This window comes from Ekhidna sp., from assembly GCF_965228795.1.
In the GTDB taxonomy this organism is placed as follows: Bacteria; Bacteroidota; Bacteroidia; order Cytophagales; family Cyclobacteriaceae; genus Ekhidna.
This window is the reverse complement of the sequence record NZ_OZ245839.1, coordinates 576,714-692,056: the sequence shown is the minus strand read 5'-3', so window position 1 is coordinate 692,056 and position 115,343 is coordinate 576,714. Positions and strand designations below refer to the sequence as shown.

Annotated in this window: 107 protein-coding genes and 2 tRNA genes (2 of these 109 cut by a window edge); 34 read left to right on the top strand and 75 right to left on the bottom strand. The window is 40.1% G+C overall.

Annotated features, from left to right (window positions below; all coding sequences use genetic code 11):
- From ACQK2H_RS03120 to ACQK2H_RS03060, 13 genes are all read right to left on the bottom strand, one after another.
- Window positions 1-725 carry the 5' portion of a tetratricopeptide repeat-containing sensor histidine kinase gene (locus tag ACQK2H_RS03120; protein WP_425390014.1) on the bottom strand. Its footprint begins 1,081 nt before the window's first position, so only the first 725 of its 1,806 coding nucleotides appear in the window; its start codon is at window positions 723-725; its stop codon lies beyond the left edge, outside the window.
- Window positions 726-770: 45 nt separating this feature from the next.
- The gene (locus tag ACQK2H_RS03115) at window positions 771-1,421 is read right to left on the bottom strand and encodes a hypothetical protein (RefSeq protein WP_425390013.1); all 651 of its coding nucleotides are present in this window, start codon (window positions 1,419-1,421) and stop codon (window positions 771-773) included.
- Window positions 1,422-1,424: 3 nt separating this feature from the next.
- On the bottom strand, window positions 1,425-1,934 hold the full coding sequence (locus ACQK2H_RS03110; protein ID WP_425390012.1) for a hypothetical protein: 510 nt from the start codon (window positions 1,932-1,934) through the stop codon (window positions 1,425-1,427).
- 32 nt (window positions 1,935-1,966) lie between these two features.
- Window positions 1,967-3,046 carry a hypothetical protein gene (locus ACQK2H_RS03105; RefSeq protein WP_425390011.1) on the bottom strand — a complete coding sequence of 360 codons (1,080 nt, stop codon included), beginning with the start codon at window positions 3,044-3,046 and terminating at the stop codon, window positions 1,967-1,969.
- A 7-nt stretch (window positions 3,047-3,053) separates the two neighbouring features.
- Window positions 3,054-3,530 (bottom strand): hypothetical protein, encoded by a 477-nt coding sequence (locus ACQK2H_RS03100; RefSeq protein ID WP_425390010.1) that lies wholly within the window; start codon window positions 3,528-3,530, stop codon window positions 3,054-3,056.
- Window positions 3,520-4,077, bottom strand: coding sequence for an RNA polymerase sigma factor (locus ACQK2H_RS03095; RefSeq protein WP_425390009.1), 558 nt, complete (start codon window positions 4,075-4,077; stop codon window positions 3,520-3,522). Before ACQK2H_RS03095 ends, ACQK2H_RS03100 begins: the two co-directional genes overlap by 11 nt.
- Before the next feature lie 97 nt (window positions 4,078-4,174).
- Complete coding sequence (gene menE / locus ACQK2H_RS03090) at window positions 4,175-5,671, bottom strand: o-succinylbenzoate--CoA ligase (RefSeq protein ID WP_425390008.1); 1,497 nt, start codon at window positions 5,669-5,671, stop codon at window positions 4,175-4,177.
- Between the two features lie 6 nt (window positions 5,672-5,677).
- Complete coding sequence (locus ACQK2H_RS03085) at window positions 5,678-6,667, bottom strand: 3-oxoacyl-ACP synthase III family protein (protein ID WP_425390007.1); 990 nt, start codon at window positions 6,665-6,667, stop codon at window positions 5,678-5,680.
- Window position 6,668: 1 nt separating this feature from the next.
- On the bottom strand, window positions 6,669-7,397 hold the full coding sequence (locus tag ACQK2H_RS03080) for a beta-ketoacyl-ACP reductase (protein ID WP_425390006.1): 729 nt from the start codon (window positions 7,395-7,397) through the stop codon (window positions 6,669-6,671).
- 252 nt (window positions 7,398-7,649) lie between these two features.
- Window positions 7,650-10,106, bottom strand: a complete 2,457-nt coding sequence (locus tag ACQK2H_RS03075; protein WP_425390005.1) for a TonB-dependent receptor — start codon at window positions 10,104-10,106, stop codon at window positions 7,650-7,652.
- Window positions 10,107-10,110: 4 nt separating this feature from the next.
- The gene (locus ACQK2H_RS03070; RefSeq protein ID WP_425390004.1) at window positions 10,111-11,043 is read right to left on the bottom strand and encodes an alpha/beta fold hydrolase; all 933 of its coding nucleotides are present in this window, start codon (window positions 11,041-11,043) and stop codon (window positions 10,111-10,113) included.
- Window positions 11,040-12,536: a sodium/pantothenate symporter gene (locus ACQK2H_RS03065; RefSeq protein ID WP_425390003.1), complete on the bottom strand. Its 1,497-nt coding sequence runs from the start codon at window positions 12,534-12,536 to the stop codon at window positions 11,040-11,042. Before ACQK2H_RS03065 ends, ACQK2H_RS03070 begins: the two co-directional genes overlap by 4 nt.
- Window positions 12,537-12,724: 188 nt before the next feature.
- A complete protein-coding gene (locus ACQK2H_RS03060; RefSeq protein ID WP_425390002.1) occupies window positions 12,725-13,453 on the bottom strand; it encodes a LytR/AlgR family response regulator transcription factor in 729 nt (242 codons plus the stop codon).
- Between the two features lie 69 nt (window positions 13,454-13,522).
- Here ACQK2H_RS03060 and ACQK2H_RS03055 point away from each other — a divergent pair, with 69 nt between their 5' ends.
- Window positions 13,523-15,436, top strand: a complete 1,914-nt coding sequence (locus ACQK2H_RS03055; protein ID WP_425390001.1) for a 7TM diverse intracellular signaling domain-containing protein — start codon at window positions 13,523-13,525, stop codon at window positions 15,434-15,436.
- On the opposite strand, the gene ACQK2H_RS03050 is transcribed toward ACQK2H_RS03055, so the two are convergent.
- From ACQK2H_RS03050 to ACQK2H_RS02995, 12 genes are all read right to left on the bottom strand, one after another.
- A complete protein-coding gene (locus ACQK2H_RS03050; protein WP_425390000.1) occupies window positions 15,396-16,010 on the bottom strand; it encodes a class I SAM-dependent methyltransferase in 615 nt (204 codons plus the stop codon). The genes ACQK2H_RS03055 and ACQK2H_RS03050 overlap by 41 nt on opposite strands.
- On the bottom strand, window positions 16,001-16,789 hold the full coding sequence (locus ACQK2H_RS03045; protein WP_425389999.1) for a UbiA family prenyltransferase: 789 nt from the start codon (window positions 16,787-16,789) through the stop codon (window positions 16,001-16,003). Before ACQK2H_RS03045 ends, ACQK2H_RS03050 begins: the two co-directional genes overlap by 10 nt.
- Entirely contained in the window at window positions 16,789-17,679 is an 891-nt protein-coding gene (gene atpG, locus ACQK2H_RS03040) for an ATP synthase F1 subunit gamma (RefSeq protein ID WP_425389998.1), read from the bottom strand. The genes ACQK2H_RS03045 and atpG overlap by 1 nt, the downstream gene beginning before the upstream one ends.
- 8 nt (window positions 17,680-17,687) lie before the next feature.
- On the bottom strand, window positions 17,688-19,268 hold the full coding sequence (atpA, locus tag ACQK2H_RS03035; RefSeq protein ID WP_425389997.1) for a F0F1 ATP synthase subunit alpha: 1,581 nt from the start codon (window positions 19,266-19,268) through the stop codon (window positions 17,688-17,690).
- Between the two features lie 41 nt (window positions 19,269-19,309).
- Complete coding sequence (gene atpH, locus ACQK2H_RS03030; RefSeq protein ID WP_425389996.1) at window positions 19,310-19,849, bottom strand: ATP synthase F1 subunit delta; 540 nt, start codon at window positions 19,847-19,849, stop codon at window positions 19,310-19,312.
- 2 nt (window positions 19,850-19,851) lie between these two features.
- The gene (gene atpF, locus ACQK2H_RS03025; RefSeq protein ID WP_425389995.1) at window positions 19,852-20,346 is read right to left on the bottom strand and encodes a F0F1 ATP synthase subunit B; all 495 of its coding nucleotides are present in this window, start codon (window positions 20,344-20,346) and stop codon (window positions 19,852-19,854) included.
- Between the two features lie 86 nt (window positions 20,347-20,432).
- The gene (gene atpE, locus ACQK2H_RS03020; protein ID WP_370088894.1) at window positions 20,433-20,636 is read right to left on the bottom strand and encodes an ATP synthase F0 subunit C; all 204 of its coding nucleotides are present in this window, start codon (window positions 20,634-20,636) and stop codon (window positions 20,433-20,435) included.
- A gap of 37 nt (window positions 20,637-20,673) precedes the next feature.
- A complete protein-coding gene (gene atpB, locus ACQK2H_RS03015) occupies window positions 20,674-21,720 on the bottom strand; it encodes a F0F1 ATP synthase subunit A (RefSeq protein ID WP_425389994.1) in 1,047 nt (348 codons plus the stop codon).
- 18 nt (window positions 21,721-21,738) lie between these two features.
- A complete protein-coding gene (locus ACQK2H_RS03010; RefSeq protein WP_425389993.1) occupies window positions 21,739-22,083 on the bottom strand; it encodes a hypothetical protein in 345 nt (114 codons plus the stop codon).
- Complete coding sequence (locus ACQK2H_RS03005; protein ID WP_425389992.1) at window positions 22,080-22,247, bottom strand: AtpZ/AtpI family protein; 168 nt, start codon at window positions 22,245-22,247, stop codon at window positions 22,080-22,082. Before ACQK2H_RS03005 ends, ACQK2H_RS03010 begins: the two co-directional genes overlap by 4 nt.
- Before the next feature lie 34 nt (window positions 22,248-22,281).
- Window positions 22,282-22,695 (bottom strand): bactofilin family protein, encoded by a 414-nt coding sequence (locus ACQK2H_RS03000; protein ID WP_425389991.1) that lies wholly within the window; start codon window positions 22,693-22,695, stop codon window positions 22,282-22,284.
- Between the two features lie 9 nt (window positions 22,696-22,704).
- Complete coding sequence (locus ACQK2H_RS02995) at window positions 22,705-23,571, bottom strand: M23 family metallopeptidase (RefSeq protein ID WP_425389990.1); 867 nt, start codon at window positions 23,569-23,571, stop codon at window positions 22,705-22,707.
- A 102-nt stretch (window positions 23,572-23,673) separates the two neighbouring features.
- On the opposite strand from ACQK2H_RS02995, the gene ACQK2H_RS02990 reads away from it, so the two are divergent.
- Genes ACQK2H_RS02990 through uvrC form a run of 3 tightly spaced genes read left to right on the top strand, consistent with a single transcriptional unit; the run spans window position 23,674 to window position 30,286 of the window.
- A complete protein-coding gene (locus ACQK2H_RS02990; RefSeq protein WP_425389989.1) occupies window positions 23,674-26,223 on the top strand; it encodes a tetratricopeptide repeat protein in 2,550 nt (849 codons plus the stop codon).
- On the top strand, window positions 26,220-28,487 hold the full coding sequence (locus ACQK2H_RS02985; RefSeq protein WP_425389988.1) for a penicillin-binding protein 1A: 2,268 nt from the start codon (window positions 26,220-26,222) through the stop codon (window positions 28,485-28,487). Before ACQK2H_RS02990 ends, ACQK2H_RS02985 begins: the two co-directional genes overlap by 4 nt.
- Window positions 28,487-30,286, top strand: coding sequence for an excinuclease ABC subunit UvrC (uvrC, locus tag ACQK2H_RS02980; RefSeq protein WP_425389987.1), 1,800 nt, complete (start codon window positions 28,487-28,489; stop codon window positions 30,284-30,286). Before ACQK2H_RS02985 ends, uvrC begins: the two co-directional genes overlap by 1 nt.
- Window positions 30,287-30,299: 13 nt before the next feature.
- Here the strand turns inward: uvrC and ACQK2H_RS02975 are convergent, their stop codons facing one another.
- The 9 genes from ACQK2H_RS02975 to ACQK2H_RS02935 all read right to left on the bottom strand — a co-directional run bounded on the left by ACQK2H_RS02975 (window position 30,300) and on the right by ACQK2H_RS02935 (window position 39,992).
- The gene (locus ACQK2H_RS02975; protein WP_425389986.1) at window positions 30,300-30,887 is read right to left on the bottom strand and encodes an FISUMP domain-containing protein; all 588 of its coding nucleotides are present in this window, start codon (window positions 30,885-30,887) and stop codon (window positions 30,300-30,302) included.
- Between the two features lie 40 nt (window positions 30,888-30,927).
- Complete coding sequence (gldN, locus tag ACQK2H_RS02970; RefSeq protein WP_425389985.1) at window positions 30,928-31,785, bottom strand: gliding motility protein GldN; 858 nt, start codon at window positions 31,783-31,785, stop codon at window positions 30,928-30,930.
- Between the two features lie 19 nt (window positions 31,786-31,804).
- Window positions 31,805-33,436, bottom strand: a complete 1,632-nt coding sequence (gene gldM / locus ACQK2H_RS02965) for a gliding motility protein GldM (RefSeq protein WP_425389984.1) — start codon at window positions 33,434-33,436, stop codon at window positions 31,805-31,807.
- 19 nt (window positions 33,437-33,455) lie between these two features.
- Window positions 33,456-34,271 (bottom strand): gliding motility protein GldL, encoded by an 816-nt coding sequence (gene gldL / locus ACQK2H_RS02960; protein WP_425389983.1) that lies wholly within the window; start codon window positions 34,269-34,271, stop codon window positions 33,456-33,458.
- Between the two features lie 41 nt (window positions 34,272-34,312).
- Window positions 34,313-35,347 (bottom strand): SUMF1/EgtB/PvdO family nonheme iron enzyme, encoded by a 1,035-nt coding sequence (locus ACQK2H_RS02955; RefSeq protein WP_425393120.1) that lies wholly within the window; start codon window positions 35,345-35,347, stop codon window positions 34,313-34,315.
- 145 nt (window positions 35,348-35,492) lie between these two features.
- Window positions 35,493-36,446 carry a PorP/SprF family type IX secretion system membrane protein gene (locus ACQK2H_RS02950; protein WP_425389982.1) on the bottom strand — a complete coding sequence of 318 codons (954 nt, stop codon included), beginning with the start codon at window positions 36,444-36,446 and terminating at the stop codon, window positions 35,493-35,495.
- Between the two features lie 42 nt (window positions 36,447-36,488).
- Window positions 36,489-37,280, bottom strand: a complete 792-nt coding sequence (locus ACQK2H_RS02945; protein ID WP_425389981.1) for a uroporphyrinogen-III synthase — start codon at window positions 37,278-37,280, stop codon at window positions 36,489-36,491.
- 21 nt (window positions 37,281-37,301) lie between these two features.
- On the bottom strand, window positions 37,302-38,384 hold the full coding sequence (locus ACQK2H_RS02940) for a DUF4271 domain-containing protein (protein ID WP_425389980.1): 1,083 nt from the start codon (window positions 38,382-38,384) through the stop codon (window positions 37,302-37,304).
- The gene (locus ACQK2H_RS02935; protein WP_425389979.1) at window positions 38,385-39,992 is read right to left on the bottom strand and encodes a hypothetical protein; all 1,608 of its coding nucleotides are present in this window, start codon (window positions 39,990-39,992) and stop codon (window positions 38,385-38,387) included. It abuts the gene before it with no gap.
- A 25-nt stretch (window positions 39,993-40,017) separates the two neighbouring features.
- On the opposite strand from ACQK2H_RS02935, the gene hemW reads away from it, so the two are divergent.
- Window positions 40,018-41,148: a radical SAM family heme chaperone HemW gene (gene hemW, locus ACQK2H_RS02930; protein ID WP_425389978.1), complete on the top strand. Its 1,131-nt coding sequence runs from the start codon at window positions 40,018-40,020 to the stop codon at window positions 41,146-41,148.
- Window positions 41,149-41,208: 60 nt separating this feature from the next.
- Window positions 41,209-41,574, top strand: a complete 366-nt coding sequence (locus tag ACQK2H_RS02925; RefSeq protein WP_425389977.1) for a hypothetical protein — start codon at window positions 41,209-41,211, stop codon at window positions 41,572-41,574.
- A gap of 54 nt (window positions 41,575-41,628) precedes the next feature.
- Here the strand turns inward: ACQK2H_RS02925 and ACQK2H_RS02920 are convergent, their stop codons facing one another.
- Together ACQK2H_RS02920 and ACQK2H_RS02915 are read right to left on the bottom strand one after the other, a co-directional pair.
- Window positions 41,629-42,339: a LytR/AlgR family response regulator transcription factor gene (locus tag ACQK2H_RS02920; RefSeq protein WP_425389976.1), complete on the bottom strand. Its 711-nt coding sequence runs from the start codon at window positions 42,337-42,339 to the stop codon at window positions 41,629-41,631.
- A 30-nt stretch (window positions 42,340-42,369) separates the two neighbouring features.
- Window positions 42,370-43,413 (bottom strand): sensor histidine kinase, encoded by a 1,044-nt coding sequence (locus tag ACQK2H_RS02915; RefSeq protein ID WP_425389975.1) that lies wholly within the window; start codon window positions 43,411-43,413, stop codon window positions 42,370-42,372.
- A 188-nt stretch (window positions 43,414-43,601) separates the two neighbouring features.
- Between ACQK2H_RS02915 and ACQK2H_RS02910 the strand changes: the two genes are divergently transcribed.
- Entirely contained in the window at window positions 43,602-43,907 is a 306-nt protein-coding gene (locus ACQK2H_RS02910) for a hypothetical protein (RefSeq protein ID WP_425389974.1), read from the top strand.
- Here the strand turns inward: ACQK2H_RS02910 and uvrA are convergent, their stop codons facing one another.
- Genes uvrA through ACQK2H_RS02895 form a run of 3 tightly spaced genes read right to left on the bottom strand, consistent with a single transcriptional unit; the run spans window position 43,908 to window position 48,400 of the window.
- The gene (gene uvrA / locus ACQK2H_RS02905; protein WP_425389973.1) at window positions 43,908-46,724 is read right to left on the bottom strand and encodes an excinuclease ABC subunit UvrA; all 2,817 of its coding nucleotides are present in this window, start codon (window positions 46,722-46,724) and stop codon (window positions 43,908-43,910) included.
- A gap of 13 nt (window positions 46,725-46,737) precedes the next feature.
- Window positions 46,738-47,469, bottom strand: coding sequence for a TIGR00730 family Rossman fold protein (locus ACQK2H_RS02900; protein WP_425389972.1), 732 nt, complete (start codon window positions 47,467-47,469; stop codon window positions 46,738-46,740).
- 4 nt (window positions 47,470-47,473) lie between these two features.
- Window positions 47,474-48,400: a TIGR01777 family oxidoreductase gene (locus ACQK2H_RS02895; RefSeq protein ID WP_425389971.1), complete on the bottom strand. Its 927-nt coding sequence runs from the start codon at window positions 48,398-48,400 to the stop codon at window positions 47,474-47,476.
- Here ACQK2H_RS02895 and ACQK2H_RS02890 point away from each other — a divergent pair.
- Window positions 48,399-48,974 carry a hypothetical protein gene (locus ACQK2H_RS02890; protein WP_425389970.1) on the top strand — a complete coding sequence of 192 codons (576 nt, stop codon included), beginning with the start codon at window positions 48,399-48,401 and terminating at the stop codon, window positions 48,972-48,974. The genes ACQK2H_RS02895 and ACQK2H_RS02890 overlap by 2 nt on opposite strands.
- A 54-nt stretch (window positions 48,975-49,028) precedes the next feature.
- Here the strand turns inward: ACQK2H_RS02890 and ACQK2H_RS02885 are convergent, their stop codons facing one another.
- From ACQK2H_RS02885 to arsB, 9 genes are all read right to left on the bottom strand, one after another.
- The gene (locus tag ACQK2H_RS02885; protein ID WP_425389969.1) at window positions 49,029-51,902 is read right to left on the bottom strand and encodes a TonB-dependent receptor domain-containing protein; all 2,874 of its coding nucleotides are present in this window, start codon (window positions 51,900-51,902) and stop codon (window positions 49,029-49,031) included.
- Between the two features lie 81 nt (window positions 51,903-51,983).
- The gene (locus ACQK2H_RS02880; RefSeq protein WP_425389968.1) at window positions 51,984-53,510 is read right to left on the bottom strand and encodes a hypothetical protein; all 1,527 of its coding nucleotides are present in this window, start codon (window positions 53,508-53,510) and stop codon (window positions 51,984-51,986) included.
- 186 nt (window positions 53,511-53,696) lie between these two features.
- The gene (locus tag ACQK2H_RS02875) at window positions 53,697-54,689 is read right to left on the bottom strand and encodes an AAA family ATPase (protein WP_425389967.1); all 993 of its coding nucleotides are present in this window, start codon (window positions 54,687-54,689) and stop codon (window positions 53,697-53,699) included.
- Window positions 54,690-54,789: 100 nt separating this feature from the next.
- The gene (locus ACQK2H_RS02870) at window positions 54,790-56,121 is read right to left on the bottom strand and encodes an NAD(P)/FAD-dependent oxidoreductase (RefSeq protein WP_425389966.1); all 1,332 of its coding nucleotides are present in this window, start codon (window positions 56,119-56,121) and stop codon (window positions 54,790-54,792) included.
- A gap of 52 nt (window positions 56,122-56,173) precedes the next feature.
- On the bottom strand, window positions 56,174-56,770 hold the full coding sequence (locus ACQK2H_RS02865) for a low molecular weight phosphatase family protein (RefSeq protein ID WP_425389965.1): 597 nt from the start codon (window positions 56,768-56,770) through the stop codon (window positions 56,174-56,176).
- A gap of 72 nt (window positions 56,771-56,842) precedes the next feature.
- On the bottom strand, window positions 56,843-57,262 hold the full coding sequence (locus tag ACQK2H_RS02860) for an ArsI/CadI family heavy metal resistance metalloenzyme (protein ID WP_425389964.1): 420 nt from the start codon (window positions 57,260-57,262) through the stop codon (window positions 56,843-56,845).
- A 12-nt stretch (window positions 57,263-57,274) separates the two neighbouring features.
- A complete protein-coding gene (locus ACQK2H_RS02855) occupies window positions 57,275-57,649 on the bottom strand; it encodes a hypothetical protein (protein WP_425389963.1) in 375 nt (124 codons plus the stop codon).
- Window positions 57,650-57,690: 41 nt separating this feature from the next.
- Entirely contained in the window at window positions 57,691-58,014 is a 324-nt protein-coding gene (locus ACQK2H_RS02850) for a metalloregulator ArsR/SmtB family transcription factor (RefSeq protein ID WP_350207086.1), read from the bottom strand.
- 23 nt (window positions 58,015-58,037) lie between these two features.
- Complete coding sequence (gene arsB, locus ACQK2H_RS02845; protein WP_425389962.1) at window positions 58,038-59,084, bottom strand: ACR3 family arsenite efflux transporter; 1,047 nt, start codon at window positions 59,082-59,084, stop codon at window positions 58,038-58,040.
- Window positions 59,085-59,157: 73 nt separating this feature from the next.
- Here arsB and ACQK2H_RS02840 point away from each other — a divergent pair, with 73 nt between their 5' ends.
- The 6 genes from ACQK2H_RS02840 to ACQK2H_RS02815 all read left to right on the top strand — a co-directional run bounded on the left by ACQK2H_RS02840 (window position 59,158) and on the right by ACQK2H_RS02815 (window position 62,288).
- On the top strand, window positions 59,158-59,319 hold the full coding sequence (locus ACQK2H_RS02840) for a hypothetical protein (RefSeq protein ID WP_425389961.1): 162 nt from the start codon (window positions 59,158-59,160) through the stop codon (window positions 59,317-59,319).
- Between the two features lie 45 nt (window positions 59,320-59,364).
- A complete protein-coding gene (locus tag ACQK2H_RS02835; protein ID WP_425389960.1) occupies window positions 59,365-60,015 on the top strand; it encodes a DUF4230 domain-containing protein in 651 nt (216 codons plus the stop codon).
- A gap of 48 nt (window positions 60,016-60,063) precedes the next feature.
- Window positions 60,064-60,876, top strand: coding sequence for a 1-acyl-sn-glycerol-3-phosphate acyltransferase (locus ACQK2H_RS02830; protein WP_425389959.1), 813 nt, complete (start codon window positions 60,064-60,066; stop codon window positions 60,874-60,876).
- Between the two features lie 133 nt (window positions 60,877-61,009).
- Window positions 61,010-61,939: a GNAT family N-acetyltransferase gene (locus ACQK2H_RS02825; RefSeq protein WP_425389958.1), complete on the top strand. Its 930-nt coding sequence runs from the start codon at window positions 61,010-61,012 to the stop codon at window positions 61,937-61,939.
- A gap of 146 nt (window positions 61,940-62,085) precedes the next feature.
- Window positions 62,086-62,158 (top strand) — tRNA-Gly (locus tag ACQK2H_RS02820).
- 45 nt (window positions 62,159-62,203) lie between these two features.
- Window positions 62,204-62,288, top strand: a tRNA-Leu gene (locus ACQK2H_RS02815).
- 511 nt (window positions 62,289-62,799) lie between these two features.
- Here ACQK2H_RS02815 and mutS read toward each other — a convergent pair.
- Window positions 62,800-65,403: a DNA mismatch repair protein MutS gene (gene mutS / locus ACQK2H_RS02810; protein WP_425389957.1), complete on the bottom strand. Its 2,604-nt coding sequence runs from the start codon at window positions 65,401-65,403 to the stop codon at window positions 62,800-62,802.
- Complete coding sequence (locus tag ACQK2H_RS02805) at window positions 65,403-66,227, bottom strand: CPBP family intramembrane glutamic endopeptidase (protein WP_425389956.1); 825 nt, start codon at window positions 66,225-66,227, stop codon at window positions 65,403-65,405. The genes mutS and ACQK2H_RS02805 overlap by 1 nt, the downstream gene beginning before the upstream one ends.
- Window positions 66,228-66,265: 38 nt before the next feature.
- On the opposite strand from ACQK2H_RS02805, the gene ACQK2H_RS02800 reads away from it, so the two are divergent.
- On the top strand, window positions 66,266-66,805 hold the full coding sequence (locus ACQK2H_RS02800) for an RNA methyltransferase (RefSeq protein ID WP_425389955.1): 540 nt from the start codon (window positions 66,266-66,268) through the stop codon (window positions 66,803-66,805).
- A gap of 60 nt (window positions 66,806-66,865) precedes the next feature.
- On the opposite strand, the gene ACQK2H_RS02795 is transcribed toward ACQK2H_RS02800, so the two are convergent.
- From ACQK2H_RS02795 to ACQK2H_RS02755, 9 genes are all read right to left on the bottom strand, one after another.
- The gene (locus ACQK2H_RS02795) at window positions 66,866-67,393 is read right to left on the bottom strand and encodes a ferritin (RefSeq protein WP_425389954.1); all 528 of its coding nucleotides are present in this window, start codon (window positions 67,391-67,393) and stop codon (window positions 66,866-66,868) included.
- Window positions 67,394-67,432: 39 nt separating this feature from the next.
- Complete coding sequence (locus tag ACQK2H_RS02790; RefSeq protein ID WP_425389953.1) at window positions 67,433-67,768, bottom strand: hypothetical protein; 336 nt, start codon at window positions 67,766-67,768, stop codon at window positions 67,433-67,435.
- Window positions 67,749-67,937 (bottom strand): hypothetical protein, encoded by a 189-nt coding sequence (locus ACQK2H_RS02785; protein WP_420316937.1) that lies wholly within the window; start codon window positions 67,935-67,937, stop codon window positions 67,749-67,751. Before ACQK2H_RS02785 ends, ACQK2H_RS02790 begins: the two co-directional genes overlap by 20 nt.
- 240 nt (window positions 67,938-68,177) lie before the next feature.
- Window positions 68,178-68,645 carry a hypothetical protein gene (locus ACQK2H_RS02780; protein WP_425389952.1) on the bottom strand — a complete coding sequence of 156 codons (468 nt, stop codon included), beginning with the start codon at window positions 68,643-68,645 and terminating at the stop codon, window positions 68,178-68,180.
- A 1-nt stretch (window position 68,646) separates the two neighbouring features.
- On the bottom strand, window positions 68,647-71,226 hold the full coding sequence (locus ACQK2H_RS02775; protein WP_425389951.1) for a TonB-dependent receptor domain-containing protein: 2,580 nt from the start codon (window positions 71,224-71,226) through the stop codon (window positions 68,647-68,649).
- Window positions 71,207-72,634: an HTTM domain-containing protein gene (locus tag ACQK2H_RS02770; protein WP_425389950.1), complete on the bottom strand. Its 1,428-nt coding sequence runs from the start codon at window positions 72,632-72,634 to the stop codon at window positions 71,207-71,209. The genes ACQK2H_RS02775 and ACQK2H_RS02770 overlap by 20 nt, the downstream gene beginning before the upstream one ends.
- 93 nt (window positions 72,635-72,727) lie before the next feature.
- Complete coding sequence (locus ACQK2H_RS02765; RefSeq protein WP_425389949.1) at window positions 72,728-73,852, bottom strand: imelysin family protein; 1,125 nt, start codon at window positions 73,850-73,852, stop codon at window positions 72,728-72,730.
- A gap of 71 nt (window positions 73,853-73,923) precedes the next feature.
- On the bottom strand, window positions 73,924-75,150 hold the full coding sequence (locus tag ACQK2H_RS02760; RefSeq protein WP_425389948.1) for a DUF4856 domain-containing protein: 1,227 nt from the start codon (window positions 75,148-75,150) through the stop codon (window positions 73,924-73,926).
- 166 nt (window positions 75,151-75,316) lie between these two features.
- Complete coding sequence (locus ACQK2H_RS02755; protein WP_425389947.1) at window positions 75,317-75,952, bottom strand: response regulator transcription factor; 636 nt, start codon at window positions 75,950-75,952, stop codon at window positions 75,317-75,319.
- A gap of 123 nt (window positions 75,953-76,075) precedes the next feature.
- Here ACQK2H_RS02755 and fumC point away from each other — a divergent pair, with 123 nt between their 5' ends.
- From fumC to ACQK2H_RS02725, 6 genes are all read left to right on the top strand, one after another.
- Window positions 76,076-77,479 (top strand): class II fumarate hydratase, encoded by a 1,404-nt coding sequence (gene fumC, locus ACQK2H_RS02750; protein WP_425389946.1) that lies wholly within the window; start codon window positions 76,076-76,078, stop codon window positions 77,477-77,479.
- A 76-nt stretch (window positions 77,480-77,555) separates the two neighbouring features.
- Window positions 77,556-78,173: an SPOR domain-containing protein gene (locus tag ACQK2H_RS02745; RefSeq protein WP_425389945.1), complete on the top strand. Its 618-nt coding sequence runs from the start codon at window positions 77,556-77,558 to the stop codon at window positions 78,171-78,173.
- Window positions 78,174-78,249: 76 nt separating this feature from the next.
- Window positions 78,250-79,041: a type I methionyl aminopeptidase gene (map, locus tag ACQK2H_RS02740; protein WP_425389944.1), complete on the top strand. Its 792-nt coding sequence runs from the start codon at window positions 78,250-78,252 to the stop codon at window positions 79,039-79,041.
- An 87-nt stretch (window positions 79,042-79,128) separates the two neighbouring features.
- Window positions 79,129-80,883: a chloride channel protein gene (locus tag ACQK2H_RS02735; RefSeq protein WP_425389943.1), complete on the top strand. Its 1,755-nt coding sequence runs from the start codon at window positions 79,129-79,131 to the stop codon at window positions 80,881-80,883.
- Between the two features lie 398 nt (window positions 80,884-81,281).
- Complete coding sequence (locus ACQK2H_RS02730) at window positions 81,282-81,749, top strand: TlpA family protein disulfide reductase (protein WP_425389942.1); 468 nt, start codon at window positions 81,282-81,284, stop codon at window positions 81,747-81,749.
- Between the two features lie 15 nt (window positions 81,750-81,764).
- Window positions 81,765-82,388 carry a thioredoxin family protein gene (locus tag ACQK2H_RS02725; RefSeq protein ID WP_425389941.1) on the top strand — a complete coding sequence of 208 codons (624 nt, stop codon included), beginning with the start codon at window positions 81,765-81,767 and terminating at the stop codon, window positions 82,386-82,388.
- A 69-nt stretch (window positions 82,389-82,457) separates the two neighbouring features.
- On the opposite strand, the gene hpf is transcribed toward ACQK2H_RS02725, so the two are convergent.
- From hpf to ACQK2H_RS02705, 4 genes are all read right to left on the bottom strand, one after another.
- Window positions 82,458-82,757: a ribosome hibernation-promoting factor, HPF/YfiA family gene (gene hpf / locus ACQK2H_RS02720; RefSeq protein ID WP_425389940.1), complete on the bottom strand. Its 300-nt coding sequence runs from the start codon at window positions 82,755-82,757 to the stop codon at window positions 82,458-82,460.
- Between the two features lie 26 nt (window positions 82,758-82,783).
- Window positions 82,784-83,671: a tyrosine-type recombinase/integrase gene (locus ACQK2H_RS02715; RefSeq protein ID WP_425389939.1), complete on the bottom strand. Its 888-nt coding sequence runs from the start codon at window positions 83,669-83,671 to the stop codon at window positions 82,784-82,786.
- Between the two features lie 62 nt (window positions 83,672-83,733).
- The gene (gene rpsU, locus ACQK2H_RS02710) at window positions 83,734-83,928 is read right to left on the bottom strand and encodes a 30S ribosomal protein S21 (protein WP_348283332.1); all 195 of its coding nucleotides are present in this window, start codon (window positions 83,926-83,928) and stop codon (window positions 83,734-83,736) included.
- A 53-nt stretch (window positions 83,929-83,981) separates the two neighbouring features.
- Window positions 83,982-85,145 (bottom strand): acyl-CoA dehydrogenase, encoded by a 1,164-nt coding sequence (locus ACQK2H_RS02705; RefSeq protein WP_425389938.1) that lies wholly within the window; start codon window positions 85,143-85,145, stop codon window positions 83,982-83,984.
- A gap of 129 nt (window positions 85,146-85,274) precedes the next feature.
- Here ACQK2H_RS02705 and ACQK2H_RS02700 point away from each other — a divergent pair, with 129 nt between their 5' ends.
- On the top strand, window positions 85,275-86,585 hold the full coding sequence (locus tag ACQK2H_RS02700) for a UDP-glucose dehydrogenase family protein (RefSeq protein WP_425389937.1): 1,311 nt from the start codon (window positions 85,275-85,277) through the stop codon (window positions 86,583-86,585).
- A gap of 99 nt (window positions 86,586-86,684) precedes the next feature.
- Here the strand turns inward: ACQK2H_RS02700 and ACQK2H_RS02695 are convergent, their stop codons facing one another.
- Together ACQK2H_RS02695 and ACQK2H_RS02690 are read right to left on the bottom strand one after the other, a co-directional pair.
- Window positions 86,685-87,428, bottom strand: a complete 744-nt coding sequence (locus tag ACQK2H_RS02695; protein WP_425389936.1) for a DUF547 domain-containing protein — start codon at window positions 87,426-87,428, stop codon at window positions 86,685-86,687.
- A gap of 243 nt (window positions 87,429-87,671) precedes the next feature.
- Window positions 87,672-89,903, bottom strand: a complete 2,232-nt coding sequence (locus ACQK2H_RS02690; RefSeq protein ID WP_425389935.1) for a SulP family inorganic anion transporter — start codon at window positions 89,901-89,903, stop codon at window positions 87,672-87,674.
- Window positions 89,904-90,143: 240 nt separating this feature from the next.
- Here ACQK2H_RS02690 and ACQK2H_RS02685 point away from each other — a divergent pair, with 240 nt between their 5' ends.
- From ACQK2H_RS02685 to ACQK2H_RS02665, 5 genes are all read left to right on the top strand, one after another.
- Window positions 90,144-91,691 (top strand): glycine--tRNA ligase, encoded by a 1,548-nt coding sequence (locus ACQK2H_RS02685; protein WP_425389934.1) that lies wholly within the window; start codon window positions 90,144-90,146, stop codon window positions 91,689-91,691.
- A gap of 2 nt (window positions 91,692-91,693) precedes the next feature.
- Complete coding sequence (locus ACQK2H_RS02680; protein ID WP_425389933.1) at window positions 91,694-92,461, top strand: zinc-dependent peptidase; 768 nt, start codon at window positions 91,694-91,696, stop codon at window positions 92,459-92,461.
- A 116-nt stretch (window positions 92,462-92,577) separates the two neighbouring features.
- Window positions 92,578-92,772: a BrnT family toxin gene (locus tag ACQK2H_RS02675; protein WP_425389932.1), complete on the top strand. Its 195-nt coding sequence runs from the start codon at window positions 92,578-92,580 to the stop codon at window positions 92,770-92,772.
- Window positions 92,735-92,992 carry a type II toxin-antitoxin system BrnA family antitoxin gene (gene brnA / locus ACQK2H_RS02670; protein ID WP_425389931.1) on the top strand — a complete coding sequence of 86 codons (258 nt, stop codon included), beginning with the start codon at window positions 92,735-92,737 and terminating at the stop codon, window positions 92,990-92,992. Before ACQK2H_RS02675 ends, brnA begins: the two co-directional genes overlap by 38 nt.
- A gap of 10 nt (window positions 92,993-93,002) precedes the next feature.
- A complete protein-coding gene (locus tag ACQK2H_RS02665) occupies window positions 93,003-94,334 on the top strand; it encodes a deoxyguanosinetriphosphate triphosphohydrolase (protein WP_425389930.1) in 1,332 nt (443 codons plus the stop codon).
- Here ACQK2H_RS02665 and ACQK2H_RS02660 read toward each other — a convergent pair.
- The 4 genes from ACQK2H_RS02660 to ACQK2H_RS02645 form a co-directional block, all read right to left on the bottom strand.
- Window positions 94,331-94,696 (bottom strand): hypothetical protein, encoded by a 366-nt coding sequence (locus ACQK2H_RS02660; protein ID WP_425389929.1) that lies wholly within the window; start codon window positions 94,694-94,696, stop codon window positions 94,331-94,333. The genes ACQK2H_RS02665 and ACQK2H_RS02660 overlap by 4 nt on opposite strands.
- A gap of 96 nt (window positions 94,697-94,792) precedes the next feature.
- The gene (locus ACQK2H_RS02655) at window positions 94,793-98,977 is read right to left on the bottom strand and encodes a LamG-like jellyroll fold domain-containing protein (protein ID WP_425389928.1); all 4,185 of its coding nucleotides are present in this window, start codon (window positions 98,975-98,977) and stop codon (window positions 94,793-94,795) included.
- A 135-nt stretch (window positions 98,978-99,112) separates the two neighbouring features.
- On the bottom strand, window positions 99,113-99,862 hold the full coding sequence (locus ACQK2H_RS02650) for a LytR/AlgR family response regulator transcription factor (protein ID WP_425389927.1): 750 nt from the start codon (window positions 99,860-99,862) through the stop codon (window positions 99,113-99,115).
- 30 nt (window positions 99,863-99,892) lie between these two features.
- On the bottom strand, window positions 99,893-101,824 hold the full coding sequence (locus ACQK2H_RS02645; RefSeq protein ID WP_425389926.1) for a tetratricopeptide repeat-containing sensor histidine kinase: 1,932 nt from the start codon (window positions 101,822-101,824) through the stop codon (window positions 99,893-99,895).
- A 135-nt stretch (window positions 101,825-101,959) separates the two neighbouring features.
- On the opposite strand from ACQK2H_RS02645, the gene ACQK2H_RS02640 reads away from it, so the two are divergent.
- The 3 genes from ACQK2H_RS02640 to ACQK2H_RS02630 are packed head-to-tail and all read left to right on the top strand — an operon-like array spanning window position 101,960 to window position 108,379.
- Window positions 101,960-104,356 carry an efflux RND transporter permease subunit gene (locus ACQK2H_RS02640; RefSeq protein ID WP_425389925.1) on the top strand — a complete coding sequence of 799 codons (2,397 nt, stop codon included), beginning with the start codon at window positions 101,960-101,962 and terminating at the stop codon, window positions 104,354-104,356.
- Window positions 104,357-104,374: 18 nt separating this feature from the next.
- Window positions 104,375-107,725: an isoleucine--tRNA ligase gene (gene ileS / locus ACQK2H_RS02635; RefSeq protein WP_425389924.1), complete on the top strand. Its 3,351-nt coding sequence runs from the start codon at window positions 104,375-104,377 to the stop codon at window positions 107,723-107,725.
- A gap of 36 nt (window positions 107,726-107,761) precedes the next feature.
- Window positions 107,762-108,379 (top strand): lipoprotein signal peptidase, encoded by a 618-nt coding sequence (locus tag ACQK2H_RS02630; protein ID WP_425389923.1) that lies wholly within the window; start codon window positions 107,762-107,764, stop codon window positions 108,377-108,379.
- A 24-nt stretch (window positions 108,380-108,403) separates the two neighbouring features.
- Here ACQK2H_RS02630 and ACQK2H_RS02625 read toward each other — a convergent pair whose 3' ends face one another.
- On the bottom strand, window positions 108,404-109,432 hold the full coding sequence (locus ACQK2H_RS02625) for a carboxypeptidase-like regulatory domain-containing protein (protein WP_425389922.1): 1,029 nt from the start codon (window positions 109,430-109,432) through the stop codon (window positions 108,404-108,406).
- A 138-nt stretch (window positions 109,433-109,570) separates the two neighbouring features.
- Between ACQK2H_RS02625 and ACQK2H_RS02620 the strand changes: the two genes are divergently transcribed.
- On the top strand, window positions 109,571-110,302 hold the full coding sequence (locus tag ACQK2H_RS02620; protein ID WP_425389921.1) for a DUF1835 domain-containing protein: 732 nt from the start codon (window positions 109,571-109,573) through the stop codon (window positions 110,300-110,302).
- Between the two features lie 88 nt (window positions 110,303-110,390).
- Entirely contained in the window at window positions 110,391-110,696 is a 306-nt protein-coding gene (locus ACQK2H_RS02615) for a hypothetical protein (RefSeq protein WP_425389920.1), read from the top strand.
- 23 nt (window positions 110,697-110,719) lie between these two features.
- On the opposite strand, the gene ACQK2H_RS02610 is transcribed toward ACQK2H_RS02615, so the two are convergent.
- Window positions 110,720-111,928: an alpha/beta fold hydrolase gene (locus ACQK2H_RS02610; protein ID WP_425389919.1), complete on the bottom strand. Its 1,209-nt coding sequence runs from the start codon at window positions 111,926-111,928 to the stop codon at window positions 110,720-110,722.
- Window positions 111,929-112,007: 79 nt separating this feature from the next.
- Between ACQK2H_RS02610 and ACQK2H_RS02605 the strand changes: the two genes are divergently transcribed.
- Both ACQK2H_RS02605 and ACQK2H_RS02600 read left to right on the top strand, forming a co-directional pair.
- A complete protein-coding gene (locus tag ACQK2H_RS02605; RefSeq protein ID WP_425389918.1) occupies window positions 112,008-112,643 on the top strand; it encodes a DUF6134 family protein in 636 nt (211 codons plus the stop codon).
- Between the two features lie 31 nt (window positions 112,644-112,674).
- On the top strand, window positions 112,675-113,040 hold the full coding sequence (locus ACQK2H_RS02600) for a LytR/AlgR family response regulator transcription factor (protein ID WP_425389917.1): 366 nt from the start codon (window positions 112,675-112,677) through the stop codon (window positions 113,038-113,040).
- Here ACQK2H_RS02600 and ftsY read toward each other — a convergent pair.
- The 4 genes from ftsY to ACQK2H_RS02580 all read right to left on the bottom strand — a co-directional run.
- Window positions 113,030-113,983, bottom strand: a complete 954-nt coding sequence (gene ftsY / locus ACQK2H_RS02595) for a signal recognition particle-docking protein FtsY (protein WP_425389916.1) — start codon at window positions 113,981-113,983, stop codon at window positions 113,030-113,032. The two genes, ACQK2H_RS02600 and ftsY, sit on opposite strands and share 11 nt — an antisense overlap.
- 93 nt (window positions 113,984-114,076) lie before the next feature.
- Window positions 114,077-114,226 (bottom strand): DUF4295 family protein, encoded by a 150-nt coding sequence (locus ACQK2H_RS02590; RefSeq protein WP_425389915.1) that lies wholly within the window; start codon window positions 114,224-114,226, stop codon window positions 114,077-114,079.
- A gap of 2 nt (window positions 114,227-114,228) precedes the next feature.
- Entirely contained in the window at window positions 114,229-114,411 is a 183-nt protein-coding gene (gene rpmG / locus ACQK2H_RS02585; protein ID WP_370088773.1) for a 50S ribosomal protein L33, read from the bottom strand.
- A 95-nt stretch (window positions 114,412-114,506) separates the two neighbouring features.
- Window positions 114,507-115,343, bottom strand: the 3' portion of a protein-coding gene (locus tag ACQK2H_RS02580; RefSeq protein ID WP_425389914.1) for an aminopeptidase P family protein. Its footprint extends 609 nt past the window's final position; the window shows 837 of its 1,446 coding nt (coding positions 610-1,446); its start codon lies beyond the right edge, outside the window; the stop codon is at window positions 114,507-114,509.

Genomic DNA, 115,343 nt, shown 5'->3' with positions numbered 1-115,343 from the left:
GGTTTCCCCATGCTTCGATCCAGCTCTGCTTTAAGCTGATTGCCTCTAATTATCCCTCTTTTGCTATTGTAGGCTTGAGCATTACTCAGGGTCAATTGTATCAAAGAATCCGCCTTTACAAAATCGCCCTGTTTATAATGTAGCTCTGCCTGATTGAAAAAATAAATAGAGTGAAGGTGCTCGAATTTTGGGTCGAGGTATTTGAATGCCTCAAATAAATAATGCCTGGCAGAATCGTAATAGCTCAGATCAAGAAATGCTTTCCCAATGTTATTATTGATTGCGAAAAGCCTAAACGTATCTTTTTTATTCTTTTGGATGGAAAGCTCCGACTTATAATAGCCAATTGCATCTAAATCCAAACCAGAAGCGGCGTAGACATTTCCAATATTGCCAAGGTTTTTAGCCATGACTGTTTCAAAATTATTTAGCTCTGATATCTGAAGTGACTCCTGAATCTTTTCAAGAGCTTCCATCTGATTACCCAATGACCAATGGGCACTACCAATCCGATTCAATGAAACCGCAATAAGTGAATCATTGCCCGCTTGATAGGCTAAGTTGTAGGCCTTCTCTGCAAGATCTAAACTCTTTTGTGGTTGATCGTAAATCAAAGAATCGCATTGCTCAATTATACTTCCTACCTGATCCAAAACATTCTGAGCCCAGACAGTATTTACCTGGAGCAATGAAAGTATTGCTATAAAGTGAATGGTGAGTTTCACGGAGAGAAGATAATCGCTTTTTATGACTCACCAAAGATAGACAAATCAGAATCTTCCGAAACGAAAGCTAATCATAGCAGTCGTGCCCGTTACATCTTCGTCTTTGACATTGGCCAACTCTGTACCGGAAATGTACCTATAGGTAACTCCAGCGCCTAATCTGAAATACTTGGTAATGTTGAATTCTGCTTCAATTCCCGGCTCAGCAATAAAAAAAACAGAGTTTTCAATCGTGAATTCTGAATCAGCAGGGTTGTTTACGAAGAAGTCTTTGTCGTCAACTTCAAATGATCCTGCTCCTAACACAATAGGAATGCTAAGGTGTACAAGTTCTTTATGAGCGATGGTCCATCCAATAATTATTCCTCCATATCCGCCATGAAGGTTTAATTTCTTCTCCTCCGTCTGACCTTGAACAAGACCATCAAACTCTACATTGGTAACTATCCCATATCCAGCTACACCAAACAGATATCTCCGGTTGATAATAAACCCGCCATAGGCTCCTACTAGAAGGGCGCGTTCCCCCATTAGGTCCCCTACTTTTAGATCTCCCGCACCAAAAGCGTTAAGATCATTTTGCTTACTCAATAAGGACTTGATCTCTTCATCATCCGGATCATGTGTATCAATATATTTTTGGGACATTGAAGAAAATGCCAATACGATCAGGGCTAAATATGACAGAAGCTTCATTGCTTAGAATACGTATTTAAATGAAATGGCTGCATCCCAAAATTTTGCTTTTGTATGTCGCATGCCTATAAAATTGAAGTAAGGCTTAATGTCAAAACCAAAAGTAGCGGGCACCTCTAACCACCGGTATTCTATGCCGAGACTGGCATCCACGCCCATTGCAAAAAAGCTTTTAGACTCGTAGATAAACTCGTCTCCGGCTGCATTCGATAACGTTTTAGAAATGTCATCAAATTTTTCGTATCCCACATGACCACCGATACCGTAATGAAGGTAGAATCGATCGTTGAATGAGAATTCCATTGGTTCATGAAACAAGTACTGTGCAGTAAACTGCATGCCTTCGTTTCGACCACTTAGAATAAGCTCCACTGCTTCATCCTCAGTCACAAACTTTTTAAATGTCAACCCTGAAGTATGACCCAACCTAATTCCTGATGATTTCTCATAAAGTTGCTGTCCTGCAGAAGCATAAGCTATAAGCAGAAAGATTAAGGTGAAGAGTTTGTGCATGGGATTCCGGTGGTGACGGTGCATGTAGTTTTTTAATCTCGATCTACGAAAATAGGAGTTTCTTTGATGGCCACAATAAGTTCTCCTCCATCAGCCTCAATCAATAATTGGCTATGGCGTGAGTTTGTATTTCCTACAAATCCTGAAAGTGATATTTTTGCTTCATCATTAAAATGCTGCTTCTGCATGGTGAGCATGCTGTTAGGCAAAATCATCCGGTCTTCAGGGCCTTTTATATAGGTTTTTATATAGGAAGCCTGATTTAAAATAAGGTTAATATCCGTCGACTTACCCGTAATATCGATGCTATTGAAATCTTTAACGATTCTACTCAGATAAATATCACCGTAACTAAAATCCAAACGTGCAGACCCTCGCAAAAGGTCTGATGTTAAATCGGTGAAGGAACCCTCACACATAATTTCCTGGGCATCCAGTAAATGGATTTTGTCATTTCTTGAGTTTAACTGTATTCGCCCAATTTTATCTACTCTGATTTCAGAGCTTCCGCTTTCAATATTTAGGTTGGACGCTTTATCTATCCTAATCTCTGATCCTCGAAGCGTAAATATTCCATCATTAAGACTCCCGAATGCAGACTTGCCAAAGCTATGCTTTAATGTAAGTGTTTTCGAAAGATCATTGGCTTTGATATCTCCGTGAGAAATATCAAGGTCTACTCTTCCGTCAAGGTTTGCCATGTAGAGATCCCCATATTTATTTTCGATGCTTAACATCACATCTTTTGGTATCCAAACCTCATAGTCAACCTTTAGCTTATTGCTTCCCATTACGCCCTCAACTTCGCTTAATACACTACCGAAAAACCCTGAACCACTGCTTATCTCTGTCACAGCAGAAATAACACTTCCTACTTTTCTAAAGCGTACATCTACCCGGGACATGGATTTCGCCACCGCTGATGAATTTTTTCCTTCTGCACGCACCACCACCTCAAACCGAACGGAATCACGATCCCATGTTCGGACAATTACTTCTCCGTATTTTGTAACGACCTCTACTTTGCCATTTTCTGATACAGGAAAAGAACGCTTGAAATCGCGTTCTTGCCTCACCTGACCCAATAGAGGTAATGCAAAGAGTATTGCCAATAATATGTTAAAGCATTTCTTCACTTTGTTCTTTTTCCAACTCGTTTAGTATTTCTTCCAGTATTTGAAGCTTAAGACGATAATTTTCCATCATTGCTGTAATCACCTCTTCATTATCCACATTATCCTTTAAGTCACCCTTCAGCTCGGCAAAAGCCTCATCCATCTCTTCCAGATCTCTGAGTATTTCATCATCATCTAATCGATGTTTAATAAGTGTAATTTTTTGATTGATTTCGCCATTATAATAGCTCTCTAATTCAGCAACCTCACTCGTATTTTCTTTATCAGCATTCATGAAAAATACCGCTCCGCACACTATCAAAGTAAAGCAGGCAGCCATTCCTCCTATATGCCAAAAATTTTTCTTTCGATTTGGTTGAAGTTTATTCGAAACCTTTGCCCACTCCTGATCACTATCAAAAGGATAGACCTCAAACTCTTCTCTGGTATTTTCAATATGATCTTTTAAACTATCCCGCATTTTGCCCCCTTTCCTCAGCTAATATTTTCCTAATTCTTGCTTTTGCTTTGCAATACTGTGCTTTGGAAGCTGACTCTGAAACACCTAAAATCTGACCAATTTCTTTATGATCATATCCTTCAAACAGATACAGGTTCAACACCGTTTTGCAGCCTTCCGGTAGCAAATCAATCACAGACATGATCTGTGACGCCTGAAACTGCGCATATTCAAAATCATCTTCCTCTTCCTCAATAAAATCTTCATTCTCCTCCAGCTGAGAAGTATCCAATTTCTTTTTCCGAATGGCGTTAATGCAATTATTAATGACAATTCGCTTGATCCATGAGCTAAATGTATTCACCTCTCGCAAGGACGGTAGCTTCTGAAAAGCGTCAATAAATGACTCCTGAAGTAAATCCTTCGCCTCTTCCTCATCACCCATCATCCGTCGGCAGATATTATACATCGCCTTAGCATAGAGGCCGTAAAGTGACGACATAGCCGCCTGGTCTCCCTGCTGACTCTGTATAATCAGGTGCTTATGGATGGTCTGTGTGGTGCTCACGATCTATTAAAAGACAGTACCTTTTTTCAAAGGTTTCCTCTTTTTACGATTTTTCTATGAAAAAGGTGAGCCAAAGGTAGATAACCACTACTAAGTTTTATGAAAACATAGAACGCAGGCTCTTTCGATCGATTTTGCCGCTTTCGGTCTTAGGAATTTCTTTTACTAATTGGATGTATTTGGGGATCTTGAATTTAGCCAACTTACCAGCACAGAAATCAAGTATATCGTCCTGCGTTAATGTAGCTGAACGTCCCACAACTATCGCCTTGCCTACCTCACCCCATCGGTCATCGGGAACCCCAATTACGGCCACTTCATGAATCGATGGATGTGTTTGAAGTAATTTTTCCACCTCAGCCGGATATACATTTTCCCCACCGGAGATAAACATATTTTTGATTCGATCTTTTACATAGTAATACCCTTCCTCATCCCGAACAAGAATATCCCCTGTTCGGAACCATCCATCTGTAAAAGCATCTTTAGTCGCCTCGTCATTGTTCCAATATCCGGGAGTCACCACAGGGCCGTTGAGCCAAAGCTCACCTTCTTCTTGACCTTTCGCTTCAGTACCATCTTGTTTCATCAACTTCACATCCACGAAAAAATTAGGTGTACCGATTGATCCAATTTTCCTCATGGCATCATCGTGATGGAGGGAATAAATATTCGGACCGGCTTCTGTCAGTCCAAAACCCTGACGGATAGGGACGCCCTTCAACTCCCACAACTCAATCAGTGGTAAAGGCATTGCCTCACCACCGACGATAAAATAGCGAACAGATTCCAGACTAACTTCACTAAACGACTCCTCATCAGCCATCATCTTGAGCATAGTAGGAACGCCCATAAATAGTGTGGACTCCTCGTCTTCTAACAAATTCAGCACGGTAGCCGCATCAAATTTTCGTAGCAGGGTGAATGATCCCCCCTCCAGTAAAAAAGGCATTAGCAAAACGTTCCACCCTCCAGTGTGAAAAGGTGGCATACAAATAATTGTATGATCCCGAGAGGTTATATCCAGCCGTATTTGTGTATTTATCGCATTCCAGAAAGCCATTTTATAGGAATAGATCGCTCCTTTTGGAAAACCCGTGGTACCCGAAGTATAAATAATGAAAAGTGGATCATCATCCTTAATGTCATTAGCATTAAACTCTTCATCACCTAAAACTTTAGAAAGTTCAGAATAGAGATCCTGCATGTCCCAGCTAATGGATGGCTTGTGTTCCAACTCACTCGACTCTATCAATGAGCTAAACTTTTCCTCCGTGATCATCATTTTGGGCTCGCAGTTGTTGACCATGTAGCAAACTTCCCTTGCCGACAGTCGATAGTTTAACGGAACAATGATAAACCCCAACTTCATTGCCGCCCCCAAAAGCACAATGTATTCCAACCTAAATTCAGACATAACCGCTACCCGATCCCCTGCCTGAATACCTTCAGTTTGTAATCGTTTCGCCAGCAAGTTGGAAAGATTGTTGAGCTGACGATACGTAAGACTATCGCCGGTTTCAGCATCAGAAACTGCCACTTTTATGGGAGCATATTCAGCCCATCGTTCTATCCAGTCTTTTCGAAAGCTCATAGATATTTAAAATCTAAATGCAGCACTTGCAAATGCTAGTCCACCTCCAGAACCGATGAAGTAGATCAAATCTCCTTTTTTCACTTTCCCGAGTTGGACAGCTTCATCCAACGCCATTGGGATACATGCTGATCCGGTGTAGCCATATTCGTGCATCACCGTATGTGCCTTATCTCTATCCAGCCCCAGCTTGTCAAGTGTTGCCCAAATGCTATTGATATTGATCTGGGTAAACATAAATTGATCTACATCCTCCACTTTGGTTCCGGATCTTTTTGCCAACTCATTGGCCATGTCTGACCACACGTCAGGATTCAACTCACCTGGAAATCGCTTGACAAACTTTAGGAGGTGATCCTTATTTTCAACCACCTCTTTAGTTATAGGTTGAAAGGTACCTCCAGCATAGATGCCCATCCAATCACAGTATTCTCCTTTGGTTCGTAGCTCGCTGGCCAAATAGCCAGTTCCAGTTTCTTCAGTAGATGACAGTATCACCGCACCAGCTCCGTCAGCAAATAGATTGCAGGTTTTCTTGTCGAGCTTATTCAGATACTTACTCATTGCGTAAGCCCCGATAACCATCACCTTGTTGTAGTTTTCGTCTGCTTTGATGTATTTGACAGCCGTATCCAATCCGATCACAAACCCGGCACATGCAGAATTGAGATCAAAGGTGCCCGCATTGGTCATGCCCATTTTATGCTGAACCTTGGACGCGGTAGAAGGAGAGATATATTCAGGTGTGTCTGTGCAAACAATCAATAAGTCAATATCTTCAGATTTCAACCCAGCACGGTCTAAATTAACCTTAGCCGCCTCGATGCAGAGGTCGGCTGTGGACTCATCCGCATCGCACCATCGGCGGTTTCTAATATGCACGTTGGCTTCCAACCATTCCGAAACATTTTCCCCTAAGATTTCATCAAAATAGGTGTTGGGGATAATGTTTTTTGGAACATACATCCCGGTTGAAATGATTCTGGCGTTTCTCATATTATACGGTCATTCCTCCATCCACACTAATTGTTGCTCCATTGATATAGCCAGCCTCTTCTGATGCTAAAAAGCAATACGCATTGGCTATATCTTCCGGCTTACCTAAAGTTCCGGTTGGCACTTTTGATTTCATCATGTCAATGACATTGTCCGGCATGGCCATCACCATATCAGTAGCTATAAACCCAGGCGCTACGGCATTCGCCGTTACTCCTTTTCTGCCAAGCTCTCGAGCCCACACTTTCGTTAATCCAATAACTCCGGCCTTCGTGGCTACATAGTTGGACTGGCCAAAATTGCCATAAATACCAACTACAGATGACGTATTTACAATTCGCCCATAGCCCGCTTCTGTCATGTGTGCCTGAATGTGTTTTCCGCAATTGAAAACACCCGTGAGATTCACGTCAATTACCTGCTGCCATTGGTCAGGGGTCATTTTTTTCAATGTAGCATCTCTTGTAATTCCGGCATTGTTAATGAGAATGTCAATTTTGCCATGTTTTTCAATGACCTCTTCTGTGGCTTTTCCAACTGCTTCATAATCTGCGGTATTCACTTTCTGAAACGCTCCGTCAATCTCGCTGGCCAAACGATTACCCGCCTCTTCATTCAGATCCCAAATAATCACTTTGGCTCCTTCAGCTGCAAACTTTTGACAGGTGGCTTTCCCAATTCCATTTGATCCACCTGTAACGATGGCTACTCTATTTTCTAGTCTTTTCATCTCTTATTTTCAATTTACTAGTATCCGAGAAAGATTTTTCTGGATTTGATTTAGTCTATTAAATCACCCTTTGAATTCCCTAAAGGGCACCTTCTAACTTCTCCCTTAAGGGTTGGGGTCGTTTTGCGCTCCGAAGAAAAATCATTTCTCGGATTATTAAATCCAAGTTTTAAAAAATGTCGGATATCATTGGTTTACTTTAAAGGCCGATAACTGGATGCTACCGACCTCTATTTTGCACAACTCTACTACTTATTTTCCCGGAAGATCTAGTTTTAATTCTATGCTGTATAGTCTTCCAATGAATGGAGACGCAGTGAACTCTCGGTATTCACTATCAAAAAGATTTGTAACAGCAATCGAAGTAGTGAATGTATCCGTAATTCTATATCCGAATCCTAAATCAACGTTTACAAAACCCGCTAGTGGACCATAGTTATATGAGTCTGTTCCGCGCGAATCCTCAACAATCGGAGTACCTCTATAAGTAAGATCCTGAGTTGCTGCTGCGATCTGGAAGCTTGAGAAGTAATCGTATTCCTCTACCCATCTAACAAATACATTCCCAAAGATTTTATCCTTATTGTAATTGAACCCGAAGCTTGCTTTGTTTTTAGGTGCATTTACAAGCAAGTCAAGTTTATTTACAGTTCCGTCATTATTGAAGTCATTCTCAAGGTTGTCCTCATCAATTGGGTAGTCGAAGTATGAATAGTTAAAATCAAGGGTAATGTTTTGATTCACCAGATAGTTTAATCCGATATCGAATCCATAAGTATCGAACTCACCAAAGTTGATATAGGTAGCAACTAATCCACCATAAACACCATAAGCTGACTGAACGTCTTCAATTGGAGTATCTCCTCTATGTGTTGTAACTCCTACAACTGTCACAGGGCTCAGGAAATTTTCTGAAATATTGTAATAGGCATTTACATCAGCATAAAGCTTCTTCGAACCAATATTCCCTTTATAGCCAATCTCATAGGTTTGCAGCTTTTCAATCGTTTGTTTTTCTACCTCTGATCCATCTGCCAAAGTAAATCCTTCGGCATTTCCAAGGATCAATCCTCCAAACAAATCACCATACATGTTTAAGATAGTTGGTGCTGCGACACCTTGACCATAAGTAATTCGGAATGTCCCTCTTTCAACTGTCTTAGTAAAGCCTACTTTAGGCACAAAATTGAAACCATACACATCATGATTATCTGCCCTCAATGCAACGGTTCCTTTGAATCCGCTTCCAAATGCGTACTGACCCTGACCATACCATCCGATTTGATCGACAGTTATAAAATCATCCTCATCTTCATCTAATAAATAGGTTCCGTGAGAGTTGGCCATATCCCGCTGAAACTGTACTCCTGTCACAAAGCTGAATGCTCCCCAGTTATTGTTATACTGCACTTCACCATTCCACCGCTTCGAATCATCGATGAATCGTGCGCCACCATCAAGAGAAGAATCGAAAGCTTGCTGTGGAGTAGCTCCACCATCAATCGCAGCATAATAGGCCTTGGTACGATCATCTAATGAATGGGTGTCACGCGTATCACTCAAGCTAAGGTAGGCCTGAGCGAAAATTCGTGGCGACACATATCTCATATGGAATGTCTGAATTTTCCAGTCTATAATCTCGTTTCGACCAACATTTGTAGGAGATAGGTAGGTACTATTACTAGCATCATATGAGAAGATGAGGTCTGAGTCATCATTGAGTGTATAGTACATCCCTACGCCCCCTTTTATAAACTCGAATTCATTATCCAAATCAAGTTCTTCATATCCTTCTTTGATGCCATCGGGACCACCATTTCCATTATTATCAGTTCTGTCTATGTACACAGAGTCAGCAAACTGAAACTCCTCACCCCTGGTGTACTCAAAGTTGACTTTGAAAGCGAATTTGTCACTTAAAATCTGCGCGTGTCGTAATCTACTTGTGAAGACATTTTGATTCCCTGCACCAAGCGCTATTGTTGTTCCTTCCGAAGCTCTTGGGTCTTTTGTGATAATGTTCACCAATCCATTATGAGCATTAGGACCATATAGTGCCGAGTTCGGGCCAAGAATAACCTCCACCCGATCAATATCTTCCTTAATCTGAGGGCTTAATGGACCAAACGGAAGTCCTGTAGCTACTAAGCTGGAAAATCGACCATCGGTCACCTGGGTATTTTTTGCATTGAAGTTGCTATTGAAGCCTCGAACGTTAATCCCTGTTCCAACCACACCTGAACGGATATAATCAACTCCCTTCAATCGTGATAGCAATTCGCCAGTATTAAATGACCCCCAGTTTTCCAGATCTTTGCTTGAAATAATCTCGATAGTAGCGGGTGTCTCAGTAATTTTTTCTGGCTGACGACTTCCGGAAATCACAACCTCTTCACCAAATACAGTTCCTTCTTCCAGTTGAAAATCGATAGTGACAGCTGATCCGCTGACTGATACAGACTGTTCAATGGCCTGAAATCCAACATAGCTGGCAACCACTACATACGTGCCATTTGCCAATCCTTTGATCTCAAACTTGCCATTGGGGTCTGTTACATCGCCATTTGTGGTTCCTTTAATCACCACATTGGCACCAATGAGTGCTTCGCCGGTTTCACTGTCTGTGACAGTACCGGTAATGCTTCCTCCCTGAGCAAATATGCCCACAGAAAGCAGCGTTAAAACGAGGGTTAAGTACAGGTTTTTCATAACTTTAGTTTGTTAGCATTTGTTTAACAGCTCGATTGAAGCCCGCCGGATTATCCATTTGTAACATGTGTCCGGCAGCTTCAATCATTTTAATTTTCACATTAGGTATCTTATTTCCCACCTCAGCCACTTGTTGGGTGGTCATACCTGCATGCAGGTATCTATTTGGAATCAAAAAATCTTTCTCGCCAAAGAGTACATAAGTTGCAACTTTGATCTGATCCAGCTCCTCAAAAACGGGATGAGATAGCATCCCTTTGACTCCCATCTCTCTCACTTTGGCATAATCCTTAAACCATGGAGCTTCTTTGACTTTGATCCGATCCTGAATCATTTCCTCAGCCAGTGGTGGCATATTCACAAAGTTGATCTTATAGGCAGCCCGTATTTGATCTTCTGTGTGGCTCATCAAAACAGCAGCGCTTGAAAATTGCGTTAGCGTTGAAGCCTCCTCTTCCGTAAATGTTTCAAAACCTGCCGGAGCAGCTAATATCAATTGATCCAGCCATTGCGGGTTCTTTAGTGCCGTTACGATACTGACCTGCCCACCCATGGAGTGTCCAAGCAGAATTACATTATCGAGCTTCAGTGCTTTCACAAAGGCATCAAGTGAGCGAGCGAAAAAGTCCATGTAATCCTCCTCATCAAAATCTCGCAATGTAGACTGACCGTATCCTGGTAGATCCAGCGCTATACATCGATATTCACCTCTCAATCCTTCAATGGTATGGTACCAGTTTTTGATATAACCACCCAGCCCATGCACCATCACAATTACAGGTGCATCCTGTGCTCCTTCATCCAGATAGGCGATCTCAATGTCATCGAAGATGGAGACCTTCTTTGTTTCATATTTATAGTTAGGCATGAATTCATCATTTTGAGCGAAAGTGAATTGTGCAAAAACCAAGGTCAATATCGTGATCAGGTTCTTCATGCGATTGATACTTTTTCTCGTCTTGATTTCGCATAAGTATGCAATATCAGACCTATGGCGAGCGAACCTAAAATGGCAAGTGTGGAAGCGATGGCCGGGTTTCTCACTTCTTCCTGCATGTACGGCGTAAGCCTGCCGTAATACACTGAAAAATGAATAATTATGGCAGATACTGAGCTCAAAAATGGCACATGCACCGGCACTTGCTTTAGAAAAGTTCCAAAAAGAACGGGCACAAAAGCAGCAGAGAAATAAGCATAGACACCATTCTGCGCAAAAATCCCAACACTCAAATCAGGAGAAATCAGTTGTTGCCAGCTGAATCCAAAAGAAACGGCTGCTAAAAAAATGATTGTAAGTCGATTCAGGATGACCGGCTGAATTTTCGGCTCACCAAATATGGGACGGATTACATCTTGTGTGATTGTTGTGCTTAGGCTTTGGATCAAGCCTTCTAAAGTAGAAAGACCCGCTGATATCAGTCCCATCACCACAATGATTCCTATACCAGCTGTAAATTTTTTCACAACATAAGCTGAAAGCACCCCATCGAGGCTGAGCAGGCTGCCATCAACTGTGAGATTCGGAAACTCCAGTCGGGCATAGAGACCTGCAAAAACCACGAGGAAGAAGAGGAATTCAACAATTACACCTGCGATCAGGTAGGTATTTACCTGATTATCATTTTTTAAAAGAAGCGATTTTGTGATAATATGTGGCTGACACACAATCGCTATCCCAACCACAACCTGGCAAAAAATTATTTCAAAATAGTCCCTGAATAATGGACTTTGCGGATTTGTACCATCGGCAAGGGCAGGATCAATAGCTTTAAGTTTTGCCAAAAATCCGGAGATGCCATCAGAGAAATGTTCGTAACCAGAGGTAAGCAGAATGATGGCGACCACAATCATCAGAGAAGCCTGAATCATGTTGGTGTATACCATGGAGTTTGCTCCTCCGAACATCATGTAACCAAACACGAATACCACTACCGAAATCAAAATATAGATTTCTTCAACATTCAATGCTTTTGATAAAAGCTTGCTCAGGCCTACACATATCAGCACAATAAATGTGATGAGTAGCAACGATACGAAACCGAAAAAAAGGGAATAGCTTTTATTCTCATATCTACTACCAATCCATTGTGCCATGGTTAGGGCTTTTACTGAAGTCCCTACCTTCCTAAATCCTTTGGTAATCACTATCAGTGATACCAGTGCTGATATGGATAGAACCAATCCGAATGAAAGAAATCCGCTGATCCCGTAATAAGCAATAAATCCGGGGTTGATAATAAATGTTGCTGCACTGGTCATGGAAGCAGCAAGTGCCAGCCCAACTGCAATCGGGGAAAAAGCAATATTGCCCAGCGCGTAATCTGAGATGTTTTTAGTCTGAATAGCACCTCTGATAACAAAGAAAAGAATAAGCGCCATATAGGCGATAACTGCTATCCAAACATATTCAGTAAAACTCTCTGAAGCCATATTTTTCACTTAATCCAGCTACCAATTTTTACTTATTCAGGCGCATTGACAACTGAACTCAGGTGAAAGAAGGTTTTTTTAAGGTGAACAGAACCTTTGTCGTGGTGAAGGAAAAATCTGCAATAAATCGCCGGATTTTTAAATAAAAGACAATATACACTTCTGACAAAGTGTAGAAATTGAAAATTTCATATTATCGAAAGTCGCTTCATGAGGTCCTCGCGGTAGGTTTTTCCTATTGGAATGCTCTTATCAGCAATTTGAATGTAGTTATCCTCAATGGCCTGAATGTGCTCTACATTCACAATATATGAACGGTGAACGCGCATGAATCTGGAAGCCGGGAGTTTTTCCTCAAGCGTTTTCAAAGAGTAGCTAAGTATATAGCTATTTTGATTGGTCATCAGGATAGAGTAAATGTCGTTCGCCTCGATATATCGAGTATCCTCAAACCTTAGTTTTTCCAATCTGTTTTTCACTTTCACGAAAAGATGAGACTCACTGACTACTGTATCTTCTTTCTGGTTTCCTGCAACCAAATGATGTCTGTGAAGGGCAATTTCAATGGCCGAAACCAATTCGTCATCGTCAAAAGGCTTAATCAAATATCCATCCGGGTTGGTCAGTTTTGCGCGTTCAAGTGTTGCTTGATCTCTGTCAGATGTCAGATATAATACTGGAGTGTTGGTTTTAGTTTTGATGAGGGAGGTAACTTCTATACCATCCATCAAACCCGCCAGGTTAATATCCATGATCACAATGTCAGTGGGCTGCTTACTCAGTGATTGTAACAATTCCTCACCAGACTCACTGATACCCAAGATTTCATAACCTCGTTCCTCAAGCGTAATGCTGAGATTTTTAGCCACAACGAAATCATCTTCGGCTATGAGTACTTTGGTTTTCCCCTCTGACATTCTTCAAAAGTAAACGCAAATTCGTAACTAAATCAGTCAGATTATATTGCAGGTCAATATTTCATTCTGATGCGACGAGCTTGCACATACATTTTTCTATTGATTGGGGTTTTTACCCTTCGAGCACAAACCCTTTTTCTTGACAGCCTTTTGCAGCAACCTGCAGACTCCAATAGGTTATCAAATGAAGAATGGTATTGGACAAAAATTGATCTTAACCCAGAAACTCGATATATAGAATTGGCAAACTGGAGCCATGTGGTAGCTTATGGAAAAGATGGTATTCACTATACAGGCACAATGATTCCCGGTGATGAGCAAAGCTATTTTTCTTTCAAAAATATTATTCAAACCACCAGTGATTCCTTACTAGTAAAACTAAAAGGAGATCATCCGCTTTTTGAGTTGGAGGTGGCTTCTGTCAATCAGTTCACACCTGACCAATGGAGATTTCAGGAACGTCAGCGACTCATCGCCCATGGATTATTTTTTGGTATCCTAATCGTAATGGCACTTTACAACCTGATGATCTACATGGCTGTAAAGGATCAAAGCTATCTATGGTATGTACTTTCAATCGTAGGTTTTGCTTTATATATGGCCTTTTATTACGGGTTTACATTCGAGCATTTTTGGCCGTCAAGACCCCACTGGAATACTTATGTCTTTGCCTTGATCATACCGCTCACAAACATCAGCAGGATACTGTTTACCAAGACTTATCTACATACAGATCAGTACGTGCCTCGCTGGAATACATTCTTCACACTCTTGCTAGCGCTTTATTTAACACCAATAGTTATGTGGCTAATAAGCTGGCTGGAAATAAAAGACTGGCTTGTAGAAACCAACCATGTCATCGGGTTTTTGGGAGCAGTCACCATGTCTGCTATTACCCTTGTCAGTGTGATTGTATACCTGAGGGGCTATAAACCTGCACTTTGGTTTTTGGTTGCTTTTGCGCTATTTAATATTGGAGGTGTGCTGTTCATTTTTCGAGAGCTCCACTATTTGCCCGATAATTTCTTTACACGCTATATCATCCAGATTGGAGCAGTAGCACAGGTTGTTTTGTTTTCACTGGGTCTATCTGACAGACTAAACCGGACAAGAAAGATGCTGGCATTGGAAACAATTGAACGTGAAAAAATTGAACGTGAAAAAGAGATGGAGAAAAAGCAACTAGCTGAGAAACAAAAAGATGAGCTTGAACGACAGGTCAAAGAACGAACAAAAGAACTGGAAGAAACGCTCAACCAGCTCAAGCTCTCAGAGAGTGATTTACGAGAGCTAAACCAAGTCAAATCGAAGCTTTTCTCCATTATTTCACATGAGCTAAAGAGTCCGCTAACAACGGTCGATTCATACCTCAACCTTTTCATCAATCATTACAACAAGCTGTCTCCTGAAGAAATTTCTGAACTTAGCGATAAGACCCGGTTTTCCCTGCAAAACCTGATATTGTTGATGGATAACCTACTCCTTTGGTCGCAGCTCCAGCAGGATAGTTTGACTTTCAATCCTACCAATGTAGACCTTAGAAAGGCGCTTGATAAGTCATTGAAGTTGTTTACACCTCTCCTTGAGCAGAAGAAAATTAAAATTGAAATTGAAGCTGGGGTGGATGAAACTATATTGAATGCGGATAAAGACATGCTTGAGTTTGTTGTTAGGAACCTTATTCACAATTCGATCAAATTCACTCCTAAAAATGGAAAGATAAAGATTGTAGCAGAACACGATGCTGATCTCACAAGAGTCTCTATCATCGATACCGGAATCGGGATGACCAATGAAATGATCCAGAAGATTTTAGATAAGGAGGAAGGGTTTACCCGAACAGGAACAGAACAGGAGAAGGGTTCAGGAATCGGGCTACTGATGTGTAAGGACTTTATTGAAAAAAACCATGGTAAATTGGAAATCAGCGCCAAACAGGGAACTACCGTTTCCTTTTGCCTACCTGGTAGTAAAGTGCACTAAAAACCCCGCTCTTATAAAGCTTGATTTCATTTTCCTGAAAATCATTTCCCTTTAAAAAAGACCTCAAGTCGAGTAGTTTGGTGGTTTCAAGATTGGCAAACCATTTAAAGAAAACCAGCATAACTCTAAGCAAGAGCGTATTGACTTTTCTTTTTTCAAAATCCACAACAATCAACTTGCCATTAGTACTAAGAAGCCTCTTGATTTTCGCAATAACAGTATTCAGGCTTTGTTGATCAAAACAGTCAAGAAAAAATGGACAAATGATCACATCATATCTTTTATCCGATTCAAATTCTTTAAAATCCGATTGAATGAAATTAATTGATCCGTGGAATTTTCTCCTTTTAGCTCTATCCAGCATCCTGACGGACTTTTCCACAAAATCCAACTCACCACTTTTGGGAATATACTCAAGTAGTTTACCTGTCCCTCCACCAAGGATAAGCACACGATCTTTATCGCCTATTTCTTTCAGATGATAAGCTTGTGCTTGTATTAATGATTCTCCAAAAACAAGTTTCGAAAGGCGATCATAAAAAGGGGCAATAAAGTCAAAATCGTTTACAGCCATTCGAAAAGAATTGGCAATAAAAATACGCCATCCCCTATTGCTCTGCAGCGATGCTTGAGTCGAAACCAATCGGAAAAAATGAGCATCAATGTATAAATAACAAAGCCTGCTATAAAATAAATTGTGACAATATTGATGGAAAGAATTGCAATTGCAAGACCTATCGAGATCAATAATAATATGATTTTTTCCAGTTGCTTACCATTAAGTTCTGTTGCAATCGATTGAAACTTGTCTCTTATATCGTCCTCCTTTTCATACCAGCTAAATAGACTGAGATTCACAAAGGTTAGTAGCACCAATAATAAAAAAATATCCCATCGATAGGTCTGACTGAGTAGAAAAGGCACCATCAAAATCCCGGCTGAATAGACCATTGCAACATAAAGCTCCTTTGAAAGAAATCGCGATAATCGGTGCTGCATCATCAAGTAAGCAAATGAGAATACCGCCAGCGCCAATCCTCCAAGGAAGATCACTAATGGTATGAATAAGATTAGAATAGATAATGCAATCAAAACAAGAACAGCAACTACTAATAAAGATTTTCGATGTTTTTTATGAAACAGATATCGCTCCCTCGATGATCTAATTTTGTTCTCTGCATCCCTTAGGTGATCTGCTGTATAGATAAGCCATACTACTCCACCGAGCAGCAAATAAACTTCCCATCCTGGAGCTACACTGAATTGGGCACAAAAAAATCGGAGCAGTATTACTACTCCGATTACAATATCTATGGACAAAATTTGAGCGGTACGATATGCTCGCCCAATCATTATCCCTGAGCTAATGCTTCGGCACCACCCACGATCTCCAAAATCTCCTTTGTAATGGCTGCCTGACGTGTTCTGTTGTAAGTCAACCGAAGCTCCTTCAATAGGTCATCAGCATTTTCTGTTGCCTTATCCATTGCTGTCATCCGTGCTCCATGCTCAGAAGCATTTGATTCTAACAATGTTTTATAGAACTGGATCTTAAGTGACTTAGGAACAAGTTCATCAAAAATGAAATCTTTCGATGGCTCATAGATATAATCTATCTCACCGTAGGAGTCATCCATTTCTTCTGTCTCAATTTCCTGAATTGGAAGAAACTGTTCTTTTTTAACTATCTGAGTAGCAACGTTTTTGAACTCATTGTAAACTATATCCACTCGATCATATTTACCATCGAGGAAATCAGCCATCACCATTTCAGCTGCTTCTTTTGCATCTGCGAAATTAAGCTTCTCTATTAGGTGTGAATAAGTTTTGATTACGTTGTACTTTCTCTTAGTAAAATGCTCCAGCGCTTTCTTTCCAATTGGAAGAATTTCCAAATTACCTGCGGCCTCTACAAGGCTGTATTTTTCAGCAATGAGCGCTTTCGTTCCTTTGAAAATACTACTGTTAAAAGCACCACACAATCCTCTATCCGAAGTAACCACTACAAGTAAAACTCGCTCTATTGATCGTTCTTCGGAGTATGGATTGTCAGTCGAATCAGATTGACCTGCAGAAACATTCTGAATAATTTCAGATAGCTTCTGCGAATATGGCCTCATTTGAATGATACGATCCTGTGCCCTTCTCAACTTAGCAGCAGCAACCATTTTCATGGCTTTTGTGATCTGCTGTGTCGAAACAACTGATTGAATCCTACCTTTTACCTCTTTAAGATTGGCCATCTATTTTCTTATTTTTTATATCTGGAAGCAATGTCTTTAGCGATTTCTTCTGTTTTTGCAACAGCCTCTTCGCTCAATTTACCTGCCTTAAAGTCTGCCAACGCATCCTTACCAGTAGATCTCATTGCATTCATGAATTCAATTTGGAATTCTTTTGCCTTGTTCACAGGAACCGGATCCAAGAATCCTTTTGTAGAAGCATAAATGATAGCTACTTGCTCTTCAACCGGAATTGGAGAGAACTGCGGCTGCTTCAATATTTCCTGGTTCTTTCTTCCTCTATCGATGGTTCGCTGAGTTGCAGCATCAAGGTCAGATCCGAATTTAGCGAACGCTTCAAGCTCACGGAACTGTGCCTGATCTAGCTTCAACGTACCAGCTACTTTTTTCATTGACTTAATCTGAGCGTTACCACCCACACGAGATACTGAAATACCTACGTTAATCGCTGGTCTGATACCAGAGTTGAAAAGGTTTGTTTCAAGGAATATCTGACCATCAGTAATCGAAATTACGTTTGTCGGGATATATGCAGAAACGTCACCTGCTTGTGTTTCAATAATTGGCAGTGCGGTTAATGATCCGCCTCCTTTTACCTTATCTTTCAAAGATGGTGGAAGGTCGTTCATTTGCTTAGCTACTGAATCATCACCGATGATTTTTGCAGCTCGCTCTAGTAATCTTGAGTGAAGGTAGAATACGTCACCCGGGTAAGCTTCACGTCCCGGAGGTCTTCTTAAAAGAAGTGAAACCTCACGGTAAGAAACTGCTTGCTTAGAAAGGTCATCGTATACTACAAGTGCCGGACGCCCTGTATCTCTAAAATACTCACCAATAGCTGCTCCTGTCATTGGTGCATAGAACTGCATTGGAGCTGGGTCAGAAGCAGAGGCACTTACTACTACTGTATACGCCATTGCACCTGCTTTTTCAAGCTGAGCTACAATACCAGCTACTGTTGAAGCTTTCTGTCCGATTGCAACATAGATACAGAAAACAGGCTCTCCTTTATCATAAAATTCTTTCTGATTGATGATCGTATCAATAACAACAGCTGTTTTTCCTGTCTGACGGTCACCAATTACTAACTCTCTTTGACCTCTTCCTACCGGGATCATTGAGTCAATAGACACAATACCTGTTTGAAGTGGCTCACTTACAGGCTCTCTGTAAATTACTCCCGGAGCTTTTCTTTCAAGAGGCATCTCAAAAGTTTCACCTTCGATTGCACCTTTACCATCGATAGGGTTACCAAGCGTATCAACCACTCGACCACACATTCCGTCACCCACCTGGATTGAAGCAATTCTACCAGTTCTTTTAACTGTATCACCTTCGTTTACATCTGCAGAATCTCCAAGGAGTACAGCTCCTACATTGTCCTCTTCAAGGTTCAATACAAGTGCATTCAATCCATTTTCAAATTCCAGAAGCTCACCTGCCTGCGCATTACTCAAACCGTAGATTCTGGCTACACCATCACCTACCTGTAATACAGTACCTACTTCTTCAAGTTCAGCCTCGGTCTTATGTCCGGAAAGCTGCTCTCTTAAAATTGCTGAAACCTCATCAGGTCTTACTTGTGCCATAATTTTATTTGTTTATCCCGCAATACGGAATTGTATGTTATTTATTTTTTTGAAAACTTCAGTTTTAAATCTTTCAATTGTCCGCTTACGCTTTCGTCAATTTGACGATCTCCAACTTTTAAAATATATCCGCCAACGATTTCCGAGTCAATTTTTCCTTTCAGAATCGGCTCCTTGCCAGTTATTTCTTTAGCCAGTTTCTCAAACGCCTTTTTCATATCAGCATCCAGCTCAAAGCTTGTAGTAACAGAAACCTCTGCCAATCCCTTTTTGATGTTATACAGATTAAGAAATTCTTCAGCGATATTCTCAAGAAATTTCTCCCTGTTTTTTCTAGTGATTATATCAAAGGCTTGCAGAGTGAGTTCATTCACTTTTCCGGAGAAGACCTTCTTCAGGATATCTGCCTTTTTTTGATGTGGGATGATTGGACTTTTAAGCATCAATGCAAAATCCCTGTTTTCCTCACAAACAGAGATGAAGGCCTCCATATCACCCTTTACATCATCTAAGACTTTCTTCTCTTCAGCCAATTCTATAATTGGTGTTGCATATCGAACCGCTATTCTGCCTACTGACATGCTTAGTTTACTTTAACTTCTTTGATAAATTTCTCAACTAGTGCTTTCTGAGACTTGTCGTCTGAAAGCTTTTCACGAAGCACTTTTTCTGCAATCTCTAATGAGAGCGAAGACACTAAATCTTTCACTTCCTTCAGGGCTGCTTTCTTCTCAACTCCAATTGCATCTCTAGCATCTTCAATCATTTTGGAGGTGATGTCAGACGTTTCGGATTTTGCCTTCTCAATAATATTGCTTGCTTCTTCTCGAGCTTCTTTTAAAATAGCATCTCTTTCAATTCTAGCTTCCTGAAGTAAGTATTCGTTATCCGCCTGGATTTGCTTCATCTCCTCCTGTGCATGCTCAGCCGCTCTTAGCGAATCCTCAATTTGGAATTCACGCGTCTTAAGTGCACTTAAGATTGGCCTCCATACGAATGCTCGGAGAATGAATAAGACAATCAAAAAAACGATCACCTGCCAAATGATCAATCCTATTTCGGGTGTAACTAGTGCCACGGTATATATTGTTTAATAATAAATGTCTTTTAAATAAAACCTGGCCATGCCACCTAATGTGGTCATAGCCAAGTTTGTTTTGGAAATTAATTTCCTGATCCAGCCAATAGTCCAACCACAACGCCGAATAGTGCCGCTCCCTCAATAAGGGCTGCTGCAATAATCATTGCTGTTTGGATTTTACCAGCTGCTTCTGGTTGTCTTGCAATACTCTCAGTCGCTCCTTTACCGATCAAACCGATACCAAGTCCTGCTCCTAGTACTGCTAAACCTGCTCCAATTGCTCCCATAATTATTTATTTATTTGTTAAAAATTGGTTCCAACTATTAATGGTGCTCCTCTACTGCCTGTCCAAAATACAAGGCCGAAAGAAGCGTAAATACATATGCCTGAAGTACTGCTACAAACAGCTCCAGCATATTCATCACTGTGGCAAAAAGCGCCCCAACAACTCCAATAGTTAAGCTTTCAAAAATGAAGGCCAAACTAATAATACTAAGGATCAAAATGTGACCTGCTGTGATGTTCGCAAAAAGTCGAATCATCAGTGAAAATGGCTTGGTGAATATTCCAATGATTTCCACCGGCCACAAAATGATATATAATAATAATTTACCGGCCCAAGGCATTGACTTACCCAGTGGATCCACAATGTGTAGCCAGTACGTTTTTCTTCCGGAAAAAAGTGTGATTAATAAAGTCATCACTGCGAGTGTAAGCGTCACAGAGATATTTCCCGTCATGTTTGCTGCTCCCGGCAATAGACCTAGCATGTTTCCAAACCAGATAAAGAAGAAAACAGTAAGCAAGAACGGCATGAATTTTTCGTATTTATGACCAATGTTTGCTTTCGCAATATCATCTCGCACAAAAATGATGATTGGCTCGAAGAATGACTGTATGCCTTTTGGTGCTTTCCCTACGTTCTTTTTATATCCTCTTGCAACAGCAGAGAATACTAAAATCAATATGAGTGCATCAATGAAGAGAAATAATACATTTTTTGTGATGGAGAGATCAAGTACGTGACCACCATTCTCTAAGGTAATGTGATCATGATCCATGATGTACCCATTGTAAGGAACAGTCTCATGATCCTCATTATAAAAGTTATGAGAAGAAAAAATATCCAATCCCTTCTCTTCTGAATAAACAATTACCGGAAGGTAAACGATAGCACCGTGTGTAATTTCCCAAATGTGCGAATCAGAAATGTGATGGTTAATTAATTCGCTTGGATCAAATTGTTCGTCTTCTCCATCTTTAGAACCACCACCGGCGAATACTAGTCCTGGTAAAACGAGCAATAAAATCGCTAAAAACTTATTGATTTTCAGAAAGTTAGATTGCCTCAAAATGGAGCCTTTTTTCATCAGATATTCGTTCGTTCCTCAATTTCGGCGCAAGTTAGTCAAAGCCTCAACTATTTCAAAGATCATGTAAACCAAATAGATACATATAAACTGTATTACAAGAGAAAATAAGTCTTCTTTGGTTAGAAAAAGTACCAGAATGAATACCATCGAAGAAAGTAGACGAATTACAATTTTTACAAGTGAGACTTGTACCTCCCATTCTTTTGGTACCCATTGATCAATTCGGAACAAGGCGGCTCCTTGTATTGCAAAGAATAGCACCATCAAATTCCAGGATTCATGTAACTGGAGGTCTTCGGACAAAAAGTTCAGTGACAGCAGAACGCCTGTTATCATTATGAGAGAAATCCATTTCTTCATTTTGAAAATTTAAGTAAGAGCCAAATTGTGCCGGCGAGCGACAAAAACACGCCAATGAGTATAAATACAGGACTACTTCCTATGAATTCATCTAAGTAGAAGCCCCCCAAAATTAAAATGAGGTTCATGACCACAAGCTCGAACGCTAGGCCATAAAACCTCATAAAAGATCTGTCCTCAACGGGTTTCTCCTGATTATCAGGCGTTGAGGATTTGCTGCTCTTTTTCTTCGGGCTTTCCAATTTTAATTTCTTTGCTTTTTACGCCCATTTTACATTTTCCATTGAAAGTAGCTCCGGATTCTACAAGTAGCTTATTTGTAATGATATCGCCATCAATGGTAGCTGTTGCTTTTAAAACCAGCTGTTCAGTTACTTCAATAGTTCCTGTAATGTGACCAGCTACTTCTGCGTTTTGTGCTAAAACACTTCCATCTACCTGAGATGAATGTCCAAAAGCAGCTTTGCTTTTAGTTTTGATATCACCAACGACTTTTCCTTCGACACGAATGTTTCCAAAAGTTTCAATACTTCCATTTACGATCGTGCCTTTCCCAATGATGTTACTTGAGTTACTCAACTCTTCTACTTCCTTTTGATTCTTATTTAACATAGCGTGATTTTAAAGTGCAATATACTCTTGTGGGTTTACAGGATTCCCATTATGCCATAATTCCAGATGCAAATGAGGTCCCGAGGTAAGCTCGCCTGTATTCCCGATAGTGGCCACTACTTCCCCAGCGGCTACAAAATTACCAACGTTTTTAAATAATTCCGAATTGTGCTTGTATACAGAAATTAAATTGCCCGGATGCTGAATTGCCAAAATATAGCCTCCATCCAGGGTCCAGGAAGACATAATCACCACACCATCGGCAACAGAACGAACCGGCTCATTCTCTTGCGCTACGATATCAACGCCATAATGATCAGCTTTCGGATTAAAGCCATCTGTGATGATCCCATCTAATGGACTGAAAAGATATATATCTCTTAATTCATACACATTTGAGGAAACTGCAATAGGCAATGCAGTGATATCAGCCAATTCTGAATCTTCAAATTCCGCCCTGAATTGTGAATCTACAGGCTGTAATGTCTCCGTTAATTCAGCTGGCTGTAAATCCGACTCTGGGCTCATTTCCACATTTTGATCAATTTCTTCGCCGGCAATGATTTTACGGATATTTTCAATGTAGATATTCTTATTATCTACTTCCTGTTCCAGTGAATCAATGGTCATTGATAGCTCTATAACTTGTCTATTTGCCACCATTTGTGCATGCCGGGGATCCAACCATTGCTCTAGGGCCACAGTTACCAGGTAAACCGACAAAGCCAATATTAGTAAGCCCACTGTAGCCAATACCAGAAAAAGTCTGGCGTAATTGAAACTAAATGTGGTCTTTTCCGCAAAATTTTCTTCATTGCGGATAATGAGTAAATATTTATTCGTTAACCAGTTGCTAAATGTCTTTCTTGCAGCCATAGATTGCAAATTAAGGCGACAAAGGTATGCAATCACCCCTTGTTTATCTTTACACCAAATTGAATTTGAGATCGTTATTAATCGAACCAGTCTAAATACATTTTGAGGAAATTCATATCCATATGTTTTATCACTGCTGTAGCAGGGTGTTCTCCTTACAAAAACAATCCTCTCAGCAACTCATTTCACGATCTAACGGCCCATTATAACGCTTATTTCATAGCTAATGAGCGCATTAAAGAAATAGAGCAGTCAATATTTGATGATCAGGAATGGAACTACAACAAGGTACTTCCTATTTATCCGCAATTCGATTCCACCAAGTCAGCATCGTTAAAAACTCAGATTGAAGATTGTATTCAGAAAGCATCCATCGCCATACAACGTCATCCCAACAGTAAATGGGAAGACGATAGCTACATTCTGGTTGGAAAAGCGCGTCATTATGCTATGGAATTTCCAGATGCTATTGAAACCTTTAAATATGTAAATACTCACAGTGAGGATGACAATGCAAGACATCATGCATTGACGGAGCTAATTAGAAGTTTTACAGAATTTGAAGCATATAAAAATGCGGTAGCTGTAACAGACTATTTAGCCAAGGAAAAGTTAAATAAAGAAAACCGGCGAAGACTTCATTTAAACACGGCCTATCTCTATCAAAAACAGGAAGATGAAAGTAAAATGGTAGGTAGCCTGGTGAAAGCCGAGGAATTACTGAATTCTTCAGATAAGGCACGTATCAACTTTATAATAGGACAAACCTTCCATAATCTGGGTTTTGAAAGCGAGGCTTTTCGTTATTACAAGAATGTACTAAAAAATAACCCTAACTACGAGCTGGAATTTTACGCCAAACTTTACATGGCTCAGGTTACCGAGTTAGCTGATCAAGGTGATTTAAAAAAGATACAGAAATATTTCAGAAACCTACTCAGAGATCCGAAAAACAAAGAATATAAAGATAAAATCTACTATGAACTGGCCGGTTTCGAGCTTAAAAATGGAAACATGGATGAAGCAATTTCCAATTATAAGCTTTCCATAAGAAGCAGCACAAACAATCAGCGCCAAAAGGCTTACTCATACCTGAGTCTTGGACGAATTTATTACGATTCAGTCAAAAATTTTGTCCTTGCAAAAAGCTACTATGACAGCACGGTAAATACCATGCCTAAGGATGAGGATAATTATGCGTCAATTAAGGAACGACAAGAGATTCTCGTTGATTTTGTAGAGCAAATAGTCACCATTCAGAAAAATGACAGCCTGCTTCATCTGGCCTCTTTACCGGAAGATTCGGTAATCGCCATGTTTAGTGCACAGATAGAGCTAGAAAGAAAGACCGAAAAGGAAAGAAAGAAGAAAGAAAAACAAGCTGCCATTAACAGAGCAAGAAACATTACACAAAGTGCCGGAGATAACCTGATCACTACCGCAAGTACAGGGTCTGTTTGGTACTTTAACAATGCAAACGCATTGAGCAGGGGCCGAAGTGAGTTTATAAGAAAATGGGGTGATAGAGCTCTAGAAGATAATTGGCGAAGAAAAAATAAAGCGCCAATAAATGGGCCGGAAGAAGAAATTATCTACACTGAAATATCAGAGTCTACTGGAGAAGAAAGTGAAGAAGAAATAAGTGTTGAAGATGAGGCACGCCAAATGATGGCTGATATTCCTCAAACTGAGGAACAAAAAGAAAAACTACTATCCGAAATAGAGGATGCGCTCTATAACCTTGGGAATATATATAACCTCCGTTTGGAAGAAGATAAGAATGCTGCTGAATCTTTTGAAAAATTATTGAGCAGATTTCCCAATACAGGGTATGAAGCTGAAGTGCTCTATCAATTATACCTATTATATAAAATTATTGATCCGGAACTATCTGTAAAAAGAGGGAATCAGCTGAAAGACAAATATCCTGAAACGATTTATGCGAAACTTGTTGATAATCCGAATTATAGAGAAGAGAGCTTTGCTATTAGTGAACAGCTAAAAAAACTATACAAAGAGCTTTATGGAAAATACAAAGAAGGGCGCTATGAGGAAGTGTTATTTTCAACGGATAGTGCGCTTGCACTGCATGATGAAAATGAATTTAGTGACAACATTGCACTACTGCGCGTTTTAGCAACTGGTCAAACAGAAGAAGATCACAAATACCAATTTGAACTTGGCGAGTTTATAAAAAAGTATCCCGAAAGTGAACTAAATAGTTATGCACAATCCTTACTAACTGCGTCAGAAACCTTTCAACAAAAACGATACAATAGTGCAAAGGCTCGATTTATTGAAGATTTTGATCAAAAGCATCTATTTGTGATCGTATATGATCTGGACTCTAAAATGACCGATGAGCTGCCAACCTTGATGAGTGAATACTTAGACGAGAAAAGCTTCAATAACCTCAAGATAGGAAACCTCATTTTGAGTGATGAAAAATCCATGCTCCTTGTAAACATTTTTCCGAGTAAGGGGACAGCCAACGTATTTTTGAAAAACTTTCAACAAGATATCAATCTACGAGACATATTTAAAGGTCAAAAATTCAATGATTTTGTTATAACAGAGGATAATTTTGACATATTCTACAGAACGAAAGATGTATCAGCATATCTTACATTTTTTGAAAAGCATTATAAATGAGGCAAAAGCTTATTAAATACACGATAAGGGCACTTTGGGTCCTGTTTTTTTTAGGATTTATTGGGGTACCATCTATCTTTATAATGGTAAAAAATGATGCTTTTGGATGGTTTGGCGGATTGCCCAGCTTGCAAGCACTAGAGCGTCCTGATCCTGATTTATCTTCCGAGTTAATAAGTGCAGATGGTATTTCATTAGGTAAATATTTCAGAAAAAACAGAACCCCTGTTACATATGATGAGCTTTCCCCTGAGCTTGTTAATACACTTCTTGTAACGGAAGATATACGTTTTAAGAATCATTCAGGCATAGACTTAAGAGGTCTTGCCCGTGCAGTGATTGGCAAGCTTACATTTTCATTTAAGGGAGGTGGTAGTACTATCACCATGCAGCTGGCAGAAAACCTGTTTAAAACAAACACTGCAGAACAGGGCAGCTTATATAAATCACGCACATTAGGTCAAATCATAACCAAGTTGAAAGAATGGATCATCGCTGTGCAACTCGAGAAATCTTATACCAAAGAAGAGATTCTTGCGATGTATTTGAATACTGTAGAGTTTGGGAGTAATTCTTATGGAATTAAAGTAGCAGCCAAGACATTCTTCAACAAACTTCCTTCTCAATTAAATTATCCTGAATCCGCTGTACTCGTTGGAGCAATCAATGCTCCGACCAGATGGAGTCCTGTACTTAATCCGGACAATGCACACAGAAAACGCACTGAAGTATTGTGGAACCTTCATAAATACAACCTGATCGACAGGGTTGGCTTTGATACCTTAAACAGAGATTCGATACAATTGAACTATAGGGTTGAAAATCAAAATGAAGGCCTAGCAACATATTTTAGAACTCAAGCCAAAAATTACCTGGTGAATTGGGCCATTGATAATGGATATGACCTTTTTGAAGATGGATTGAAAATTTATACCACCATCGATAGCCGTATGCAACAGTATGCTGAGGAAGCAGTAGCAGAGCACATGGATACGCTTCAACAGATTTTTAATGAGCATTGGAAAGGGGAAAACCCATGGATTGATGATAACAATAATGAGATTCCTGAATTTTTAGATAACGCTATCAAACGGACTGATGCTTACAAAAGCCTTCGATCCCGTTTTGGAAGTGAAACTGATTCCATAGAATTCTATCTTAATAAAAAGAAAAGGATGACAGTGTTTTCATGGGAAGGGGAAATCGATACAGTATTCAGCTCATACGATTCATTGAATTACTACAAACGCTTCCTGCAAGCCGGCTTTATGTCAATGGACCCAAAAACAGGCTTCATTAAAGCATGGGTAGGGGGAATCAACCATGAATATTTCAAGTTTGACCATGTAAAGCAAGGCAAAAGACAGCCCGGCTCTACTTTCAAGCCAATCGTTTACACAGCAGCTATTGACAATGGCTACTCACCATGCTTCCCTGTTGTAGATGCGCCAGTATCCTTTAGCCTTCCCGGTCAGGACCCTCCCACCTGGGTACCTCAAAACTCAAATGGAAGGTTTACTGGTGAAATCATGACCATCCGGCAGGCAATGGCTCAATCTGTAAATAGTATTACGGCCTGGATGATGAATAAAATCGGTCCTGCAACAGTGGTTGATTATGCAAAGCGACTAGGAATTGAAAGTAAGTTAGATGCAGTTCCATCGTTATGTTTAGGTGCCGGAGGAGATGTTTCTATTTATGAAATGGTAGGTGCCTACTCAACGTTCGTGAATAAAGGCACTTATATTAAACCCTATTTTATTTCAAGGATAGAGGATAAGAATGGAAATGTTATCCAGCAATTTGTTCCGGAAGAGCAAGAAGCAATTAATGAAGAAACTGCATACTTGATGCTTCATATGTTAAAAGGGGTTGTGGAAATGGGTACCGGTCGTGCGCTGGATTACTCTTTGAAGATTGATAATGAAATAGGAGCCAAAACCGGAACCACTCAAAACGCTTCTGATGGTTGGTTCATCGGTGCAACCAAAGACCTTGTATCAGGTGCATGGGTGGGCGGAGATGATCGCAGTATCCGTTTCAGAGAGTGGGTGCTAGGTCAAGGGGGTCGAACAGCACTTCCGATCTGGGAGAAATACATGCAAAAAATCTATTCTGATGAGACTTTAGGGTACCAAAAAGGATACTTTGAAAAACCAACATCACCTCTTAGGACGGTTATCGATTGCGAACTTTATGATGAGAACATAAACCCTTCTGATACTGTTGAATATGACGTAGTAGATGAAGATGACTTTATGTAATGCAATTCCACCGATATTCCAGAGAAGACTATTTACACTTGCCGGATAAACCCGGGGTTTATAAGTTTTACGGTGATACAGATACCATAATCTATGTTGGGAAAGCAAAAAATCTAAAGAAAAGAGTATCAAGTTACTTCACAAAAGCAAATCTCGATAGTCGTAAAACACACCGTCTAGTTTCTGAGATTAAGCATATTGAATTTGTAATTGTATCATCAGAATTTGATGCGCTACTTCTGGAGAATAACTTAATAAAGTCACATCAGCCTCGTTACAATATTCTATTAAAGGATGACAAAAGTTTTCCGAGTATCTGTGTAACTAATGAACGGTTTCCTAGAATCTATTCGACAAGAAGAATCGATCGTAAAAAAGGTGAATATTTCGGTCCATACACCAGTGTAAAAGCGATGAATGGAGTTATTGATCTTATTCGAAAACTTCACAAAATAAGAACCTGCAAGTACAATTTATCAGAGGAAAACATTCGAAAAAAGAAGTTCAAAGTATGCCTTGAATACCACATTGGTAACTGTATGGGACCATGTGAAGGTCTACAGACTGAAAAAGAATATCTTAAGGATATAGATGAAGCTAAAAAGATTTTAAAAGGTAAAATCGGAATTGTAGGTAAATCCTATACGTCCAAAATGAAGCTAGCAGCAGAAGAGCTGAAGTATGAATTGGCACAGGAATACAAAGAAAAACTTGACCTACTAGAAAAGTTCCAGTCAAAATCTCTAATTGTAAATCAGAAGATTACTAATACGGATGTATTTAGCATGACTGAGTCTGATAAAGGCAAATCACTTTATGTGAATTACATGAGAATAGAAGATGGAGCCATAGTAAACTCTGAAACAATAGAAGTCAAAAAGAAAATAGAAGAAGAAAACAGTGATGTGCTTAGGTTTTCAATCTTTGATTTAAGGAAAAAGTACAAGAGTGAAAATCCCTATATTTTAACCAATGTTCTTGTCGATGAATGGGAAGGAGTAGAAATTAGTGTCCCTAAAATAGGAGATAAGAAAAAGTTGGTAGATCTCTCCTTTAAGAATGCATTGTATTTTAAAAAGGAAAGACACTCACAAAAAAGCATTCAACCCAATGAAGCAATTCTTCAAACGCTTAAGGAGGACTTACAATTATCAGAATTGCCTAAACACATTGAATGTTTTGACAACTCAAACATACAGGGAACCAATCCAGTAGCTTCAATGGTCTGCTTTAAGAACGGCAAACCATCGAAAAAAGACTATAGAAAGTATAATATAAAAACAGTCGTAGGACCGGATGATTTTGCATCAATGAAGGAGGTTGTAGGGAGAAGATACAAGCACCTTATCAATGAAGACTTAGCACTTCCAAACCTGATAGTAATTGATGGTGGAAAAGGTCAACTTAGTGCAGCATGCAGTGCTCTAAAGGAACTGAACATTTACGGTCAAATTCCGATCATTGGCATTGCTAAAAGACTTGAGGAAATCTATTTCCCCGAAGATACTCTTCCGATACACATTAGCAAAAAATCAGTTTCACTTAAGCTGTTACAACATCTTAGAGATGAAGCACATAGGTTTGCCATCACATTTCATAGACAAAAGAGAAGTAAGGGATCGCTTATTTCAGGGCTTGATTTAATCAAAGGAATCGGACCTTCGACAAGGAGCAAATTGATGAATGAATTTGGGAGTGTAGAACGACTGAAACAGTCTTCCGAAAAGGATTTGATTGATTTGATCGGTCAATCAAAAACGGTAATCATTCAGGAGGCTATAAAAAAAGGGGATATTTAATCCCCTTTTTTCTTTACTTATAGTCTTTAATGCATCGACAACTGTTTCTATGCCAGTCACCAATAACACTGTGATATACTTCTTTCGATCCCTTTTGAACAGAAATTAATCCAGAGGTATTATCTGATTTTTTTTCAGCATCCCAATAATTTCCGCTTATACCTATATTCTTAAAAACTCTTCCTGGATCACCAAAGCCACCCAAAGTTAAGTCAAGACCACTCTCACCACCTTTCTGTAAGGCAATGCCAGCATTATGAATTCCTCCGTAAGTCTGAAAGAGTAGATTCCACTCACTGATGGTTGGTACATGCCATCCATCAGGGCAAGCTTCTTTTGCAGCCTGGAAAGTGTAAAGTCTACCAAAAGCTTCGCAATATGCAGGTTCGTTTTTATAACAGAATGAATCAGGAACCTCATAAGCAAGATTTTCTGCCATCCATGTTCTATTTACGATAACTCCCCCTTCTAATTCTATATCAACAGTAACGATTTTATAGGTTTTCCCATCTCTAGGATCAGTCAATTCACCAAATTCTTGAGCTGTAACTAGTGAGATACAACCAAAAGTTAATAATAGTAGGGAGAGTAAATATTTCATCTTCATTTTCAGGTCGATTAGGGTTAGGTATAAATCAAAATTAATATTCCCATAGCTCAGACTCGTACTCCATCAAGTCGTACTCATACTTTTGTTGAATTACAATCACACTCATCGGATCCTTTGCCATTTCATCTGCATATTGCTGTCTAATATCAAGGTTATCAGCATTTGATATCTTAATAATTGGAGCTCTAAACAATCGCAACTCAAATGCATCGCTCATATTTATGTGTTGCCCAGGATTTTGATTATTGTAGTACTTAGCTTTATCAGCATATGGCCCTCTAAACAAAGCAACTACATCATCATATCTAAAGTGAGCTACTTGTCTTTCAAATCCAGCAGGATTATAAAGTGATCCAGCATCTCTTGGTAGCGCCAAACTCACCGATCGTATATAATTATACATTCGTGATCTATTCCTATCAAAAATCACATCCTCTCTCAAATACAAGACATTGAATAAATCCGGTGGTATTGCCTCCTGTCTAGGTTCATCACTTTCCTCTACTGCTTCATCAGAGCTGGAATCGTCATCAAATGAATCGAAACCACCTGAATTGAAACCACCTCCTACAAATGGATTTTGCTCTCTTTCAACTGAAGTATTGGAAGTAAATATGATATCGGGCATGAAGTTTATACAAGAATCAGATCTATATGGTGTCAGTAAGCCTTCATCTACAGCTTCAATCAACAAACGGGAAATCTCTCCGTTTTTCGAGAAAAAAGGCTTATTTATCTTTTGCCCCATGTCCATTCGTCTCCAAACGGTTTTTCTGAACATGACTTGCGTTTCATCAACCTCTGGTTTCACCAAGGGTGCCAATTCTTCTTGCGCAAAACCTATGGATAGCGAAAGAACAAATACAATTACATAACCTAATTTTTTCATAACACTTTTTTTCTATCAATTATTTCAACGAAATATTTATGAATCGCTGAAATTTCTGAAAGTCTTCAACTTGCTTTCTAAAGTTTTGTCTCTGAACTTTTTTAATCTCAATTACTAACTGATCACCTTTACGTCCATTCATTCCTCTCAGACTAACCTTTTCCCCAGATCTTACAGAGCCTCTACCCAATCCGCCACTCACCAAAGTAATCTCTGCTTCGGCTACTCTGAATTTTGCATCATTAGGTAAGAATTGAGCAAAACTCTCATCAGGAATAGCTCTTAAGAACAATTCCGGTGTTCTTGCTGATATACCCTCTTTAAGATTAACCTCACCTGCACTAGTAAACACTTTAATATCTGGCGCAGGAATTCCTCTCACACTAAACTCTCTGGAACCGATCACGTTACCTCCAGAAGAAACTGTCAACGTGACTTTTTGCGATCGTGGAACAACAGTTACCTGACCCGTTTGCGAACCCTTTATCGCATCTCCGCCTTTTGCAGAGAATGAAGGGTTGTATGAAGTACCAAGAGCTGGAACCTGAACATCCAATGCATTTCCACAGTTGTAGTAAAGCGCATTAACCGACTGAGATTGGATTTGAATTACCGGTTTCACTACATAATACTCAATGGTATCAGTGAATGTGGTATCAGTACCACCGCCTTGAGGAACAGTAATTGAGGCAATAATTTCTTTCCTAGCATTACCCTCTTTATCATAATTGCCTGGTGTTGCGGTAAATTCAACTTTACCTACACCACCGACCACTGGAGCTTCCTCTCCATTGTAGGTCATTATAAGCTTATCATTCAAACCAGAAGCAGATGCTGCGATAAACATATCCGCTCTGTAAGGAGTGCCTGCTGCAACATATTTTGATTCAGGCATAATTACCGGCTTAATCTGATCAAACGTTATGTCTTTTAATCCAACTCGCTTTACAAGAAAATCTAAAGCTGAAGTTTCAAAAGCCAAAACATTGGCTTGAAATTCACTTACTGTAGCTAATCCAGCGTGAGTAGGCGAGTTTTCAAAGGCCAATTGAGACCATTTCTTACCTTTTTGATTTTCATCTTTACTGTAAATTGGATCTTCCTCAGCATCTAAAGCAATTTTATGATACTGCTTTAGCTTTGACTCATCTGCGCCATTTTTCTTTAAAAGCTCTTGAATGAACTCCGCGTATCCGTTAAGCATTTGTTTCATTTCCGCACCGTTTCCATCTCCTCCTTCTTCTACAGGCATCATGTAATTACCAACCTTATCGTAATCTGTTTTCCCATTGATAAACCTGCGATCTCCTTTGTGACCTTCCATATAGCCACCGGTTATCTCAACAAACTTCTCTTTATACTCCTCCATATCTGCCAGAAGCTTTGTTGTTTCAGCTCTTAGAGCTTCTGCATCTGCAACCACTTTCAAATCATCCGGCCGGTTACCTTTATCCTTAGCAGCAGATTTCATCCCAGCAATTGTTCGAGCATTACGTTCTGATGTTTCAGCATTTGCTCGCTCCAGACTTTCATTAATAAAGGCGAATTTATCTAAGACCGTAGAGCTAACATTTAGTGCTAACAATGCAGTAAGCACCAAATACATCATGCCGATCATTTTCTGCCGTGGTGTTTCTTTTCCTCCTGCCATAATTAATTTTTTTTAAGGATTATTGTTGGTTACTGCCTCTCATAGCAGTAAGCATATTACCGTATACTTTATTTAGAGCAGAAATGTTCGAAGTAAGCTTGTTAAGCTCAGCTTGAAACTGTGAAGTTTCTTTACCGGCTTCTGCCATACTTTCTAAAGCTCCACTTATATTAGAATAGAACTTATTAAGTGCTTTAGTGTGGCTTTGAGCATCCTTCAATTCCATTTCATAAACCGCATTCAATGCACCTAAACTCTTAGTTACATTTTGAACCTGGCTATGATATTCTTTTGTATCCTTAGTTGCATCAGCCATTCCAGACATTGCTTCCATCGCTTGTGCGTAGGATTTATTCATTTCTGAAAGCGACTTAGAGGCAGACTTTACATTGCCTGCGTACTCATTAGTAGCTACCGCTGCATCACTAAGATTTGACATCTTCTTAGCCGACTCAGCCATGTTTCGCATGCCGTCACCTAAGCTTTTAATTAACTCTGGTCCTACTTTAGCATCTGCTAACATTTTGTCCATTTGTGCCGAAGCTCCTGTTGCTTGTGGAACAGCTTTTCTTGGAGCTGCTGAAGGACCGTCATAGTCATCTGCAAGCTCTGGATAAACTTTTGCCCAATCCGGCTCAGCGTGCTTTGGCTCGAAAGCACTCAAAAAGAATATAACTGCTTCAGTAGTCAAACCAACTCCCAGCATAAGTGCTGCGCCTGGCATGTGAAGAATTTTAAACATCGCTCCCACGATTACAACTGCAGCTCCTATTCCATAGATCTTTGGCATTATAGTGGAATAGAGAAGCTCCTGAAATCCGCCTTTTTTGCTCATTTTTATAATATTTAGGTTAGTAATTTATTCGTTTGATTTTCTTAAAATTCGTATCCTGATGATCTACCAAGATAAGTCATTGCGCATCTAAACCCAATAGATGCTCTGGTGGTATCCTGATGCTCATATGAGCGAGTTCCTGTCTCAAGATAATATGCAATGTCTTTCCATGACCCACCTCTGATTACTTTGAACGGAATGTTGTCATCAAAATAAGTTGGGTTCAAATCCCATGTAAGTGGCATTGCTGAAGGGTTATACGCGTCTTCGCACCATTCAGCTACGTTTCCAGCCATATCATATAATCCATACTCGTTTGCAAAGTAGGTCCCAATAGGTGATGTATACGCATATCCATCATCGAAATAGTTACCTCTTCCTGGTTTGAAGTTTGCAAGCAAACAACCTTTAGCATTTCTTATGTAAGGATTCCCCCATGGATATTTAGCCATATCACGACCTCCTCTAGAAGCATACTCCCATTCAGCTTCTGATGGTAGCCTAAAGTTAGGCATTACAGGAAGTCCAACGCTCCTTCGATAGTCGTTCAAGTAGTTGGTTCTCCACTCACAGAAATATTTAGCAGCATTCCAGTCTACTCCAACCACAGGATAATCATCAAACGCCGGATGCGACCAGTAGTAAACTACAAGTGGATCTCCCATGTGATGAGTATAATCTCTAGTCCATACAGTCGTATCAGGCAGTAAGTCTGCAATAGAATAACCTGTAGGCAAATCTATTTCTGAGCTTTCCTGAAGATTCTGTGTAAACTGACGGTACTCATTATTGGTGATCTCTGTGTCATCCATAAAGAATGCACCAATAGTGACCTGTTTGTTGAAGTTGATTTGAGTTGCAGCCACATCTTCATCGGCCTGACCCATGTGAAACGTTCCGGAAGGCACTGACACCATACCATATGGTCTTGTCATTTCCCAACCGTATCTGTCGGGGGCACCTATAAGCTCCCCTCTATCACCCTGATCTCCGCCAAAAAGACCACAACCTGAAAGAATTATGGCGCAGCAGATGATAGCACAATTTGATATTGTTAAAACACGCATTTTATTCATAACACCTTTATTGAACATGCAAGTATGTAAAATAAACAAACTTTAGCAAGAATTATTGCACGATATTCGACCTAAATATATAATCATAATTCTATTTAGGACAAGTTTTGCTTTCAAAATTGGATGAAGCCTTTTTTTATTCTGACTAAAAAGTGAATCTAGGAGTTTTCACAGCCTTACGACCACCGAAGATTAAACCGGGCAGATTATACCTAATAAACACTTCATGAGATGTAGGTTGCTTAGCATCCTGATCTTTCACCACATAATCAAACGAATAACCCGCACGCAGTTTATTATTTTCCAAAAATGAATATCCTAATAAAACACTAATTGATTCAGCTCGTCGAAAAGCTAAGCCTCCCCACATTTTTTCCTGATATGTAAGAAGTGCACTCACATCGAATGTATAGGCATTTAAATCTGACCTTAATAAAACTGATGGACTAAATGTCAATTCTCGGGCTACTCCAATGGTTGTTCCTCCCATTAATGTGTAGCTCATGAGTGTTTTATTTGTGGCCTTAGCTCCAAAATCAAAAGATGGCTCCAATATGTTTTCGACCCCTGCACCAATGAAGTAATCCCTTTTGGACTGGAAAAAGAGGCTTGCATGTAGGTTTGGCCTAAACTGGGACTCACTTCCTGCCGGAATTGCATCGTCCCCTTGATCTACAGTTCGATAATTAGCATTTAGCGATGCAATATTTAGGGCAGGGGAAAGTCCTATAGCCAAATGACCAAAACTAAATTCTTTTCTTGCTGATACTGCAAAGCGTGCCTGAACCGCATTAAGGGGCCCGGTTTTATCATTGGATAATGAAAGCCCCAATCCTGAAAGCTTCCCTTCCATCGGCACCACAAACGACAATAACTGAGATGATGGCGCTCCTTGAGGGTCAAAAGATGCATCATAACCCGCCCACTGCGTTCTGTGATGCATCGCGACGAAAGCCTGATTGTCTGTGCCTATCCAAGCAGCATTATAATAGGAAGGGTTGAACATGTAATGATTAAAGAAATAATCATTTTGTGCAACACCTGAATGAGCTGCAATTAAAAGGGCTAAAAATGAATAAACCTTAAGGCTTGCTTTCATATTGTAAGTATAACTCTTACAATCTATATACCCTTATTTTGTTTAAATGTTATTCGCTTCCTTTATGTAGACCTCAAGAGCTCCTGTCATAGAAGGTGCATTTGGTAAAGGAGCTTGTATATCAAGTATTAAGTCTGCATCCCTTACTGCTTTTGACGTAGTAGGTCCAAATGCAGCAATCCTCGTATTGTTCTGTTTGAAATCCGGGAAATTATGCAGTAGTGATTCTATACCTGAAGGACTAAAGAAGGCAATAATGTCATAAGTAACATCATCTAAATCCGACAAGTCAGATGCCACTGTACGATATATGGTTGCCTCAGACCAAGTGTATCCATTTTCATTAAGAAAATCAGGAATATGATCTGTTCTGATATTGGAGCATGGGAAGATGAACTTTTCATCTTTATGCTTTTTAATCACATTTAATAAATCCGCAGCTGTTCGCTCTCCGGTGAAAATTTTTCGCTTTCTAATTACAATGTATTTCTGTAAGTAATTTGCTGTTGTCTCAGAGATACAGAAATATTTCATATCTGTGGGTATCTCTATTTTACTCTCTGTAGCCAACCGGAAAAAATGATCAATCGCGTTTCTGCTTGTAAAAATTACAGCAGTGTGGTCAAGGATGTTTACTTTCTGCTTTCTGAACTCTTTTATATCGACTGGGTCGATTTCAATGAACTGCCGGAAGTCAATTTTCAAATTGTACTTTTCCGCTAATTTGTGATAGGGTGAATTAGGATCCGAAGGCTCAGGTTGAGATACCAATATACTCTTCACTTCCTTTAATCGTTCTTTATTCATTACTAAAAGATCGTCAGTGGCGCTCATGTACTTCTCAGCTTTATATGATTATTTATAGAATAACCCTATCATAATAATGGCAGGGATGATTTCCGTGGCACAAAGGTAGGAAATAATCATAAGTTTTTTGCGTGGTGAATTATTAACAAATTTTAAAGTGAACCAAATGATGAACAGAATCAAGACTAAGGGAAACACTATCATCAGACTTGGCGAAACCCATTCGCCTATTGTTTCACCAAATAGAAAATCCAAGAATAAAAAAATCAAGATGGGAATAAGGAGCAGTGTTTGAAAATTTATAAAGTCGAATAATTGATAATTTTTCAATCCTTTAAAATTAAAAAGCCCGGCAATTACTGAAATGATCACCCACTTAATCAAAATCAGGCCAAATACCATCGCTGACAATTTTATCCACTCCCATAAAAAGAATAGCAAACTGATTGGCTTTTCGAACAAGTTTAACTCCAATGCGAAGTTGAAATAGAAAAGCACGAAAGATAATGCCAGCGAGTAAAATGCTACAAGGTTTAAACTTGGACCACTAAAAAAACTGGTATTGACAAATTCATAGGCGCTGATTTTGAAAGTAAACGCCTTTCCTTTCAGATAAGAAACTCTTGTAGGAAAACCAACCAAAAAGATTCCGAGAACAATCGTTAGAAGGATCCATCCCAGAATTACAAATTCTCTTAAAACATTCCTGGCTTCTCTCGGGTCAGCACTGTCTTCTTTAACGATTTTGAGATCTTCAAATATCACCAGTTCACACTTTAAATCCACTAGCTCATTCTTGGAACTTAGCGAAACATACAGTGTGTCATTGCTGTCATTCTTCAGCCATTCGCTCAGTCTAATAAATTCGCAATTTTCAATAATTTCAAACAACCGGCCATTTATCCAGATGGCTAATGGTTCCGGATTGCAAATTCTTATGTGCCCCTCGTTTCGCCCTGTAATAAAAAAGCCTGCCTGATTGACCTGATCCAGTGAAGTCACCGGGGATAAATCTCCATTCTGTTTCGTTTCCACCAGGACCTTGGTGAAGTCTGTGACTACAATTGTGTCTTGCTGGGCAAAAGCTACAAGTGCAAATGAGATTAATAAAAAATTTAGGAATACTCTCATTTAAAAACGTGCGATATATCCGAAGTGTGCTTTCATGGTTGAAAAAGAAATTGGTTGGGATTTCGAATCTCCAACAGCAAACGCAAAACTAAATTGACCGGACGAGGTAACAAGACTAAATCCAAGGCCTAAACCGAATGGCTGATCTGAAAATTGTGATCTTCTGTAAAAAAGTTGGTCATAGAACACAAAAGCGTAGCTTCTGTCCTCAAAAAATGATCTGAACTCCATCCTGCTTAATAAATAGCTACTTGCAAAAATTGATTTTTCATTAAACCCTCTCAATGTACTTAAACCGCCCAACCGATAAAGTTCATTTCTAAGCAAATCATCATTAGATAAAAAACCTGCGCGCAAGGAATGAAAAAAGGTTTGCCTTTTCAAAACCTTTAGTTGATAGGAGGCATGACTTTCTATTCGATAGAAGTCTGTATTCAATTGAATTGAATCATAATACGTATCAGGGAGGCTTACATTTTTTTCAACTTTTTTTCTTCCTCCTCCTAAGGACAGACTCCAAACATAATCAGCGGTGTAAGCTTCCAACTTATTAGGATTACCTTCAATGAGCATGATCTGTGAGACATTTCTGGTAAAATCTGCCAGTCCTTCTATTTCAGCTATATCGGTCGACAGTAATGTTCCATTTGTTTGCTCGTACTCAAAGAAGAGTTCCAATGTTGGTGAGATATACGTATTTATTCCAATCCCCGCTAAGCGCGTAAGGAATGTGGTGTCCTGCTTTAGGATATTTAGCCTAAAAGAAGGAGAGATCCTGGAACCAAAAATGAAAGGGTGCTTGTAGTTGATATCCAAGGTTTGAGATTGCTCAGAAAATCGCTCCCATGCAAACCTCAACTTCTTTCCCGATCTAAACAGATTTTGAATGTCCAGGTTGATATTACCAACAAAGGATGTATTTCCTGCACCAGACTGTTGCAGACCCAAAACACCCTGAAAAGTATTCGAAGTGTTTTCTGAAATATCCAGAAATACTTTTGCCTGCTTGGCACGAAAGGATAAATCAGGGGGTCTATTGATCTGGAGAAAAGCGGCTCTTTCAATTTTCCTGGAAATATTTTGATAACTGCGCTCACTGAACGGCTCACCCGGTACAATATCTAAAAGCTCATAGATGTAGGAGTGATTTGTTTTGACAGGGTTAAAAAAATAGGCCGAGTCGTATATGATTTTAGGACCAGGCTTTACAACTACGCTTCCATAGAGTTTTTCATTTCTTATCCTCAGCGAGTCTAGTGATATGGTAGCAAATGGATACCCATTATTTAGATAGCTTTTTAACTCTTTGGATAATTGCTGCTGAAGCTGCCTGCCCTTAGCATCGGACATGGAGGATTTAAATCTTTCTCCTTTATGAAGGTAGACATTCGTATGTCCATCATTATTTAAAATAGAATCAACCCCTGAAAAAAAATATCCCTGATTGATCCACTGCAATTGAAGCTGATTGAGGTAGGAAGAAAGCGCCAAAGAGTCAGCAAACTCCAACGCATCCTGAGGGTTAGAGTCGATGTAAACCTGTGATTTGATCTGTGCATGAGTAGCACTTGCGTATACAAATACAACGAGAATTAAGATTCTTTGCATTGGTCTTTGCAATTTAGCCCAAATCATGGCTGGCATCTATATCCATATTCCATTTTGCAGGCAAGCATGTCACTATTGTGACTTCCATTTTAGCACTAATCTCAAAAATCAAGAGGAAATGGTAAATGCCATTGCCAAAGAAATTGAGGACAGGAAGTTATATGTCAAAGAGGACGTAAGCACCATCTACTTTGGTGGAGGCACCCCTTCGCTTTTGACCCCAGAGCAACTAAATAAATTATTGACGGCTATCAACGAGCACTTCAGTATAACCGATAATGTAGAGGTCACCCTGGAAGCCAACCCGGAGGATCTAACAAAAGACCACTCGCAAGCAATTTTTGATTTGGGAATAAATCGTTTGAGTCTGGGGATGCAAACTTTTGATGATGAGAAATTAAACTGGATGAACCGGATTCATTCTGCAAATGAAAGCATCAACGCGTATGAAAATGCCCGAAGTGTAGGCTTTGCCAATATTTCACTGGACTTAATCTATGCCATTCCGGATCATAGTAGAAAAAGGTGGCACAAAGATTTACAATCTATCGTTGCACTTGATCCTGAACACATCTCGCTATACGGCCTGACAATTGAAGATAAGACTGTATTTGGTAAATGGGAGCGAGATAAAAAACTCGTTCAGGTGCCGGACGATGAAGCTGCTGAGCAGTACTTATTTGCCATTGATTTTTTGAAAGAAAATGGATTCACTCAATACGAGGTTTCAAATTTCGGTAAAGAAGGATTTCACTCCAGGCACAACAATGCTTACTGGTCAGGAGCTCCATACCTTGGTGTAGGTCCGGGTGCTCACTCTTTTGACGGGGCAAACATACGTAGCTTTAATGTCAGAAATAATGCCAAGTACCTGAAGGCTGTCGAAGCGAATGCTGAACACTGGGAAGAAGAGGTTCTATCTTCGGCACAGCGAATCAACGAGCAAATTCTAACCGGATTGAGGACTAGAAATGGAATTGATTTATTGGCTATAGAGCAACAATCCGGAATGGACATACATAGGAAACATCAAACTTTTCTTAACGAAATGAACAGCCTGGGACTGATTGAAATATCCGATCAAAATCTAATACTTAAAGCAAAGGGGTTTTTGGTTGCGGATGAAATAGCGCTTCGATTATTTGTCCCGGAATAATGAAGGCATTGCTTCAAAATCTAGGGATAATCGGCGATAAGCTCTACTTTTGAAATTCAAATGGATACAACCACTAAAAAGGCGCTTTTACTTCTAAAATCACTCATCTTTCACTACCACGGCCTGGATGACGAAGAGCGAGATATGCTGGAAAAAGCAGCAGATTCTATGAAAGCTCAGGAAGAGATGGAATGGGCCAATAAGTTTATTGCTGAGGACTACCTATCAGCTTTTGAGCGCTCCAGGGAATTTCTTTCAAAGATCTTCACTAAAATGAATGAGCCTGATCGCATCAAATACCTCATGGAAGTATGGGAAGAAACCCATAAGAAAGGATATGTGACCGAAATGGAAACCACCGCTATTCTTACACTTTCACAAGACTGGCATGTAGAAAAACAGTTTTTAGAAGAGGTGAAGGATTAGTGGGCCTTCCCTTTCTCACTCATTCATCAATAATAAAGGCAATTTGGTTTTTTTTTATAAACTCATCATCTCTCGAAATCTCGCCGACTGCCTTCGACTCACTTCGATTTTTTCCCCTCCTTTTAATTGTACCAGCAAACCGCCATTGAACCAGGTGTCAATGGATTCAACCCAGCCAAGGTTGATTATGTGTTTTCTACTGGCTCTAAAAAAATGACGATCGTCCAATCGCTCGTCCAGCGCATTCAATGATTTATGAATCATCGGCTTGAACTTATCAAAATATACTTTGATGTAGTTTCCATCCGATTCAAATAGTCGAACATCCTCTAGTTTCACAAACCAGCATTTGTCGCCATCTTTTACAAAGACCTGATCTTTGCTGCTGAGCTTTTGGTCCTTTGATGGGTTTTTAGCTGCCTTAATCGTTACTTTATTCAGACTTTCAGTTAGTCTTTCCGGCTGGATTGGCTTCAACAGATAGTCCAGTGCATTATAGTCAAAGGCTTTCAGTGCAAACTCGTCGTATGCCGTGGTAAATATCACCTGAGGTACTTTCTCCATTTCCTCCAACATTTCAAAACCTGTTTTCCCGGGCATTTGAATATCAAGAAATACTACATCCGGATCATGTTTTTCTATTTTCTCTACCGCCTCATCGGGGTTGGCTGCTTCATCTACCACCTCGATTTCAGGATGGCTTGCCAAAAGAGACATTAGTTCTTTTCGTGCCAATCGTTCATCATCTACAATAATCGCTTTCATAGTCTTTTCAGTAGGTTTAAGTTACGCCTTTTAATCCACATCCCGCATGGATCGATCCAGTGAAGGAATAGTAATGGAAGTAAGTACTGTGTTTTTGTTCTCGTTTTTAATTTCAAACTTGGCTGCATCGCCAAAGATAAGTTCCAGTCGCTTTCGGGTATTGGCTAAACCAAAGCCACTGTCTTTATCAGGGACATTGGACAACTGCCCCGTATTACGGATTTGTAAACAAAGTTGTTTTCTTTTAATGGTCGTCTTTATGCTAATTTCTCCTCCGTGTTTGAGATTGGAGATGCCGTGTTTGATCCCGTTTTCTACTAAAGTCTGAAGCATGAGGGGTGGAATCATGTATTTTCCCGAATTCCGATCTATGTCAAATTTTGTAGTCAATCGTTCTTCATATCGAATGGATTCCAGTGCCAAATAATCCATCACTGTTTTAAGTTCTTCCATAAACGGAATAAGCTTTTTTCGATCGCTAATCAGCGAATTTCTCAGGATGTGAGATAGCTGAGTAATGGATTCTTTGGATTTTCGAGGGTTTTCATCTACCAGTGCGCGAATGCTATTGAGTGCATTGAAAATGAAGTGAGGGTTCAGCTGTGCCTTGAGATTATTGAGTTCTACTTCTCTGGCAGCTGTTTCTGCTTTCAACGACTTGTTATATCGCTCTACATAATGAAAGGTGAAATAAAAGATGGTCCAAATAAAGTAAATGACCCAATAGCCCAACGTATTGATCAAAACAGTCAAAAACATCAGGTCTTGTCTTGAAATACTCCCAGTGAAAGACTCAATCACCAGCAGGTATCCATAATTTAACCAGCTCAGCAAGAACGTTCCGATCAGAAGGCGAGGAATTAAAAAACTAAGGCGCAAATTCAGCCACCCTCTTTTTAAAATGACTGCTCTCAAAAAATGAGTGGTTGCAATGAAGTACACCACCTGATACAATACACCCAGTGCCTGTGACGGATCAAATCGGTTGGCGATGGTATAAAGAAATATTTGAATGAACCCATAAATGCCCCACCCTAAAATCTGACACAGCCAATATATTTTCTGTTTGGTCATCCGGCGATAAAGCTACTCAAGGGTATGAATAATTCTTTGAAACTTTTCATGGGCGAATGCATCAGTTGATAAATGGTTTTAACAAAACGTTAACTACTCCGCTGGTGTAATTAAGGAGATTTAACAAACCTGAGGAATTATTCAACGTAAAAAAGGCCAGGACTAAACTCAAAATAAAAAGACTAATTATGAAATCACTACTCTTACTGCTGATGCTAAGTGCTTCTGTTTTACTGGGCTCTGCTGAGGCTACTATGCATGACAATCAAGGATTGAACATGCAAATTGATTCTGACCTGGTATTTCAACAAATGGTAAAAATCTATACCTATGATGGTGAGCTTGTGAAAGAGCTTTCATTAAATGATGTTGCTAATAACAAGATCAGCGTGATTGATCACATTGTACTACAAGAAAGCGATTTTGCTTTTGACCACCAAGGTGACTATTACTACTTCCGGGATACCAAAGATGCTCCTGAGATATTGAACTAATCAGGTTAACTCCTCTTTGAGGAATTTAGCCGTGTAGCTCCCCTTCACTTTTATGATCTCCTCCGGAGTGCCCTGGGCAATGATTTGCCCACCGGCATAACCTCCCTCCGGACCCAGGTCTATGATATGATCAGCCACCTTAATCACATCCATGTTGTGTTCAATGATTAATACAGTATTCCCCTTGTTCACCAATTTTTGAAGCACATCAAGCAAATGCTCAATGTCCTGAAAGTGTAGTCCGGTGGTAGGCTCATCCAGTATATAGAATGTTTTGCCCGTATCCTTTTTGGAAAGCTCAGTGGCTAACTTCACGCGCTGGGCTTCTCCTCCTGACAGGGTAGTGGCATGTTGTCCCAGTGAAATATACCCTAGACCTACCTCGTCGAGTGTTTTTAATTTGCGGACAATTCGAGGTTGATTTTCAAAGAATTCAACAGCCTGAGAGACGGTCATATCCAGAACGTCTGATATGGATTTCCCTTTGAATCGTACTTCCAGCGTTTCCCGATTGTATCGTTTGCCTTTGCAGGTCTCGCATTGTACGTGCACATCCGGCAGAAAGTCCATTTCAATTAGACGCATGCCTCCTCCACCACACGTTTCACATCTTCCTCCTTTTACATTGAAAGAAAAGCGACCCGGTTTATAACCGCGTATTTTCGCCTCAGGTAATTGCGCAAACAAGCTTCTGATCTCAGAAAAAACTCCTGTATATGTAGCAGGGTTTGAGCGTGGTGTTCGCCCGATTGGCGATTGGTCAACTTCGATGATTTTATCAAAGTGATCTACACCTTCAATCTTTTTGAATGGTAACGGTTCTTGCCTGCTCTTATATAAATGCTTCCGGATGATTGGGTAAAGTGTTTCATGAATAAGCGTGGATTTACCACTTCCTGAAACTCCTGTTACTAAAATAAGATTGCCTAATGGAAGCTTTAGATCTACGTTTTTTAGGTTATGACCTTTCGCACCATAGAGCTCCAGCCATTTTCCATTCGTGCCACGTCGCTCAGTAGGGACTTCAATTTTACGTTTGCCATTTAGGTAGTCAGCAGTTGAGCTACCTAATTTTAGGAACTCTGCAGGGCTTCCCTTGGCCACAATCTGACCGCCATGTCTGCCTGCACCAGGACCAATGTCCACCACCTCATCTGAAGCAAGCATCATATCCTTATCATGTTCCACCACGATGACGGTATTGCCCAGATCCCGTAAATCTTTTAGCGCCTGGATCAACTTTACATTATCTCTTTGATGCAGACCGATACTCGGCTCATCGAGGATGTAAAGCACATTGACCAATTGTGTTCCAATCTGAGTCGCTAATCTGATCCGTTGTGCTTCTCCACCTGAAAGCGTTTTTAATGGTCGGTTGAGGCTTAAATAATCCAGCCCGACATCTAGCAAAAATCCGATTCGCTTTCGAAGCTCCTTTAAGATTTCCGTGGCAATGACCAGCTGTCGCTCATCCAGTTGCTCCTCAATATTTTTCATCCAGCTTCCAAGACTATTGATGTCCATTTCGGCCAATTCACCAATGTGTTTGTCACCGATTTTATAATTCAGGGCTTCTTTTTTGAGTCGATATCCGTTGCATGATGGGCATTTTCTGGTATCAGTGAATTCCTTGACCCAAGCCTGAATTTTCTCAGAACCTCCATCTTTTTGCTTCTCCAGGAAATTGATGATTCCTTCAAACTTCGTATGCCAATCGGTTCCGGGATACTTGACAGAACTAACTGCTACAGGTACACTATCTCCGTAAAGCAATACATCTATCAACTCTTCAGGAATCTTTTTTATTGGCGTGGAGAGATTGACTTTATTTCTCTTGAGGATCGCATCAATTTTCTTAAAAATCCAGATATCACGGTACTCACCTAAAGGTGCAATTCCGCCCCGACTAATACTTAATGATGGATCCGGTATCACCGATTCTTTGGATATTTCTTCAATAACCCCAAGTCCATTGCATTCCTGACAAGCTCCATAAGGAGAGTTGAATGAAAAGGTATTGGGTGCCGGCTCGTCATAGGCCAGACCTGTTTCAGGATCCATTAGATTCTTTGAGAAGTGGGCGATGGTTCCGTCTTCTTTTTGAATCATCATCACACCATCTCCGTGACGAAGTGATGTGTTTACAGACTCCCTGATCCGCTTTTTATCCTTTTCGGAAACTTTGATACGATCAGTTACTATTTCAATGTCGTGCGTTTTGTACCGATCCACCTGCATCTTAGGTACTAGGTCCTGTACCTCTCCATCCACTCTGACCTTAGTGAACCCCAGCTTCCGTATTTGAACAAATAGTTCGCGATAATGACCTTTTCTGCCTTTAACTACAGGAGCTAAGAGCACTAGTTTTTGACCGTCATAGCTTTTCAGGATCATTTCGATGATCTGATCTTCTGACTGACGAATCATCTTGTTACCTGATAAATAAGAATAAGCTTCGCCTGCTCTTGCAAATAGCAACCTGAAGAAATCGTAAATTTCAGTTACTGTACCTACGGTAGAGCGAGGATTACGGGAAGTTGTTTTTTGCTCAATAGAAATAACCGGACTGAGCCCCTCAATCTTATCGACATCCGGTCGCTCCATGTCACCGATGAAAGAGCGAGCATAGGCACTGAAGCTCTCCATATACCTCCGCTGACCTTCAGCATAAATGGTATCGAATGCCAATGAGGATTTGCCACTTCCACTGATCCCTGTGATGGTAATCAGTTTGTTTCGTGGAAGGGTCACATCAATATTCTTGAGGTTGTGTTCCCTTGCTCCAATTACTTCGATTACTTCCTCGCGTTTCTTCAAAGCTGTGTCCTTATTAGAAGTTTGGACTCAAGTTGTATTTGTTGTAGAAGTCATCAATAACCTCTACTGCTTCAGTAGCTGTATCTACCACATTGAATAATTCAAGGTCAGTTGAGCTTATATTTCCCTCTATCTCCAACATGGTTTGCTTCAACCAATCGACCAGTCCGGTCCAGTATTCACGCCCAACCAGCACTATTGGAAAGCGACCAATTTTTTTGGTTTGTATGAGTGTCAATGCTTCGAATAGTTCATCCATGGTGCCGAACCCCCCCGGAAGGACAATGAAGCCCTGCGAGTATTTTACAAACATCACTTTACGAACAAAGAAGTAATCGAAATCGAGACTTTTATCCCGATCAATATAAATGTTATTGTTTTGCTCGAAGGGAAGATCAATATTCAAACCTACTGATTTACCTCCCTGTGCGTTGGCTCCCTTATTACCTGCTTCCATGATACCGGGCCCACCACCGGTGATCACTCCATAACCATGTTGCACCACTTTTGCTGCAATCTCTTCTGCTATCTTATAATATTCATTATCAGGCTTAGTTCTGGCTGAACCGAATATAGAAACGCAAGGTCCAATCTTAGCCATTTTTTCAAACCCCTGCACAAATTCACCCATCACTTTAAAGATGGCCCAAGAATCAGCACTTTTGATTTCATTCCAATCCTTCTCCTTGAACGCCTCTAATATTCGTGCTTCTTCTTCTTTGCTTATTGCTTTCTTTTCTTCCATAGTTTTACTGTAGTAGATTTTGCAGCGCTTCGTCTAACGCAGCAAACTGAAAATTAAATCCCGCCTCTTCTACTTTTTTGCTAGACACGCGATTTCCTCCAATTAATATGTCTGCCATCTCGCCTACGATTAATCGGAGCGCAAATTTAGGAACATTAGGCAGCCAAAGTGGCTTTTTCAATTGATTCGCTACTGCTTTAGTAAATTCTTTATTGGTTTTTGGGTTTGGAGCAACCCCATTAAATGTTCCTTGCAGTTTGTTCTCAAGAACATGTGCAAATATTCCACAAAGGTCTTTGATGTGAATCCAGCTCATGTATTGCTTGCCAGACCCCAGGGGTGCACCTACTCCAAATCGAATAGGTTTAGCCATTTCAACAAGTGCCCCGCCTTTCTCACTAAGTACGATCCCAATCCGAACCTTAGACACTGTGATGTTTAAATCTTTAAAAGTGTCTGCTTCTTTTTCCCAATCCACTACTACATCTGCTAGAAAGCCTTCCCCCCGATCCGAATCTTCATTCACCAATTTCTCGCCCGAATCCCAGCCGTAATATCCTATAGCTGATGCAGAAATATAGTGTTCAAGCTGTGGGTTTAGCTTCGCAACCTTTTCTTTAAGTAGTCTTGTGGAATCTATACGACTGTTATAAATTTCTTTCTTCCAGGATTCGGACCATCGTTTATCGGATACACCCGCACCTGCCAAATGAATAATCGCACTTGCTGATGTAATCGCTTCATCATCTATTTCTCCCTTTTTTACATCCCAAGGAAATGTCTGGTAATGTTTTTGCGTTGGGTTGCGTGACAAGTGTATAACCTTATAACCAGAAGCAGTTAAAAGTTTGCTTAGCTCTGTCCCCAGCAGGCCGGTACCTCCGGTAATGAGGATGGTTTTAGCAGGGTCGTTTAGTTTTGTTGAAGACATGGAAAAAATCGTTTATAAACATACTCTTGCATTCCTTCTTTTGTTCGCGGTTTTATTGACTTTCGGACAAAAAAGTTACGTTCCAAAAGCAAATGCTGCTCAAGTAAAACTGGAAGGTAAATCCTTAAAGGGGTATAAAACAAATTTCGATTTTACATGGGAAGAGGTGCGCAGGGGCTGGTGGGAGTATGCTCGTGAGTTTGGAGCTCCATTGAACATGAAGACATACTATAAAGTAACCATTCCATCAGAGACTACCGATGGTAATATCGATTTAGAAATTTTCACACAATCCACAGAGGTGAAGGGTGGAACTGATTTTTTTCTGGGTCTGGAGAATGAAAAGTTCAAAGAACAAGCATTTTCATTGATTTTAGATTTCAAAAAGAAGTTTTATATCAAAGATTTGGTGGAGCGTATTGAGGAGAAACAGGAAAAAGCAGATGATCTCAGTGATGCCTATCGGGATTCAGTGATTGAAGAAACGAAACAGTCATTGCTTAATCAAATTGAGACCATAGAAGGGGAAGTAGAGATTTTGAAAAGGAGGATTAAAGAGATCGAAAATAGCTAATAAAAAAAGGGGATCATTTCGATCCCCTTCGTACGTACCTAAAGATAACCCCAGTTAGAATGAATATTTTATACCGGCTCCAAATGAAACGCCAGGGCTAAATCTTTGAAAGACTGCCGGTGAAGCTTCGAGCCCTTCGCTGTTGGCGTTAGAAAATGCTCGCTTATACAGTTGTTCTTGTGTTTCTCCTAAAATATTGCTTACACTGAAGTTCACTGCCCACTGTTCTTTACTTCCAAATCGTTTATTCATATTGAAATTCAAACTATGAAATGGTTGAAAGAATACATCAGGGTCGATTCCACCACCTACAACAACTAAGGTCTCACCTTTCACATTGTAGAATAAACCAGCATCTAGCCCGGTTTCATAATTGTTATAAGCTAATCCAGCATTGATGATCCATGGCGCCTGACCAGCCATATTCCTGGTTTCATTTATCACCTCGCCTGCCCGTGCGTTGTTTCTTCTGTTTCTGAGCTCAGTTTCTGACATTTCGATCTTAGAGTTCACAAGCGTAATGTTTCCGTTGAAACTTAGTAATGGATTAATGAAATCTAAGGCCTTTCTAAACTCGATCTCAACTCCCAATATCTGACCGTCTCCCACATTTCGAGGCTGAAACTCTGGATTGGTTTGAGCTTGCGGTATTCTCACCAATTCGATTGGGTCATCAAATGATTTATAAAATGCAGAAATGGAATACGTCTGACCTCTATCCATAAACATCTCCCAACGTAAGTCAAGGTTGTTGATATTGGTCTCTTTCAAATTGCCATCCCAATCATCAATAGCAAACAAACCACCATTGAAAATTCTGTTCGATACCGGATCTAAAATTTGCGCAAATGAAAGCTCTTTAAATGACGGACGGGCAATTGTTTGAGAGTATGAAAATCTCAGGTTTTGCTTTTCACGAATCGCATAAATCATACTGACAGAAGGAAAGAGGTCGAGGGCATCTAGCACCTTGTCGTTTTCTAAGACTTCTGTTTGTAACTGATCTCGTCCTGTGTGTCTTTGTACGAAATTCTCTGCGCGTAAACCTACAATACCCTTCAATTTTTCTGTTGGAGAAAACTCTGTCATCACATACGCGCCCGTATTATTGATGTTAGCGTTGTATTCGTTGGGATTTGGATCACTTACTCCTGACTGGAGGAAAATTATTCCATTGGGAAAAAGATTTTCTGGTGTCCAAACCTCCGTAGCATCTCCTGACCAATCCGGCTGCTCTCCCCTTATATTCACATTAAAATCTAAGATTCGGTAATCCCTTTCTTTGTATACATGACTGAATCCAAATTTGATTTTTGCTTCATTTCCGAAAAACTCACGATTATTGACAAAGTCTAGTTTACCCATCACATTTATTTCCTCCAACTCACGCCAAAGTCGGCTTGGAATTCCTGCGGCTCCCCTATTGAATCGTAAATTCGCGTTTGTTCCGACTTCTGTAAATGCGGTCTTTCTAATATCCGGGTCTTCCTGAGAAGACCATGTGGAAGATGCTCTCCAGTCGATTACCCAGTTGTCATCTTTCAAGTGATGCTCTCCATTTAAAAACAGGTTGGTAATGGAACGCTGATTGTACTCAAGGTTGTCAGATTGACCAAGATATCCTGATTTACCAACTGCACCTTCATCATCTACCAAGTCAAATTGACCAGCCCTACTTTCACCATTCTGTAGCTTCATTAATGTCAATCGATACTTCGCATTATCGGTTTTGTAAGCTAAACCTCCGAGACCTCCAAGCAATACGTTATTCTCTGCTAGTGTACCACTTATTGTAGCAGCCCGTTGAAACTCGGTTTCGCTTTCATCTTGTGCAAAGTTTTGGTATTCCCCAAAAAATGCATCGTCATAGAGGTTGGTCTCGTTTCGGTAATTTCCTGTAAAAAGGTAACCAAGATTATTTCCATTCTTTAGGGTAATCTGATTTGCAAAAGTTAGCCCTAGATTATAATTCATGAAACTGGTTGCCTGAGTGGCTCCAAGTGTCGGACTGAATTGCGTTAAGAAATCATTCACTTCCTGATCTGGATCACTTCCTGGTGAAGGTAGGTTGCTTAAGTCGTAACCAGATGGAAGTGCTCGTTCTCCATTGTCAAACCCAAGAAAGTCTGTGCTACTCCCTTCGTAATCAATGTAATCATCATTGAAATGCATGGATGGGTTGAAATCGATTCCAAGCGATACATCCAATATTTTTTCATCCGGAAAATCTTTTGTTTCAATGTTTACAATTCCTCCTGTAAAATCAGCAGGAAGATCCGGTGTGAAAGATTTTACTATTATCATGTTGTCGATCAGATTGGTAGGAAAAACATCAATCTGAATACTGTTTCGATCCGGATCCAACCCTGGAATATCCATCCCGTTTAAAGTCGTTTTGGTATATCTGTCTCCAAGCCCGCGCACATAAACGTATTTTCCACCTTCGACCGATACTCCTGTCACTCGTTTTACTGCATCTCCGGCATTGCTATCTCCGATTTTTCGGAAACTCTCAGAAGAAATACCATCTAGTACGTTTGCCGATTTTCTTTTTACCGTAAGCAGGGCTGTTTCGGTGGTTCTTATTACTTCAGCAGTTACAACTACCTCATCCAGTAATTCTACATCTTCTTTTAGTCGAATTTGATCAATAACTGTTACTTCTCCTTCCTCAACACCCAGTTCTGCAATTATTACTGTTTGGAATGAGACGAATGACGCTTGAAGGTCATACGTGCCAGGTGTTGCCTGAATCTCAAATTTTCCATCAAAATCAGTGATGGCTCCATTTGTCGTTCCTTTAATCTGAACCGTTACGCCAAATAACGGCTCACCATTTGCATCCTCGATCACTGTTCCTCGGATGATTCCTTTTTGGCCGAAAGCGTTGATTGAGGCCAATATAAGGGTGAATAAAATGTATCTCATAAACGTAAAAATTTCTCTATCAAAATGTACAAAAGCCCGATGATCGCGCATCGGGCTTTATATTATATATGTAACTTAAAATTATAGACCAAGATCAGCTAGTGCTCCTGAATTTCCTGCCCAAGTCCAGGCAAAGTCTGCCGCAGAAGGCCCTTTTGTTTTCGAACCAACAGCTACTCCGTATGTAACAACTCCACTAGGTAAAGCGATAGATGGCGTAGCAGAATCTGCATCATCATCATCTAAGAAGTAGGTACCAGCATCAGCAAGGTCAGTTTCCCAACCAGTATTAACACCAGTTCCGTCACCGCCATACGATTCAATGTTTCCAGCTCCATCAGTCAGACCAAAGAAATAGACGTCACTCACTCCAGCATTTGTGCTGCCATCCCAATCGATGATGTGATCGATCTCAGCTCCAGCATATACTACTCCGTTTGTGAATTGGTGCGTACCCCTGTTCAGAGATCCTTCAGGACCATCTAGTTCAAAGGCAGAGCCTGTTACAGGAGTTACGATGATGAAGTTAGAGCATGTTCCAACCCAATCCTGATCAGTATCCATTGAATCATCATTTGAATTCCAAATCACTACATTATCCACAGAAACGTTTCCTCCGAACCATTCGATTCCATCATCAGCATTGGCAACAACCTCTACATTGCTGATTGTCGTTCCAGAACCAACACCACCTAATGTCAGACCGTTAATTTCGTTACCAGCTCCAATGTTCGTACCACCATGTCTAATCGAAATGTAGGTAATTACACCAGAGTTATCCGCATTGTCCGTTCCGCCATAAAGACCATTAGGATCAGAAGCAGGGATACCTTCGATCTGAACTTCAGTCACATCTTCGTCATTATCATTCTGTACAGAAATTTGCGCATTACCTAGTATGATAACACCACCCCACTCGCCAGCAGTTGTTGGCGAAGTAGTACTTGCGTAGTTTCCAGCAGCAATATCAGACGGATCAATGGGATCATTAACTGAAGTGAAAATAATAGGAAGCTCAGCGGTTCCTTCTGCCATAAGCATACCACCTCTAGCTACGAGAAGCGCAGTTGCAGCTGCGCCCTGACCTTCGTTTCCTTTAATTACAGTTCCAGGCTCAATAGTAAGCGTAACGCCATCAACTACTGTCACCCTGGTATCAAGTTGGTAGATGTTATCAGCAGTCCAGGTTGTGTTTGTCTCAATGTTTCCACGAACTGTGATAACCGGAGTAACATCCTCTGCTACGATTGTTAAAACAACAGTAGCATCATCAGCATTGCCCTCAGCATCAGTCACAGTCAATACCACTGATCCAGCACCTTCATCACCTGCTTCAAAAGTGACTGTGATCGTACCGGAAGTAGCTCCAGCCTCACCGTCTGTAGTTACAGAAGCAGTTCCACCTGTTGCGGCAACTGCAGATGCAGCGAATCCTCCAACAGCATTATAGTTAAAGCTTAGCTCTATGGACTGACCAGTTGTTACATCTGCTGCGCCTGGAGCAGTTACCTCAGGAGCATCAACAGATGTTCCTCCGTCATCATCACTACAAGAAACCATCATAAGGGTTCCTGCGATTAGCGTTGCGATTGCAAATAATTTTTTCATTTCGTTTTTGCGATTAAATATTTTGATAGATCAATTTGTAACCGCAAAATTGATGTTGGCATGTTAACTGCCTTAGGAAAGACAGTTACGATATCATTAAAAGAAAGGCTTAATTGTTAGGGCACTGTTACAATTGTTAAGGAATTGTAAAGTGCCCATCTTCCAAAGAATGTTCTGAGGGTGGTTTTATTTGCTAATGTTAACCTTAGATAATATGGATTTGATGATGTCGTGAGTTGTAACTTCATCAGCCTCAGCCTCATAGTTCAACAAGATTCGATGGTTTAGCACATCATCAGCGATCTCTTTCACGTCCTCCGGCAACACATAGTCACGCTGGTTGAAGAAAGCCATTGCTTTGGCTGCCAGGTTAAGGTTAATGGATGCTCTTGGAGATGCTCCAAACTGGATGTACTGTGCTTCATCAGTCAGCTTATAATCCAATGGATTACGGGTGGCAAAAACCAATTCAATGATGTATTTCTCAATGGATTCAGAAACAGTCACTTGATTGATCTCATTTCTGATAGAGAAAATATCTTCTTTGGTAAGAATGGTTTCCAATTGTGGACTAAAGCTCATATTTGAGATACGCCTCATTACCTGAAGCTCATCTTCTTTACTCAAATAATCCACATGGATTTTTAACATGAATCGGTCGACCTGTGCTTCAGGTAGCGGATACGTACCTTCCTGATCGATCGGGTTTTGTGTAGCCATTACTAAGAATGGGCGATCCAGCTTGTAAGTGGTCTCTCCAATGGAAACGGTCTTTTCCTGCATGGCTTCCAACAAAGCAGACTGCACCTTAGCAGGAGATCGGTTCACCTCATCAGCCAGGATCAGATTGGCAAAGATTGGTCCTTTCTTAACCTCAAACTCAGCTTTCTGCTGGTTGTAAATCATCGTCCCTACTAAATCTGCAGGTAATAAATCCGGTGTAAACTGTATTCGCTGGAAATCCAGCTTCAAAACATCTGCCAGCGCATTTACTGTCAGCGTTTTGGCCAGACCAGGAACACCTTCCAACAAAATGTGACCCTGAGTAAACAATCCAACAAGCAGTCGATTGACCATGTATTCCTGACCAATGACGACTTTTCCAACTTCAGAAATTACATTCTGGATTTTTTCCTGATGTTCCTTTTGGAGATCCTTGTCGATTACTTGCTCTTCCATGCTTTTGTTTTTGAGTTTCGGACTGCAAAAATATTATTCCATTTCAAATTGAAAAGAACCATTTGAATTAAGGAACATTTATTGGATTTGTGGTCTAAATCTACCCTGAAATTTTTCGGTCTGCTGTTAATGTTCTCTTTGACGCCAATGAGAACGTACGAATAATTAGTCTGGTGCCTTTATCGTAAGTAAAATAGCTCCAAATCCAGTTATTCAGTGTAATTAATTTATTTCTAAACCCGATCAGGTACATGATGTGAACGAACATCCAAACTAACCAGGCAAAAAATCCTTTAAAATGAAGTCCTCCGGGCATATCCACCACTGCTTTATTTCTTCCCACTGTAGCCATGGTTCCCTTGTCGAAGTACTCGAATTTTTTTAGTTCCTTATTTTCAAACATTCGTTTGATGTTTTTTGCCAGGTGCTCCCCCTGCTGAATGGCAACAGGTGCCAACATAGGGTGACCGTTCGGTAATTCTTCGGTTTGCATCATTGCTACATCACCGACAGCAAAAACAATGTCCATGCCCTTCACTCGGTTGCACTCATCAACCAGAATACGACTTTTTTGCACTTTTTCAGCATCAATACCCTCAATGATCCTTCCTTTTACGCCTGCCGCCCAGATGAGTGTTTCTGCCTTAATCTTTTCATCACCCAGGTCAATGATTCCATTTTCATAATCCTTCACCATTGTGTTTAGTCGAACATCCACTCCCATTTTTTTGAGGTAGTTCAGTGCTTCCTTTCCTGCAAAATCACTCATTCCATTCAGTAAACGATCCAATCCCTCCACCAAATGGATGTTCATTTTCGAGAAGTCAAGATCGGGATGATCCTTCGGTAGAATATGATTTCGAAGCTCAGCAAGTGCGCCTGCTACTTCTACTCCAGTTGGTCCTCCTCCTACTACTACAATGTTCATCATGCGCTGAAATAACTCAGGGTCTTGTGTTAGCTCGGCTTGCTCAAAATTTTGAAGAATGTGGCTTCTTAAATCGAGGGCATGCACCACCCTTTTTAACGGAAGCACCTTCTCTCGAAAGTTTTCCTTGCCAAAGTAATTGGTTGCAGATCCATTAGCAATGACCAGATAGTCGTATTTGAGATTCCCTACACGGGTTTTTACTTCGTTATTTTCAAAATCCACACCGGTGACTTTTACCATCCGGAAAACATAATTGAAGTGTCCTTCGAATGATTTTCTGAGAGGACCGGAAATAGAATCAGGCTCTAACCCCGCGGTTGCTACCTGATACAAAAGCGGCTGGAACGTGTGAAAATTATTGCGATCCAACATCACTACCTGGGCTTTCACTTTCTTTAGCGACTTGGCAAGTCTAAGCCCTGCAAATCCTCCTCCGATAATAACAATGCGGGGATATTGTGTTTCGGGAACGGTTAATCGTAAATGTGAAGGTATGGCCATGTGATTGTTTTTCTTTTTCTAACAACCACGCGCTTCAATTGATTCTTAAAATCTAAGATTTTGCTTGTTGGAATACATAATTCATCTCAGCTGCGATCTGGCTACAGCGCTCTCCATACACTTTTGCTTCATTACCTGATCCATCTGACACTTTCGGATCCTCATAAAAAAGTTTGATACGAGCATCTGCTCCAAAAACGACGGGACATTCAGCATCCGCTTCGGAGCAGGTCATGATAGCAGCAAACCCGGATGATGGGTTAATGGGGTCATCATAGGTTTTGGAAAAGCAGATCATCGATGAAGCGTCCGTCGAGAATTTCACTTCATAGCGAGGGTTGCTTCCTTCTCCTTTCCTCACATCAAAACCAGCGCTTTCGATTGCAGCAACTGCATTTGCGTTGAAAGCAGTCGCTTCCGTTCCGCCGGAAAAGGTTTTCACCTTCATACCATAATGATACGCCATAGTCTGCGCCCAAATCTGACTCAGGTGGCTTCTTCGTGAGTTGTGGGTGCAGATGAAATTAAGTTTTGGATCCTCAGCTGACTTTATATACTCAACAATTTCATTTAGGATGGCCTTTCGTGCATCAGTGATTTCAACTGAAGTCGCTTTTTCTAGGTAGGTTTTTATTTGTGGATAGATCATTTGTTTGCTTTAGATAAGTTTAACAACCCCCTAACCCCCTTTATTAAGGGGGAATATTGGGGAATTGAATATTTAACAACAAGCTGCGGCTTGCTTCTCCTGATTTTGTTCTACATCGTCTAAGAAGTGATAAACTTCCCATTCGTATCCATCCGGATCATTGACCCAAAATTTGTCTTGAATCGCATAACAACAAGCAGTTTCGGCCTCCTCCAGCTCTACCAACTTATGACCTCTGGCCAAATTTAGCTTTTCATTCAATTCTTCCTTTGTCTTCACCTGAATGCCATAATGCCCGGAGGTGTTTACCTTCTCTGGATTTTGAATAAACGAAATGGTCAATGCCGGAGCATCCAATTCATATTTGGCATAATCGTCTTTCACTTTCGCCGCGCTTTCGTTAAAAAATTTATCATAAAATGCGACTGTCTCACCAATGTCACTAACAAATAATGAGATATGCGTTCTTGGAAATACTGTTTTCTGTTCCATAATAATAGTTGTTTAAAAAATTTCTGAATCTATGTAGCATTTTTCGAAGTGTACTTTCTCCTCAGGGTTGCCAATCACCCATTTGTTTCCATCAGGATCAGTGAGACCAATCGCTTTTCCGATGTTCTCACATTCTTCCTTAAATCGTTCAATCTTTTTGAACCGGCTCATTCGCCTGCTGATTTCCTGCAACTCGGATCGTTCTTTCACTTCAAGTGTGTTGCGACCGTCATTTGCATCATCTGACTCGATGATATCCAGTCGAAACTGATCCGTTTCGTACCGAATAAGATTGGGGCTTATTTCATCAGGCATCCGATCAAGCAAGGATCGATAAAAGACCAAGCTGTTATTTAGGTTCCTGCTATTTAAAGCTATTGTTTTCATTTATATATCGTATTATTACGATGATTTTGTTTAAATTTTTTTTAACAGCAAGTGGGATCGTAACTATCCATTAATCCCTGAAGGCGATTTTTTACGGTTTGCCAAATCTCAGGATCAATGCAGTAGCACATGGATGTTCCCTCGACTGTTCCTTTAATTAATCCAACACTTTTCAATTCTTTCAAATGCTGAGAGATGGTCGCCTGTGCCAACCCTAATTCTTCTACCAGGTCGCTGTTGATACACTGATTCGCTTGTATCAAATACTCAATGATTGCTACTCGTGCCGGATGTGCAAACGCTTTGGCCACCAACGCCAATTCGTTTTGTTCAGAAGTAAATAAATCGGTTCGACTGACTCCCATATCGTAATATTACGATGAATAAATTATTTGGTTGTGGAATAATGTTTTTTTCTTAGCCAAAAGGCTACCCGCACCAGTAAAATTAATGCAGGAACTTCAACCAGCGGGCCTATCACCCCGGCAAACGCCTGACCTGAATTTAGTCCAAACACGGCAATTGCTACTGCTATCGCCAATTCAAAATTATTTCCGGCAGCTGTAAAAGCAACCGATGCGTTCTTGTCATATTCTGCTCCAACTGCTTTGCTCACAAAGAATCCAATCAGGAACATGAGAATAAAATAGATCAAAAGAGGAACCGCAATTCGGAGTACATCCAGAGGTATCTCTACAATCAGCTGTCCTTTCAGTGAAAACATCACTACGATGGTGAACAACAAAGCAATCAGTGTGATAGGGGATATAGTGGGGATGAAAGTGTTTTTATACCAATCCTCACCTTTTAATTTAACAAGTAACCATCGGCTGACAATTCCAGCCAGGAAAGGTACGCCCAGGTAAATAGCTACGCTTTCTGCTATTGTAGCAATAGAAATATCGACGATCGCCCCGTCGAAACCGAAGTAGGGTGGAAGCACCGTAATAAACAACCAGGCATAAAAACTATATCCAAATACCTGGAAAATACTGTTTAGCGCAACAAGTCCTGCTCCGTATTCACTGCTCCCTTCTGCCAGATCGTTCCACACCAGTACCATGGCGATGCAACGAGCCAAACCAATCAGGATTAATCCAATCATGTATTCAGGATAGCCCTGAAGAAACGTGATTGCCAAAATGAACATCAATAGTGGCCCGATGATCCAATTAAGCAATAAAGACAAGGAAAGAATCTTGACATTTCGAAATACTTTGGGCAGCAATGAATAATTGACTTTAGCCAGCGGCGGATACATCATCAAAATTAAACCAATCGCAATCGGCACATTCGTGCTACCTGAGCTCATCGCGTTTACCTGGTCTGCAACCCCTGGAAAGAAATAGCCAATTCCAACACCCAAAAGCATTGCAGTGAAAATCCATAAGGTTAGATTTCGATCCAAAAAGCTCAGTTTCTTCATGCCATTCATTTATTTATCGCAATATTACAATGAATAGACAAAGAATCAAAAGGGTTCCTCTTCGGACCCCAAAAATAGGGTCATGCATAGCCGCCAAGGTAAGCGGATCTTAATCAACCTTGTTGTCATTCTGGAAGAATCTTCGAAAATCGAAGCACTGAAAGTCAAAGATCCTTTGCAGGATGACATTGAGGAGAGCTTAACCTGTATGCTATTCCTTCCCACATTCAAGAAGGAGAATTAAGTTTTACTTTTTAACCTTATCAGATATTCGCATTATCTTATACGCATGATCAATCTGACGAAACTGATCCTTAAAATTCTTCCCTGGCTGCTGACCGTCGGTCTGCTGGGCTGGATGCTTTTTCAGGAAAAAATCAGCAATTCTCGTGAACGAATTACTGAAATAGAGACAAACACGATCCTAACTCGTGTAGAGCAAATGGGTAAGATGGAATTAGTGAAGTACAACTTCCAGGAAGTGACTGAGATAAAAAAGATAGCCGGTGAGATTGATCTGAAATTTTTTAAATACAAACCAGTTCCTGACTCAAAAGGTGTACTGATTAGTCAAGGTAGTGCTGTTGGGTGCATTGACTTTACAAAAATTATCCCGCAGGATGTTTCTAATTCCGGTGATACCATTTTCATAAAGCTTCCGATTCCTGAAATCTGTTATTTTAAAATTGATTTGGAAAAATCCCGATTATATGATCTGAAAACTGATTACATGAGAAGTGATGAGCGAAAGGCGTTTATTCAGGAACTTTACAAAGTTGCCGAAAAGCAAATTGAAGCTTCCGCGTTACAGTCCGGTATTTTGGAGCAGACGAGAGAGAATGCACACACCATTTTGAGACCAATGCTGGAGAATATCAGTGGCAAGACTGTTATACTTTCATTTGCTCTTGATACCAGTAATTCAAATATGAACTTATAATAAGAACTTGTTCAGCCACTTAAACACATTTATCATTGCCGTCATCCGATGGAAAAGTTTGTAGAGGTACGAAAACTGATTGCTGAAAAGAATCCAAAGCTCTTGAAATGGCTGCCCGGATTTGTCATCCGATGGATTGAAAAAATCATTCATCAGGATCAGGTGAATACCTTTATGGCATCCAATAAGGATGCAGATGCCTTCGAGTTTTGTGAGGCCGCTGTGGAGTTGCTCAATCAAGAGCTCAGCATTAAAGGCAAAGAGCATGTGCCACCAATGGATCAGCCGTGTATTTTCGTTGCAAATCATCCCTTTGGAGGGATGGATGCAATCACGATCATTCATCTGCTCAGAGAGGAGAGACCTGACATCACCTTCATTGTGAATGATCTGCTAATGGCCGTGAGAAATTTGAAAGAAAAGTTTGTAGGCGTAAATAAGGTAGGCAAAAGCGCTGCAGAATCCCTACAAAAAGTGGAAGAGCAGTTTGCTTCTGATACGGCTACCTTTCTCTTTCCGGCAGGGCTTGTAAGCAGGAAAATCCATGGTGAAATCATGGATCTGGAATGGAAAAAAACATTTGTTACAAAAGCTAGAAAGTACAAGAAACCAGTGGTCCCTGTCCATATAGATGGACGTCTAACGAATCGATTTTATCGTCTTGCCAAGATTAGAAAGTTCCTGGGAATCAAAGTAAACATCGAAATGTTCTTCCTGGTAGATGAGCTTTTCAAACAAGAGGGTAAGAAAGTAAGTATTGTAGTTGGCTCACCTATTGTACCTGAAACATTCACCCGAGATAAGTCTGATAAGGAATGGGCACAGTGGGTTAAAGGAGAAGTTTATAAATTAAGGGAGTGAATTGTGAGAAGCTTAAAAGTTTCTCAAAAGAAAGGACGTCATCGCGAAGAATGAAGCGATCTCGTGATTTGAATGAAGCAATAAATATTATGAGATAGCCGCGCTTCGCTCGCTATGACGGTTAAAAAGAAGAATGCAGAAAAGTAAAGAAATCATAGAACCCATTGACAGGGACCTGATCGAGCAGGAGCTCAATGAGGATCGTTTTGTACGTGACACAAACAAGGGAGGGAATAAAATCTACATTGTGAATCATCACAACTCACCCAATACCATGAGAGAGATTGGACGTTTGCGGGAACTGTCTTTCCGATATGCCGGTGGTGGTACAGGAGAAGATTTAGATATCGATAAGGCAGACACTCGGGAACGGTGCTATGAACAACTGGTGGTCTATAGCCCGGAAGACCGTGAGATCATTGGGGGCTATCGCTTCATAACCGGTGAACGAGCAGAAAATCCGGATAACGGAGATTTTGAATTATCAACTGCACATTACTTCAATTTTTCGGATGAGATGAAGCAAGACTTTCTTCCTTATTCAATCGAATTGGGAAGATCCTGGGTCCAGCCCGACTATCAACCGGCAAATAATCCACGAAAAGGATTATTTGCGCTGATGAATATCTGGGATGGGCTAGGCTGTTTGGTAACTAACTATCCTGAGATTAAATACTTCTTTGGAAAGGTGACCATGTATACCAGCTATAATAAAGAAGCCAGGGACATCTTGTTATCCTTCATGGCGCATTACTTTCCAAACAAAATGAACCTGTGCGAACCCAAACCGGAACTAAAGGCCGGATTTGATGAGGCGTTATTCAAAGCACATTTTACTTCTGAAATGAATTATCAGGATGGGTTCAAGCTGCTTCATAAACTGCTTAAAGAACGAGGCGAGTTTGTTCCTCCATTAATCAATATCTACATGAGTTTGTCTGATACGATGATGACCTTCGGTACCGCCCAAAACCCGGATTTTGGAGATGTGGAAGAAACAGCCATCCTTGTCACCATTGAAGATATTCACCAGGAGGTGATTGATCGGCATGTGAATTATTAAAAAAAGAGCCTAAATATTCTATTGCAAATTTCAATGGTTCATATAAATTTGCAGTCCTTTTCAAAGGAACAAGGATAAGCGAGAGTAGCTCTTCCGATAGTTATCGGGAGGTAGAGCACAACAAAACGCTCACTTCTTCTCAATAAGCGAGAGTAGCTCAGCTGGTAGAGCACAACCTTGCCAAGGTTGGGGTCGCGGGTTCGAATCCCGTCTCCCGCTCAAGAGCCGCACTAGATGCGGCTTCTTTTTTGGTACCAACCAAATGCCTCGGTGGTGGAATTGGTAGACACGCAGGACTTAAAATCCTGTGGGCATTGCGCCCGTGCGGGTTCAAGTCCCGCCCGAGGTACTTATAAGCCTGATAATCGATTGATTGTCAGGCTTTTTTGTGATAAGTAATCTCATCACTTGTAGGGGCTGGACGACTCTCTTGAGATACTCAGGATTACACACGCGATATAATTACACTACTCCAAATTCCGACCATCTGCAACATATTTCGCTGACTGGTAGCTTAAGATCGATGAAACGCATCCTTTAATCGAAGGCTTATTTCATGCGAAAATTGACTAGTAATTTTGCTTAAATCAATATCCAGATTTTCACACGCTTTTGCAGTCATTTCCTTTAACATCTTTGTAATGTCAGAATAAGACAACATTACAAACCATTCAAAAAAAGAAAGATATGTTTAACGAAGAGATCGATATGACGCTAGAATGTGCTATGAAAGTAAGAAAGCACTTAGTGAGAATTTTGGAGAATAGAAGCGATGAAGCGTTGGAATCTAAACTACAATACGTTAATCGTCTGATCATCCAAGCTGACAACATGCAGAGCAATATGCTTGCAGCTGTAGCTTAAGAGCCTTTTAATACCTCTTTAAGCTCATTTAATTTCAACAAGGCCTCCACCGGGGAGGTCGTATTCACATCAATTTTTCGAAGGATATCCAGCATCTGTTCCATGCGTGGGTCTGCTTCAAATAAATTCATTTGGAACTGCTGGGTAGGGAGTTCCTCTAGTTTTTCTCGTTCTGAATCAGTCAGCTTTTCCTTTTCCAGGTGTTTCAATATTTCATTCGCCCGGATCACAATTTCATTGGGCATCCCTGCCATCTGGGCTACATGAATACCGAAACTGTGCTCACTGCCACCCTCTACCAGCTTCCGCATAAAAATCACCTTGTTATCCAGTTCCTTTACTGATACATTGAAATTCTTTACCCTAGGTAAGTCTTTCGCCAGCTCATTCAGTTCGTGATAGTGTGTTGCAAAAAGAGTTTTAGCCTTCGCTTTTGGGTGATTATGTAAATGCTCCACAATGGACCAGGCAATGGAAATGCCGTCATAAGTGCTTGTCCCTCTGCCAATTTCATCCATTAAGACTAGTGAACGATCACTGAGGTTATTTAAAATGCTGGCCGTCTCTGTCATCTCCACCATAAACGTGGACTCACCCCTTGAAAGATTGTCTGAAGCACCCACTCTTGTGAAAACCTTATCCACCAGGCCAATCTTTGCATAGCCTGCAGGAACAAAAGATCCCATTTGAGCCATGAGAGTAATCAATGCTGTTTGCCTCAGTAAGGCCGATTTACCAGCCATATTTGGTCCGGTTATGATCATCACTTGTTGGGACTCATTGTCCAGGTACAGATCATTGGCGATGTAGTCTTCTCCATCTGCGAGGTTGCGCTCAATCACCGGGTGACGACCCGCTTTGATGTCGATCAATTTTTCCTCAGAGATATTCGGGCGACAGTAGCTATAAGATTGCGCTTGCTGTGCAAAGCAAGAAAGGCAGTCCAACTGAGCAACCACTTTGGCATTTTGCTGAATGGCATCAATGTAAGAATGTGCAAACACCACCAATTCAGCATAGAGCTTCTGTTCCAATACTCCGATTTGAGATTCTGCAGTTAAAATCTTTTCCTCGTACTGCTTAAGTTCTTCTGTAATGTATCGTTCCGCATTCACCAGGGTCTGCTTTCGGATCCATTCTTCCGGCACTTTGTCCTTATGCACATTGGATACTTCCAGGTAATAGCCAAATACCTTATTGTATGCAATCTTCAATGAGCTAATACCTGTTCGCTCAATTTCCCGGTCTCGGATACCGGAAAGGAAATCTTTTCCGGAAGTTGAAATCGCTCGTAGTTCATCCAACTCCGCATTAATCCCTTCTTTAATCACTCCTCCTTGATGAAGCTGGAGTGGTGCATCATCATTGAGATCACTGGTAAGCTTTTCGATCAGCTTTTCGCATGGATTTAGTAAATCATAAAACGCATTGAGTGATTTTTGCTCAGTAATCAGGTCTCGAATTGGACCTAATTGGAGTAAACTTTTTTTAAGCTGTAGCAACTCCCTAGGATTCACTCTGCTGGTTGCCACTTTTCCTACTAGTCGTTCCAGGTCTCCTATCTTTTCAAGATGCTCTCGAAGCTCATCTTGTAGCTCATCATTCTGAGTTAATGTTTCTACCACATCCAAACGCTGATCAATTTCCGCTTTGCTTTTCAGAGGCAGTACCAGCCATTTTCGAAGTAAACGTCCACCCATAGGAGTGAGTGTTTGGTTGATTGTTTCGATCAAGGAGATGCCATCCGGTTGTGCTGATTGAATTAATTCCAGATTACGAATGGTGAACCGATCCAGCCACACATATTTATTCTCATCAATCCGAGAAATAGATTTAATGTGGTTCGTTTCCTTATGCTCGGTTTCATCCAGGTAATATAGAATGGCTCCAGCAGCCAATATTCCTTCACTCAATTCTTCAATACCATAGCCCTTAAGGTTTGGTACATTGAAGTGGGTGGTCAGCTTTTCATAGCCATACTCTTTACTGAAGATCCACTCCTCTAATGCAAAGGACGAAAAGTGTTCTCCGTAATTTGCGCCGTACCAATCCCGGTTTGGTTTGGGATAGATGATCTCCGAAGGCTGAAATCCTCGAATGAGTTTATCTACATAATCTTCCGTGCCTGAAGAAACCATAAACTCCCCAGTAGATAAGTCAAGAAAGGAAACACCGTACTTTTCTTTGCCGGGATAGACAGAAGCTAGGAAGTTATTCTTTCGCTGATCCAGTACATTGTCATTGAGCGAAAGGCCCGGAGTGACCAACTCAGTCACTCCACGCTTGACAATTCCCTTCACAGATTTTGGATCTTCCAGCTGGTCACAGATCGCTACCCGATAGCCTGCCCGAACCAATTTTGGCAGGTAATTGTCCATTGCGTGATGAGGAAAACCCGCCAGTTCCATTTCTTTTTGTGAGCCATTGGCTCGCTTAGTCAATACAATGTCAAGCGTTTTGCTTGCCTTCACCGCATCTTCACCGAACGTTTCGTAAAAATCCCCCACCCTGAACAACAGCAAAGCACCCGGGTACTTGGTTTTGATCTGATTGTACTGTTTCATCAGAGGGGTTTCCTTACCTGCCTTACTTCCTGCCATTAGTTTTGATAACGTCTTTTATATATTCTTCCAATGATCAAAATTCCAATGAGTTGCAAAATGATGCAAAGAATTGATCCTTCAAAGCCAAATGCACCACCATTCCAAACAGTATTGTGAGGAATCTCCATGCTAAAGATTGAGTAGGTATCCCTTCCACTTACATCAAATCCCAGTATTGATCCTTGAACAAAATTCCAGGCGAAATGACCTGCTATTGGAAAGCTCAAATTTCTATTAAAAATATAAGGAGTGCCAAGAAAAACACCGGCAAGAAAGAGATTTATAAAAGGGAGCAGTGAAAAGGAAGGGTTAAGAAAGTGCATCAATGAAAACAATAATGAGCTTATTACAAGTGCCATTGCCGGATGAAAAGAAATCATCAGGTTTCTAAGAACATACTGCCTCATGATTACCTCCTCTGCAATTGATACAAAAAGAAATAGCAGTATGCTCCATCCAATTGTTGTCCATGAGAAATGACTTCCATTCACTTGGATCTGTCCAGTCAAGATCAGCGAAAAGAAGCCTATAAGCATAATCAAAAGTGGAATCGCCAAGCCAAGCTTTATTCCTAACTTATCAATTTTAAACTTCCATTTTTCCGCACCATCAACCTTGTCATTCCACAACCATACAACGAGTATTGTACCAAGCATAGTAAATAGCATGATCACCATATGATCAAACTCATTGGTGGCTTTTTCACCTTCCAAGAGATCGACACCCGCAATCCCATATCCAATGAATTGAAAAAAGCCAACCACAAAAAAGTAAGGGATAATGATCGAAAGTACGCGTACGTATCCTTGGTGATTGAACATTCTTTTGAATCTTTGCTCAATATTAATGGTAATAATCCATGCGAAAAATTAAGAACGAAGAGCTGAACCGGCTTTCACCAGAAGAATTTAAAACTGCAGAAAAAATACCCGCTGTTTTAGTGCTGGATGATGTGCGTAGTGCCATGAATGTGGGGTCGGCGTTTCGTACTTCCGATGCTTTTCGCATCGAGAAAATCTATTTATGTGGCATTACTGCCAAACCTCCGCACCGTGAGATTAATAAAACTGCTTTGGGAGCACAGGATACTGTAGAATGGGAGCATGTAGATATAATTTCGGATTGCATTGATGAATTAAAAAAGGAAGGGTATCAGATCGTGGCTGTTGAGCAGGCCGATGAAAGCACATCACTGCTGGATTTTGAAACAAATAAGAAAGCTAAATATGCTTTTGTATTCGGTAATGAAGTATTTGGAGTGAATGACCAAGTAGTTGAGACAGCTGACACGGTTTTAGAAATTCCTCAGTACGGAACCAAGCATTCTCTGAACATCTCGGTGAGTATTGGTGTGGTGCTTTGGGATTTTGTGAGTAAACAAAAAAAGCTTCCCGAATAGGAAGCTTTGAAATTTAAACGCTGTTAGGGTTTTGAACCCTAACAGCGTTTTGGTTAGAGGCTATCCCTCTTCATACTTAATCTCGAGGATACGTTCTTCGAACATACCAAGAGCGATTTTATCTTCACCTAACACATCGAATAATTCGAGTGCTCTTCTGGCGATGTACTCTTCTTCGATTTGCTCTTGTACAAACCAACGCATGAATTCTTCAGTCGCAATGTCATTGTACTTTCTGCACTCTCCTACAATCTCATGGATCGCATCAGAAACAGCAATTTCATGCTCTAATGCTTTCTCAAACACTTCTCTCAGCGTTCCAAAATCGTGCTGACTTTCGCCAACAGTCGGAGATACAGCATCACACTCCATATCACACAAGTAGTGAAAAAGCTTTAACTGGTGCTTGCGCTCCTCATCCGATTGGTTGAAGAAAAACTCAGCACTGTTATCATACCCTCGCACATCACACCATGCTGCCATTGCCAAATAAGCTGCAGATGAGTGCGCCTCCATTTTGATCTGACGATTGATGATATCTACGATCTCATCTTTGAGTACGTGATGTCTTCTTAAAATATCTTTCATAGTTATGATTCTGATTTAGCTCTTAAAACAATAAACAGATCAGAAGTTGAATACGTTCTTGCGCAAAATCTTCTGAACTGCACTATTAAGTGCTAAGGTATCGAACGTTCCGTTTAGAAGCTCTCTAAATTCCAGTATCTCCCGGATGGACAAAACCAAAAAACGATCGCAATGAGGAAGATGTACAATCTCCGCATCAGGTGCAGCACTATCCAGCAATTCCACTATGTCAAATGACATGATTGTCTTGCGGAACGCGTACAAGTCGCATAACTTAAACGGAATCTCCTCCTGATCATACATCAGCAAAAACGAGTCTGTTAGCTCGCATTGGGCGATTTTCGCGCTTTTTGTTTTATAGATCTCTTCCTGCATTCTGGCACATTGCGTGTAAAGTTGGACATGACTTACAGTACTTTCCCTTCTTCTTCATGTACTTAAAACAGCACTCCTTCTTCAATTTCTTTCCCTTCTTTTTCTTATTCTGAAGGTGCTCCTCATAGAGCTTAGAAACCGGAAGTTGTTGTAAAGGGATACTACTCATTCAATCCTTATTTAGATAGATTCTAAATAGAATACAAACGTAGTTCTGAAATCGAAAGGTTCCAAGCTTATTTAGAATTATTCTAAATGATTTTTGTCAGGTTTCGACGAATTTTTTTAAGACGCTCATCCGCACCATCCTAACGGCCACACCGGCGCTGGCGGGTGGGCCTCAAACCGACATGAATATTGGGGTCATGCAGAATTATATTTCAGCCTCTTTTAGGATTCAGAGTGAGTGTTAATTGACCGTAAAATCCTGATTCCAAACAGAAGAATCATTGGGCACTGTAATCTTTATGAAATCGTGTCGGGTGGACTTATGGCAGAGGTTGCAGGAGCTAATCATCAACTCATAGTTTTCAAGAAAAAGTACCTGATCTTTCTTCCGAATGGCTTCTTCAACCCTCTCAATTTTCGGTAGCAACATCTCCTCCGTGAGATTGCTGATGTTGTAATCGTCATGAATCACATTTCCATCCACCAGCTGCTCGGTAACCTCTTCCAATTCATGCGTATAAAAATCAGCCAGTTCCCAGCTTTCGTTGATTCCAGCCAGCCAGAGCTTATTGGAAAATCGCTGATAATAGCCCATAGTCTCCAGGATTGGATATTCTTCCATCTCCTCTTCATTAGCACTCGTTTGAGTGCATTGGAATACAAGAATTACCAAGGCTCCTATAAGTAACAAACTGCTGAATTTTTTCATTTCAGAATTTCAATTGTAATGTCAAATAATAGTTTCTAGGTTCAGAAGGAATGATCCCAGGACCCGGATATCCTGTTGCTCTTCTTGTAAAATACTTTTCATCCAACAGGTTGTTTACTCCTGTTTCAATCTTAAATCGATCGATAACATAAGAAAGCGATAAGTCCATGATACCGTAGGCAGGTATTTCTCCGATTATTCCATTTCTGTTATTGCTAACATCCGGAATTGGCGAGTTTTCTACGTCGGTATACTGCTCCGACAAATAGGTATATTGAAAGCTGCCCAGCAGGTTTTTATAACCAAACCTAAGACCCGTTTTCATATTTATGGTAGGTATGAATTCTACTTTCTTACCCTTCACATTGTTATCATCTGATTTCAAATACTCTGATTCCGTCACTGCTGCATTGATAAACCAGTTCAGCTTATAAGTGTTGGCAGGAAGCTTTAAAGATTTGGCAAGATTAAAATCTGTGAAAAACTCCAAACCAACAATCAGGGCGTCTCCAATATTCCCTCGTACTCTTTTAGCCCGGTCATCGAAAATGACACCTATTCGATCTCTGTATAGCAAACTAAATAGTCCAATATCATAGGACACTAAATCATGCCATTTTCCGCGTATTCCTACATCAAATGTGTAACCCTCTTCATCCCGAATGTTCGGATCAATGGAAAAGGTGGGGTTGGTGATTCGGATGTCAGAAAAGGTCACTGACCGGTAATTCTCAGAAATATTAGCGTAGAGTTCCAGTTCGTCTGAAGGTAAATAGCTAAGACCTAACCCAAGTAAAACAAATGATCGCTGGAATGTACGATTATCTGTGCTGTCTCCTAGCGAAGTGACATTTCTGGCCAGATCTATATCCTCAACATTGTACGAACCCCGGCTGGCAGTTCGAATAAATTCATATCTGAAACCGGGTGTAATCGAAAGCCGATCATTGATAAAGAGGATGTTTTCTCCGAAAAAAGCGAGGTTCCTATTAGGAAATTCAAAATCAGACTGATTAACATAATCCGGATTTTCTTCTATGGCAAAATCAAAATCAGCTCCTGTCCCTCGGCTCCCCGGGCCTTGCCTGCTTGTGTTATTCGCATGATAATACTTGGAGCCCAGAAGTAGAACAGCATCTTTTCTGCCAAGCCCATACCGAGTCAGGAAACGAGCTTCTGCTCCCCAATTTCGAAATTGCCCTTTAATCAAATCCCTGGAGTATACGAAACTGCCATCACTTTCCTGTTCATCCTCCTGCAGAATTGGGTTTGCATTCAATTCCCTGGGGTCTCCCCTAAACCCAACGGCGTTTCTTGAAGCGTCCAAACCAAAAACAGTTAAACTGAGATCTGTCCGGGTTGATACCTTATGCTTTAACTTCATGGCATAAAGTTTCCAGTTTACTTCAAACCAATTTCGAGATCGATTACTTACTGTATATGCCGAATCTGACTGGAACCATGGATCAGTCAACCCTCCGGGCTGTTGCGCCAGATAATTCAGGGAAGTGAATTCAAAAGTTGCAGTTGTATTCTCTGAAAATTCGTATCCAAAGCTTCCAAAATAATTTTTGGATTCAAATCCTGCATTTGGCCGAAAGCCATCACCCGTCTTGTAATTGAAATAGGTGTAGTATGAGAAATTACCAACTGTTCCACTTAGTGAATTGAAGGTATTAAAAAGTCCGAAAGAGCCCACTGATTGTCTGGTCACCAATTCTATGGGCTTATTTGCCGGTTGCTTCATCTTGAAATTAATCAACCCTCCAAACTGGGTTCCGTACTGGAGCGATGCGGCTCCTCTAACTACTTGTATTTCTCTCAAAGCCTCCGCTGGTGGTGTATAATAGCTCTCAGGATAGCCAAGTACATCTGCGCTGATGTCATAGCCATTCTGCCTGGTGTTGAAATTGGATGTTCTATTAGGATCTAAGCCTCTTCCACCTATATTCAGTTGAAGTCCGGCATCTATGCTTTCATATATATTCAGTCCTACCACCTGCGAATAAATCTGACGGGCATTGTTGGTGGCAGCATTCCCAACCATTTGATCAAGCAATACTACCTCCGATTTTTTACCTGCATAAATGGCTGTTCCCTCTACAGGCTGCAACCGGTTCAATGCAAAAATCTCTTCTCGCTTTCTGCTGATTACCACTTCTGAAAGCTCCTGCTGGAAGTCTTTCATTGGAATCGTGATTGTTTGATTATCCTTCAACTCGATGGCTTGTTCCAGCGTCTGATATTCCAATGACATCACTACAATTTGATGAGTCCCCGGCTCCAGGTTATTAAGCTCAAAATAGCCTGACATACTCGTGCTGGTCAGCTGACTTGAGTTTCGATCATAGACCTCCGCCTGACTGATTGGCTTTCCGCTTTCGGCATCAACGATGGTGCCAGACAAGGTCAGCTGAGCCATTAATGGCCCTGCGATTATTATACCCAGACAAACAAGCCAAACCTTTAGTAATAGTGGTCTAACGACTTTACTTTTCTGTAAGATTGTCATTTCACCATCCCCATCCCATGGGTTCTTTGAGTCGTCTGACCACTGAACGCTAAATCCCTTTAATCTCATCCTTGAATGGCAGTAACCAGTTTTTGTGTTTGAATGATTCTTGCTGTTTAGCCAAATCAACCGAAGGGTCTATATATGGTTGGCTCCTTCGTCCATTTAGTGCTACGAAACTCTCCACATAAACTTCAACCTCTTTTCCCTGGGTTGCAAAATGATCGCGAAGATAATGGGCATATTCCAGGATGAAATCCGGCTGAAACGACATTTGTTTTTCCTGGAAGCTTGTGAGGAAGTCGCTGTTATCGATGTAGAAAACTTCATCGTTTGTCCGATCTACAACCTTGAAGTTTGCATAGCCAGCTTTCTCCATCAACATCACCCGCCAGGAAAAGCGGAATCCTTCTTCCGTCCAAAAGAGCTCTCCCGGATAAAGGATGTATCGCCATGGTAGTAGAAGTTGGATAACGAAGAAGATGGTAAGAAGGGCGAGTTTCCATTTTGGGGTTCTTCTATTCTCCTCCTTTTTCATCTTGAGCCTGCCTGACCGGTAGGCACGCGTAGAGAAAGATCTATCTTCCTTATTAGTAGATTCATTCTTATGAAAGAGATTTCTCGTTGCACTCGAAATGACAATGAGAATTTTGCTTATCCCACTGATAATCCTTTCATGTACCCGCGAATCGAAGAAGATCAGCGCACTTACAATCATGATGTATGGAAACATCCCGATTGGGAACAGGACTCTAGTGAGGACATGAAAAATGACCACCATAATAAACGCAAAGACCCGGGTTCTTTTCCAAAGCAGTAAAAAAGGAATACTCAGGTCGTAAATTGCACCACCCCAGCTAAAAGCATAGATCACCCATTCCTGATGTAGAAAATCACCAAGAACAGGAATATCATAACGACCGGGGAGCCAGATTTTTAAAGGCATGGCCCGGAAAAGCCAGTCTGAATTGAGTTTGGCCAGGCCGGCATAGAAGTAAACAATTCCAAGTAATAACTTGATACTATCAATCGACCACTTAGGTACTACGTCAATTTCCCCTTTTCTTTTGGCATCCCATGAAAAATACTTTTCCGCAGGCAAAAAGATCATTAAGAAGCTAAGTATACTGATGAAATAGTAGTGGTTTAGGTAAGTGGTTTTATCCATCAGCTCGATGTATGTGAAGCTGAGGAAGAAGGTAGTAATGGCCAACTTATATCGGAATCCAATGGCTACTGCCAATGCTGAAAGGCCACAAACAACAAAAAGCAGATACGTGTAATTGCCAAGAGGTTTGACCCATTCAAACCCATAATACGAAAAGAAAAAAGATGGCTCAATATATAGCTTTTCAATCCACCCATTCGCCCAAAACCGAACGATGCTTATGAACATCATCAATCCAAAGAAAATACGAAAGACTGCCAGTGGGGCAGCCTTTGTTGTTTGATTGATATATTTTTCTATTATGGTCATTCTGAACTCGTTTCAGAATCTTTCATATAATGATTAATAGACCCTGAAATAAATTCAGGGTGACGTGTAATTGAAGGATATTGACTAAGAATTTTAATCTCCATCAGCATCTACATAGTCCACCCGAATGTTGAGTGCCTGAAGCATATCCACTTTCATATTCACCACATTCTTTTGAAGCTCATCATACGTCTGCAGCATCAGCGAATTATCGTTTTCGACCTGAGCTGAGAAATTATCAGATAATAACTCCGCCTGATCTCTGGCCAATTCAAATTGTGCATTTATTAAGGATCCAAGATCCTCACCATCGCTAATTTCCTGTACGAAATCCAGATATGATTTTAGCCCTTCACCCTCAACAGGAAGATTGGAGTCTAGTGACGTACCATTAAAAAAAGCTTGCATGGCATCAAGTCCTGCCATAAAAAGTGCTTTCGATTTACCACTGTAAAGACCCTCTACTTTTTCTGAAGACTTTGATCCGGTGAAAACTCCAGCCGGTATTCCGATTTTTCCGGCTCTGAGATGCTTCTCATAATAGAAAATGTAGTCGTTAACCAGCTTATTAACAGAGGCAGTTGCCTCAGACCCATCATTGTTTACAAACGTATCCCTATAGCCATTTTCCCAATCATCATGCACTGATTTGGCAAGCGTTTCTAGTCGCTGCGTAAGGTCCTTTAAGAAGATTTTGTATGGGTGATTTACCATCTCCTGAGAGTACAAATCGATAATTGCCTGATCAGTATCACGAACTCCATATATCAGATATTCAATGGCTGGAAACCCTTGTTCATCTTGTTTATTTACAGAGCTCAAATCGTAATCTCCAGATTCGATGGTTTTGATCATATCCTCTGTATTTGTGGGATAGATATTGGTGTAATTGATGAGTGTGATTGATTCTGCTTTACCTATTTCAAACATGGCCACTTTTTGCCAGGCCAGGTTAGCTTCCAACCAGGCATTTCGAAGTGCATTTAAATTGTCAAGTGTGGGAGTGGAAGTGAATGTTTCTACTTCAGCACTTAGCGCTTCCAGATCGGAAACATAACGTTCATATCCGGGGATAATGATATTGTCTGCCCAGTTAGTGAGCATTGCTTGTCGGTCGAAATTATCTGTAAGGTCTCCCGTATCATCATCTGAACAACCCGCAAAGATTACCATTGAAAAAATGGCAACTAAACTGAAGAAGTATTTCGCTTTTTTCATCCTTACATTGTTTTTTTTACTCTGTAAAAGGGGACTCATCGTCCCCTTTATTTTAATTGTCATTCAACATATTAGCTCCCTGCTTCCTCCACAGTAAAGGTGAACCTAGCTGCTATATCTGAGGAAATTTCGTCTAGCTGGGCAGGTGTTACGTCCCAAAACCCATTACCTTCCATCAGCTCGTCCAGCATCGCGTTTACTTCTGCGTTGGTGAAGTATGGTGAGTTGCTCATTGGGTCGCGAGTAAATTGCAAGCTGTAGATAAACCCAAAGCCTTCGGACAAATCGTGAAAAACAGATGCATAATCTATTGTTCCGCTAGTTTCCAGGCCGGCCTTACCCTGCTGCAGGTAATAAACCGCTCTAATTCCTATGATCATTGAGATTTTTTCACGTATGATATCCGCCTGCTCATCACGCGTTTCATAATCGCCTGCTACAATCGCTGCTCTCCCCAATTTAAATGCGTTGTAGATTTCAGCAGCAATTCCCGCAAAGTCCTCATCTCCTTCTACTCTTCCAATGTATTTAAATAAGAAGCTATCATTTTCGCCCAAAGTCGCATTCGGATCAGCTGTATTTGCTGCTTTTGCATATGCATAACCATATGCTTCATCCCATTTATGCTCCATGTTGGTGTAGTTCTTGCCATCAGCGAGCGTTCCCGCATCGTTATCCTCTGCATTTGTACCTGCATCCAATACCGTTGTACTTACATAGTTGTTGAGAATTTGATCTACCATCAACGCCCCAATCAATCCCTTGCCAAAGGCCTGATTATATTCCAATCCTTTGGTGTTTACATATCGTACAGAGCCTCCGCCTGCTTCCTGTATTTGACCTGCTACTCCTTCACTGGCATCAGCATTCCAGTTTGGGAAAACATCGGCTACCTGACTTGCTATCCAGCCATCAAAATCCTCCTTGATAGATGCTGACAATGTAGTGTTTGATGCAAATAAATCAGCTGATGCTGCGGTCTTGCTTCTTACGTTTTTAGAAGAAGCATTTAACCCGAAGTTGGACTCATCTGCAAAATCATTTTCTCCTTCCGCATGGGCAAACATCGCATCGATCTCTGCCTCGGTGAATTCTGTATTGCTAAGTGCACTGACAATTTCCTCTGCCATAAGAATTCTGGTAGTCTGGCCGCTAAATGACACTGTAGATGCTCCATTCCTAGTGAATGAATATGTTGCCGGTTCATTAATTACTACTCCCGGATCTTCATCCTCTCCACAGCTGGTTAATAAAGTTAGTATCGTTAAAAATGCTGGTATGAATATCTTGTTCTTCATCGTTTAATAAGTTTTGCAAAAGTACGTTTCAAATTGTTGTTTAGAATCATTCTAAACAGATGCAAAAGTGGGTGTGAGGATTTTTCTTGTCAATCCCTATAGATCGTGAATTTTTTATCACTAGAAGTAGTGATGTTGTAGCTAGAAGTAGTGATGTGATCCTGAATTAAGAGGCCTTAACAATTCCGGACTCCAAAGCATAAACGATCAGTTCAGCCGGAGAATTCATGTTGAGCTTACGCAATATGTTTTTTCGATGTGAGTTGATCGTGTGAATACTTAAGTGAAGCTCATCAGCTATTTGGGCAGTGGTTTTTCCACGGGTAATTAATTCCAGAACTTCATATTCACGAGGTGTGAGATTGGTGGGCTCGCATTTATCTTCTTTGTCAGGATTATCCACAACAAGCTCTAAAATGTTGTTGCAAAAGAATCGATTGCCCTGAGCAACCGCTCTCAACCCATTGATAATCTCCTCCTCACTACAGTTCTTGGTGAGGATGCCTTTTATTCCCATTCCCAACAATTGCTGGATGGAGTCTCTGGTTTGACTATTGGAAATGACCAGAAAGCTTGAAGTTGTGGTTTCCTTAAGTTTTTTCAACTTGGGGATCAGCTCTCGATCTTTATCAGAAATATCTATGACCACAAGTTTAGGCTGGGAGTTGGCAACCATTTCCATCAGCTGATCCGAAGAATCCACCATTTTCACCAAATCAAATCCAGGCATAGCTTTAATTAATGAAGCCATTCCCTGCCGTGTGAGGTACTGAAAATCTGCAAGTAAAACGGAAGTTACCAATTGGTCTTATTTAGAATAATTCTAAACAAAAGTATGCTTAGAAATTTGATTGAACAAAATCGACGATTTATGAAATCCAAAAGAGCTATCGATTGTTAGATTTGTACTGACAAAATTGAAGACATGGAATACCGAATAGAACACGATACAATGGGCGAAGTAAAAGTGCCCGCAGATAAATATTGGGGAGCTCAAACCCAGCGATCAAGAGACAATTTCAAAATTGGTGGTGAGAAAAACCAAATGCCGATGGAAATCATCAGAGCTTTTGCCATTTTGAAAAAGTCGGCTGCTGAAACCAATAACGAGCTTGGCGTACTTCCCAAAGAAAAAGCAGAGCTTATAGGAAAAGTGTGTGACGAGATTCTGGAGGGTACGTTGGATGATCAGTTTCCTTTAGTCGTGTGGCAAACTGGTTCAGGTACCCAATCAAACATGAACTCCAACGAAGTGATTGCCAATCGAGCACACGTCATTAACGGAGGATCACTATCTGATGACAAAAAGATCATTCACCCAAACGATGATGTAAATAAAAGTCAAAGCTCCAACGACACTTTCCCAACAGCAATGCACATCGCCAGCTATAAGATGGTTGTTGAGAATACCATTCCTAAAGTAAAGAAGCTTCGTGATACACTACACAAAAAGGCTGAAGCTTTTATGGATGTAGTGAAAATAGGCCGTACGCACTTTATGGACGCAACTCCGCTGAGCTTGGGTCAGGAGTTTTCAGGTTATGTGTCCCAATTAGATCATGGATTGAAAGCTCTTGAAAATACCTTGGACCATCTGTCTGAATTAGCGCTTGGAGGGACTGCTGTAGGAACCGGGCTAAACACCCCTGAAGGTTATGCCGAATTAGTAGCTGAGAAAATCGCTAAACATTCAGGTATGCCAATGCGAACAGCGGCAAACAAGTTTGAGGCGCTAGCGGCTCATGATGCCATTGTAGAAACGCATGGAGCATTGAAGCAACTTGCTGTCAGCCTAATGAAAATAGGAAACGACATCCGAATGCTCTGCTCAGGACCAAGAAGTGGAATAGGTGAAATATTGATTCCGGAAAATGAGCCGGGATCCTCCATTATGCCTGGAAAAGTAAATCCTACACAGTGTGAGGCATTAACAATGGTATGTGCACAAGTAATTGGAAATGATGTTGCAGTATCCACGGGTGGTGCTACCGGGCATTTTGAATTGAATGTTTTCAAACCAATGATGGTCTTCAATTTGCTTAATTCTGCTCGTTTAATTGGAGATGCTTGCGAATCCTTCAATGATAATTGTGCAATAGGAATTGAGCCAAATCATGAGGTAATCAAAGAAAAACTGGAGAATTCCTTGATGTTGGTTACTGCATTAAATACCCACATAGGATATGAAAATGCTGCTAAAATTGCTAAAAAGGCACACAAAGAGGGAACAACCCTCAGAAAAGCAGCAATCGATCTGGGACTTGTTACGGATGAACAATTCACGGAATGGGTTAAGCCTGAAGATATGATTGGGTCCCTAAAAAGTTGATTCATTATCCATTATCAAGAGATTTTTGTACTTTAGTAACATTAATGATTGCAGAAAAAACCAATTTCACAGGAAGATGAAAAAATCAATATCACTTATCGCGTTGGCACTCTGTTGTGTTTTTGCCTTTGAAGCAAACGCTCAGATGGACAAAAAAGAGAAAAAAGAGTGGAAGAAAAGAATTAAGAAATTAGAGCCGGAGCAGTACAAGCAATTGCTCGACGAAAATAAATCTTTGAAAGGCCAGGTAACTAGTTTAAAAACTGAACTTGGAAATATCGATGATAGACTTGCAGAAAAAGACGAACAAATTCTTACCTATCAGTCACAAATTGGTGATTTGAGAGAGGAACTTTCAAGACTGCAAAGCAAACAGCCTGTAGAAAATGTTGCCAGCAAAAATACAGGTGGAAGCATCGATGAAAACAAAGGAGTCGTATTTAAAGTACAGCTAGGAGCTTATGCTAACAAGGAAGACTTATCGAAATACGCTGATTCTAAAAACTTTGGGGCTGAGGAAGCTGATGGTCTAAAGAAATATACCATTGGCGTTTTCCGTGATTATTGGGAGGCAGACAACTTCAAAAAACACCTAAGAGCTATGGGTGTAAAAGGTGCTTGGGTGGTATCCTATAAAGATGGAGTTAGAGTTCCTATGAAGGATGTACTAGAAGGCGTCAGCAAGAAGTCATAATAAAAAAACTTTCTAACTAAGCCCTGGTTCTTTGAGTAAAGGAACCAGGGCTTTTTGTTTGTATTTTTGCAATCGGATGATAAAATTAAAGACACGCGAAGAAATTGAAATAATGAGGGAGAGCGCCCAGCTCGTTTCCAAAACACTGGGACTAATGGCTGAGAAAATTGAGCCAGGAGTTACTCCTCTCGAATTAGACAAGATAGCTGATGAGTTCATACGTGATCATGGAGGAGTCCCTGCCTTTTTAGGTTTATATGACTATCCAAACTCTATCATCACTTCCGTAAACGAACAAGTAGTACACGGAATTCCAACAGACAGGCCACTGGAAGAAGGGGATATCGTTGGTGTGGATATTGGTGTTTTAAAAAATGACTATTACGGAGATCACGCCTATACATTTGCAGTAGGTGAAATCCCCAATGATGTAAAGCAACTCCTCCGTGTGACAAAGGAATGCCTGGATAAGGGAGTAGAGCAGTTGGTTGCAGGCAATCGAATTGGAGATCTTAGTTTCGCCATCCAGCAACATGCTGAAAACCACGGCTATGGGGTGGTTCGTGAGTTAGTTGGCCATGGGTTAGGAAAGAAAATGCATGAGTCTCCGGAAGTACCAAACTTTGGAAAAAGAGGAAGAGGAAGCAAAATCAAGGAAGGACTTGTGGTTGCAATAGAGCCAATGATAAATATGGGTACACGCAGGGTTATTCAGCTGAATGATGGCTGGACGATAATCACTGCAGATAAAAAGCCTTCAGCACACTTTGAGCATGATGTTGCAGTAGTTGATGGTAAACCGGAAGTTCTATCAACTTTTAAATATGTGGAAGAAGCGTTAGCAAAGAAAAACGCAGTAGTTATTTAGTGCTTTTATTGCTGAAACTAAGTCATACCTTTGCCCTGAATTTTGAAAATGGCAACCCAGGGAAAAAGTACATTTAGTAATTTATTGATGAAATTTCTGGTGTGGAGAATCAGACACATCAGTGACAATAATTTCCTGTTAATTACTGCCGGGTTGATAGGTATCTTTTCAGGGTTAGCTGCGGTCATCCTAAAAAGCACCGTCCACCTCATCATTCACTACCTGGAGCTAAACCTTGATCTCTTTAGCTTTAACTACTTATATCTTGGTTATCCACTCATAGGAATTCTTCTTACGGTTTTTGTTTCCAAATACCTATTTAAAGAAAACCTGGGCCATGGTATTACTCAGATACTGTATTCCATTTCAAAGAACTCAAGTATCATCCGTAAAACAAGGATGTATTCCAGAATGGTTACCAGTGCCATAACTGTAGGATTTGGTGGGTCTGTAGGTTTGGAGGCCCCCATTGTGGTTACAGGTTCTGCCATCGGCTCCAACCTGGCACGTCTCTTTCATTTGGGTTATAAAAACCGAACTGTTCTACTTGGGTGTGGAGCCGCAGGAGCTATCTCCGCCATCTTTAACTCGCCGGTGACAGGAGTAATCTTCGCGATGGAGGTCATACTGGTTGAGGTAAAGATCAGTAGGTTTATTCCGTTACTTATTGCCTCAGTATGTGGTCAACTGGTGGCATTAGTACTTTTAGGTGAGGATATCCTCTTCACTTTTACCCTTACTGAAAACTTTGTGGCAAGTGAAACAGGCTACTACCTCTTACTTGGTGCTGTTTGTGGAATGATCTCCCTTTATTTCACTCGAACGATGTATTTCTTTGAGGGCTCGATCAAAAAATTAAAAAATGATTTTGGAAGGGCTACTGTTGGAGGTATATCATTAGCTCTTATCATATTAACATTTCCTCCGATCTACGGCGAAGGCTATGATACCATCAAAAGCCTTCTTCAGGGAGAATCTGCTGAGGTATTTTACCACAGCTTTTTTTATCAGCTATCTGAAAATAAAGCTTCATTGATCATTTTCTTATTCTTGATATTATTGGTGAAGCCAATAGCGACAGCATTAACGATTGGGGCCGGCGGTAGTGGTGGAATATTCGCACCCTCACTTTTTATGGGTGGTTTGTCCGGCTTTGTATTCAGCTCTACTTCAAATTCTTTACTTGGCACCTCATTGAGCACAAGTAATTTTACGCTTGTGGGAATGTGTGGGGTAATGAGCGGAGTATTGCATGCCCCATTAACGGCTATATTTCTAATTGCTGAAATCACAAGCGGTTATGTACTCTTTGTTCCTTTGATGCTTGTTTCTGCCATTTCTTTTAGTACCATTTCATACTTTGAAAAACACAGCATCTATACAAAAAGCTTAATCGAAACTGGAGACCTAATCCATTATGATAAGGACAGGATTGTGCTTAGTCTCATTGACCTTAAGAAGATCATTGAAAAAGATTTGCTGACAATCCATCCGGAATCCAGCCTTAATGATCTTGTGAAACTGGTCATGAAGAGTAAAAGAAACATATTTCCGGTGGTCGATGAAAACAAAGAATTACAAGGAATTGTCACCCTTGATGACATTCGGGAAATGATGTTTGATGATGAATCAAGAGAGAATGTAATGATCAAAACAATCATGCAAAAACCACCTGCAAGTGTTTCTACTCAAGAAAAAATGCAATCAGTCATGAATAAGTTTGAGGTGACTCAAGCCTGGAATCTACCAGTTATTGATGATGGGAAATACGTTGGGTTTATCTCCAAGTCACGCATTTTTAACGCATATCGTAAGAAATTAATTCGGCAGACTGCCGAATGATTATCAATTGATAAACCACTGATATTCAGTCATTTAAATAGGCTCAATTAGAGTTATCAACAAAATGAATTGTTTTTATTTTCCTCATAAATGCTTGATTATCTGCTCATTAAGTCCTTTTTACCAAAAAATGTGGATAAATTGACTCGATTGTGGATAAGTCTTGAGTGAAATATTTGGATAGCTGAATTCTAAAAAGAATGCAATAAATCATAGGACTAACTCAATTGTATCTCTTAACAAAGGGGAATATATGCTTGGATTCATGGTTTACGTTTTTTTTGCTTTTGATTTCATCAGCCTATCAACTTTTTGATTTAATTAATCTTAGAATTATACAAAACAAATTTCATTTGCTTCCTTAAAAACTTGATTATCGTATTTTCGTATTTGATATGATGAAACAACTAATCGTAGTGTTTTGCATTGCTTTGTCAATGCAGCTATCCGCACAAGAAGTAGAGGTGATAAAGTTTCCTGATCTCCAAAAAAAGATGCTTAATACTGAAACACCTTTAACAGTTTTTAATTTTTGGGCTACCTGGTGTGGTCCTTGCATCAAAGAACTTCCTCACTTTGAAGAAATTGGTGAAGGAAATCCCAATGTTAAGGTTTACCTGGTAAGTATTGATTTTCAGAGTGAATTAGAGCGGGTGAAAAAATTCGTTGCGAAAAAGAATTTGAAATCCAGTGTCTTGTTTTTGGACGAAAAAGATCCAGACAGTTACATGGGTAAAGTCAGCAAAGACTGGTCAGGAGCGATACCTGCTACGTTATTTGTCACAGATCTTGGTAAAACGTATTTCCATGAAAGTGCGTTTACTAAAGAAGAATTAGAGAAAACCATCAAGAAATATTTAAACTAAATAATGTCTAAGACCATGAAAAGAACTTTTATTCTAATTATAGGCATGTTGGCCGTGGTGGCCTTACTATTTATGAATGCCTCAAAACCCATTGCAGGCTATGGAGTAGGCGACTATGCAAAAGATTTCAAGTTGCCCAACGTCGATGGAAAAATGATTTCCATGGCGGATTATCCCAATGCAAAAGGATTTATTGTTGTATTTACATGCAATACATGCCCTTATGCAAAAGCCTATGAATCAAGAATTATTGATTTAGATAAAAAATATGCTGATAAGGGGTTCCCTGTTATTGCTATCAACCCTAACGATGTTTCCCAACAGCCAGGAGACTCAATGGATGAAATGAAAAAAAGAGCTAATAATAAGGGATATACGTTTCCATATGTAAGAGATGATAGTCAGGAAGTGACAAAGGCATTTGGTGCTACGAAAACTCCCCATGTTTACATCCTAAATAAAGAAGCTTCGGATAAATACAAGGTGGAATTTATTGGCGCGATCGATGATAGCCCAAATGACCCTACCGATGTTTCAGAAACGTATGTAGAAGATGCAATCAATGCTATTTTAAATGGCAACAAACCTAAGGTGACTCAGAAAAGAGCCATTGGGTGTACCATTAAATGGAAGAGCTAATAGCTTACAATAAAAAATAAGCCCCATCTGCTAATTGCGGATGGGGCTTTTTTATGATATCAGTTTTGGCTAATGCGCCATCACCTTTTCTTTATGCTTTTTTAGTTGCCTCCTTAGAGCCTCTACAGCTGCATCTGTGCCAGCTTCAAATGAACGTGCCTTCTCTTTAGAGAAGAACTGGTTCTTTGGTCCATTCAACTTAATTTCTACTATCTTATTTTCTTTGGAATCATCTTTCTCTACTCGAAGAAAGACTTCTCCATCGATGATCCGGTCATAGAAAGTCTCCAATTTATCAACTTTCTTTTGAATGAAATCGAGCAGCTTACCGTCTGCGTCGAAATGAATGGAATGCATCTGTAACTTCATGTCTGTCACGTTTAAAAGGTTATACATTAAGCCTTGGGGTGTGCCTGATCAAAGGCAGCCTTCAGCTTCTCTATTGAATTATGGGTATAGACCTGTGTAGCTGCCAGGCTGGTATGACCCAGCAAATCTTTAACAGCATTCAAGTCTGCCCCTTTGTTTAATAAATGAGTTGCAAAAGTGTGCCGCATGACATGCGGACTTTTTTTGCTTAAAGTAGTTACCGCACTTAGGTATGATTTTACTTTGCGGTAAATGAACATCGGGTAAAGTGCTTCACCAGTATCAGTTATTAATAATTTATCCCCGATCACGCCCATATCTTTCTTTAGGTTTTGATAGCTACCTATCAATTGTATTAACGAATTTCCGACCGGGATGATACGTTCTTTGTTTCTTTTTCCTAGTACTCGGATAGTATTTTCATAAAAATTAACATCCGTCTCCTTGAGACCTTGCAATTCAGCCAAACGAATGCCGGTAGAATAAAGAAGCTCCAATAAAAGCTTGTCTCTTAACCCAGCAAAATCATCAGAAAACTCAACTCGATCCAACAGATTTGTTATCTCCTCTTCTTTCACAAAAGAAGGCAAATCCTTCTTGGTTTTTAAAGGCTTAATTTGAGTAGTAGGATTAACATCCAGATACTCCCGTGAAAGTAAAAATTTATAAAAGGATTTAAGTGTGGCGATCTTTCTGTTCACAGATTTTGGAGATAATCCTAAATCCATCAACGAAACGACCCATCCGCGAACTTGCGGATGTTTCACATCGCAAGGGTCACTGATTTCATAATCAGCTAATAAATACTCTGAAAATTGTAAAAGGTCTTTCCTGTATGCCTCAACAGTGTGCTGGCTGTAGCGTTTTTCAAAGGAAAGATATTTTAGGAAGGTCTCCACCATAAGTAGCATCATCCCGAAGCTTCGGGATGTTTACTAACTTATTAAAATCTTAGGTGAAGATGAAGGAGAAAGGACTATTTATTTTCCTCGTCTCGGATTTGTTGGATGTACCTGGCTTTGATGATCTCTTCTCTTCTAGCCACAGAAGGCTTTTTGAAATGGGTTCTTGATCTCAGCTCTCTAAGTACACCTGTCTTTTCGAATTTCTTCTTGAATCTCTTCAGTGCTCTGTCTATTGACTCGTTCTCTTTAACGTTGATTATTAACATTTCAGATTTTTTAATTGGGCCGCAAATATAGCAGCTATTTTATTTCATTACAATTATTGATTCATTAAGGTTCTTGAAATCACAACTTTCTGGATTTCAGAAGTACCTTCCCCTATCGTACATAACTTCGCATCACGATAATATTTCTCAGCGGGATAATCTTTTGTATATCCATAACCTCCAAATATTTGAACGCCATCGTTAGCTACCTCCACGGCAATCTCAGAAGAATAAAGCTTAGCCATAGCAGATTCTCTATTCACATTCTTACCTTGATTTTTTAGTTCAGCAGCCTGATAAGTTAAGAGTTTGGCGGCTTCCACTTTAACGGCCATGTCTGCTAGCTTAAATGAGATACCTTGAAAATTCGAGATGGATTTTCCAAACTGCTCTCTTTCTTGAGAATAAGCAACTGCTGCATCAAGTGCCCCTTCAGCAATTCCACAGCCAAGCGCTGCTATAGAAATTCGACCGCCATCCAACACCTTCAGTGCCTGCACAAAACCATCTCCTACTTCACCAATTAAGTTCTCTGCTGGTATTCTGCAATCCTCAAAAATCATTTCTGAGGTTTCAGATGCTCGCATTCCAAGTTTGTCTTCTTTTCTTCCCTGCTTAAAACCTGGGTTCGTTCTTTCAACTATAAATGCACTCGCATTCCTTGATTTGCCAGGTTCTCCTGTGCGAGCAATAACAACGGCAACTTCACCTGAATTTCCGTGTGTTATAAAATTTTTGGCACCATTAATTACCCACTCATCGCCATCCTTTTCAGCAACAGTCTTCATGTTTCCTGCGTCAGAACCAGTGTTAGGCTCTGTTAGACCCCAGGCTCCAATCCATTCACCGGTAGCTAATTTTGGCAAGTACTTTTTCTTCTGTTCCTCACTGCCGTGCTGTAATATATGTCCTGTACAAAGTGAATTATGTGCAGCCATAGACAGACCGATGGATCCATCTACCTTAGAAAGCTCAATGATGGCTGTTGCATATTCATGGTAACCAAATCCAGCTCCTCCGTATTCTTGCGGAACCAAAACGCCCAACAAGCCAAGCTCACCCATTTTATGAAAAACTTCTTTAGGAAACTCCTGTGTGTCATCCCATTTCATTTTATGAGGCTCAATTTCTTTCGCACAAAAATCGCGCACCATTTGAGCGATCATTTCTTTATTTTCATTTACTTCTTGGGGTGGAGTCAATGTTGTTGTAGACATACCTTTTAACGTTGATTTATTACGGAACGCAAAATTACTAATGTTGTTCGTCTAAAAATAGGATTACTTCACATGATAGAAATTATACAAACATTAGTTTTGCGGCTCATTAAGAAAAATTAATCCCAAATGAAAATAGCTGTAGTAGGAACTGGATACGTAGGATTGGTTACAGGGACTTGTTTTGCAGAAACAGGTAACCATGTAACATGCGTAGATATAGATGAAGAAAAAGTAAAAAAACTTAATAATAAGCAAGTCACTATTTATGAGCCGGGGCTTGAAGCGCTCTTTGAAAGAAACATTAGACAAGGAAGACTAGAGTTTACTACAAGCCTTGAAGAAGGAATAAAAGGAGCTCAAATTATATTTCTCGCTTTGCCTACTCCTCCGGGAGAAGATGGATCTGCTGATTTACAATACGTACTTAAGGTTGCCGAGGATTTAGGCCCAATGCTTGAAGACTTTACTGTTATCGTTGATAAAAGTACTGTACCGGTTGGAACTGCAGAAAAAGTAACCGCCAAAGTAAAGGAAGGCGCTACAGTAGATTTTGAGGTGGTTTCTAATCCTGAGTTTTTACGAGAAGGTGTAGCTGTCGACGACTTTATGAAGCCGGACCGAGTAGTTATTGGTGCTGAGTCAGAAAAATCTATCAAACTTATGGAGCAATTGTACGCCCCATTCGTGCGACAGGGAAATCCAATCATCTTCATGGATGTTAGATCTGCTGAGCTTACAAAGTATGCAGCAAACTCATTTCTTGCTACAAAAATTACATTCATGAATGAAATCGCTAATCTATGCGAACTCATGGGTGCAGATGTAGATAAGGTGAGAAAAGGAATTGGAACGGATACAAGAATTGGAAACAGATTCCTTTTCGCGGGCATTGGATATGGTGGAAGCTGCTTTCCAAAAGATGTGCAAGCGCTAGCAAAATCATCTAAGGAAGTTGATTATGATTTCAAAATCCTTAACTCAGTGATGTCTGTAAATCAAGATCAGAAGCAAAAGCTTGTTGAGCCATTGAAAAATTATTTTGGCGGTGATCTATCGGGTAAGACCATTGCTGTGTGGGGGCTGGCTTTTAAGCCATACACTGACGATATTAGAGAAGCACCTGCATTAGAGAATATAAAAACATTATTGAGTCTGGGTGCTAAAGTAAAATCTTACGACCCTGAAGCAATGGACAATGTCAAAGGGGTTTTCGGAGACGACATTTACTTTGCAGATGATCAATACGATGCTCTTGAGGATGCTGATGCATTAATGATTATGACTGAATGGCCAATTTTCAGAACACCTGAGTTTGAAAAAATGAAGGATGCGCTTAAAAATCATGTAATCTTTGATGGGCGTAATCTTTATGATCTAAGCCAGATGAAAGAGCTAGGTTTTGAATACCATAGCATTGGAAGAAGAATCGTAAAATAATTTTAAACTTCTATTGAAGAAATTAAAGCCCTGCTAGCCGGGGCTTTTTTATTGCATGAGAAAAAGGGTTTTCTAAACTGTGAAGAATAGAATTAGAAGTCATTTTTGTTCATTCAGCGCCCAATTGTAGTCCTGCCAATCAATATCTGCATTCTTCTCTAGCTTAACCGGAGCGTATTGGTTAATGTATTCAATCAAAGTTCCATCTTCAGTAAAGTCTCCACCATACCAATTAAACAGTTTTGATAGTGTCGCTTTCTTAGAGCTTTTAAAACTGTTTTTTTGTGGATTCCCTAAAAACTCTTTAGCAGCTTTGGTTAGCTGTTGATCGAGCTGCTCAGGCGTGTATGCTGTATTTTGCAGCTTAGGACAAGAAACCGCAGCACAAACAAGGGCAAAATGAATTCTTGGCTCATCAAATTCTTTTCGAATGATACCGTGCTCAATATTATTCAAGTCATATTCTTCATCACCTATATTTATGAATTTGATGTCCCATGGGGTATTTACAAATGGAATTTTTATGACTGCTCCAATATCTTTTATGCTCTCAACCGGGTAATGCTCTAAAATCAACTCAAGCGTAAAGGCATTGTATGCGTTTATCCAATATGCTAATTGTTGATCGCGCGTCCAGCTGCTTTGAGGGTGATTTAATTCCAACATTCCTAAATAGGATTTAAGCGCCGGACGATCTTTCTTCAAGCCCTTATAATTGACCATTCCTTCATCATCCACGTACTTTTGTAATAATTCATCAAAGGCCTCATGATTGACACCAGGCTGAGCCTTTATACTTAGAAAGAAAAATATTGAAAGAAAAAAAACCGTGATTTTAAGCATAGTAATTTGATTGACAGACTTAGTTATAGTCGAAACGTAGTTTAAAACTGTTATGGTTCGCCAGATAGTAAATTAAGCAGATATACAGATACAAGATGTACGCCGAAAGACAGTTAATTGGATTTAACAACTCTAACTTAAATGGTTGGTGATGGTAAGTGTCATGTAAGAGCAGGAGGAGATATCTAACTACTACCTTAGAATTTAGAGATTACAGGAGACACTCTGCACGTAAAAACAGAATTAGGAAGACGTTTTCGCAGCTAAGAGAGTAGCCAACTCTTTGCCATACTCTATAAAAGCAAGCGTCTCATCAGTCCGTGCCAGCTTTATTTTATTAAAGATGAGTAGCGCCTCACCATTGCTTTCTAAATGATAGATATGATGATTTTCGAAGAAACGAATGATATCTTTTGTGAAAAATGTCCGAATCTCAGATTCATTATTTCCCATAAGAAGGAATTTCTTTGAAAAATCCGGATATATCTCAAAATCAATGTCTTTGTAACCCGTAAAAGCCATTACACGGTCAAAGAATCTTTCAAATACCCCTTCTTTTTCTAAAGTAAAAACAGGTATTTGTTTGTTCAGTTTTAAGACCATTAGCGTTGTATTGAACGTCTCTGCTGTAAAAGCCTGACCCTCATTGAAAGTTACATCGGATATTTCCCAAGACACATTCAGCTCTTTAAATACTCCTTTGAGAGAGTTAGATTTTCTCTCAATCGGTCTGATTTCAAAAAAGTGAAATTCCTTCAGGTAGGTTGTATTCCAATCTACTTGACTGTTGTATTGGTAATCATTCTTGGTCGCCAGGTTACGCAACCGTTTTTGTCTGTGCGATAGTTTAGCTGAACTGGTCAAGCTAATCTTTAAGGCTCTATTATAAGAAGATGAAGAAACATGCGAATCCAATCCTGTAATAAAGACTTTACCTCCCGATTCCCTTTGCATCTTTAAGTATTCCACGAGGTAATCCATGTAGGTCATGCCAACCAACCTGGTCTCTGACAAATCAATATTGACATCTGCTCCCGAAGGGATTTGAGCTACTAATTTGTCGATCTTTAAGATGCCTAAGAAATTGGCGATTCCTCTAATCTTTAAATCGAAACCGCCATCTGATCGCTGTATCAACTTCGTGCGCGAACGATAAATCATATTAAAAAATTCAGGAATAGACATCCTCGCCAATAACATGTGTGTAACTAGTGCCAATAATAATCCACCAAGTAAACCAATTAATAAATTGGTATAGAGGGTTAAAACCATTGTCCCAATAAAGAAGATTAGTTGCTCCGTCCCTTGATCATAAGCTTGTTTGAAGACCGCAGGTGATGCCAATTTAAATCCGGTATATACAAGTAAAATAGCGAAAGCACATAATGGCACCTGGCTCATGATTGGGCTCAATACCACAATAAAGATTAGCAACAACAGTCCCTGATACAAATTAGACCACTTTGTTTTCGCACCATTATGAATGTTGACCGTACTTCGGATAATCACAGCGATAATTGGCAAGCCTCCGATTAAACCAGCTGCCATTGTACTTAATCCAATTCCTGTCAAATCTTTATTTAAATCCGTCTTTCGCTTATAAGGATCAATTTTGTCTACTGCTTTCGCAATAGCCAGGGACTCAATACTTGTTATAATCAAAATTGAAAAGACGGTCGTCCAAAATTCAACCGTGTCAATTTTGCTAAAATTTGGATGCATGATAGAATCCAGGATAGAATCCGGAATGTCCAGCAACAGTTTCGGCCCTACTTCATATGCCTTACCAAAGAATGAAAGCGTTTGTTGTTCAAAGAAATTGAAAGCATAGGCAAAAGGAATGGAAAGCGCTATGACCCACATCGGAGCAGGCAAAAAGTGAAAAAAACGGTTACTGATTTTGGAATGAAACAGCAATATAAGTAGGCCAACAAGCGAAATAATTACCACGAATGGGTTCGCTTCAGGTAAGAGTACTACTGCATCAATTAGGTTTTGTATTATGCTTGGACTATCCGATTGCGTGCCCATGGCAACATGGATCTGTTTTGCGAATATGATGATCCCGATTGCTGCTAAAATGCCGTGAATGACGGAAGAATGGAAGATCTCCGCCAAGCGACCCAATTTCAACAATCCCAATACCGCTTGAATGGCCCCTGATACAACCACTGCTGCCAATATATAGTTAAAGGCCTGTCCTGTACCATCGTCCATCAATGCTATACCCAATAGTATAACACCAATGACGCCTTTTGCCGGTCCATTTACGGAAACATGACCACCTCGATAAAAGGTTGTTACCAAGCCGCCAACAACCGCTGAAATGATACCTGCCATGGCAGGCGCTCCTGCGGCCAAAGCAATACCCAATGAAAGGGGTAAAGCAATTAGTGCAACACTAACAGCGGCAATTAAATCACTCTGCCAATTCTCAATTAATCCCTGAAAGCCTTTTTTAGGTACAGTTTCCATTTACTCATTAATCGGATGGATTGTAAAATAATAACCGATTCACATAAAGTAGTGAATATTCATAACTATTGAGAAGAACGGCTAATAAATCAGAAGAATGAATAACCTAAGATTTCTTGATCCATTACAGATAAGAGTTCCCTTAAAAAGTATGCATGAACTCCAATTCAAAATTAGATGAGTAACAAAATCTTATGTCATTAAAGACAAAAGGAGATTGCTATCATATCTTTGCGGGCTATGAGCAATACACCAGACGGAGGATCACTTAAAAACATTGTTTCTCACTGCAAAGAATACGGTTTTATATACCCATCGAGTGACATTTATGATGGACTGGGAGCCACCTATGATTATGGCCCAAATGGATCTGAATTAAAAAACAATATCAAAGAATACTGGTGGCAGGCGATGGTTCGAATGCATGAAAATATCGTCGGTATTGATGCTGCTATTTTTATGCACCCTACTACATGGAAAGCGTCTGGTCACGTGGATGCCTTTAATGATCCTTTGATTGATAACAAAGATTCGAAAAAAAGATACCGTGCAGATGTTTTGATTGAAGAGTATATCGCCAAAGTAGAAGGAAAAATAGAGAGGGAAGTAAAAAAAGCAGCTAAACGATTCGGAGATGCTTTTGATGAAGCACAGTTTGTGACTACCAATCCACGGGTAGTGGGATATAAAGAAAAGATAAAGACAATTGAGGATCGTTTAGGAGGTGCACTTAGTTCGGGTGATTTGGCTGATGTAAAGGCACTTATCGAAGAGCTGGAAATTGCAGATCCGGTTTCAGGATCTAAAAACTGGACAGATGTGCGCCAATTCAACCTCATGTTTTCCACTGAAATGGGGTCATTAGCGGATGGTGCAGATAAGATTTACCTCCGCCCTGAAACGGCACAAGGAATTTTTGTTAACTATCTAAATGTTCAAAAAACAGCCCGAATGAAGCCTCCATTTGGGATTGCTCAGATAGGTAAGGCCTTCAGAAATGAAATCATTGCACGACAGTTTATATTCCGAATGCGGGAGTTTGAACAGATGGAGATGCAATTTTTTGTGAAGCCGGGCGATGAAATGAAGTGGTATGAGCATTGGAAAGAAAAGCGCATCAATTGGCACAAGGCGCTTGAGCTGGGTGAGGAAAATTACCGATTCCATGATCACATCAATTTGGCTCATTATGCAAATGCTGCCACAGATGTTGAGTTTAACTTCCCGATGGGATTCAAAGAATTGGAAGGCATCCACTCCAGAACAGATTTTGACTTGAAAGCTCATGAAAAGCATTCAGGCAAAAAGCTGCAATTCTTTGATCAAAACACCAATGAAAGCTATGTGCCATATGTGGTAGAAACCTCAATCGGTCTAGACAGAATGTTTTTAGCAATTATGTCTGCAGCCTATACCGAAGAAAAATTGGAAGATGGTAGTGAAAGAACCGTATTGAGAATACCACCGGCGCTTGCTCCCAACAAGGTTGCGATACTTCCATTGGTAAATAAAGATGGGCTACCCGAAAAAGCAGAGGAAATCCTGGATGAACTCCGCTTCGATTTCTCTTTCCAATATGATGTCAAAGATGCTATTGGAAGAAGGTATCGCAGACAGGATGCTATTGGCACACCGTATTGTGTAACGATAGACCATCAAACTTTAGAAGATAACACAGTCACCATTCGTGAAAGAGACTCAATGAATCAAGAACGAGTGTCTGTGGCTGAGCTAATTGAAAAACTTCATGAAAAGGTGGACATGAAGCATTTGCTTAAAAAGATTTAAGATTGGAGGTATTTCTATTACTCTTAATTCCTCTGATCGCTCGATTTGTAAATCGCTATCATAAAACTGGGAGTGTTTTTCCGGCATTTTTTCTAAATGCAAAACACAAAGCATTCCTTCAAACCAATTTTGAGTTTTATCAAAAGCTGCCTCCAAAATCAAAGAAGATCTTTGAACGAAGGGTGGCTTTATTTATCAGTTCAAAAAAATTCATCCCACGTCAGATGGAGCATATAACGTGGGAGATGAAAGTCCTGATTTCTGCTTCTGCTATCCAGCTTACTTTCGGTTTTCCTAAGGTCAACCTCAGTTGGTTTCGGTATATTTTAGTGTATCCTGAATCGTTTTACAGCCAAACCAATAAGCAGCAGCACAAAGGGGAGGTCAATCCCAGGGCTAAATCCATTGTACTGTCTTGGAAAGATTTTGTAGAAGGCTATTTGGAGCCTGATGGGAGAAATCTCGGACTTCATGAAATGGCTCATGCCTTACGATTAGAAAATCGAATCATGAATGAAGATTACAATTTTCTGAATCATGAAATACTTGAAGAGTGGGAAGCCAGAGCAAAGCATACGATGAAAGAGATTAAGGATGGTGTTGAAACTTTTTTTAGGAAGTACGGTGCTACCAATAACGAAGAGTTCTTTGCGGTGGCGGTTGAGAACTTCTTCGAGCGTCCTATTGAGTTCAACTCCAAGCATCCGAAAACCTATCGCACACTTTGTCGACTACTTCGGCAAGATCCCTTATTGCTGGAAAATGCTTAGTTTTTAAGCTTTTTAATGCTATTTCTGTACCTTTAATGTGTGAAATTCGAATTTGATCCTGCAAAAAGTGCTTCTATAAGAAAAAACACGGAATCGATTTTGAAGAGGCGAAGAAATTGTGGGAAGACGAAGCTGGATACACAATTCCTTCAACTCATCATGGAGAGGATAGGAAGTTACTAATAGGTAAAGTTGGCAAAAAAGAATGGACAGCAATATTTACACATAGAAATGAAAAAATTCGTTTAATATCAGTTAGGAGGTCCAGAAAAAATGAAAAAAAATTATATATCAGTAGAAGAACTAGATAAAAAATTCGATGACGGAGAAGAAGGTATCCTTCAATATTTTGATTTAGAAAAAGCTGAGCGATTAGGGGATAACAAACCTAAACGTGTCAGCGTAGACTTTCCGGCCTGGATGGTCAACCAGCTAGATGATGTTTCAAAGAAATTGGGCGTTACCAGGCAAAGTGTAATCAAATTTTTTATTGCAGACAGACTGAAGCAAGAAAAAGCTGAAGAGATGTAGTTTTGCTCGCATGAATTGGCTTCAACTTCTTTCACACAAGCGACCCGGTGAAACAGATTTAGTGAAACACGATCAAACCAGAAGCCGGTTTGAGCAGGATTTCGATCGAATTATTTTTTCGCATCCTTTTCGGAAGCTTCAGGACAAAACCCAGGTTTTTCCACTACCGGAAGATGATTTTGTTCACACACGTCTCACGCACAGTCTGGAAGTTTCAGTGGTTGGCAGATCTCTTGCAAAGAATGCCGGAAATTACTTACTGAAAAAACACCCTGAAATCACGAAAGAAGGATACACGGCTAATGATTTTGGCGGAATAGTAGGAGCAGCTTGTCTAGCGCATGACCTGGGCAATCCACCATTTGGTCACTCCGGAGAAGACAGTATTTCATCTTTCTTTTTAACCAATGAGGCTGGCTTATTTTTCAAGGATAAAGTCTCTGATGCTGAGTGGCAGGATCTAATCACCTTTGAAGGGAATGCACAAGGTTTAAGAATATTAAACGGCAAAGGAAATGGAGGCTTGAAGCTAACCTACGCCACATTGGGTGCCTTTACAAAGTATCCATTAAGCTCTTCAAGTGAAAAGGAGAAGGATCGAAAAAGTCAAAAGAAATTTGGCTATTATCAGTGCAATGCGCAGCTGTTTAACGAAATGGCCAATGAAATGGGCTTGATATCACTGGGTGAGAATAAATGGTGCAGACACCCACTTGCCTTTTTAGTTGAGGCTGCAGATGATATATGCTACCACATCATTGACCTGGAAGACGGGTGCAGACTTGGCTTGGTTCCATTTGAGACTGTTAAAGAGTTATTGGCTGAAATAATCGGGGATTCCTACTCAGAAGATAAAGTTCAAAAAATACCATCACAGCATGAAAGGCTCGGTACACTTCGTGCAATGGCGATCGGACAATTAATTAAAGAATGCTCAGAAGCATTTATTAATCATGAAGAAGCCATGTTGGATGGTTCTTTCGATACAGACCTTACCAGCTTGATCCCATCTGCACCAGCGATGAAGAAAATCATTGAGCTCTCGATTGAAAAAATTTACCGATCCAAGCTCGTACTGGAAAAAGAAGCGGGTGGATATGAAGTCATTGATAACCTGATAGAGTCATTCGCCACGGCTGTTTATGCTAAGAATTTTGATCAGCCTCTTCCAAAACATAAGTCCATTTTAAGATTATTGCCGGAAGAATACGAGGTACAATTGAAGTCTGTCAGTTCTGTTTATGAAGCGCTTCAAATTGTGATTGATTTCATCAGTGGGCTTACAGATTCACATGCCGTACGATTGTATAAGACCATCAAAGGGTATCGATTGCCTGTTTAGTCATCTACTGACTTACCGTCTTTGTCTAAAATCTCCCAAAAAAGCATATAACTGGCAGTGCTATCCCTTTCAAGTAGCGTCATTGTAGTAGAGTATTTACCAGGCGTATCATCTACTTTAAATTTAAATACACCAAGCTTGTCATTTAGACTTACAAAATCATAGTCCCAAACTTCTATTTCATTCCACCCCTCGTTCACATCCAAAACCATATTCACTTCTTCCACATCGCCAGTATCTACTCGATGGTATCGCTCGCCTTCAGGCCAGATTTTGTGATCATTCATCTTTAGATACATTTCATCCTTGTCGATTTCATCGGGAGTGGTGCATTGGACTGATTTGATTAAGATTTTGGGCATGGTCATCGGTTTAAGAGATACTAAAAATACGCACTTAAAATAAAAAAGGCGATCCCCCTCGGAAATCGCCTCGCATTAGCCTAAGCTTATGCTGCCTTAGTTTGCTTTTATTATACGTTTTAAATACCGGTGGTCTTTGTTGATCACCTCCAATAAATACGATCCCTCAGCTAAGTCAGAAATATCAATTCTCCCCTTTGCATCTATTATTGATTTTTTCAATTTTCCATCGAGAGAGAAGAATTTTATAGATGTAATTGATGATAATTCAATGTTGAGGTACCTGGCAGTAGGGTTAGGATAAATAGTTAACTCGTTTGCAAGATCTCCAACTGATAAAGGAACAGATACATTGAATACCAGAGTCTCTGAAACTTCATTATGATTGCTGTCTCCACCTTGAGAAACAATTACTGTTACTGTTCCTTCAGTACCATTGAGGGTTATGGTAGTGCCATCAATTGTTGCAGGACCGGTTACAGTAAAGCTAAGAGGTAAACCGGAATCCACACTTGCGATTATTTCAAACGGTGCATCAGTTGGTTCTTTGTCGGATATCGGCTCAATAGTAATCACCTGATCCGCCTTGTTTACTGTTAAAATTCCATTTTCAAATGTGAATTCATAATTGCTAGAAGCACCATTTGAAACTATGATATCATAAACACCTGCTCCTGTCAGCCCTTCCTGAATTCCAAGATTCGCAACCACAACTGGCACCTCCTCCAGATTCGCTTCACTTTCTCCATCCACAAATCCAGCATAAGTCAACGTTAATTCAGGTATTTCATCACCATAGGTAATGGTTAGGTTGTCCGCAGAAACTGTCAAGGAGGCTTTTACAACCTCAAAACTTTGCTGAACTGTTTCAGCTGCCGCAAATGTATCATCACCATTTTGTGTAGCGCTAACGGTAACAATACCAGCTCCGCTAATTGTCAATTCATTCTGATTTAATGAAGCAGGACCACTTACAACATTAAAACTTACAGCCAAACCGGAAGTAGACGAAGCTGATAATTCGAAGGAGACATCTCCGTACGTTTTTGAATTGATCTGGCTGAAGGTTATTGTTTGCGCTTGCTTAAACTCTAAAACAGTAACAGTTGCTGTCGCACTAGCTGAATTCCCTGAATTATCGGTCACTGTAAGCAGGACTTCATTTGGCCCTAAATCGCTTTCAGTAAATGTAATGCTGCTTGTATTAGTGGTCGAACGACTTGTTGTGGATGATCTGGATATTTCGAAAACTAATCCACTACAATTATCCGATGACCCATTATCCACTTCTGAGGCAAGAACTTCGATTTCATTGTTTTCATTAAGCTGAACGTCAAGATTCTGCGCAATTGCTGTTGGTATAACATTATCAATCACATTTACTGTTACGGTACTTGAAGCAGTATTTCCACTTTCATCTTCCACTGAAAAGACCACAGAGTTGGAGCCGAGATGATCACATGAAAATTCACTTTGTGAAAGAGCTAAGATTAAACTTGCTTGTGATGTGCAATTATCTGATGATCCATTATCAAGGTCTGATACTGACAGAGTTGCCATGCCAGTATTGTCAAGCACCAGATCGAAGTTTGGTAAAGCTTGTACTGTAGGAGCAATTGCATCAACAACCGTAACTGTCACAGATGAAGAAGACTCATTGCCTGATCCATCCGCTACAGTTAGCGTAATTTCATTTTCACCTATATCAGAACACGTGAAACTTGATTTACTCAAAGAATATGTGAGTGATCCTGCGCAATTATCAGAGGAATTATTATCTACATCTGAGGCTACTATGGATGCATTCCCGGAAGCATCAAGCGCTAAACTAATATCTTGAGCCAATGCTGTTGGTGCAACAGAATCCTCTACCGTTATTACAACTTCTACGGAATCGATATTGCCGGCACTATCTGAAACCCTAAACATGACTGTATTAGCGCCTAGTTCCTCGCAAGAAAATGTATCTTGACTTAGGCTAAACTCCAGCGTCTGAGACGTGCAATTATCGGTTGATCCATTATCAAGATCAGACGGATCAATTGTGACTTGTCCTGAACCATCCAATGAAGCGGTGATGTTCTGGAATGCAATTGTAGGAGCGGTGTTGTCCCCTATGGTTACCTCTGTTGACATTTGAACAGCACAAGTAGATGAAGATGTTGTTGTCACTCCTTCTATTAAGTTTGAGGTGCTATACGTTCCTTTCCAAGTACCATCATTGTTGTATGATGAGCGATCAGGTAGCACCATATTGGATGCTTCAAATGTGAGGTCATCAAAATCAAAGTATGCAACCAGACCACTTTCACTTCCAGATAAACTAATGTCTTTAGCATCACTGATTTGTTGAGCTGATCGTTCAACGTTCCAGATCCTAACCTCATCCTGATATATTCCCTGATTGATTTGATTATCATCTCCTCTTGCTCCTAACTTGATCGTGTGTGTGCTTCCTCGTTGATCAATTGTAGCATTAGCGTTAGTTGCATCTAAAACACCATTGATATAAATCTTGAGCTCATTGGTGGTTTCATTGAAAGAAGCTGCAACATGGTTCCACTGCTGATCTACCAAAGGAGTACTTGAAGTAACGGTGTGGAAGCTGCCCGAACTGAACATAGCGAAAGCCTGAAAAAACCCTGAAGTAGTTGTCCTCAATATATATCCTCCGCTGGCATTGTAGGTCTCAACAATGCTGTAAAACTGATTGCCTTCCATTGGCTTAACCCAAGCTTCTATGGTCCAGTTTTCATCTAAGCGAAGTGATTCTGAATTAGGTATTTCCACATAGCTACTTGTGCCAGTAAAACTGCCAACGGCAAGTCCCTTACTATCTACTGATTCAGTAGAATTCAATTCTCCGTACACATTAAATGTGGTTGTCTCTGAGAGGTTCCCTGTACTGAAATCGAGTGAAGCTCCAGTGCCGGTTACTGGGCCATCCACGATGGAATTATCTTCACTATTTCTTAAATAGTAATCGATTCCAGATACGGATGAAGCAATGGAAATGGTTGTTCCTGTGCTTCCATCCACGCAAAAATCTGTTTGAGCAGCAGTTACTGTTTCATCTTCAATTATTGAATTAACAGTAATAGTCACCTCAGTTGATGAGACATTCCCATGTTCATCCTCAGCGAAAAACATGATAGTATTCTCGCCCAGATCAGAACAAGTAAAAACAGTTTGAGATAAAGATAGATCCAGGCTTGATGAGCAATTATCTTCAGTGCCATTATCTATCATTGCTGTAGTAGCCTCAGCAACTCCAGTAGTTTGATCGAGTTGAACCGTTATATTTTGGGCATTGATTGCTGGGCTTGTACTATCATAAACATTTATACTCATAGAAGAGGTATGAGTTAAACCCGAGCCATAGGTTGCTGTAATGTTCACATCATGAAATCCTGTCTCGGTACAATCAAAAGTTGATTGATCAAGTGTATAGGCAATTGCCGAACATATGCTTGAACCTGTTTTATCGATATCATCAATTGCAATTGTCACACTGCCGGTTTCATCAAGATAAAGATCTGTCTCAGCGAATAAAATTGTCGGCTTTACAGTAACTGTGGCACTAGCTGAATTAGAATTTCCTTCAGTATCTTCAGCAGTAAGCGATACTGTATTATCTCCTAAATCATCACAGGTAAATGATGAAACATCCAGGCTTAGTGTAACAGGATCCCCACAAGAATCTGCAGAACCATCATCTACATCTTCTGGAGTAATTGTCACCTGGCCTTCCTCATCAAGAAAAACGGTGATATTTTTAGTTATAGCGGTCGCTCCTGTACTTGAAGCACACTGACTTCTGTAGTACACATTATCAAAATTTGCACGACCTCCGGAGTTATACCCTGGAGATCGCAATGCGATGTATTGATTGGAGCCGGTATAGCTCGATAGATCAAAGGTGTAACTGGTAGGTACTGTCTCTGTAGGAGTAAAACTTGTGATCGTCTGAAATGACGGATAACAGGTGGGACAAGGCATTGTTCCAACATCAATTGTACCTGCTCCAAAGAAAGAATTAAATCTGCGTGCATCAAGTGTTAATACACCTTGAGCATTATTTACAGCTGGTAGTACTGCTACTTGCTCAAAGTTTCCAGATGGCCACATTCTCAATTCACCGCTGCTGACATAAGCTCCGCCAGCCAAATTCCAACATGCATCTGATGCGCTAAAATCTTCTTCAACCACCGCATTGACGGAACATTGAGAATAGCATTGAATAGAAAATAGAATAGTAATGGTAACGAGTAATTTTTTCATTTTGATCTTATTTAAGGCTTAGATCAAAATTGCAGGGACTAATAAGTACTTATAAGGTTCAACTTCCGAATGGAAGCTTTGGCTTTCCGAAAATGAAGGTTAGAAACCCAACCATGATCAAATCATTTATCTGAATCAGACATTCTGCATGACTTTAAATAACTCATCTTTCTTATCCCTGGAGATACTGACATTTTCATCATTATCCATAATGATGTACCCTCCATCTTGGGTGACATACTGCTTGATGAATCTTAGGTTTATAATAAAAGATCGGTGAGGTCGATAGAATTCTTTGGCATCCATGAGCATGTCTTCAAAAAATTTCATGGGTTTGCTAACAAGGATTGGGTCTTTATCCGTTAAATGTACTTCGGTGTACATCCTGTCTGCTTTTAATAAAACGATATCGTCAAACTTCACAAATAGTACTCCATCGGCCACCGGCAGTCCTATTTTTCTAATATTAGAAGACTTTAGCGTATTCCTTAACTCCTCAAGTCTCTCACTCACTTGTGATTTGCCATGATGTACGCAGGCCTTCTCGACAGCCTGTGCTACCTGCTCATCACGAAGAGGTTTTAACAGATAATCAATCGCGTTGAGTTGAAATGCTTTAATCGCATATTCACTATAAGCTGTTGTGAAAATGATCTCAAAATTAATTTGACTAGGGGCAAAAAAATCAAGTAGTTGAATGCCGGAATACCCAGGCATCTCTATATCCAGAAATACAATTTGAGGTTGAAATTCATTGATAAGCCTTACACCTTCCGGAAGATTGCTGGCTTCTTTAAGTTCTTTTATTTGCGGACAGTTATCTTCCACCAAAACTCTTAGGAGTCTTTTCGCTTTTTCTTCATCATCGATGATCACTGCCTTCATTGCAAATCAAAAATATATTCAGTCAATTACTTACTGTGTTCCAACTTCCGAAAGGTCATTCTGGGCTTCCATAGTCATTGGTATTCTTATGATGACTTTAGTCCCTTCAGGATCGCCTTTATCATCAGTCATATCCAATACTTCTTCCTCAATTGGTTGTTCCCTATCCAGATTTAAAAGTCCAAGCCTACTGGTGGTTGCTTGTGTGGCAAAGGATTTATGTCCGGGGTTTCTCATTTTGTTGATCTCCTGAGATTTCTTTCTACCCACACCATTATCAATTATCTCACAAACTAGAACATTCCCTTGATCGGATTTTATATTAATTGTTAAAACTCTTTCAGACTCCTTATGAAGCAGTCCATGCTTCACTGCATTTTCAACGTATGGCTGTAAAAGTAGAGATGGAATTAATTGCTCTGTATTTACTCTATTTCCAATATTAATTGAATAGGTAAGCGAATCTTCAAACCTCAGTTTTTCCAGTTCAAGGTATAGATTTAGCGCCTCCGTTTCTTCACGTATGGTTACTGATTTTACCTGACTATGTTGAAGATAGATCCTCATCAAATCGGCAAATTTTCCCAGATATTTTCCTGCAAGTTTGCGTTCATTTGTCATGATGTACTCCTGAATAGAATTCAATGCATTGAACACAAAGTGTGGATTCATTTGGGAACGTAAAGCTTTCAACTCTGAAGCCCTATATTGACGCTCCAGATCAAGGAGCTTTTGGGTTTCTGCGAGTTCCAGATCAGAAAGTGTTTTTTGCTTTTTAAGTTTTCTCTGACGAAATACAAGCGCAAGTGCAAAAACAAGAAGAAAAACAATAACCACCATCCCAATGATTAAATAGCGCTGTTGATCTAACCTTGACTGTTGAAGACTCGTCAGTTGTTTTTCAGCCTTAAGCTCCTCCTCCTTTAGGTTTGCTTCATATCTTGCCTGCATAGAGGATAACTTAGACACATTCCTACTTCGCTGGATTGAATCTGTTTTCTGTGAGTAGTATTCAAGGGCCTCAATAGCCTCTTTGTATTTTCCTTGTGCCTTCAATACCTGGTATTTCAGCCTTGGATAATCCAGACTACCAGATCGTATTTTACCTGCTTCTTTCATATAGAATAGGGCAGAATCATACATTTTAAGGTTTTTGAAAGCAAATCCTTGATTTGCAGTGAGGTAATATTTAGTAATCAAGGGGAAGTCATATTTCTCAGCATAACTCAAAGCTTCTCGTGATAACTGGATTCCTCTTTGATTTTGTCCAACTCTGATAAAAGGAGCGGCAGCCATGGAAAGAGCATGTGCATAACCATACTCGTACTTTGCTTTTTGGGCAAGAGCTATCGCTCTCTCACCGTAGTAAACTGATGAGTCTAAATTCAAAACAATCCATCCATTATAAACCTTGCATAACTGGATATTTGCTCTAACTTCAAGGTCTATGTCACTTAGCTTTATTGCTTGGTTCAGTGCAGATCTATAATATTTAGTTACTGTTTTGAGGTCATTGTTCTTTCTGACTACTGCTGCCAGGTCAAAATATATTTCTGGCTCTAATTCAACTAAATTGTTCTTTCTGGCTAAATCAAGGGCAGCATAGAATTCTTTTAAAGATTCATCATTTTGATTTTGTTCACTTAGGATATTTCCCGTTATACGGTGTAACTCCACCTGATCTCCTATTTCCAGAGGTGTGGTTATAAGTTTTATCAAACTATCTGCATCTGCATATTTATATAATAACAATAATACTCCAGCATGCTTAATGATGGCCTTATCTCTTAAAGAGAAATCAGACCTGCCCTCAGCTACGTTGAATACTCTTTGAAAGTATAGATTGATGGAATCGGGATCATTTGTTTCCATAAAATCTATCTTTCTAAGAAGCTTATCGGGATCTTGTGATTTCGAAAAATGGAATATGGCTAAAAACGCAACTATTAAAGTCAGTCTCATTCGATATGCTTGGAAATTGAAACAATTTACCAATTTACCTTAACCTCAACTCACGATTCATATTTGTTAAGCTGATAACTCCCTGAAAATCTTGCCCCTAAGAGTAGGTTCATTACCTTTGCGCACTATTTTATTATGTGGTCTAAGCTCGCTCATACAATCCTCCGTTTTCGCGTCACGCTCATGGTCCTTTTGGCTATAGTGACGGTGTTTATGGGTTACAAATCTCAAAACATCAAATGGTCCTATGACCTGGCGAATATTGTTCCGGAAAAAGATCCGGACATGGTCTACTTCAGGCAGTTTCGGGAGACCTTCGGTGAAGATGGAAATATCATGGCCATAGGGGTTAAGGATAGCGCTATCTACAAGCTTGAAACCTTCAAGAAGTTCAGTGATCTAACCTACGAGCTAGAAGCACAAGAAGGTATAAGAAATGTTCTGGGACTACCTAACCTTCAGAAGTTGGAAAAAAACAATCAAAAACGAGCCTTTGAATTAAAGCCAATTTTTGATGGGTTCCCGGAAACACAAGATGAACTAGATAGCCTTTTACAAGGTGCTGCCAGTCTGAAATTTTACAGTGGTCAGCTGATCAATTCCGACAATGGTGCCACATTAATTCTGATCACCATCAGAAAAGAAGTCCTTAATTCCAAGAATCGAGACCAACTGGTTAATAGCATTATTGATGCAGGCAAGAGATTTGAAGAAGAAAGTGGTGTAGACGTCCACTTTGCGGGTTTACCTTATTCACGATCAATCACAACGAGCAAAGTCAAGGCAGAACTGAACATGTTCCTTGGGTTGTCTTTGATTGTCACAGGCATCATTCTTTTCCTATTCTTCAGGTCATTTAAAGCGGTCTTCTTTCCACTGATCATTATTGGTGTAGTCGTCATCTGGGTGATGGGCACATTGGCCTTGCTGGAATACAAAATTACCTTACTCACGGGTCTAATCCCTCCAATCATTGTTGTAATTGGGATTCCAAACAGTGTATACATGCTAAACAGGTATCACCATGAATTCAGTGAGCATGGTGATCAGATGAAGGCATTAAGTAGGATCATCAGAAAAATTGGTGTGGTTACATTCATTACTAATCTTACCACAGCGGTTGGATTCTTTGTATTGGCTACCACACAAATCAATGTGTTGGTAGAATTTGGAATAGTAGCCGGTATTAACATCATGGCCACATTTGTGGTAAGTATCATTCTAATACCTGGAGTATTCTCACTTTATAAGCCGCCTTCTCAAAAGCATTTGAAGCACCTTAAGTTCAAAATGCTGGATGCTGTTATCAAGTGGCTGGATGTCATTGTTCACAAATTAAGACCGGCAATCTTTATTGTCACCATAATTGTAGCTGGTGTTTCAGCATACGGTCTTAGTCAAATCAAGGCTGTTTCTTACATGGTTGATGACATCCCCGAGAACAGTCCTTTGAAAAAAGACCTTCACTTTTTTGAAGAAAACTTCAGTGGCATTATGCCACTTGAGATTATTATTGACACGGGAGCAAAAAAAGGAGTTCAAAATCTTAGAAACCTTAGAAAGATCGATGAGTTTGAAAACTTTATTTCATCCATTGATTATATTTCACAGCCTGTTTCGGTGGTGAGTTTTGCCAAGGCAGCACGTCAGGCTTTTTACAATCAGAGCCCCGCATTTTACTCTCTTCCTACCAATAGGGATATGGCATTTATCATGCGATACCTGAGTGAAGGTGAAACAGAAGATATATCTCAGTCATTTGTTGATTCTACAAGCCGTTATTTAAGGGTGTCCCTGAAAATCGCAGACATAGGATCGAATCGATTAGACTCATTGGTAAATGGTGTGATCGCTCCTAAGATCGACTCCATATTCGTAGATTCTAAAATGGACGTCAACCTTACCGGAACGACTTTGATGTTTATCAAGGGGAATAAATTCCTCATTGAAAACCTCCTTACTTCAATGATCATTGCTTTCTTCATAATCGCTGTGATCATGGGATTGTTATTCAGAAACTTAAAAATGATCATCATATCGATCATCCCTAATATTATACCACTACTGGTAACCGCAGGTATTATGGGCTATTTTGGCATTCCCCTCAAACCAAGTACTGCCTTGATTTTTAGTATCGTATTTGGAATCTCCGTAGATGATTCTATCCACTTCCTTGCTAAATATCGCCAGGAGCTTTTTGCTAATAATTTTAATGTATCAAAAGCGATCAGTAAGAGTATACGAGAAACCGGATCAAGTATGATTTATACATCTATCATCCTGTTTTTTGGATTCATCATTTTCGTTCTTTCCGAGTTTGGTGGAACCATCGCATTGGGTAAACTTACTTCGATCACATTATTTTTCGCGATGATCACCAATGTGGTAGTCTTGCCGGCATTAATCCTGCAGTTTGATAGCGGTAAGCGAAATAAAAAAAGTCACCCATTGATTGAAAGCGTTCCTGAATTGGCCGAGGGAATCGACGATGATGACGATGAGTCAAAAAATAATAGTAATAACGCAGTTTAAGTTAAGTATTTGAGGACCGTGAAATATCCTGAATTTAAAAAAGTCAGCTACTCAGAAATTGCCAAAGACATCCTGAAATTTTGGGAAGAGAATCAGATTTTTGAAAAATCTGTGAGTAGCAGAGAGGGCAAAGACACATTCACTTTTTATGAAGGCCCACCATCAGCCAATGGTACCCCCGGCATTCACCATGTGATGGCACGTACCGTAAAGGATATTTTCTGCAGATACAAAACCCTTCAAGGTTATCAGGTAAAGAGAAAAGGAGGTTGGGACACACACGGACTCCCTGTGGAGCTTCAGGTGGAAAAGCAACTTGGAATTACCAAGGACGATATAGGCAAAAAAATCTCGGTAGAAGAGTACAATGCTAAATGTCGGGAGGCGGTAATGAAATTTAAGGGTGAGTGGGATGATCTCACTCGCCAGATGGGTTACTGGGTTGACCTGGACAATCCCTATGTGACCTTCGAAAAAGAATACATCGAGTCTGTCTGGAATCTACTCAAGCGATTGTTTGATAAAGGGCTGCTTTATAAAGGATATACCGTTCAGCCGTACTCACCAGCTGCGGGTACGGGATTAAGTTCACACGAATTAAACCAGCCGGGCACCTACCGAGATGTAAAAGACACCTCTATTGTTGCTCAGTTTAAAGTCAAGAAAGATGAAAGGTCCACTTTCCTTTTTGATGAAGACTCTGAAGATGTAAGGATTCTGGCATGGACAACCACTCCTTGGACCCTGCCTTCTAACTGTGCGCTGGCAATTGGGGAGAAGATCACTTACGTGAAAGTGAAAACCTTTAATCAATATTCTCACGAACCCGTGTCAGTGGTACTGGCTAAAGATTTGGTAGGTAAGTTTTTCTCCGATAAAGCAAAAGACATTTCGCTAGCAGACTATACGGCTGGTGATAAATTAATTCCATTCGAGATCGATCAGGAATTCAAAGGGTCGGATATTGTCGAGGTTCGATACGAACAATTAATGCCATATGTGACGAATCCTGAGCTGGAAGAAAAAGCATTCCGTGTCATCCCCGGAGATTTTGTTTCCACTGAAGATGGAACCGGGGTAGTACACACTGCATCCGTTTTTGGTGCCGATGACTTTAGAGTCACTCAGCAGGCAGGAGTACCATCAGTGATGGTGAAGGATGAAAAAGACCAGGACGTACCGCTGGTGAACAAGCAAGGAAAGTTTGTTGAAGAGGTTACTGATTTTGCAGGAAAATATGTGAAGGAAGAGTATTACAGTGATGAGGAGCGAAACGATCCGGACTTTAAGCCAACAGATGTCTTAATTGCAATCAAGCTTAAAGAAGACAATAAAGCATTTAAAGTAGAGAAATACGAACACTCCTACCCACACTGCTGGAGAACAGATAAGCCGGTGCTTTACTATCCATTGGATTCGTGGTTCATCAAAACGACAGCACTAAAAGATCGACTGGTCGATTTGAATAAAACGATCAACTGGAAACCTGCTTCAACAGGTACCGGTCGTTTCGGAAATTGGCTTGAAAACTTGGTGGACTGGAACCTGTCAAGATCCCGTTTCTGGGGAACACCGCTTCCAATCTGGGTAACTGAAGATCGAACCGAGATGAAGTGTATCGGTAGCATCGAAGAGTTGCAAAAAGAGGTACATAAATCTGCTGAAGCAGGTTATATGGATGCAGACCTTCCGGAAGATTTTGACCTGCATCGACCCTATGTTGACGATGTGGTTCTAGTAAGTGATTCCGGTAAAAAAATGATGCGCGAGCCGGATTTGATAGATGTCTGGTTTGACTCTGGTGCTATGCCTTACGCTCAGTGGCATTATCCATTCGAAAACGAAGCAACCTATAAAGCCAATTACCCTGCTGACTTTATTGCAGAAGGAGTAGACCAAACACGCGGATGGTTCTTTACCCTTCACGCGATAGCTGTACTTCTGAATGATTCAGTAGCCTACAAAAATGTGATTGCCAATGGGCTCGTTCTTGATAAGAACGGAAACAAAATGTCCAAGCGATTAGGCAATGCTATCAATCCATTCGAAACACTGGATAAGTATGGTGCTGATCCTACAAGGTGGTACATGATTGCCAATGCCAATCCATGGGACAACCTGAAATTTGATCTGGATGGTGTGGCTGAAGTGCAACGCAAATTCTTTGGAACACTTACCAATACGTATTCATTCTTTTCGCTTTATGCCAATCTGGATGGATTCCAAATGGATTTGAGTAAAGCTACTCCAGTATCTGATCGACCTAGATTTGATCGATGGATCATGTCTGAATTACAGATCTTAATCAAGGATGTTTCTTCATACTATGAGGATTATGAGCCGACTAAAGCTGCCCGTGCTATTCAGGATTTCGTAAATGACCAGCTTTCAAACTGGTACGTTCGGTTATCAAGGAAACGGTTTTGGAGAAGTGAGCTAAATGATGATAAAAAAGCTGCATACGAAACATTGTATGAGTGTCTTTTGGCAACTGCTCAGCTCATGAGCCCAATTGCTCCGTTTTATGCAGAGTGGCTTTTTAAGAATTTGACCGAAGGTAATAGTGAATTCGAATCAGTGCATCTAAGCCTGCTTCCGAAAGCTGATGAAGGCAAAATAGACCAGGCCTTAACCGACAGTATGCACTATGCTCAAAACATTTCTTCATTGGTTCATTCTCTAAGGAAGAAAGAAAAAATCAAGGTTAGACAGCCGCTTCAGAAGGTGTTGATCCCGATTCTAAAGTCAGAAGTGCGAGATAGGATTGAAGCAGTGGAAGAGTTGATCAAGACAGAGATAAATGTGAAGGAAGTAGAGTATGTGGATGATGCTTCAGGTATCCTGGTAAAGAGCATAAAGCCCAATTTCAGAAAACTAGGTCAGCAATACGGACCAAAAATGAAAGCCATTTCAGGAGTAATCAACAACTTCGGAAAAGAAGAAATAGCTGCCATTGAACAGAACGGAAGTTTTGAGATTGATGCTGACGGAGAAAAGATCACGCTAACATTGGAAGATGTAGAGATTACCTCTCAGGACATTCCAGGATGGCTTGTAGCTTCCGAGGGAGGTCTTACGGTAGCACTTGATATAACAATTTCTGAAGACCTAAAGAAAGAGGGCTTAAGCAGGGACATGGTCAACCGTATTCAAAACCTTAGAAAAGATAAAGGGCTTGAGGTTCAGGATAAAATATCGATCAAATATGCTACTGAAGATGAAATGATGAGTAATGCACTTTCTGATTTTGCTGATTACATCAAAACCGAAACACAGGCGTTATCACTAGAATCTAACGGAGCTAGTGGAGGAGAAAAGTTCGATATTGACGGCATTGAAATTGATGTAAAAATTGAAGTTGTAAAATAGTTCAGACTTGCCACTGATGTGGACAAACGGATATAGATGAAAAACCAGGTACTCAAATATTTCTTAATAAGCTTTCTTATAATCATCGTGGATCAGGTAGTGAAAGTAGTCGTTCACTATAATATGAGTATGGGCACTCAGGGTCAGATCATGATTTTTGGTGACTGGTTTAAGCTTCATTACCTCACGAATCCCGGAATGGCTTTCGGTATGAAGCTGAACTTTGAGTACGGCAAGCTGATTTTAACTGTTTTCAGAATTGGTGCCATGTTTGCGATTGGATATTACCTCTACTCCCTGATTAAACAGAAAGCCAATTCAGGGCTTATTATTTGCATTGCACTTATTCTTGGAGGAGCTATTGGCAACCTTATTGATTCAATCTTTTACGGCATTTGGTTTGATAACGCTCCATTTGATGCCCCAAGCCCATGGTTTCATGGACAGGTGATCGATATGTTTTATATAGATATCTGGGAAGGATATTTACCAAAATGGATACCACTTCTTGGAGGTGACTACATGGCGTTATGGCCGGTTTTCAACATTGCAGATGCTTCAATATTTGTTGCGATATGCTTTATCATAGTATTTCAGAAACGATATTTTAAGAAGGAAGAAAGTGAGTCTGAAGATCAACTTGCAAGTACTTAATCTTGAACTTTCGAGTCGATTTCTTTAATTTTCAAAATACCCAACAAGATTCTGGATCGGATAATGCGAAAGTCTTTCACTTGCAAAGTGGCCATACTGCACTAGTTGTCCGGTATCAATTAAATATCCATTTTGATCTAAGGAAAATGGCTCAGAGCATTGGAGCCAGGATATTTCAACTTCACGACTAATTGGATCCGTATATATAACCTGAAGAAAACCTCTAAAATCTATCAACTCAGGGTTATTAAATGATGTTATTTCCTTCAATTCAAGAATAGCAGCTTGTTGTATCCTCCTGTTCGATTCTCCTCTGATATCGTAGTAATTCTCTCCAATTAGGTATGCTTGAAATCCGTTTTGTGGTAGCTCTCCAGCCGATAGCGATGCTATAAAATGAAAAATTGATCCTTTATAAGCAGCATATCTTCCTTGATTGAAGTATTCCAGATTTTCTTCGTCTTCTGACAAGTCTTTAATATCTGCAGGCTCACCCTTAAGAGAAACCTTTCCACCTTTTTTTTGAAATCCATCGAGCCTGAATTGGACAATATAACCTAATGCTTCATTGGAAATCTCCAGTAATTCATCACTTGTTGCAGTGAAGCCATTTGATCTCTCAAAATCGATCACCCATGGGTTAAGTATCTTACAATCCTCTGAAAGAGGGTTCAATCCGAACAGCTCTTGCCTAAATATCTTGTATTCCCTTCTCCATTTCTTATCTACTTTACTTTCTATTTCTATATCCTCAAGCTGATTTTCGATGGGCTTTAAGTTTACTCGCAAGCGGACTTCATTGCCAATTTTCGTTTCATGGCGAACATAATTAACATGACTAATTATAATTCCGGTTGGTATTTGATCTACTATAAGTTGAAATTTTCCATCATAATTTGTGAAGGTTCCATGACTACTGTCTGCAAGAATGACATGAGCATAAGCCACCGGCTCAGAATTACTAGCATCAAGAAGTATTCCGTCTACCACCCGCTGGGAGAATGAGGTCATTAACATTAGAAAAAACAACTTGATACTGAGTAAATATTTCATACAGCATTTAGGTTAGCTGAGAGAGTCACGTCACAACACATGCTATCAAGTAGCATATCATGTATGAAAGAAATGTTTTGATAAAAATCAATAGATTCGTTTTAACATTCAAAAGTAAAAAATTCAAATCAGTCTAATTTGAAAAAATATCACATCCTCAACGGCGATGCATTAAAGGATCAATTTCCCAATGAGATTGAAGGGGAAATCATTGTTGCCAGAGAATGTATGATTGAAGGGCCAATTAAAGAAAAAGATCTCAAATTACTTTTTCAGAGCAGAGCAAATTTCATAGCTGATTCCTACGGGATAGAAGATTACTCAGAAAAAACCATCCCTGAACTAAACAGAATTACACAAATAGAAAAAGGCGAGGTAAACCTTTGGTTTGAAGAAGACTTGTTTTGCCAGACAAACCTCTGGTTCGTTTGTAGTCTGCTTTACCAGAAAAGCATCAATGTCTATTTAGTTATGCCCAATACTTCACTGGAATATGGGTTTAGTGGATTGGATAAGGATGGATTAGTTAGGGCTTACAAAACCAGGAAAAAACTGACTCAAATAAATATCAATCAATTTGCACTTCTGTGGTTCGCCTATCGTAATGACGATATTGAGCGGCTTCTTAAACTTGGCGTGCAGGTCCATAGTGATTTCCCATTTGTGATGAATGCTATAGAGGCCCATTTTGATCGTAATCCACAGAATGGTGGCTTGGGGAAACCTGCACAAATCATCCTGGACATTATGAAGGAGAAAAAAACTGAGGACTTTAAAGTAGTCTTCAGGGAGTTTTCAAAAAGAGCACCTATTTATGGGTTTGGTGATATACAGGTTAAACGAATATTTGATGAGTTAAAAACTCAATAAAAATTTTTATTCAATCCAAACAAGATAAAATGTACCTGGCAGCATAAATCGGGCTTTTATTTTTCTGAAAAATTTTTACATTAGTCTCATGAATAATAAGCCTCGCGTACTGAAAGCTTTTGAAGCACTTGATCAGGAAATACAGGAACAGATCAAACTGGCTTATCCTGAGGGCTTCAAAGATCACTTGATCAAGTTTGTCAACAAAGACGGTGAATATCAAAGCGGACTTCCGTTTGAGACAGAAGAAAAATACTATTTAGTAAGAATGACTGTCGCGGAAGCAAAAGAGCTAATCGCCGAAGATGATGATTATGATGATGACGGAAACCTAAGGGATGATGTAAGAGAGGAGTTTGAAGATAAATACGACGAGGAGGAAGATTTCGAATAATAAAGCAGCTAAAAGCTGCTTTTCTATTTCATTTCTTCCGTTAAAATATCCGGCTTAGCTTCAAGCGTTTTATGCACCGGGCATCTGTCCGCAATTTCAATTAATCGCTTTCTCTGCTCATCTGTAAGATCTCCTGTAAGCTTAATCTTTCGCTTTATTTGATCAATTTTTCCTTTCGAGCTTTCGCTGTTTTCACCATCCTTTTTGTGAACTTTATCATGCGTAAGTTTTACTTCTACTTCTTTTAAATCAATTTTTTTGTGATCGGCATACATCCTTAGCGTCATGGCTGTACAAGCGCCCAATCCTGATAAAAGATAACCATATGGAGTGGGTCCATAGTCATCCCCTCCTACGCTTGGTGGTTCATCGGCAATCATCTGATGCCTCCCTGATATCACCTCTGTTGTAAATCCTTTCTCACCCACCCTTGTCCAAACTTCTCCTTCAGGAGCTTCTTCAGGATCATTCTCTTCAATATATCTTGCAGACCAGCTGGCAATGATTGATCCTGCATACTTAGCATCTGACTCTTTTGTCATTAGATGATCTGATCCATCAAGGCTAATAAAGCTTTTTGGATGCATGGCTTCCATATATATTTCCTGTGCATTTTCAATACCCACGATATTGTCCTGGGGTGAGTGAATCACCAGGAGGGACTTCTTTAAGTTTTTGATGACACCCTCTCTTTCTTTCTTTTCAAGATCATCTAAAAACTGCTTTTTCATTTTAAAGGTCCTTCCTCCAATGTTTACCTCAGCCTCACCCTTCTCCTCCAATTCTTTCCTTCCATTGTCAAGTAAATGTGTTACATGCTCAGGCGTGGATGGAGCTCCAATTGTAGCTACAGCTTTCACATTTTCCAGCATTCCCGAAACATGTAAAACTGCTGCCCCTCCAAGCGAATGACCTACCACTATTTGTGGTGCCTCATACTGTTGCTCCAGGTAGTCGTATGCATCTTTCAAATCTGACAGATTGGAAGAAAAATTCGTATCCGCAAAATCCCCTTTACTCTGTCCTAACCCCGTGAAATCAAATCGAAGAATGGCCATGCCTTCCTGAGTGAACGCATGACTAATGTGATCTACTGATTTTAGATTCTTTGAACAAGTAAAGCAATGTGCGAATAACACAAATGCCTTTGGTTTCCCAATCAATGGAAAATCTATTCGGCCTGAGAGCTCTTCACCTTGAGAATTTTTGAAAGTTACTTTTTTAAATCGCATGATTGGATGTATTTTGATTTATCTTGATGCGGAAACAATTTGACATCAATTGTGTCATTAAGCTAATGATTTCTATTTAGTGAAAAGGAGCTTAACCATACTATTTTTATTAACTGTCACCCAAATAGCTTTTGGACAAATCCTCTATTATGATGTGGTTAAAGGCACCAAAAAATTGGGTGATATGACCGTGAAGCGTATTGAAAGTGAAAATGCTGTTAAATATGAAATTGATAGCAAGGTTACCTTCAGAATACTTCTATCGTTCACGGTGGACTATGAATCTACCAGTGAATATAAATACGGACAACTGATCAAAGAATACACTCACAATCAACTTAACGGCTCAACCCAAAAAAAATCAACCATTTGGTTTGACGGTCAAAAATATACCCTTGATTTAGATGGAGTTAGAACAACATTCAAAGAACGCGTTGAATACTCGGTGGCTGCTATTTACTATGAAGAGCCACAGGACGGGCAAAAAGTATATTCTCCTCAATTTGGTGAATATCTGACCTTTGAGAAGATCAATGAGAATCAGTATGAATTGGACTCTCCGGATGGCTTAAATGTCTACACGTATGTCAACGGAATTTGCACTGAAGTAAAGGTTTCCAGGGATTTTGCTAAGTTCTACTTTAGAATGACTGACGAATCACTTCGTGAGATAAAACAAAAACGAATTAACGCCAGCACACCAGTGGTCGATTAAAGCAGGTATATTACTCTTCTAATTTAAACCTATGATCACCTGTATTGCTATTGATGACGACCCTCTTTTCTTACATTCTCTGAAAGCCCATTTCTCAGAATATGAGGATTTAGAATTGGTTGCAACATTTCAAAATCCAGTAAATGGAATAATGAAAGTGGTCAAATTCAAGCCTGATATCTTACTTCTTGATTTAGAAATGCAGTATCTCGACGGGTTTGAGGCACTTGATTCACTCGATAAGAAGCCAAAGGTCATTATGATTTCTGCACACGTAAATCAGCCAGTCAAAGCGAAACGAATAAAAATTGACAAGTACCTTCGAAAGATGCAAATTGATGGTCCCTTTCTTAGAAAAGCAATTTTAGAGGTGATGTCACAGACGTCTATTTCTTAAAAAAGGAATCGACAAATTCAGTTTTATTAAATACCTGTAGGTCCTCTACCTTTTCTCCTACTCCAATGTATTTCACCGGTATTTTAAACTGGTCAGAGATGCCTATCACGACTCCACCTTTCGCTGTGCCGTCAAGTTTTGTAACAGCCAAGGATGTTACCTCAGTGGCTTTCGTAAACTCTTTGGCTTGAATGAAGGCATTCTGACCGGTGCTACCGTCTAAAACCAACATTACATCGTGTGGAGCTTCAGGAATAAATTTCTGAACTACATTTTTAATCTTCGAAAGCTCATTCATCAAATTCACTTTGGTATGAAGTCTTCCGGCAGTGTCAATAATTACCACGTCAGCATTTTCTTCTTTTCCTCGCTTTGCAGCTTCGAATGCGACTGCAGCAGGATCAGTATTCATTCCTTTGGAAACAACAGGGACTCCCACACGATCACCCCACATGATCAATTGATCGACTGCTGCTGCACGGAAGGTGTCAGCAGCTCCTAGGATCACGTTCTTACCAAGCGCCTTAAACTGAGCGGCTAGTTTTCCGATGGTGGTGGTTTTTCCTACTCCATTAACTCCAACAACCAAAATAACATAAGGGCCATCTACATTAGGTATGTCAAAATCAACTAAATCTTTGGTGTTGTTTTCAGATAAAAGGCCAGCAATCTCTTCTCTTAAGATTTGATTGAGCTCTGAAGTATTCAGGTATTTATCTTTTGATACACGCTCCTCTATTCGATCAATGATTTTAACCGTCGTTTCCACACCCACATCTGACGTGATAAGCACTTCCTCCAGTTCGTCCAACACCTCTGAATCGACTGTGGATTTTCCTACGACCGCCTTGTTGAGCTTCGTAAAGAAATTTTGCTTTGACTTTTCGAGTCCTTTGTCAAGAGACTCTTTTTTGTCTTTGGAGAAAAAGCTTTTCAGACCCATGAGTTTTTACGATTAGATGGTGTAGGTGAATATAAAAAAAGCCACCCTGACGTGATCGTCGGAGCGGCCTTCCTTCTTTTAGGATTTAGTTTCTTACTTAGCTAATGTGTCTTTCACGTCACCCTCAAGAACCATTTCTTCTCTGTACGAGTAAGATCCGTTATCGCCCTTGACAGCCTTGATCACTTTAGCATATTTCGCTCCACCTGGTTGCTTAAGAGTTGCTACTACTTTCTTTGCCATGGTTACTTAATTTCTTTGTGTACGGTATATTTTCTCATGATCGGGTTGTATTTCTTCAACTCGATTCGATCAGGAGTGTTTTTTCTATTCTTCGTAGTGATGTATCTGCTGGTACCAGCAAGACCACTGTTTTTGTGCTCTGTGCACTCAAGAATTACTTGGACTCTATTTCCTTTCTTCGCCATTTTATTTTGTCTTTTCCAAAAAGGAGTGCAAATGTAGTGGAATTACTTGATTTTAAAAATGTTACCCCCGCAAAATTTGCTTTCTCCTTACTCTATTATTCTTTATCTAAATCCGGTAATACAAATGAATCAAGAGGACTTGGCTCTTTCATCATCTTTTCAATCTCCTCGCTCTTTCTAGGAGCTAAATCTGAAAGCAATTCATATCCATCCTCCGTAATCAATACATCATCCTCAATTCTAACCGCAATCCCCCACCATTTTTCATCACATTTAGCACCTTCCGGAATATAAATACCCGGCTCAATAGTGATGGCCATTCCGGCCTCCAGGTATTCGTAATTGCCTTTATCATGTACGTCTAATCCAATATGATGTCCTAAACCATGTGGGTAATACAAATGTCTTTGAGTAGCGCTATCAATAATGCCCAACTCCGCAAGTCCTTCATTAATGATTCTTCTGGCTATGCCAAAGTCCAGGTCTCTCTGGATATTTACACCCGGCTTGCAGGCCTTAATAGCCTCATCTTGTGCTTTATAAACAAGATCATATATTGCCTTTTCTTCTTTAGAGAATTTTCCATCAACAGGAATTGTTCTCGTAACATCTGCAGTATATCCATGATACTCTGCCCCTAAATCCATCAGTATCATCTCATCACTTGATACTTCCGGTTTGTAATTTTCTATGTAATGAAGAATACAACCATTATTTCCAGCTCCTACTATTGATGGATAGCCTTCGTATTCTGCCTGATATTTTTTGAAGATAAACTCATGAAGTCCTTGAATTTCGAATTCACTCATACCGGGACGCATGGCTTTCATAACCTCTACCTGTGCGATACAAGAAATATCCACAGCTTTTCTTAATAAATCCAGCTCCTCTTTTGTCTTTATTCCTCTCAAATCTTTCATGATTTGATCAAG

Coding starts and splice junctions, on each gene's coding strand:
- ACQK2H_RS03115 (WP_425390013.1), bottom strand. CDS start 1,421: ATGAAGCTTCTGTCATATTTAGCCCTGATCGTATTGGCATTTTCTTCA.
- ACQK2H_RS03110 (WP_425390012.1), bottom strand. CDS start 1,934: ATGCACAAACTCTTCACCTTAATCTTTCTGCTTATAGCTTATGCTTCT.
- ACQK2H_RS03100 (WP_425390010.1), bottom strand. CDS start 3,530: ATGCGGGATAGTTTAAAAGATCATATTGAAAATACCAGAGAAGAGTTT.
- menE (WP_425390008.1), bottom strand. CDS start 5,671: ATGAGCTTTCGAAAAGACTGGATAGAACGATGGGCTGAATATGCTCCC.
- ACQK2H_RS03085 (WP_425390007.1), bottom strand. CDS start 6,667: ATGAGAAACGCCAGAATCATTTCAACCGGGATGTATGTTCCAAAAAAC.
- ACQK2H_RS03080 (WP_425390006.1), bottom strand. CDS start 7,397: ATGAAAAGACTAGAAAATAGAGTAGCCATCGTTACAGGTGGATCAAAT.
- ACQK2H_RS03075 (WP_425390005.1), bottom strand. CDS start 10,106: ATGAAAAACCTGTACTTAACCCTCGTTTTAACGCTGCTTTCTGTGGGC.
- ACQK2H_RS03070 (WP_425390004.1), bottom strand. CDS start 11,043: ATGAAGAACCTGATCACGATATTGACCTTGGTTTTTGCACAATTCACT.
- ACQK2H_RS03065 (WP_425390003.1), bottom strand. CDS start 12,536: ATGGCTTCAGAGAGTTTTACTGAATATGTTTGGATAGCAGTTATCGCC.
- ACQK2H_RS03060 (WP_425390002.1), bottom strand. CDS start 13,453: ATGTCAGAGGGGAAAACCAAAGTACTCATAGCCGAAGATGATTTCGTT.
- ACQK2H_RS03055 (WP_425390001.1), top strand. CDS start 13,523: ATGCGACGAGCTTGCACATACATTTTTCTATTGATTGGGGTTTTTACC.
- ACQK2H_RS03050 (WP_425390000.1), bottom strand. CDS start 16,010: ATGGCTGTAAACGATTTTGACTTTATTGCCCCTTTTTATGATCGCCTT.
- ACQK2H_RS03045 (WP_425389999.1), bottom strand. CDS start 16,789: ATGATTGGGCGAGCATATCGTACCGCTCAAATTTTGTCCATAGATATT.
- atpG (WP_425389998.1), bottom strand. CDS start 17,679: ATGGCCAATCTTAAAGAGGTAAAAGGTAGGATTCAATCAGTTGTTTCG.
- atpA (WP_425389997.1), bottom strand. CDS start 19,268: ATGGCACAAGTAAGACCTGATGAGGTTTCAGCAATTTTAAGAGAGCAG.
- atpH (WP_425389996.1), bottom strand. CDS start 19,849: ATGTCAGTAGGCAGAATAGCGGTTCGATATGCAACACCAATTATAGAA.
- atpE (WP_370088894.1), bottom strand. CDS start 20,636: ATGGGAGCAATTGGAGCAGGTTTAGCAGTACTAGGAGCAGGACTTGGT.
- atpB (WP_425389994.1), bottom strand. CDS start 21,720: ATGAAAAAAGGCTCCATTTTGAGGCAATCTAACTTTCTGAAAATCAAT.
- ACQK2H_RS03010 (WP_425389993.1), bottom strand. CDS start 22,083: ATGAAGAAATGGATTTCTCTCATAATGATAACAGGCGTTCTGCTGTCA.
- ACQK2H_RS03005 (WP_425389992.1), bottom strand. CDS start 22,247: ATGAGGTTTTATGGCCTAGCGTTCGAGCTTGTGGTCATGAACCTCATT.
- ACQK2H_RS03000 (WP_425389991.1), bottom strand. CDS start 22,695: ATGTTAAATAAGAATCAAAAGGAAGTAGAAGAGTTGAGTAACTCAAGT.
- ACQK2H_RS02995 (WP_425389990.1), bottom strand. CDS start 23,571: ATGGCTGCAAGAAAGACATTTAGCAACTGGTTAACGAATAAATATTTA.
- ACQK2H_RS02985 (WP_425389988.1), top strand. CDS start 26,220: ATGAGGCAAAAGCTTATTAAATACACGATAAGGGCACTTTGGGTCCTG.
- uvrC (WP_425389987.1), top strand. CDS start 28,487: ATGCAATTCCACCGATATTCCAGAGAAGACTATTTACACTTGCCGGAT.
- ACQK2H_RS02975 (WP_425389986.1), bottom strand. CDS start 30,887: ATGAAATATTTACTCTCCCTACTATTATTAACTTTTGGTTGTATCTCA.
- gldN (WP_425389985.1), bottom strand. CDS start 31,785: ATGAAAAAATTAGGTTATGTAATTGTATTTGTTCTTTCGCTATCCATA.
- gldM (WP_425389984.1), bottom strand. CDS start 33,436: ATGGCAGGAGGAAAAGAAACACCACGGCAGAAAATGATCGGCATGATG.
- gldL (WP_425389983.1), bottom strand. CDS start 34,271: ATGAGCAAAAAAGGCGGATTTCAGGAGCTTCTCTATTCCACTATAATG.
- ACQK2H_RS02955 (WP_425393120.1), bottom strand. CDS start 35,347: ATGAATAAAATGCGTGTTTTAACAATATCAAATTGTGCTATCATCTGC.
- ACQK2H_RS02950 (WP_425389982.1), bottom strand. CDS start 36,446: ATGAAAGCAAGCCTTAAGGTTTATTCATTTTTAGCCCTTTTAATTGCA.
- ACQK2H_RS02945 (WP_425389981.1), bottom strand. CDS start 37,280: ATGAGCGCCACTGACGATCTTTTAGTAATGAATAAAGAACGATTAAAG.
- ACQK2H_RS02940 (WP_425389980.1), bottom strand. CDS start 38,384: ATGAGAGTATTCCTAAATTTTTTATTAATCTCATTTGCACTTGTAGCT.
- ACQK2H_RS02935 (WP_425389979.1), bottom strand. CDS start 39,992: ATGCAAAGAATCTTAATTCTCGTTGTATTTGTATACGCAAGTGCTACT.
- hemW (WP_425389978.1), top strand. CDS start 40,018: ATGGCTGGCATCTATATCCATATTCCATTTTGCAGGCAAGCATGTCAC.
- ACQK2H_RS02925 (WP_425389977.1), top strand. CDS start 41,209: ATGGATACAACCACTAAAAAGGCGCTTTTACTTCTAAAATCACTCATC.
- ACQK2H_RS02920 (WP_425389976.1), bottom strand. CDS start 42,339: ATGAAAGCGATTATTGTAGATGATGAACGATTGGCACGAAAAGAACTA.
- ACQK2H_RS02915 (WP_425389975.1), bottom strand. CDS start 43,413: ATGACCAAACAGAAAATATATTGGCTGTGTCAGATTTTAGGGTGGGGC.
- ACQK2H_RS02910 (WP_425389974.1), top strand. CDS start 43,602: ATGAAATCACTACTCTTACTGCTGATGCTAAGTGCTTCTGTTTTACTG.
- ACQK2H_RS02900 (WP_425389972.1), bottom strand. CDS start 47,469: ATGGAAGAAAAGAAAGCAATAAGCAAAGAAGAAGAAGCACGAATATTA.
- ACQK2H_RS02890 (WP_425389970.1), top strand. CDS start 48,399: ATGGAAAAAATCGTTTATAAACATACTCTTGCATTCCTTCTTTTGTTC.
- ACQK2H_RS02895 (WP_425389971.1), bottom strand. CDS start 48,400: ATGTCTTCAACAAAACTAAACGACCCTGCTAAAACCATCCTCATTACC.
- ACQK2H_RS02885 (WP_425389969.1), bottom strand. CDS start 51,902: ATGAGATACATTTTATTCACCCTTATATTGGCCTCAATCAACGCTTTC.
- ACQK2H_RS02880 (WP_425389968.1), bottom strand. CDS start 53,510: ATGAAAAAATTATTTGCAATCGCAACGCTAATCGCAGGAACCCTTATG.
- ACQK2H_RS02875 (WP_425389967.1), bottom strand. CDS start 54,689: ATGGAAGAGCAAGTAATCGACAAGGATCTCCAAAAGGAACATCAGGAA.
- ACQK2H_RS02870 (WP_425389966.1), bottom strand. CDS start 56,121: ATGGCCATACCTTCACATTTACGATTAACCGTTCCCGAAACACAATAT.
- ACQK2H_RS02865 (WP_425389965.1), bottom strand. CDS start 56,770: ATGATCTATCCACAAATAAAAACCTACCTAGAAAAAGCGACTTCAGTT.
- ACQK2H_RS02860 (WP_425389964.1), bottom strand. CDS start 57,262: ATGGAACAGAAAACAGTATTTCCAAGAACGCATATCTCATTATTTGTT.
- ACQK2H_RS02855 (WP_425389963.1), bottom strand. CDS start 57,649: ATGAAAACAATAGCTTTAAATAGCAGGAACCTAAATAACAGCTTGGTC.
- ACQK2H_RS02850 (WP_350207086.1), bottom strand. CDS start 58,014: ATGGGAGTCAGTCGAACCGATTTATTTACTTCTGAACAAAACGAATTG.
- arsB (WP_425389962.1), bottom strand. CDS start 59,084: ATGAATGGCATGAAGAAACTGAGCTTTTTGGATCGAAATCTAACCTTA.
- ACQK2H_RS02840 (WP_425389961.1), top strand. CDS start 59,158: ATGCATAGCCGCCAAGGTAAGCGGATCTTAATCAACCTTGTTGTCATT.
- ACQK2H_RS02835 (WP_425389960.1), top strand. CDS start 59,365: ATGATCAATCTGACGAAACTGATCCTTAAAATTCTTCCCTGGCTGCTG.
- ACQK2H_RS02830 (WP_425389959.1), top strand. CDS start 60,064: ATGGAAAAGTTTGTAGAGGTACGAAAACTGATTGCTGAAAAGAATCCA.
- ACQK2H_RS02825 (WP_425389958.1), top strand. CDS start 61,010: ATGCAGAAAAGTAAAGAAATCATAGAACCCATTGACAGGGACCTGATC.
- mutS (WP_425389957.1), bottom strand. CDS start 65,403: ATGGCAGGAAGTAAGGCAGGTAAGGAAACCCCTCTGATGAAACAGTAC.
- ACQK2H_RS02805 (WP_425389956.1), bottom strand. CDS start 66,227: ATGTTCAATCACCAAGGATACGTACGCGTACTTTCGATCATTATCCCT.
- ACQK2H_RS02800 (WP_425389955.1), top strand. CDS start 66,266: ATGCGAAAAATTAAGAACGAAGAGCTGAACCGGCTTTCACCAGAAGAA.
- ACQK2H_RS02795 (WP_425389954.1), bottom strand. CDS start 67,393: ATGAAAGATATTTTAAGAAGACATCACGTACTCAAAGATGAGATCGTA.
- ACQK2H_RS02790 (WP_425389953.1), bottom strand. CDS start 67,768: ATGCAGGAAGAGATCTATAAAACAAAAAGCGCGAAAATCGCCCAATGC.
- ACQK2H_RS02785 (WP_420316937.1), bottom strand. CDS start 67,937: ATGAGTAGTATCCCTTTACAACAACTTCCGGTTTCTAAGCTCTATGAG.
- ACQK2H_RS02780 (WP_425389952.1), bottom strand. CDS start 68,645: ATGAAAAAATTCAGCAGTTTGTTACTTATAGGAGCCTTGGTAATTCTT.
- ACQK2H_RS02775 (WP_425389951.1), bottom strand. CDS start 71,226: ATGAGATTAAAGGGATTTAGCGTTCAGTGGTCAGACGACTCAAAGAAC.
- ACQK2H_RS02770 (WP_425389950.1), bottom strand. CDS start 72,634: ATGACCATAATAGAAAAATATATCAATCAAACAACAAAGGCTGCCCCA.
- ACQK2H_RS02765 (WP_425389949.1), bottom strand. CDS start 73,852: ATGAAAAAAGCGAAATACTTCTTCAGTTTAGTTGCCATTTTTTCAATG.
- ACQK2H_RS02760 (WP_425389948.1), bottom strand. CDS start 75,150: ATGAAGAACAAGATATTCATACCAGCATTTTTAACGATACTAACTTTA.
- fumC (WP_425389946.1), top strand. CDS start 76,076: ATGGAATACCGAATAGAACACGATACAATGGGCGAAGTAAAAGTGCCC.
- ACQK2H_RS02745 (WP_425389945.1), top strand. CDS start 77,556: ATGAAAAAATCAATATCACTTATCGCGTTGGCACTCTGTTGTGTTTTT.
- map (WP_425389944.1), top strand. CDS start 78,250: ATGATAAAATTAAAGACACGCGAAGAAATTGAAATAATGAGGGAGAGC.
- ACQK2H_RS02735 (WP_425389943.1), top strand. CDS start 79,129: ATGAAATTTCTGGTGTGGAGAATCAGACACATCAGTGACAATAATTTC.
- ACQK2H_RS02730 (WP_425389942.1), top strand. CDS start 81,282: ATGAAACAACTAATCGTAGTGTTTTGCATTGCTTTGTCAATGCAGCTA.
- ACQK2H_RS02725 (WP_425389941.1), top strand. CDS start 81,765: ATGAAAAGAACTTTTATTCTAATTATAGGCATGTTGGCCGTGGTGGCC.
- hpf (WP_425389940.1), bottom strand. CDS start 82,757: ATGAAGTTACAGATGCATTCCATTCATTTCGACGCAGACGGTAAGCTG.
- ACQK2H_RS02715 (WP_425389939.1), bottom strand. CDS start 83,671: ATGATGCTACTTATGGTGGAGACCTTCCTAAAATATCTTTCCTTTGAA.
- rpsU (WP_348283332.1), bottom strand. CDS start 83,928: ATGTTAATAATCAACGTTAAAGAGAACGAGTCAATAGACAGAGCACTG.
- ACQK2H_RS02705 (WP_425389938.1), bottom strand. CDS start 85,145: ATGTCTACAACAACATTGACTCCACCCCAAGAAGTAAATGAAAATAAA.
- ACQK2H_RS02700 (WP_425389937.1), top strand. CDS start 85,275: ATGAAAATAGCTGTAGTAGGAACTGGATACGTAGGATTGGTTACAGGG.
- ACQK2H_RS02695 (WP_425389936.1), bottom strand. CDS start 87,428: ATGCTTAAAATCACGGTTTTTTTTCTTTCAATATTTTTCTTTCTAAGT.
- ACQK2H_RS02690 (WP_425389935.1), bottom strand. CDS start 89,903: ATGGAAACTGTACCTAAAAAAGGCTTTCAGGGATTAATTGAGAATTGG.
- ACQK2H_RS02685 (WP_425389934.1), top strand. CDS start 90,144: ATGAGCAATACACCAGACGGAGGATCACTTAAAAACATTGTTTCTCAC.
- brnA (WP_425389931.1), top strand. CDS start 92,735: ATGAAAAAAAATTATATATCAGTAGAAGAACTAGATAAAAAATTCGAT.
- ACQK2H_RS02665 (WP_425389930.1), top strand. CDS start 93,003: ATGAATTGGCTTCAACTTCTTTCACACAAGCGACCCGGTGAAACAGAT.
- ACQK2H_RS02660 (WP_425389929.1), bottom strand. CDS start 94,696: ATGCCCAAAATCTTAATCAAATCAGTCCAATGCACCACTCCCGATGAA.
- ACQK2H_RS02655 (WP_425389928.1), bottom strand. CDS start 98,977: ATGAAAAAATTACTCGTTACCATTACTATTCTATTTTCTATTCAATGC.
- ACQK2H_RS02650 (WP_425389927.1), bottom strand. CDS start 99,862: ATGAAGGCAGTGATCATCGATGATGAAGAAAAAGCGAAAAGACTCCTA.
- ACQK2H_RS02645 (WP_425389926.1), bottom strand. CDS start 101,824: ATGAGACTGACTTTAATAGTTGCGTTTTTAGCCATATTCCATTTTTCG.
- ACQK2H_RS02640 (WP_425389925.1), top strand. CDS start 101,960: ATGTGGTCTAAGCTCGCTCATACAATCCTCCGTTTTCGCGTCACGCTC.
- ACQK2H_RS02630 (WP_425389923.1), top strand. CDS start 107,762: ATGAAAAACCAGGTACTCAAATATTTCTTAATAAGCTTTCTTATAATC.
- ACQK2H_RS02625 (WP_425389922.1), bottom strand. CDS start 109,432: ATGAAATATTTACTCAGTATCAAGTTGTTTTTTCTAATGTTAATGACC.
- ACQK2H_RS02615 (WP_425389920.1), top strand. CDS start 110,391: ATGAATAATAAGCCTCGCGTACTGAAAGCTTTTGAAGCACTTGATCAG.
- ACQK2H_RS02610 (WP_425389919.1), bottom strand. CDS start 111,928: ATGCGATTTAAAAAAGTAACTTTCAAAAATTCTCAAGGTGAAGAGCTC.
- ACQK2H_RS02600 (WP_425389917.1), top strand. CDS start 112,675: ATGATCACCTGTATTGCTATTGATGACGACCCTCTTTTCTTACATTCT.
- ftsY (WP_425389916.1), bottom strand. CDS start 113,983: ATGGGTCTGAAAAGCTTTTTCTCCAAAGACAAAAAAGAGTCTCTTGAC.
- ACQK2H_RS02590 (WP_425389915.1), bottom strand. CDS start 114,226: ATGGCAAAGAAAGTAGTAGCAACTCTTAAGCAACCAGGTGGAGCGAAA.
- rpmG (WP_370088773.1), bottom strand. CDS start 114,411: ATGGCGAAGAAAGGAAATAGAGTCCAAGTAATTCTTGAGTGCACAGAG.